We start from the raw sequence: 115343 nt of genomic DNA on the forward strand, positions 1-115343 counted from the left end.
TTTCTATGAGCGATCTGGCCAGAGAGATCACGCCGGTCAACATCGAAGAAGAGCTCAAGAGTTCCTATCTTGATTACGCCATGAGCGTGATCGTAGGACGAGCTCTGCCGGATGTGCGTGATGGCTTGAAACCGGTTCACCGCCGCGTTCTGTTTGCTATGAACGAGTTGGGGAACGACTGGAACAAGCCCTATAAAAAATCGGCCCGTGTGGTCGGTGACGTAATCGGTAAATATCACCCGCACGGCGATATCGCTGTGTATGACACCATTGTCCGGATGGCGCAGGATTTCTCCATGCGTTACATGCTGGTCGATGGTCAGGGCAACTTCGGTTCAGTCGACGGCGACAGCGCCGCGGCGATGCGTTATACCGAAGTGCGGATGGCCCGCATCTCCCACGAGCTGCTGGCTGATCTCGACAAAGAGACCGTGGACTGGGTGCCGAACTATGACGGCACCGAGATGATCCCGGCGGTCATGCCTACCAAGGTTCCTAACCTGCTGGTCAATGGCTCCTCCGGTATCGCGGTGGGCATGGCGACCAACATTCCGCCTCACAATCTCACCGAGATTGTCAATGGCTGCCTTGCGCTGATCGAAAACGGCGACCTCACCATTGACGAGCTGATGACCTACATCACCGGCCCGGATTTCCCCACCGGCGGCATTATCAACGGGCGTTCCGGCATCGTGCAGGCGTACCGTACCGGTCGTGGCTCCATCTATGTGCGGGCCAAAGCTGAAGTGGAAGTGGACGAGAAGACCAGTCGCGAGACCATCATCGTTCACGAGATCCCCTATCAGGTGAACAAGGCTCGACTGATCGAGAAGATCGCCGAGCTGGTCAAAGAGAAGAAGATCGAGGGCATCAGTGCCCTGCGCGATGAGTCTGACAAAGACGGCATGCGCATCGTTATCGAGATCAAGCGCGGCGAGTCCGGCGAGATTGTGCTGAACAATCTCTACAAGCACACCCAGATGCAGACCACGTTCGGCATCAACATGGTGGCGCTCGATAACAACCAGCCCAAGGTGATGAACCTTAAAGAGATCCTGGATGCGTTCCTGCTGCACCGCCGTGAAGTGGTGACTCGCCGGACCGTGTTCGAACTGCGCAAGGCGCGGGATCGGGCGCACATTTTGGAAGGTCTGGCGGTTGCGCTGGCCAACATTGATCCCATCATCGAGCTGATCCGCCACAGCGCGACCCCGGCCGACGCGAAAGCGGGCCTGGTTGCCAAGGGCTGGGAACTCGGCAACGTGGCTGCCATGCTGGAAAAAGCGGGCGACGATGCGGCACGGCCAGAGTGGCTGGAGCCCGAGTTCGGTATCCGTGAAGGTCAATATTTCCTGACCGAACAGCAAGCCCAGGCCATCCTTGACCTGCGTCTGCACAAGCTGACCGGCCTCGAGCACGAGAAGATCCTGGAAGAGTACCAATCTCTGCTGGATCTCATCGCCGAGCTGCTGCACATCCTGGCGAGCCCGGCTCGTCTGATGGAAGTGATCCGCGATGAACTGCTGGCCGTGCGCGAACAGTATGGCGACGAGCGTCGCACCGAGATCAGCATGTCCAGTGCCGAGATCAACATCGAAGATCTGATCACTCCGGAAGATGTGGTGGTGACCCTGTCTCACCAGGGCTATGTGAAGTATCAGCCGCTCTCCGACTATGAGGCCCAGCGCCGCGGTGGTCGTGGCAAGTCGGCCACCCGGATCAAGGAAGAGGACTTTGTGGAGCGTCTGCTGGTGGCCAACACCCACGACACCATTCTGTGCTTCTCCACCCGTGGCAAGGTCTACTGGCTCAAGGTTTACCAGCTGCCGGAAGCGTCCCGTGGCGCCCGTGGTCGTCCGATCATCAACCTGCTGCCGCTGGAAGAGGGTGAGCGTATCACCGCTATCCTGCCGGTGAAGGAATATGACGCCGAGAAGTATGTGTTCTTCGCCACCGCCAACGGTACCGTGAAGAAGACCAGCCTCTCTGACTTCAGCCGTCCGCTCTCCTCCGGTATCCGCGCCATCAACCTCAAAGAGGGTGATGAGTTGATCGGGGTGGATATCACCGATGGCAGCAACGAGATCATGCTCTTCTCCGATGCGGGTAAAGTCGTTCGCTTCGCGGAAGGCAGCGGTCGCGCTGATGCCGATGTCAGCGATGACGTTGAAACCGACGACGATGCCGGCAATGACGATGATGGCAGCGACAACGGCGAAGGCACCGAAAGCAAGGGCACCTTCAAGGGCGTGCGCCCGATGGGTCGTACCGCCGCCGGTGTCCGTGGCATCAAGCTGGGCGCCGGTGACAAGGTGGTTTCCCTCATCGTGCCCCGTGGCGACGGTGCCATCCTCACCGCCACCGAGAACGGTTACGGCAAGCGCACTGCGCTGGACGAATACCCGACCAAGAGCCGTGGTACCCAGGGCGTTATCTCCATCAAGGTGGATGAACGCAACGGCAAGGTGATCGATGCGATCCAGGTCGAGGATACTGACCAGATCATGCTGATCACCAACGGCGGTACCCTGGTACGTACCCGGGTGTCCGAGGTGAGCGTCATCGGCCGCAACACCGGCGGTGTGCGTCTGATCCGTACCGGTGAAGACGAAACCGTGGTCGGTCTGCAGCGTGTTGCCGAGAGTGACGAAGAGGAAACCGAGGCACTGGCCGTCGAGGGTGAGGTGTCTGAAGGCACCGATACCGCCGCAGACACAGGTGCTGTCGATGCAGGTGAAGCGGGCGACGAATAATCGCTCCCCTTTACCCGATACCAAAGAGCGGCCTCATGGCCGCTCTTTTCATTGGCTCGCTTGTTGCTGGCGTCCCCCATTATCCTCCTTCCTTCTCTTCCTTCTCTTCCTTCTCTTCCTTTTTCCCCTGTCCAGTCTTGCCTGTCATGGCAGGAAGAACAGGCACTACCCGCTTGCCAGGGTTGCCCTGATGGGATCATGGCCTCGACACGGCTCCTTCATGTGAATGTCATCGCTCTGTCATGGCGGCCAGCCATGCTGCTCCCGTTGGAGAGAAACCACCATAAACGCAGGCAACGCCTGCCAGGAGCATGTCATGACCAGCTGGGTAATGTGGGAGATCTGGTGGAGCCGGGTATGGGGCGAGGCAGAGATGGATGCCCGCGCAGGCGAACATGAACCTGAGGTGGCACATGAGCCAGCCCGTTTGCCCGCCGAGTTGATTGCCCGCAGCAGCAAGGCCAGTGCGTCGCGACCAAGGGGCTGAGACTTTGTCCGTGGCGGGCTTGACGGGAGCCTAAAACAGCCGCAACTGCTCGCCTGGGCGGATGAAGGCATCCTGGCGCAGCTGAAAGTGGCGCTTGCCGAGCCCGAGCCGCTTGGCGATCAACCGAAAGCGCTGGGCCAGCAGATCGGCAAACTGGCCTTCTCCCCGCATCCGGGTCCCGAAGGCGGGACTGTTGAGGGCGCCGTCCCGGCTGGCTCGCAGCTGGTTGAGGATCGCCTCCTTCTGGCTTGGGTAGTATTGCTCCAGCCAGTCACTGAACAGCGGTGCCAGCTCATGGGGCAGTCGCAGCAGGATATAGTCGACGCAATGGGCTCCGGCCTCGGCAGCGCTTTTGATGATCTGCTCGAGCTCGGGCTCGTTGAGCCGCGGGATCATGGGGGCCGCCAGCACCCCGACCGGCACGCCGGCCCTGGCCAGTTTCTCCACCACCTTGAGCCGGCCGGCCCCTGTGCTGGCTCTTGGCTCCAGCTGTCGCCGCAGGGTTTCATTCAAGGTGGTGACTGACACCATCACCTGACAGAGCCCCTCTTGGGCCAGCTCGGTCAGCAGATCGAGGTCGCGCAATATCATGGCGCTCTTGGTGATGATCCCCACCGGATGGCGATGGGCCAGCATCACTTCCAGCAACTGGCGGGTGAGGCGATAGTGGTGCTCGATAGGTTGATAGGGGTCGGTATTGGCCCCCAGCACTATGGTCTGCGGCTGATAGGCGGGTCTGGCAAACTCCCGGCGCAGCAGCTCGGCGGCGTTGAGTTTGGCAAACAGCCTGGTTTCGAAGTCGAGGCCGGGGGAGAGCTCGAGATAGGCGTGGCTCGGTCTGGCATAACAGTAAATGCAACCGTGTTCGCACCCCTGATAGGGATTGATGGAGCGGCCGAAGGGAACGTCGGGGGAGCTGTTGTAACTGATGATGCTGCGGGCGCTGATCTCCGTCGCCTCGGTGCGGGGATCGCTGGCGGCAAATGCCGTTTCCCACTCGGGTTGGGCCCAGCCGTCGTCGACCGCATCGACCCGCTGGCCGCTGAAACGGTGATCAACATTGTGGAAACTGCCTCGTCCTGCCATCGCATTGCACCAACACTGTTTATATATACAGTTATCATGCTGACCCTCATTGCCGAATGCAAGTTTTGCCGACCTATCCCGCCATAAAAAGCATGTCAAAAGGATCTCTTGCTTGATCGCGGCGCTACATTTCGTTTACATAGACGAAATGCGAACTGGATCACGGAAATCATCATGGCACCCATCACCTCTCGCTGGATCTTCATCGCCGTCATTGCGCTGGTTATTTGGCGCCTGATCCCGCTCTCTACCGAGCAGGAGCTGGCCTCGGCCAACCGCGCTTGGCACACCGGCCACTTCGATGAGGCAACCCGGATCTGGTCGCCGCTGGCGGATCAGGGCCAGCCACGGGCCCAGGCATTGATGGGCTGGAGCCATGAAATGGGGCAGGGGAGCGAGCAGGATATGGATCGCGCCATCAGCCTCTATCGTCAGGCGGCGCAGGCGGGGGACGCCTTCGGCCAGTACCGGCTGGGGGAGCTCTATTTGCGGGGTGCCGGGGTGAAGCGGGATCTGCGCGAGGCGTTTCACTGGATGGAGCTGGCGGCCAAGAACGGCGATGTGCCCGCCATGTTGAAGGTGGGAGTGCTGCATCTGATGGGGGTCAGCGGGCGGGTCGATCTGCCCCGTGCCAAGGAGTGGCTCTATCAGGCCGCCAGGCAGGGCAACCAGCTGGCGCTCAAGGTGCTGCAGGAGCTGGAACTGGCCCAGGAGGGGAGCTCCACGTTCGATTTCAACTGGCAGCCCCTGCTGGGGGAATAACCGGCAAGCGGCTCATCTGGTTGTAGAAAATCTCAGCAAACCCGATACAGCCTTGCTTACTTCTGGTAGCATGGTCCGGTTTTTGGTTTGTCTTGCGACGTTGAACGGGTTGTTTGCGTCACGGGGCGCCTTCGCAAAGTGCTGTGGAGAGCCAGAACATCACCCATTTTTGAATGAATCTTTCCATCCCGCATGTGCCCTTTGGTAGGGGGCACCACTGTATAAGGAAACACACAATGCCAATCATTACTCTGCCTGATGGCAGCCAACGTCAATTTGCCCACGCCGTTTCCGTCATGGACGTGGCCGCGGACATCGGTCCCGGTCTCGCCAAGGCGTGCATTGCCGGTCGGGTAAACGGTGAACTGGTTGATGCCTGCGAGCTGATCGAAGCCGATGCCTCCCTGGCCATCATCACCGCCAAAGACGAAGAAGGTCTGGACATTCTGCGCCACTCCTGTGCTCACCTGCTGGGTCATGCCATCAAGCAACTCTGGCCCCAGACTAAGATGGCCATCGGTCCCGTCATCGACAACGGTTTCTACTACGACATCGATCTCGACCGCACCCTGACCGATGAAGATCTGGCTGCCCTGGAAGAGCGCATGCTGGCGCTGGCCGCCAAGGATTACGACGTCGTCAAGAAGAAGGTCTCCTGGCAGGAAGCACGCGATGTGTTCGAAGCCCGTGGCGAGACCTATAAGGTCGAGATCCTGGATCAGAACATTGCCCGTGATGATCAGCCAGGTCTTTATCATCACGAAGAGTACATCGACATGTGTCGCGGCCCGCACGTGCCCAACATGCGTCACTGCCACCACTTCAAGTTGCAGAAAATGTCCGGCGCCTACTGGCGCGGCGACTCCAACAACAAGATGCTGCAGCGTATCTACGGTACCGCCTGGGCCGACAAGAAGCAGCTCAAGGCCTACTTGCAGCGTCTGGAAGAGGCCGCCAAGCGCGACCACCGCAAGATCGGCAAGCAGCTCGACCTGTACCACATGCAGGAAGAAGCGCCTGGCATGGTGTTCTGGCACAACGACGGCTGGACCATCTTCCGCGAGCTGGAAACCTTTATCCGCGGCAAACTCAAAGAGTACGACTATCAGGAAGTGAAGGGTCCCTTCATGATGGATCGCGTGCTGTGGGAGCGTTCAGGTCACTGGGAGAAGTACGCCCAGGCCATGTTTACCACCCAGTCCGAGAACCGCGAGTACGCCATCAAGCCGATGAACTGCCCGGGTCACGTGCAGATCTTCAACCAGGGTCTGAAATCCTACCGCGATCTGCCGCTGCGCATGGCCGAGTTCGGCTCCTGCCACCGCAACGAGCCGTCAGGCTCCTTGCACGGCCTGATGCGGGTACGGGGTTTCACTCAGGATGATGCTCACATCTTCTGTACTGAAGAGCAGATCATGGAAGAGGTGTCTGCGTGCATCCGCATGGTCTACGACGTCTACGGCACCTTCGGTTTCGAGAACATCGTGGTCAAGCTCTCCACTCGTCCGGAACAGCGTATCGGCTCCGACGAAGCCTGGGATCGCGCCGAGGCCGCGCTGGCCGAAGCGCTGGTGCTGAATGGTCTGAAGTACGACCTGCAGCCGGGCGAGGGGGCCTTCTACGGTCCCAAGATCGAATTCACCCTGCATGACTGCCTTGACCGTGCTTGGCAATGTGGTACCGTGCAGCTCGATTTTGCCCTGCCGGGCCGTCTGGGTGCCACCTATGTGGGCGAAGACAACGAACGTCACGTCCCCGTGATGATCCACCGCGCCATTCTGGGCTCGCTGGAGCGTTTCATCGGGATCCTGACCGAAGAGTACGCCGGACTGTTCCCGACCTGGTTGGCACCTACCCAGGCCGTGGTCATGAATATTACCGACAATCAGGCCGATTATGCGGTGAAAGTAGCCAAAGCATTGAATGATGCGGGCCTTCGCGCAAAAGCGGACTTGAGAAATGAGAAGATTGGCTTTAAAATCCGCGAGCATACTTTGAAGCGGGTACCTTTTATGCTGGTCTGCGGCGACAAAGAAGTAGAAGCCGGCAAGATTGCAGTACGTACCCGTAAAGGGGCTGACCTGGGCTCTTATCCTGTTGAAGAGCTGATTGCTCTGTTGACCCAGGAAGTTCAGACCCGCGGACAAAAGAAAGTGGAGGAATAAGCTATAAAAGGCGGAAAAAAACTGGGCAAGCAACCGCAAGCCCGCGCTCACCGGATCAACGAAGAGATCCGTCTGAAAGAAGTTCGTCTGACTGGCCTGGATGGTGAAGCCATTGGCATCACCTCCATCCAGGATGCTCTGAACTTGGCCCTTGAGGCCGGAGTGGATCTGGTCGAGATCAGTCCGAACGCTGAGCCGCCCGTTTGCCGGATCATGGATTACGGCAAATTCCTCTACGAAAAGAGCAAAACCACCAAAGAACAGAAGAAAAAGCAGAAAGTCGTCCAGGTCAAGGAAATCAAATTCCGTCCTGGCACCGACGAAGGCGACTATCAGGTAAAACTACGCAACCTGGTTCGCTTTCTGGAAGACGGGGACAAGGCAAAGGTCACCCTGCGCTTCCGTGGTCGTGAAATGGCCCACCAGGATCTTGGTATCAAGGTTCTGGAGCGCGTCAAGAACGACTTGGAAGAGCTGGCCGTAGTCGAATCGTTCCCGAAAGTCGAAGGCCGTCAAGCTGTGATGGTCCTCGCACCCAAGAAGAAATCTTAAGGCCCACAAGAAATTGACTCATGGGGCCAGCCCCATGAGTCGGTTCGCCTTGCGATTTTGTTGTCACTCACAATGCGGAGTATGAAATGCCGAAGATGAAAACCAACCGGGGCGCCGCAAAGCGCTTCAAGAAGACTGGCTCAGGTCGCTTCAAGTGCAAGCACAACCACCTGCGTCACATCCTGACCAAGAAGAGCAGTAAGCGTAAGCGTCAGCTGGGACCGAAGTTCTTTGTTTCCGCTGCCGACCACAAACGTGTTGTCGCTTGTCTGCCGTACGCATAAGGGGGGATGTGAAAAATGCCAAGAGTTAAACGTGGTGTGACCGCTCGCGCTCGTCACAAGAAAGTAATGAAAGCCGCCAAGGGTTACTACGGCGCCCGTTCCCGTGTCTACCGCGTAGCGGTACAAGCGGTAACCAAAGCTGGTCAGTATGCCTACCGTGACCGTCGCCAGAAAAAGCGTCAGTTCCGTCAGCTGTGGATTGCTCGTATCAACGCAGCAGCCCGTCAGAATGGTCTGTCCTACAGCCGTCTGATCAACGGTCTGAAGAAGGCTTCCATCGAGATCGATCGCAAGATCCTGTCCGATATCGCCGTTCACGACAAGCTGGCTTTCACCGCCCTGGTTGAAAAGGCCAAAGCAGCTCTGGTTTAATCCGGTTCTGTTATAAATGCTAAAAGGAGGCCTAGGCCTCCTTTTTTGTTGTCTGTCATTTGTCGCTTGCAGGCGGCGATGACTCTACCATCATGATAGCTATACATATGGCTTCATATGCCATCAAACTGAAATTGTGTACCCAATCGCAAAGAAGAAGCAGGTCCGGCTCGAAGCCCTACTTGATAACAAAATGATTTCTAGGGAGAAAAGGGCACCTTAACTATGGTCAGTGAAGGGGCTTTTTTTGTATTATTCCCCTCTTGACCTTATTTAGCCTAAAGGCTCCTGTACCGGGAGTGGTGACGAGGAAGACATGCAACAGCTTGAAGAAGTAGTCGGCCAAGCCAGGGCCGAAATTGAGGGCGTAAGCGACATCGCCGCCCTTGACGAAATCCGGGTCAAATATCTGGGTAAAAAGGGCTTTTTTACCGAGCAGATGAAGGGCCTGGGCGCCCTGTCCGCTGAAGAGCGTCCCGCCGCGGGCGCCGTGATCAACCAGGCCAAACAGCAGGTTCAGGATGCCCTGAACGGGCGTCGTGAAGCCCTCGAAGTTGCCGTGCTGAACCAGAAGCTGGCCGCCGAGACCATCGACGTCAGCCTGCCGGGCCGCCGCATCGAGAATGGCGGTCTGCACCCGGTGACCCGCACCATCGAGCGCATCGAGCGCCTGTTTGGCGAGATGGGCTTCAAGGTTGCCCGTGGTCCCGAGATTGAAGATGGCTTCCACAACTTCGATGCGCTGAACATCCCGGCGCACCACCCGGCGCGTACCGATCACGATACCTTTTACTTCAATCCTGATCTGATGCTGCGTACCCACACCTCGGGCGTGCAGATCCGCACCATGGAGCATCAGCAGCCGCCGATCCGCATCATAGCGCCGGGCCGCGTCTATCGTAACGACTACGACATGACCCACACCCCGATGTTCCATCAGGTCGAAGGCCTGCTGGTTGACGAGCATGCCAGCTTCACCGAGCTCAAGGGCATCCTGCACGACTTCCTGCGCAACTACTTCGAGGAAGACTTGACCATTCGCTTCCGTCCTTCCTACTTCCCGTTCACCGAGCCGAGCGCCGAAGTGGACGTGATGGGCAAGAACGGCAAGTGGCTGGAAGTGCTGGGCTGCGGCATGGTGCACCCGAACGTGCTGCGTTCGGTCGGCATCGATCCGGAAAAATACTCCGGCTTTGCCTTCGGCATGGGCGTTGAGCGCCTGACCATGCTGCGTTACGGGGTCAACGACCTGCGTGCCTTCTTCGAAAACGACCTGCGCTTCCTCAAGCAGTTCAAGTAAGGGCGAGAGAACATGAAATTCAGTAAATCCTGGGTGATGGAGTGGGTCCGCACCGAGTTGAGTGACAATGCACTGGCCGAACAGATCACCATGGCCGGTCTGGAAGTGGACGCCGTGGAAGCGGTGGCCGGCCAGTTCAACAACGTGGTGGTGGGTGAAGTGGTCGAGTGCGCCCAGCACCCGGACGCCGACAAGCTGCGGGTGACCAAGGTCAACGTGGGCGAAGAAGAGCTGCTGGACATCGTCTGCGGTGCGCCTAACTGCCGTGCCGGCCTCAAAGTGTGCGTGGCCAAGGTAGGGGCGACCCTGCCGGGTGATTTCACCATCAAGAAAGCCAAGCTGCGTGGCCAGCCGTCCCACGGCATGCTCTGCTCCTTCAGCGAGCTGGGCATCGACGTCGAGGCCGACGGCATCATCGAGCTGCCGCTTGACGCCCCCATCGGCACCGACATCCGCGACTACCTGGCGCTCAACGACGTCAGCATCGACGTGGATCTGACTCCGAACCGCGCCGATTGCCTCGGCATCGCGGGTCTGGCCCGTGAAATCGGCGTGCTCAACAGCGTGGACGTGGTCGAGCCGACCTGGACCCCTGCTGCCGCCACCATTGACGCCACCTTCCCGATCCGGGTCGAAGCGCCAGCAGACTGTCCCCGTTATCTGGGCCGCGTCATCAAGGGGCTGAACCTGCACACCCAGAGCCCGCTCTGGATGCAGGAGAAGCTGCGCCGTGGCGGCATCCGCTCCATCGACGCCATCGTCGACATCACCAACTACCTGCTGCTGGAATACGGTCAGCCGATGCACGCCTTCGATCTGGCCAAGTTGGAAGGGGAACTGGTGGTTCGTCGTGCCCGTGCCGACGAGCCCATGACCCTGCTCGATGGCAACGAAGTGAAGCTCAAAGAGACCACGCTCGTGATTGCCGATGCCAAGGGCCCTGCCTGCATGGCCGGCATCTTCGGTGGCAATCGCACCGGTGTGTCCGAGACCACCACCGACATCCTGCTGGAGTGCGCCTTCTTCGCGCCGCTCTCCATCACCGGTCGTGCCCGTGCCTACGGTCTGCACACCGACTCCTCCCACCGCTTCGAGCGCGGGGTGGATCCAGAGCTGCAGGCCAAGGTGATGGACCGTGCCACCCGTCTGCTGCTGGATATCTGCGGCGGTGAAGCGGGCCCGGTTATCGAGGTCAAATCCGATGATCATCTGCCCAAAGCAGCCCCTATCAAGCTGCGCCGCACCAAGCTCGACAAGGTGATCGGCATCAGCGTGGCGGATGCTCAGGTGGTCGAGATCCTGACCCGTCTGGGCATGCAGGTGACCGTGGACGCCGACGGCTGGACTGCGCTGGCCCCCTCCTGGCGTTTCGATATCGCCATCGAGGAAGACCTCATCGAGGAAGTGGCCCGCATCTACGGCTACAACAACATCCCGAACCTCAAGCCCGCCGCATCGCTCGCGATGGTCGAGCAGGCAGAAGGGCAGGTGACCCTGAAGCGGGTGCGCGACCTGCTGGTCGATCGCGGCTTCCAGGAAGCGATCACCTACAGCTTCGTGGATCCCAAGGCTCAGCAGACCCTGTTCCCGCATAGCGATGCCATCGTGCTGCCGAACCCGATCTCGGTCGAGATGTCCGCCATGCGTGTCTCTCTGTTCCCGGGTCTGGTACAGGCGGTGGTCTACAACCAGAACCGTCAGCAGCCGCGTGTGCGCCTGTTCGAGCAGGGCCTGCGTTTCATCAAGGACGAAAATGCCGAGAACGGCATCCGTCAGGAGCCCATGCTGGCCGGCATCATCACCGGCAACCAGAGCGACGAGCACTGGGACATCAAGAGCCGCGCTGCCGACTTCTTTGATCTGAAAGGGGATCTGGAAGCTGTGCTGGACTTGACCGCCGAAGGCGCCACCTTCACCTTCGAGCGTGCCGAGCACAGTGCCCTGCACCCGGGCCAGAGCGCGTCGATCCTGCGCAATGGCGAGGTCATCGGCCACATCGGCGTGATCCACCCGAGCCTCGAGAAGAAGCTGGGCCTCAAGAGCCGCGCCGTGATGTTCGAGCTGGAGCTGGACAAGCTGACCCCGGCCAAGGTGCCGGTTGCAGCCGAAGTTTCCCGCTTCCCGGCCAACCGTCGCGACATCGCCGTGGTGGTTGATGTTGCGGTTCTGGCCGGCGATGTGCTGGCAGTAATTAAAAAAGTTGGCGGAAATCAGGTAGTTGGAATAAACTTGTTTGACGTATACCAGGGTGCTGGTATGGCCGAGGACAAGAAGAGCCTGGCCATCAGTCTTGTTTTGCAAGACACCCAGCGCACTCTGGAGGAGAAAGAGATTGCCGAGACCGTAGACAATGTCGTGCGGGCCCTTGGTGAAGAGTTGAATGCATCCTTGAGGGATTGATCTATGGCGCTTACCAAAGCCGACATTGCAGAGCACCTGTTCACCCAGCTCGGGATGAGCAAGCGTGAAGCCAAAGATATGGTGGAAGCCTTCTTTGAAGAGATCAGACAAGCGCTTGAGCGTGGTGAACAAGTCAAGATTTCAGGCTTCGGTAACTTTGATCTTCGTGAGAAGAACCAGCGTCCAGGACGTAACCCGAAAACCGGCGAAGATATTCCCATCAGCGCCCGGCGGGTGGTCACCTTCCGCCCTGGTCAGAAACTCAAGGCCAGGGTCGAAAATGTTGAACCCAACGAGTGACAAAAAGCCAGGCAACCGCCTGGCTTTTACTTTTTCATGATAAAAACCAGTCTTTTGCTAGGTCTGCTGCTGGCCGCGCCACTGCAGGCGATGGATCTGCCTCTCTCCACGACCGCCAAGGCATTTGCCGATGCCACCAAGTCGCTGACCATCTGTTATCCGGCGCTCATCAGGCCGCCTTATCTCGATGAGTCGGGAGGGCTGCTGGTCGATCAGATGGAGCGACTGGCCGAACAGCTCCCCTTTCCGCTCATCTATCAGAAGCTGCCCAACTGGTCTGCCGTGCGCAGCGGATTGCTGGAGGGGCGCTGCGATCTCATTCCCAACGTGGGCCCCTCCCTGGAGGCCCTGCCCGGGATGGCGCTCAGTCGTGCCATGCTGGAGGCCGAGTCCGCCATCCTCTATCGCGGCGAGCTGGGGCAGGCCAGGTTTCTGGTCTCGCCCATCTGGCAGGCGAACGAGGTGCTGCGAGCCCTCTATCCCCATTCAACCCAGCAGCCCCTGACCGAGGCGGACAACTGGTACGCGGCGCTGGCGGCGGGCAAGGGGACGGCCTACCTCGGCGACTACCTGCAACTGCGTTACCTGATGCGCGAATACCCGGACACCGGGCTGCGGCTGCGACGCCTGCGCAGCGACGAGCTGGTGGTGAGTTACCGGCTGATGATGCGGGACAAACCGGCACTGCGCGAGCTGATCGACACCGCCATCCGCTACCTGCCGCCGGGCTCCCTCTATCAGGATCTCGACCGCTACCTGGCACAGGGGGAACAGGACATCAACCCGCTCCACTTCACCGACAAGGAGCAGGCCTGGCTGGTCGGCACCTCCAGCGCCATCAAGCTGGTGGTCAACCCGGATCTGATGCCCTACAGCGGCCTCGACGAGCAGGGCGATCTCAAGGGGTGGAGCGCGGACGTGCTGAAACTGGTGAGCCAGCAGACCGGGCTCAACTTCCACGTGATCCCCACCGCAAGCCGAGAAGAGGCGCTGGCCAAGCTGCAAAGCGGCGAGGCTGACATGATGGTCGGCCTGCTGGAGACGCCGGCGCTGACCGATGCCTTCGACTTTACCCGGATCATGGCGGTCAGCCGTTATGCCCTGGTGAGCCGCAAGACCCAGCCGTTCGAGACGCTGGCGGCGGTGAAGGGCAGGATAGCGGTGCCCGCCACCCTCTATGACGAAGAGATGCTGACCCGCCTGGAGGGTACGCATCACTGGCGCAAGAGCGACACCCTGGCAGCGGGGATCGCGGCGGTACAGAGCGGCGCGGCCGACGCCATGCTGGCCGAGCTCTATCAGCTGCAATACCCGCTTCGCAACAACCAGCTGGACGGGCTGGAGGTGCGGGAGCTGCCGCAGCGTTTCGGGTTGGGGTTTGCCATCAGTCGGCACAGCCCCAGGCTTGCCGGGGTGATGGAGCAGAGTCTGATGACCCTCACCGGCAAGCAGAATGACGATCTCAAACTGCGCTGGCACCGGCTGGTACTGACCCAGCAGGCCGGGGTCAGCTACGGGATCTGGCTGGGTTCGGTGTTGCTGGCGCTGCTGATCAGTGCCGGTGTCATCTGGCTGATCTGGCGCTCGCGCCAGCAGCTGGCCCGGGAGGTGAGTCAGCGCCAGGCGATGGAGCGGACCCTGGCTCTGGAGAGCCAGTTCCGGGAGTCCCTGTTCCAGGCACTGCCGGTGCCGGTGTTCCTGCGGGACAATCAGGGCGAGATCATCAAGCGCAACAAGCAGGCCAAGCGGCTGGAGGCCCGCTACCTGGCGGAACTGCAGCTGCCGCAGGCCCAGTTGCAAGAGAGCGAGGGGGAGATGGCGCTGGGTGATCAGGTTTACTCCTACGCCCAGATCCCGCTCCAGCTCGGCAAGCAGTCGCCGGCGGGGGATCTCATCGCGCTCTCCAACATCAGTGCCCTGCGCGAGCGCACCCGCTTGTTGCGTCAGGCCGAGCGGCGCCTGCGGGCGCTGACCAACACGGTACCCGGCGTGGTGATCCAGTTCCTGCTGCACGAGGAGGGGATCCGCCAGGTGGAGTTCATCAGCCGCGGCAGCTATGAGCTGCTGGGGCTGGCCAGTCAGCAGATCCGCCGCAACCCGGGCGAGGCGCTGGGACGGCTTGCGCCGCAGGACAAGGTCGAGATGCAGCAGCCCATGCGCGAGATGCTGCAGGCCGGCCAGCCCTTCTCCTATGCCCTGCGCTACCAGCATCCGCTCAAGGGTACCCGCTGGCTGCAGTTCTACGGCCGGGGGCGCAGCCTGCCCGAGCAGGGGTGGCGGGTATACGGGGTGGTGCAGGATGTGACGGTGCGGGTCGAGCAGGAGCAGGCACTGCAGGCCTCCCATGAGCGGGCCGAGCAGGCCGTGCTGGCCAAGGGCCGCTTCCTCGCGGCGGTGAGCCACGAAATTCGCACCCCCATGAACGCCATCCTGGGGCTGCTGGAGTGGCTCAGCCACACCCCCCTCAATGCCGAGCAGCACTCTGCGCTCTCCCATGTCAGGCAGGCAGGGGACGAGCTGCTGGGCCTGCTCAACGACGTGCTCGATTTCAGCCGCAACGAGAACCGGCAGCTGGCGCTCTCGCCCCAACCCACCGATCTGGTGGACTTGTGCGAGCATGTGGCCGCCGTGCACTGGTCCAAGGCCCGCTCCAAGCGGCTGCAACTGCGGCTCGATCTGGATCACCGACTGCCCGCTCAGGTGGAGCTGGATCCCCATCGGGTGCAGCAGGTGCTGCACAACCTGCTGGCCAATGCCATCAAGTTCAGCAGCCGTGGCGAGGTGGTACTGTGGGCCCACCGGGACGGCACCCAGCTGTTGTGCGGGGTGGATGACGAGGGGCCCGGCATCAGTGCCGAGCTGCTGCCGCGCCTGTTCCTGCCCTTTGAACAGGGTGGGGAGGAGGGGCAGCCGCGGGCGCAGGGGACCGGGCTCGGGCTCGCCATCTGTCGCCAGCTGATGGAGCAGATGGGGGGCGAGATCCGGGTCGAGCCGCGCACGACCGGCGGCAGCCGCTTCACCTGTGCATTGCCGCTGGTGCTGCTGCAGGAGATGCCGCGCTGGCGCCCGCGGGTGAGCAGCGTCCATGTGGCGCTCGACGGAGCGGAGCGGGACTATCTGCTGCCCTGGCTCGGCGAGCTCGATCTGCCGGACGATCCGGCCGGCCCGGTACTGAGCGCCCGCCAGGATGAACAGGGGCTGCGCTACTGGGACTGGCAGGGCGAACCCTGGGTGCCGGGCTCTGTAGTCAGCCTGATGCAGCCGCGGCTGGTGCCCTCTGCCCAGGGCATGATCACGTTGCCGGGGCAGGGGATGCGGGTGCTGCTGGTTGAAGATCACGAGGTGAACCGGGTGTTGATCAGCATGCAGCTGACCCAGCTGGGGGCCCAGGTGATCAGCGCGGCCAACGGCCAGTTGGCGCTCGACATGCTGCAGCACGAGACGGTCGATCTGGTGCTGACTGATCTGCAGATGCCGGTGATGGACGGGGCCGAGCTCTGCCGCCGACTGCGAGACACCCCGCGCTGGCAACATCTGCCCACCTACGTGATCACCGCCGATCTCAGCGAGCCGGCGGCGGCGCAGTTGGCCAGCTGCGGTTGTCGTGGTCATCTGGACAAGCCGCTGCTGCTCAAGGATCTCGCCAATCTGCTGCGCACCCTGGGGGACCCCGCACCCGAGCCGAACCCGGAGCAGAAGGCGGCAGCGCCTGCTTCTTGGTCAGAAGCCCAGATGCCGCTGCTCACCCCCGAGCTCATCTCCCTCTATCTGGAGGCGACCGGCCAGGATCTGGCCGACATTGAGCGCTGTGTCACACAAGCAGACGAGATGGCACTGGAAGCCGCTTTACACAAGATGAAGGGGGCCGCCAAAATGGTGGGCGCGACCCCGCTCGTCCAGGTGATTGAACAGTGGAAACGGGATCCACGGCAACCCCTGCTACCCCCGCTGCGGCAAGCTCTGGACGAGGTGTGCCGGCGACTACGTGAGAGGCTCTGACATGATCATCACAGATGAAGAGTTACTGGCCTTGCTGAACTCGGAAGAGACGGATGAGCGCCTGTTCCACCCCGTGACCATCTATGCCCTGGACGGGGTTGCCTATCGGGCGGCAAAAGCCGTCGAACTGCCGGAATTTGCCACCCTGCGCCGCACCCGGCCCGATGCCTGCTGGCAGTGGGAAGGTCTGTTTGCCGCCGGTGCCATCGCCCTGTTCGATCCCGACTCCCACGCCGCTGCCGACTACCTGCCGCAATTGACAGCGCAGGCGGAGGGGATCTATCGCCTCACCGATGACTGGCTGGCGGGGGTCAATGGCCGCTATCTGGCGTGGCAGGAGTGGCTGGCCCAGACCCAGGTGTTGTTGCTGGAGGATCACCCGTTTCAGGGGGCCCACATCCAGCAGGAGATCAGGGGACTGGGATTGCCCTGTCAGTGGGTGCAGGATGGCAATGCCTGCATCAAGGCGCTGGCCGGTGGCGAGATCAAGCTGCTGGTGAGCGATCTCAGCCTGGTGGATCAGGATGCCATCAGCCTGCTGATGAGCCAGCCCCAATACCAGCACAGCGGCCTGCCCATCGTGCTGCTCTCCGCCCACGACCAGACCCTGATCGACGGCGCCCGCCGCCTGCTGCACGATGCCGGGTTCAACGTGCTGGCGGCCCTGGCCAAGCCGCTGCTGGCCGACGATCTGCTGAGCCTGCTCAAGGGGCTTTATCTGGGGCCGCAGCGTCAGCGCCGCCTGAGCGGACTGCGCCGTACCATCCGCACCTGGCAGGGGGAGGAGAAGGGGCTGCTCGGGCTCTTGTCCGATCCCCCGTCCCCCTTGCCCATCTGGCTGGCGGTGACCGGTTTGCCGCCGCGCTGGGAGCTGGTGCGCGAATGGCTCGTCCAGCGGGGCAGGGAGCCTGGCGAGCTCACCCTGCTGATCCACCGGCGCGACCACCTGTTGAGCCAGGCGGAGCGTTTTGCCCTGGTGCTGCAGGCCAGTCTGGCGGGGGCACGGCTCGCCCTGCTGCTGGACAACGATCAGCACATTCCGTTCGACTTGCTGGAGCGGATGCCGCTGCAGCACCTGCTGTTGGGGCAGAGCCTGCTGCCGAGCCTGGAGGCCATGACCCCGGACTCCCTGCTGGGGCGCTTCATCAACCGAGCCAGGGAGCTTGGCATCGCCCTCTATCTGGACGACCCCTTCAATCTGCTGGACCACAATCTGTGGCGCGATCGCGGCATGGCGGGGCGCTGGTAGAGGGTGGCCCGCTACCTCTGCTGGCCGCCGGACGAAGCCCGGCTGCGGCGCTCCTTGGCCGGCTGGCTTCATCCCCGTACCCGCGCCGACCTGCCGCTGATGATGGAGGTCGGGGGCGTTCCCTGCCGCTTGCAGGAGCTGGCGGGGGCCGATCCCGCCCGCATCCGGGCGGCTTATGACGAACTCGGCGAGCAGAGCGTCTACCTGCGCTTCATGCGCGCCAAGCAGAGGTTGAGCGATGAGCAGCTCGCCTTCTTCCTCGATTACCCCAGGGAACACCAGATTGGCCTGCTGCTGACCGACGGTCAGGGGCGGCCGCTGGCCCAGGCCCAGTCCATCCGGCGGCGGCTGCACCCGGATCGGGCCGAGTTCTCCTGCATCGTCGCCGATCACTTCCAGCACAGAGGGGCGGGGCGGCGCATCCTGCTGGCGCTGGCCTTGCTGGCGCGCGGCGAGGGGATCCGCGAATGGACGGCGGAGGTGCTGCCCCAGAATCGCCCCATGCTGGCGCTGCTGCGCGGGCTGGGCCTGCCGCTCACCCTGGTGACAGGGCGGGAGCTGGTGTTCGTGCGACTCGATTTGAGCGTGTTCGACACCCTGTAAGCGCCATCATAATAAGACCAAGGGCGAATAGGCCGGTTTTTCACCCTGTGCTAAGGTCAGCCAGAGAGCTAGCCAGAGGGAGTCAGTCATGGTGCAGTCAGCGAAACACATCGTCATTCTTACCGGTGCCGGGATCTCGGCCGAGTCGGGCATCAAGACCTTTCGCGCCTGTGACGGTCTGTGGGAGGAGCACAGGGTGGAGGATGTGGCGACGCCGGAGGGCTATGCCCGGGATCCGGAGCTGGTGCAGGGCTTTTACAACTCTCGCCGTCATCAGCTGCAGCAACCCCACATTCACCCCAATCCGGCCCACTATGCGCTGGCCCGGCTCGAGCGCCTGCTGCCGGGCTGCGTCACCCTGGTGACCCAGAACATCGACAACCTGCATGAGAGCGCCGGCAGCAAGAACCTCATTCACATGCACGGTGAGCTGCTCAAGGCGCGCTGCCCAGGCTCGGGTCAGGTGATCGAGTGGCGCGGCGATCTCCATCAGGAGGAGCTGTGCACCTGTTGCCAGTTTCCCCAGCCGCTGCGCCCGCACGTGGTCTGGTTTGGCGAGATGCCGCTCGGGCTGGATCGCATCTACAGCGCGCTGGCCCAGTGCGATCTCTTCATCTCCATCGGCACCTCTGGCGCCGTCTATCCGGCGGCCGGTTTCGTGCACGAAGCGGGATTGAACGGAGCCCATACCATAGAGCTCAACCTGGAGCCGAGCGAAGTGGGCAGCCAGTTTGACGAGAAGCGCTACGGTCCGGCTTCCCTGCTGGTGCCGGCCTATGTGGATGAGCTGCTGCAACGCTGCGGCGTACACCAGCCGGCGCAGATCGAGGGGCACAACTGGATGGAGATGCGCGGCCCCTAGCTATTGTGCATCAGCGCAGTTGCAATGAACCGGTGAAATCGCCACACTGGCAGCCAAAAAATGGGACGCAGTTGGCGCAACTTACATGATCACTCTCAAGCAATGGATCGCTTTTTCCCTCCTGATGCTGGCCTGTGCCGGCGCATCGGCACAGGCCTCCCTGATGACTCTGGTGTTGCCAGGCGGCCAGCAAGTGGCCCTCGATGAGGCGACCCTCTCCGCCTTGCCACAGACCGAGTTTACCACCACCACTCCCTGGACCCAGGGCGCCCACCACTATCGTGGGCCGACCCTGGCAACCGTGCTGGCGGCACAAGGGATCCAGGATGCCCGCAAGATCGCCGTCTCGGCCCTCAACGGTTATCAACAGGTGGTGGAGCTGGCCCTGTTCGACGACGTGCCGCTGACCCTGGTGCGTGCGGAGGACGGCAAGCCGCTGACCCGGCGCAACAAGGGGCCGCTCTGGTTGCTTATTCCGTTTACCAGCTATCCCAAACTGGACGTACCCGCCATCCACAACTGCATGGTGTGGCAGGTGACCCGCATCGAGATCGTCGATTGATGGGGCTATCCCGCCACAAACTGCTGCTGGTGGCGGTCTCGCTGCTGTTTCTGCTCTCGTCGGGCAGCAGCCTCTATCTGCAGCATCGCCAGGAGCAGCTGGTCGATACCTTCTACCGCAACATCCACTGGAACATCAGCCAGGTGATGCTCGAATCCCAGCGTTTTCTCGCCGATCTGCGGCTCTATCGGGTCGGCCAAGTGGAGATGGAGACCCTGAGCCTGGATTACGATCTGCTGTGGAACCGGCTCGACATCTTTCTCATCAGCAGTGAAACCGCCGAGGCGCGTGAGCGGCACGGGCTTGGCAGGGCGCTGGCCGGACTGTTCGAGCAGATCAAGCGGCTCGAGCCCCAGATGGCGGCAGGGGCGCTGCGGGAAGGGGCCCAACTCGCCCGCCTGCAGGAGGAGATCGCCAGCCAGACCCGGCTCATCGAGCAGATAGGCAACCAAATCCTCTCCGGTCAGGAGCGGGAACGTTCGGTGAGCCAGATCCGCAGCAGCCTGTTCTGGCTGCAGATCTGGCAGCTGATCCTGCTGCTGACCGGCGGCGCCCTGGTGGCCGCCCTCATTCGTGCCAACCTGGCGAATCGCCGGCTCGCCCTGCTCGACCCCCTGACCCGGCTTGGCAACCGCCGGGCCCTGCAGGAGCAGCTCTCCCGCGCCCTGCATGCCGGCGAGGCGAGCGCCCTGGTGGTGCTCGACCTCAAACGCTTCAAGCAGGTCAATGATCTGCTCGGCTATCAGGTCGGTGATCGGCTGTTGCAGACGGTGGCCGACAAGCTGCAGCAGGCCCACGGCAGTCACGCCTACCGGCTCGGTGGGGACGAGTTTGCGGTGGTGTTGACCAGCGCGGATGGTGCGCTGGAGACTCGCATTCATGAGCTGGTGAGCCTGCTCCATTTCGAGTTCGTGACCCGGGAGTGCAGCTTCGATCTGGCCTGTCGGCTCGGGGTCGCCAAGGCGCAGCAGCAAGATGCCGGCCGGCTGCTGGATCAGGCCATCCTAGCCCTCAATCAGGCCAAGCGCAGCCAGGAGGGGGACATCAGCTGGTTTGCGCCGGCCATGCTGCAGCAGTTGCAGTTGACCCAGCACCAGCTGCATCAGCTGCGCGACTGGCTGGCCGGGTGCGAGCCGGCGCCGCTGCGGGTGGCACTGCAGGCGATGGCTGATGAACAGGGCAACGGCCTGTGGCAACTGGCGCTCTACTGGCAAGAGCAGGGCACATCCTGTCCTATGCGCTGGCTGCAGGAGTGCGGCGTGTTGGGCCCCGTGCTGGCCCGGCTGCTGCAGGCGCACGAGACGCTGCGTGGCGATGGTCGGGCCTTGTTGGTTCCGCTCGACAACCAGGCTCAGCTGACCCAGGTGCTGGCCTGTCTGCCGGGCACATTCCGCACACCGCTGGTGCTGCTGGTGCCGGCACTGCAACCGGATGCTGCCTTGCTGGCGGGATTGCGGCAGCAGGGTTGCACCCTGGCGCTCAGAGACATTGGCAGCGCCACCCCGGCGCAGCTGGCGGCCGGCTGGCCCGTGCGCTACTGGTTGCCGCAGAATGATGAACATGGCGAGTTGTTGCAGCCGCTGGCACGGCGACTGGGGCTGGTGCAACTGCAGGTGCTGGCGGGCGGTGAGGCAAGGCAGCTGGCCTGAGTGGCAACAAGGATTGCGCTGAGCAAAGATGAAACGAAACAAGGCGACCCTGGGGTCGCCTTGTTTTTTTATTGAGCGTGTATGTCAGGGACGGCGGGCGCAGGAATCCCTGATCACCAGATCTGGGTCGACGGTGATCAGATGATCCGCCACCGCCTCGCCATTGATGCGCGCCAGCAGCCGGGTGACGGCGAGGCGGCCCAGCTCCTCTTTCGGCTGATTGACGGTGGTGAGCGGCGGCGACATGAATTCGGCCAGCGCCACGTTGTCATAGCCGACGATGGAGAGATCGCGCGGGATCACCAGCCCCGCCTGATGAGCGGCGCTGATGGCCCCCATCGCCATCATGTCGTTGCAGACGAACAGCGCGCTGGGGCGCTCGGGCAGCGCCAGCAGGCGGGTCATCGCCTGATGACCGCTGGCGCAGTCGAAGTCACCCTCCTGGACCCACTGTGGGTTGACGGTGAGCCCGGCTTCCTGCATCGCCTGCTCGAAGCCCGCCTGACGCTGGTTGGCGGGGGCGCGGCTGTGGGGGCCGGTGATGCAGCCGATGGCGGTGTGACCCAGCCCCAGCAGGTGGCGGGTCGCCAGGTAACCGCCGCGATGGGAGTTGTCGGCGATGAGATCCACATCGGCACTCTCCATGCCCCAGTCCATCACCACCACCGGCAGGCTCTTGAGCCAGTCGAGCTGGTTGAACACCTCCTGCTGCCCCTCGCTGCACATGATGAGCAGACCGTCGACCCGCTTGCGCAGCATCATCTTGAGGTAGGAGAGGGCGGTCTCGGCCTGCCCCTCGGTGTTGCCCAGCATCAGGTTGTAGCCCTGCTCGAAGCAGTAGCGCTCCACCCCGCGTACCACCTCGGCGAAGAAGGGGTTGCTGGAGGTGGTGACCAGCATGCCGATACTGTTGGTCTCCTTCACCTTGAGGCTGCGGGCCACCAGGCTCGGGGCATAGTTGAGATCGCGCATGGCGGCGAAGACCCGCTCGCGGGTCTCCTCGGCGACGAAACGGGTCTCGTTGATGACGTGGGAGACGGTGGTGGTCGACACCCCCGCCAGCGCCGCCACCTCCTTGATATTGGCCATCAGTGCCCCTGCGCAGTCTGCTCAAGCAGGAAGGTGTCTACCTCCTGCTTGCTCGGGATGGAGCTTTGGGCACCAAACCGGGTGACGGAGAGCGCGGCGGCGCCGTGGGCAAAGCGCACGGCCGCGTCAAAGTCGGCGCCGGCGAGCTCGGCCGCCAAGAGGGCGCCGTTGAAGGTATCGCCGGCCGCCGTGGTGTCCACTGCTTTCACCCGAAAACCCGGGATGAGCGCTTGTTGCTGCCCCTTGCTGCAATAGACCCCTTGCGACCCCAGGGTGATCATCACCTCTTCGATGCCCATCTGGTGGAAACGGGCGGCAGCCTTTGCCGCGCTCGCCTCGTCGGTGACCTTGACGCCGGTCAGCAGCTCGGCTTCGGTCTGGTTGGGGGTGATGAGATCGACCAGTGCCAGCAGTTCGCTCGAGAGCGGGCGAGCGGGGGCTGGGTTGAGCACCACCCGGGTGCCGTGGGCGCGGGCCAGCCGGGCGGCTTCCAGCACGCTCTCCAGCGGCACTTCCAGCTGCAGCAGCAGGGTGTGGGCGGCAGCGATCATCGATTCATGGCCTTTTACCACGGCCGGGGTGAGGGCTCCGTTGGCTTCGGCGGAGATGCCGATGCTGTTCTCCCCCTCATCGCTCACATAGATGATGGCGATCCCGGTGGGGAGCTTGGGGTCGAGCTCGACGGCGCTCACATCGATGCCGTCTTTAGCAAAGCCGGTCTTCATCTGGTGGCCGATGGCGTCATCGCCGATGCGGGCGATAAAGGAGACTTGTGCACCTAACCGGGCGGCAGCCACCGCCTGGTTGGCGCCCTTGCCACCGGGCACTACTTGATAGCTGTGGCCGGTCAGGGTTTCACCCGGGCGAGGAAAGTGGGGAACGCGCAGCACGTGGTCTGCATTGACACTGCCCAGAACGACGAGACGATTCATGTTGAGTACTCCTGATGCATCTTGGCATGGACACGAAAGCCGGATCCAGGCCGGGAGGCACCGTCAACCTTGAGTGAAAAGGGGGAGGCGAACCTCCCCCCGTCAACTTACTTGCTGACCACTTGCAGCGGAACCGGGATGGATTTTTCCACCGGCTGGCCCTTGAGCACCTTGTCGGCGGTTGCCACGCCGATGGCGCCGATCAGGGCGGGCTGCTGGGCCACGGTGGCGGCCAGTTTACCCTTGGCCACGGCGGCCTTGCCATCGTCGGTGCCGTCGAAGCCGACGATCATCACCTCTTTGCCGGCGGCCTGCACGGCGCGGATGGCACCCAGCGCCATCTCGTCGTTCTGGGCGAACACCGCCTGCACGCTCGGGTGAGCGGCCAGCAGGTTCTCCATGACGTTCAGACCCTTGGTGCGGTCAAAGTCGGCGGGCTGGGAGGCCAGCACTTCCAGCTTGTTGGCGGCCACGGCCAGGGCAAAGCCTTCGCCGCGGTCACGGGCGGCGGAGGTGCCGGCGATCCCTTCCAGCTGGATCACCTTGGCACCGGCACCCAGCTTCTGGGTGATGAAATCGCCGGCCAGTTTGCCACCCGCCACGTTGTCGGAGGCGATGTGGGCCTTGACGTCACCCTGCGCCGCGCCGCGGTCCAGGGTCAGCACCGGGATGTTGGCCTTGTTGGCGAGGCGAATGGCGTTGCCCACCGCTTCGGAGTCGGTCGGGTTGATCAGGATGGCGTTGACCTTGCGCACGGTGAGATCTTCCATGTTGGAGAGCTCCTTGGCCGGGTCATTCTGGGAGTCCAGCACCACCAGCTCGTAGCCAAGCTCCTTGGCCTTGGCTTCGGCCCCTTCCTTCATGGTGACGAAGAAGGGGTTGTTGAGGGTGGAGACCACCATGGCCAGGGTGTGATCGGCGGCCTGGGCGGTGCCCAGCACGGACATGATGGCGGCAGCGAGCAGGGTATTGAGCTTTTTCATCATTTCATTCCTTGTGTGTGCTTACTTGCTTTTGTTATCGATCATCACGGCGAGCAAAATCACGCTGGCCTTGGCGATCATCTGGTAATAGGACGAGACGTCGAGCAGGTTGAGGGCATTGTTGAGGAAGCCGATGATGAGCGCCCCGATCAGGGTACCCATGATGCGGCCCTTGCCCCCCATCAGGCTGGTGCCACCCAGCACCACGGCGGCGATGGCATCCAGCTCGTAACCCATGCCGGCGGTCGGCTGGGCGGAGGAGAGGCGGGAAGTGACGATGAGCCCGGCCAGTGCCGACAGCATGCCGCACAGACCATACACCGCGAGCTTCACCCGGTCCACATTGATGCCGGAGAGGCGGGTGGCCGATTCGTTGCCGCCGAGGGCATAGATGTAGCGACCCAGGCGAGTGTGGTTGAGCATGAACCAGGCCAGCAGGAAGACGATGGCCATCAACCAGATGGGCACCGGCAGACCGAACAGGTAACCGGTACCCAGCCAGGCGAAGTGATCGGCACCGTCACTGAAACCGGTGGAGATGGGGCGCCCCTCGGTATAGACCATGGTGACGCCGCGCAGGGCGGTCATGGTGACCAGGGTGGCGATGAAGGCCTGCACCTTGCCCTTGGCAATGATGAGGCCGCTGATGCCGCCAAGCAGGGCACCGGCCCCCAGGGTGAGGGGGATCACCAGCATGATGGGCAGCTCCATGGCGACCATGGTGGCGGCCAGGGCGCCGCACAGGGCCAGTACCGAGCCGACCGACAGATCGATGCCGGCGGTGAGGATGACCAGGGTCATGCCGACCGCCATGATGGCGTTGACCGAGGTCTGGCGCAGGATGTTGAGCAGGTTGTCGGCGGTGAAGAAGTTGGGGCTCAGGAAGGAGACCACGCCGATCAGCACCAGCAGGGCCACCAGCGATTTGTTCTCGATCCACCACTCCTTGCTCATGATGCCGCGGCGGGAAAGGGTTTGGGTTGTCATTGTGCTGCCTCTTGCTCTGCTTGCCACTGTTTGCCGACTGCCGCGGCCATCAGTTTTTCCTGATTGGCGTCGCGGGTATTGAACTCTGCGCTGATGCGCCCTTCGTGCATCACCAGGATGCGATCACTCATGCCGAGCACTTCCGGCATCTCGGAGGAGACCAGGATGATGCTCATCCCCTCCTTCTTGAACTGGTTGATGAGCTGATAGATCTCCTTCTTGGCGCCGACATCGACGCCGCGGGTCGGCTCGTCCAGGATCAGTACCTTGGGCCGGGTCAGCAGCCCCTTGGCGATGGCCACCTTCTGCTGGTTGCCGCCGGAGAGCAGCTTTATCAGCTGATCTTGACTGGGGGTCTTGATGTTGAACAGGCGCACATAGTCGCCCACCGCCTGGCGTTCGGCCTGGCCGTCAATCTTGCCACCACGGATGAACTCGCCGAGGGCGCACAGGCTCATGTTTTCGCGCACCGACAGCTCCAGCACCAGGCCATCGCCCTTGCGATCCTCGGAGATGTAGGCGATGCCGGCGGCCAGGCCATCGGCCGGGCTTCTGGGGGCCAGCGCGTGACCATCCACGGTCACCTGGCCGGCGCTGATGGGGCTGGCACCGTAGATAAGCTTCATCAGCTCGGTGCGGCCGGAGCCCATCAGGCCGCTGAAGCCCAGAATTTCCCCCTGACGCAGGGAGAAGCTCACCCCGCGCACGCCGGGGCCGGCCAGATCCTTGACCTGCAGGCTGACCGGGCCGAGCTCGCGCACCAGACGCGGGTACTGCTCTTCCAGTCGGCGGCCTACCATCATCTCGATGATCCTGTCTTCGTCGAGCTCGCTCACCGCCTGCTCGCCGATCCACTTGCCATCGCGCAGCACGGTGACCCGATCGCAGATCTCGAAGATCTCCTTCAAGCGGTGGGAGATGTAGACGATGCCGCAGCCCTGCTCACGCAGCTCGCGGATAACCTTGAACAGCTGCTCGGTCTCGGTGTCGGTCAGGGCATCGGTGGGCTCGTCCATGATGATGACGCTGGCATCAAACGACAGCGCCTTGGCGATCTCCACCATCTGCTGTTCACCGATGGAGAGACTCCCGAGCCGGGTATCTGGGCCGTGTTTGACGCCAAGTCGTGCCAGCAGGGTGCTTGCCCGTTCGCGCAGCTGCTTGTGATCGATGCTGCCAAAGCGGGTGCGCGGTTCGCGGCCGAGGAAGATGTTGGCGGCAATGGAGAGCTCCGGCAGCAGGTTCAGCTCCTGGTGAATGATGCTGATCCCCTGATCTTGGGAATCGCGGGGCCCTTTGAAGTGAACCGGCTGGCCGCGATAACTGATGGTGCCCGCATCGGCCTGATAGATGCCGGTCAGTACCTTCATCAGGGTGGATTTGCCAGCGCCGTTTTCGCCGAGCAGGGCCATTACCTGACCCGGGTAGACCTTGAGGCCTGCCTCATCGAGCGCCCGCACCCCGGGGAAGGTCTTGACGATCCCGGTGAGCGACAGAATGGGCGAAGGGGTTGTACTCATGGCTGATTCCTTGAAAAGGCTTAAAACGCCACGCCGGCGCAGAGAATGAGGTTGGCGTAGGGGGTCACCTCGCCGCTGCGCACGATGGCCTTGCTTTGGTGGGAGCGAGCCTTGAACGCTTCGTGCAGGCAGTATTCGATGGTGATGGGCTTGCCTTGGGCAGCGGCGTGCGCCTCCAGCTGATCCACCAGCGCCTGATGGGCGGCGGGGCTGATCTGTTTGATCTCGCTCGCCATGATCACCTTCTCCACCACCAGGTCGGTGAGCAGGGCGGTCAGCACGGTGCCAAGGCTCGGCGTCCCCGCCATCAACGCCAAATCGATGCGCTCGGGGCCCGCCGGAATGGGCAGGCCCGCATCGCAGACGGTGATCTCGTCGGTGTGGCCCATCTGTGCCACCAGGGCACTCAGGGGAGCATTGAGCAGTACGCCTCGTTTCATACAGCACCTCGGCAGGCTATGCCCGCGTATCTGATGTTAGCTAGGCAACCGGTTACGCAACCGGTTGCGTCATGAAGTGGAAGATAGGCGCTCAGGCGGTTTTGATCCACCAAGAGATGGCAGAAATGTGAAAACGATCTCAATGGCGAGGGGGAAGCGGGGAAAAACAGGTGCCAGAAGAGCACTGGCACCCGCAACGAGAGGATTAAAGGGCTAGCCCTTGCTGCACGCCGGGGCGTGCCAGCATGCGCCGATAGTGATCCGCAACCTTGGGAAAGTCCGCTGATGGCCACCCCGTCGCCCTCGAGCCAGCTCGCCACCACGAACAGGTAGATGTCGGCCAGGCTGAACCGCTCCCCCAGCACCCAGGGGCCGGCCAGATAGTGGCGCTCTATCTCGGCAAAGCCCTCGCGCATGTTGTGCGGCACCTTGGCCTGCATGGCGGCGATGGCCTGCGGGTCATCGGCCCAGCGGCTGGCCCGGCGGCCGTGGGCATGGGCGACGTGCACGGTGGCGGCGAGAAAGCCGTGCACCTCCTGCATCCTGGCCAGCAGAAAGGGGTCGTCCAGCGGCGCGAGCCCGGCATGGGGAAAACGCTGCGCCACATAGAGCAGCAAGGCCGGGGTTTCGGTGAGCACACCGTGTTCGGTGACAAGAGCCGGGACCCGTCCCTTGGGGTTGATGGCCAGATAGGCGGCAGAGCGCTGCTCGCCGGCCGCCAGATCCAGCCGTTTGACAACGTGAGGGGCACCGGCTTCGGTGAGGGCGATACGCACGGCCATGGCGCAGGTGCCGGGCGCGAGATAGAGGGTCAAATCAGACATGAACATCTCCTTGTGAAGCGCGTGTCCCCTGTGATCCCGGGTGGGGAGGGGCGCGCAAAAAAATCCGCACTGTCGCCTGGCATCCTACGCCCCTGGTTGCCGTCGGCCAAGGGCGGGATCCCGGCCAGGACAAGGAGGGCTGATGAAATCAAAGGCTTTTTGAGCGCAGCCACGCGGGAAAAACGGCTACGCATGCCGGGTCAAATCGCTATAATGTGCTCCCTGAATAGCAGTTTTTCGGATGTTGGATAGTCAATTGAGTAACAAAATGCGGATAGGTGGTTCCCTCGAACAGTCCCTGAGCCAGGGATATCGTCTCGACCTCAAGGGGGTATTGCAGGAGAGCTGGCAACAGACGCGGCGCACCGGGTTCGGCCTGCTGCTGGCCATCGTCGGGGTAACGGCCATCTGGATACTGTTGAGCAACACCCTGCTCGCCCCCTATGTCAATCAGGAAGGGGGAATGGACGTGGCCCTGGTGCTGAGCCTGCTCATCACCGTCATCATGTCGCCGATGACCTCTTCCCTCGACATGCTGGGGTTGCAACAGTCGGTGGGGGTGCGTGCCCGGCCGAGCCAGGTGTTCGACTTCTTTCGCCACTTCCTGCGTCTTGGCAGCCTGAGCCTGCTCGGCAGCCTCATCACCAGCCTGTTCGGCCCGCTGTTCGAGCTGGTGGGGCTGCCGGTGATGCTGGCCTTCATTCCGTCGGCCCTGATCGGCATGGGGCTGGTGTTTACCGTGCCGCTGGTGCTGGAGCGCGGCCTGTCGCCGGCGCAGGCCATCCTGGTCTCCCTCAAGCTGTTTGCCCGCGGCTGGCCCAGCATAGTGCTGCTGCACGGGGTCATGATGGCGCTCTTCTTCCTGGCGCTGATCCCCATGGGGCTGGGGCTTATCTGGGTGGCACCGCTCTATTTCAACTGCAAGGGGATCCTCTACCGGGATCTGTGCGGGGTGGCGGTCGAAGTGACCGAGGTGAGCCAGGGCCCCGATCATTTCAACGCCTGACGGGCATGCAGGCGTCAGACAACAGCAACAGATAGCGGCGCGTGCAGATGCGTGATGCAAAAGGATGGCATATGAACAATCGATACGGGATGGCGGCCGCGCTGTTGCTGGCCCCCATGCTGGCAGTGGCGCAGCCCTCCCTTGAGCTGCAGTACGGCACCTTCTACAGCCAGATGAAGACCTTCGCCAAGGGGGAGTTCGGCCACGCCAGGCTGGGTTTTTATCTGACCGATCAACAAAATGGCCGGCGCTGCCAGCTCACCTCGGCCCGGGTCTCGACCCTGGATCGGGACGTGGCGGTCGAGGTGACCATTGACAGCGAATTGCGATTGCCCTATGACGACGACCTGAATCTCGACAAGGCAAGCGTGGTAGTGGGGCTCACCGAGCCTCATGCAGCCTGCGATCTGTCGGTGCAGGTGATGGCCGATGTGCCGCCGCCGGCAGACAGCCAGTGGGAGCTCAAGGTGAGCGAGCTGACGGGCCGTCAGCACGACATGCAGAGCCTGCTGGAGAAGCTGGCCGGCATGGTCGGCAAGTATTTCCTGCCCGAGATGACGGGGGTGAGGGTCAGCCTGGTGCAGCCAAGCGGCACCGCCTACCTCATCGATGGTGCCCGCCAGCTGCCGCTGCCCTGGCAGGAGGGACAACTGCTGCTGAGCAACGCCCAGCTGGCGGAGTTTGCCGAGGGCAAGCTGCAGTTGCAGGGAGAGATCCTGCGACTGACCCCCTGGCTGCACAAGGGCTGATGGGTCCCGGGCCGCTTGCTTGCCGGCATAAAAATAAAAAAGGAGCGCTTGGCGCTCCTTTTTTCATTAGTGATGGTGAGGGCTTAGCGCACCTCAATCACATCCAGCATGTCCATCTCGTCGATGTCCAGCAGCGGTGCCTTGGGCAGCTCGGGCGGATCAAACGCCTTGTCGCCGCCGTCGATGATGCCGGAGTCGCGGTTGATGCTCTTGAAGTCAAACAGCTTGTGATCGAGCAGGTGGCTCGGGATCACGTCCTGAATGGCGGTGAACATGGTCTCGAGACGACCCGGGAAGCGGCGATCCCACTCCTGCATCATCTGCTTGATGGCCTGACGCTGCAGGTTCTCCTGGGAGCCGCACAGGTTGCACGGGATGATGGGGAAGGCCTTGACCTCGGCATAGCGCACCAGGTCCTTCTCCTTGCAGTAGGCGAGCGGGCGGATCACCACGTTCTTGCCATCGTCGCTCACCAGTTTGGGCGGCATGGACTTGAGCTTGCCACCGTAGAACATGTTGAGGAACAGGGTCTCGAGGATGTCATCGCGGTGGTGGCCAAGGGCAATCTTGGTGCAACCCAGCTCCTGGGCGGTGCGGTAGAGAATGCCGCGGCGCAGGCGGGAGCAGAGGGCACAGGTGGTCTTGCCCTCCGGTACCTTCTCCTTGACGATGGCGTAGGTATCCTCTTCGACGATCTTGAAGTCGATGCCAAGGGTGCTCAGGTATTCGGGCAGCACGTGCTCGGGGAAACCGGGCTGCTTCTGATCCAGGTTGACCGCCACCAGATCGAAGTGGATGGGGGCGCTGGCCTTCAGGCTCATCAGGATGTCGAGCATGGCGAAGCTGTCCTTGCCGCCGGACAGGCACACCATGACCTTGTCACCCTCTTCAATCATGTTGAAGTCGGCGATGGCCTGACCTACGTTGCGCCGCAGGCGCTTCTGCAGTTTGTTGAAACTGTATTTTTCTTTGGCGTTAAGCTCTTCTAGCATGACCTGAAACCCGGGACAAAAATAAGCGGCTTATTATAGCCATGTCCCGGGGGAGGGCAAGAAAGGCTTATGCTGGACGGCGGCTATCGACCGGGCAGCTGTAGTCGGCGGGCTTGAGGATCAGCATGTCGCAGGCGAGGCGATCCACCACATGTTCGGCGGTGTTGCCAAGCAGGGCGGCGGAGAGCCCGGTGCGACCGACGCACCCCATGATCATCAGGGTGGCCTGCAGCTCGCCGGCGAGATCGGGCAGCACCTCTTCGGGCAGGCCTTCCGCCACCCGGGTCCAGAGATGGCCGATGCCGTATTTGTCGGCGTGGCTCAGCAGCAGGCTCTCGTGGTGTTTGCGAATGGCGTCGTTGTAGGCGTTGGGATCAAACTCCGGCAGCTCGATGGCCACGTTGACCGGGGTACCCGGGTAGGTGTTGACCAGATAGAGGTTGGAGCCGAGCAGTTCGGCGATGGCGATCCCCTCTTCGGTGATCCGCTCGTTGAGCAGTTTCTGATCCTGATCGTCGCTGGAGCAATTGATGGCGGCGATGATGTTGCCACCCCGCTGCCAATGCCCCTCTTTCACCAGCAGCACGGGGCAGGGGCACTTGCGCAGCAGGTGCCAGTCGGTGGGGGTGAAGATGAAGGTTTGCAGGAAGGAGTGGTGGTGAGTGGCCTTGACCACCAGATCGTGGCGCTGCTCCAGCACTTCCTGAATGATGCATTCGAAGGGACGGTTGTGCCAGACCACCTTGATCTCGCAGTCCAGCCCACGGGCACGGTAGGGTTTGAGTATGTCGTCGAGCCACTCACGGCGCTGGGAAATGACTCCGTGGCGCATCTCTTCCCGCTCGTCCACCGACAGCATGGCGGTCATTTCATACGAGAAGTCGTAAATGGTGAGTAACAGGGTCAGCTGCGCCCCTTCATCCAGCTCGGCGACCTTGACCGCACGTTCGAGGGCGATTTGCCGCTCTTCTTCCGGGTTGATGACCACCAGGATTTTTCGGTACTTGACCATATTCTCCTCCTCCTTGGCAAAAATACCAATGATGGCAGACCTTTAGCCATTACAGCTTAGCTCAGGAGGAGAAGGGGGGACGTGTGCCGGATCAAATTTCGGGGTAAACCGATCCGGCACCAGAGAGAGGAGGCTTAACCGCAGGGGGGACGGGTTGCACCGGCCATGACGCCGAGGGCGACGTGATCCAGCACGGTAATGTATTTGCCCTTGACGCTGATGAGGCCGGACTTCTGGAAGCGGCCCAGCAGACGGCTGATGGTCTCGACGGTGAGGCCGAGGTAGTTGCCGATGTCGCCGCGGGTCATGGAGAGGCGGAACTCCTTGGCGGAGAAACCACGCTCGGAGAAGCGCACTGACAGGTTGTGCAGGAAGGCGGCGAGGCGCTCTTCGGCATTCTTCTTGGAGAGCAGCAGGATCATTTCCTGGTCGCCCATGATCTCGTTGCTCATCAGCCGCATGATCTGCTGACGCAGCTTGGGCATCTTGCCGGAGAGATCGTCAAGCACGTCGAACGGGATCTCGCACACCATGGCGGTTTCCAGCGCCTGGGCGAAGGAGGGGTGCGCCTGCTTGTGGATGGCGTCAAAGCCGACCAGATCGCCAGCCAGGTGGAAGGCGGTGATCTGCTCGTCACCCTGTTCGGTGATGGTGTATGACTTGATGGTCCCGGAACGGATGGCATAGAGCGATTTGAGTTCGTCGCCGGCCTTGAACAACTCTTCACCCTTCTGGATCGGCTTCTTGCGCTCGATGATGCTGTCCAGCTGATCGAGCTCGTTGTCGTTCAGAGTGAAGGGAATGCAGAGCTGGCTGATGCTGCAATCCTGGCAATGAATTGCACAGCCACCGCTCTGAATACGTCTGCCAGGTTTCTTTTCCGGGATCATAGGCTCATACGAATAATTGATTTATATCAAACAAGTTTACCATCAACTCATCCGTTTTGGATAGGGTTTCAAAAGGATGCAATCCCGATCCAGAGGGTATGCAGCCCGTATGCGATGAGCAGCAGGGCCCCGCCAAGGCGCAAACTGCGCAGGGTCAGCCAGTAGCGCAGTCGATCCGCCAGCCCTCCCAGCGCAAACAGGGTCGGCAGGGTGCCGAGGCCGAAAAAGAGCATGATCAGTGCGCCGCCAGCGGCCGATCCCGCCGCCGCGCTCCAGGTCAGCATGGAGTAGACCAGCCCGCAGGGGAGCCAGCCCCATACCATGCCAAACGGCAGTGCCTGCCAGGCCGAAGTGAAGGGGATGAACTTGCCCGCCAGCGGCTTGAGGCGGGGCCACAACCTGGCGCCAATGCGCTCGAGCAGCAACACCCCCTGCCACCAGCCAGCGAGATAGAGCCCGAGGGCAATCATCAGGAAGGCCGCTACCAGCCGCAGGCCGGCGATGGCGTGCTTGCCCGCGCCGAGCTCGCTGGTGGTGGCGAGCAAGCCCCCGACCAGGGCGCCGGCGATCACATAGCTGAGGATCCGGCCGAGGTTGTAGTTGAGCAGGTAACCGAGCCGGCCCCAGAAGTGTTGCTTCTCGGCAGGAATGGCCATGGAGAGGGCGGCGGAGACGCCGCCGCACATGCCGATGCAGTGGCCGGCGCCAGCCAGTCCCACCAGCAGGGCGCCCAACAGATCAAGGGTGGCCGTCATCTTTGTGCTCGTGCTCGGCGTGTTTGGGGGCGGGTTGTTCTTCATCGAACAGGATATTGGAACCCTGGCGGTCGAGATCTTCAAACTGCTCGGAGCGAATGGCCCAGAAGAAGACGGCGCCGGCGATGATGACGAAGAGGATGGCGATGGGGATGAGGACGAAGATGATGTTCATGCAGCAAACCTTGCAATAAGAGGGGTCATGGTACACCTGTTGGTGGCCGCAGGCCCGTCGATTTGATGGTGAAGGGAGCAAGGTTCGCTCCCTTCACCCTGTCTGTCCCTGTGGTCACGGCTCAGCGGTTGAGCCGCATGGAGTTGGTGACCACGATGAGGGAGCTCAGCGACATGCCCGCCGCCGCCACGTAGGGGGGCAGCCAGCCGCTGGCCGCCAGCGGCAGCACCAGCAGGTTGTAACCGATGGACCAGGCGAAGTTCTCCTTGATGATCTTGCGGGTGCGCAGCGCCAGGGCGCGGGCATCCAGCAGGCGGGAGAGATCGTCGGCCAGCAAGATGGCGTCGGCGCTGTTCTTGGCCAGATCGGTGCCGCCAGCCATGGCGAAGGAGGCATGAGCGCCGGCCAACACAGGGGCGTCGTTGATGCCATCTCCCACCATGATGCTGATGTCGCCGCGGGCTTCGTGCTCCTTGAGGTAGGCCAGCTTGCCATCCGGGGTGACGCCCTTGACCAGCTCGTCGACCCCCAGCTCGCGGGCTACCTCGTCGGCCTGGGCCGAGCTGTCGCCGGTGAGGATGGTGGTCTTGAGACCGGCCGCCTTGAAGGCCTGGATCAGCGCCTTCGTATCCGGGCGCAGGGTGTCGGTCAGCAGGAAGCGGGCGAGCGCCTGATCCTCGTCGGCCAGATAGATGACCAGCCCGTCCGCTTGCGCTTCGTGGGCATCGCTGATGCCGAGCCAGCGGGCACTGCCGAGCCGATAGTGACGTCCCTCGATCACCCCTTCGATACCGTGTCCGATGACGGGGGTCACCTTGCTGGCCGCCAGCAGCACGGCGTCGTCTGCGGCGTTGCTGCGAAAGGCGCGGGCGATGGGGTGTTCGGAATAGGCCTCCAGGGCACGGGCGATGGCAAGGCTGCGCGCCTCGTCGAAATTGCCCAGGGCCTCCGTGCTGGTCAGGCTGATGTTGCCCGTGGTCAGGGTGCCTGTCTTGTCCATCACGATGCGGTTGGCCCGGGTCAGCACGTCCAGCACGTGGCCGCGGCGCAGCAGGATGCCGGCCCGGGTCAGGCGGGCGGTGGCCGAGGTGAGCGCGGTGGGAGTGGCCAGCGACAGGGCGCAGGGGCAGGTCGCCACCAGCACCGCCAAAGTGACCCAGAAGGCCTGCTCCGGCTGATGGAAGTGCCAGAAGGTCCATACCCCGGCGGCGATGAACAGCAGCACCAGAATGAAATGGCGGGAGAGCACATCCGCCATCTGGGCGATGGCCGGTTTGTCGTCCAGCGCATGATCCTGCAGCCGCATGATCTGGGCCAGGCGCGACTCTTCGATACGATGACTGACCCGGATCTCCAATGGGGCGTCGGTGTTGATGGTGCCGGCGTAGACGGCATCTCCCGCCTGCTTGAGCAGTGGCAGCTGTTCGCCGGTCAGCATAGATTCGTTGAGACTGGCCTGCCCAAGCAGGATGATGCCGTCCGCCGGCAGGGTGGCCCCCGCCAGCACTCGCACCCGATCGCCAACCTGCAGCGTCTTGGCCGCCACCTCGTGTTCGCCATCCTCATCGAGCCGGGTGGCCATGATGGGCACCAGCCGCGCCAGGTTGGAGCTCGACTCGGAGGCCTTGCGTCTGGCCCGCAGCTCGAGGAAGCGCCCCAGCAGCAGGAAGAAGACGAACATGGTGATGGAGTCGTAATAGACCTCGCCGGTGTTGAACACGGTGGCCCACATGGAGGCGACGAAGGCGCCGATCAGTGCCAGCGACACCGACACGTCCATAGAGAGGTGTCCCTGCTTGAGGCTGCGCCAGGCGCCCACGTAGAAGGGCTGGGCCGAGTAGATCATGATGGGGGTGGAGAGCAGCAGACTTATCCACTTGAAGTAGACCATGAACTCCTCTTCGACACTGATGAAGAGATCCATGTAGAGCGCCACCGCACACATCATCACCTGCATGGAGCCGAGCCCCGCCAGTGCCAGCCGGAACATGTAGCTGCGCACCTCTTTGGCGTAGAGCGCTTCCTGCTGGTGAGTCTGGAAGGGGTAGGCGCGATAGCCAATCTTGGCAAAGCCTTTGAGGATGTCGCTCAACGAGAGCCGGTCCGGATCCCACTTGATGCGGGCTCTGTGGGTGGTGGTGTTGACGTTGATGTAGTGCAGCCCGGTCAGGTTGCCCAGATGGCGTTCGATGAGCCAGGCACAGGCGGCGCAGGTCAAGCCTTCCACCGTCAGCTGGATCTCGCGCACCTTGTGACTACCGGTGGCGCTGTCGGTGACAAAATCCTGCTGTACTTCGGCCAGATCATAGTGGGTGAGGGCGGCGAGCTCTGCGGGCACCAGCTCGCCCTTGGTGCCGGGAGCGGTGCGGTGCTCATAGTAGCTGGCCAGGCCGCATTCGAGAATGGTTTCCGCTACCGCCTGACAACCGGGGCAGCACATGGGTTGGACTATGCCTTTTATCTCGAGGGCATAGCGGCTGCCGGCGGGGACCGGCTCACCACAGTGAAAGCAGCCGCTCATGACAGCTGGCCGCAGGCTACCCGGCCTGTCGGCAGAAACAGTGAAGCGCCGGTTGCTGCCGGCGTGTCATGGTGAACAGGACGGCTCATGACTCAGCGTCCTTTGGGATCGAGTTCGACGGGGGCCTTGGTGGGGAGCTGGACAGTCTCTTGCAGCCGCCATTCGTGGTTGAAGGCATCCACCCGCACATGCCACTTGCCGGTGAGGGGCTTGTCGAGCAGCAGGCGATAGACGCCGTTGCCGTCGGCGGTCACCATGTGCTCGCTGTCCATGCCGGCGAGGGTGGGGTGAAACAGGGAGAGGTAGAGCGCCTGGCCGGCCGGGATATCCCCCGACAGCGGCTTGAGGGTCAGCTCGTTGCCGTTGACCTCCAGCGCGATGTGGATGTTGAGGGCGTCGGCGCGATCAAACTTGCTGAGATCCTGATTAATCTCTTTGCCTTGCTTGTAATAGTCTTCGGCCACCAGATTGACGCCATCCTTGCTGGCGATGATCGCCGTACTGATGCTGCCGATCACGGCGGCGGTCGGGAGGGCGATGATGAACCAGGGCCAGAATTGGCGATACCAGGGTTGGGACATAGTGCTACTACCGTGAAACCAGTGGTTAACGAAACAGAGGAATTTCAGTCAACACAAGATAACAAAAAGCCTCGAAGAGTCGAGGCTTTTTGCTGAGTAATCACGTGTTTATCACATGTTACTGCTTATTTTGCTGGTCGTTGTGGGACAAGCTGTAAACGTAGGAGGCGAGCAGGTGCACCTTGTCTTCACCCAGAATATCTTTCCAGGCCGGCATCACGCCGTGACGACCGTGGGTGATGGTCTGCTCGACCACCTGACGGGAACCGCCATAGAGCCAAGTGTTGTTGGTGAGATCCGGTGCCCCGAAGGCGATGCCGCCCTTGGCGTCCGGACCGTGACAGGCGGCGCAGATGGTGAAGCGCGCTTCACCCTTCTTGGCTTCCACCATGTCCACCTTGCGACCGGAGAGGCTCAGCACGTAGGAGGCCACTTCGCGGACCCCGTCCTTGCCGAGGATCTCGCCCCAGGCGGCCATCACGCCCTGACGACCGCCCATGATGGTGGTCTTGATCTGGTCGGGCGCGCCGCCCCATTGCCATTCGCTGTCGGTCAGGTTCGGGAAACCGCGACCGCCGCGGGCATCGGAGCCGTGGCATTGAGAACAGTTCTGCAGGAACAGACGCTGACCCACCTTGCGGGCTTCCGGATCGGCGGCGATCTCCTCGATGGCGCGATAGGTCTTGCCATCGGCCTGATAGGCCAGCTCGCGGAACTTGGCGCCGTAGATCTCGTCGGCCTTGACGAGCTCGCGATCGTACTCCACCGCACGGCCTTCAGCCTTGGCGGAAGCCGCCGCCGCCTTGGATTCGGCCAGCGAGCGTACGTCCTGGTTGGAGCTCTGCCAGCCCAGCACGCCCTTGAAGTTGCCAAGGCCCGGGAAGGCAATCAGATAGACCAGACCGGTGACGATGAAGAAGAGGAACATGTAGGTCCACCACTTCGGCAGCGGGTTGTTGATCTCTTCGATACCGTCGAAAGCGTGTCCCATGGACTTGCCTTCTTCCACCCCCATCTTGTCGCGCAGGCACCATACCAGCAGCAAGAAGCAGCCGAGGATGGTCCCCAGACTGATGACGGTCACAAAAATGCTAAACAAAGTGCTCATTATTGTTTCGCTCCTGCGTTCTTGTTATCAGCACTGGGTTGCTCGTCGTCGGCAAAAACCAGATTGGCAGCCTCGTCGAAGGAGGTCTTGCGGCGCTTGCTGTAGGCCCAGACGATGATGCCGACCATGATGGCCATCAACAGCAGGGTATACAGGCCGCGAAAAGTGCCGTAATCCATATCCTGACTCCTTTATTTCAGGGCATGGCCCAGTGATTGCAGATAGGCTACCAGCGCATCCAGCTCGGTCTTGCCCTTCACGGCCTCACCGGCCCCCTGAATGTCGGCATCCGTGTAGGGTACGCCGAAGTGATCGCGGAACAGGGCCAGCTTCTTGCCGGTCAGCTCACCGGTCAACACGTTGGTGTCGAGCCAGGGGAAGGCGGGCATGTTGGACTCGGGCACCACGTCGCGCGGGTTGATCAGGTGGGCACGGTGCCAGTCGTCGGAATAACGACCGCCAACCCGGGCCAGATCCGGACCGGTACGCTTGGAGCCCCACAGGAAGGGGTGCTCCCAGACGCTCTCACCGGCGACCGAGTAGTGGCCGTAACGCTCGGTTTCGGCGCGGAACGGACGGATCATCTGGCTGTGGCAGACGGTGCAGCCTTCGCGGATGAAGATGTCGCGCCCTTCCATCTGCAGGGCGGTGTAGGGCTTGAGGCCCTCGACCGGCTCAGTGGTCTGCTTCTGGAAGAACAGCGGGGTGATTTCCACCAGGCCCCCCAGGCTGATGGCAAATATGATGCCGACCACCAGCATGGGAACGCTCTTTTCAAAGATCTCGTGACGGTTATTGTTGCTCATGCTTTGACCTCTTCAATCATGCTGGCTGTGCGACAGGTTCCAGGGAACCTTTGGGCGCAGTGATGGTGCGATAGGCGTTGTAGGCCATCAGCAACATGCCGGTGACAAAGAAGCAGCCACCCAGGAAGCGCACGAAGTAGAAGGGATAAGAGGCCTGCAGCGCTTCTACGAAGCTGTAGGTCAGGGTGCCGTCGTCGTTGACCGCACGCCACATCAGACCCTGCATCACACCGGAAATCCACATGGCGACGATGTAGAGCACGGTACCCACGGTCGCCAGCCAGAAGTGGACGTTGATGAGCTTGATGCTGTACATGCGGCCCTGGCCGAACAGGTTCGGGATCAGGTGGTACACGGCACCGATAGATACCATGGCAACCCAGCCCAGTGCGCCGGAGTGGACGTGACCGATTGTCCAGTCGGTGTAGTGGGAGAGGGCGTTGACGGTCTTGATCGCCATCATCGGGCCTTCGAAGGTGGACATGCCGTAGAACGACAGGGACACGATCAGGAAGCGCAGGATGGGGTCGTAACGCAGTTTGTGCCAGGCACCGGAGAGGGTCATGATGCCGTTGATCATGCCGCCCCAGGAGGGCACGAACAGGATCAGGGACATCACCATGCCGAGGGACTGTGCCCAGTCAGGCAGGGCGGTATAGTGCAGGTGGTGCGGACCGGCCCAGATGTAGAGGGAGATCAGCGCCCAGAAGTGAACGATGGAGAGACGGTAGGAGTAGACCGGACGACCCGCCTGTTTCGGTACGAAGTAGTACATCATGCCGAGGAAGCCGGCAGTCAGCAGGAAGCCTACCGCGTTGTGGCCATACCACCACTGCACCATGGCATCCATGGCGCCGGAGTACATGGAGTAGGACTTCATGCCGGAAAGCGGCACTTCCATGTTGTTGACGATGTGCAGCACGGCCACCGTGATGATGAAGGCACCGAAGAACCAGTTCGCCACATAGATGTGGGAGGTGGTGCGCTTGACCAGGGTGCCGAAGAAGACCACGGCATAGGCGACCCAGACGATGGTGATGGCGATATCAATCGGCCATTCCAGCTCTGCGTACTCCTTGGAGGTGGTGTATCCCAGCGGCAGCGAAATGGCGGCAGAAAGGATGATGGCCTGCCAGCCCCAGAACACGAAGGTCGCCAGCGGGCCACCAAACAGTCGGGTTTGACAGGTGCGTTGCACCACATAGAAGGAGGTCGCCATCAGGGCGCTACAGCCAAATGCGAAGATGACCGCGTTGGTGTGCAGAGGGCGAAGGCGACTGTAAGTCAGCCAGGGAGTATCAAAGTTGAGGGCAGGCCAGATCAACTGGGCTGCAATCAGTACGCCAACCGACATGCCGACAATTCCCCAGACAATCGTCATGACGGTGAACTGGCGAACAACGGTGTAGTTGTACTCAGGATGGTTAGTTGTATGGCTCATCGTTGTATTCCGCTTCCGATGCTGCTGTTGTTTGATTTTGTGTCCAGTGAGGTGGACCGACTTCATTGGCTACTGCCTTTTCTCTTGTTAACAACTGTTAATAAAAGGAAAAGCAAAAAGTAGCTAAATGAAAATTCAATGGGAATGATACTGAACTGACAGGTAAAATAACAGTATAAACAGTGATATATTTGGCTCCGTTGGGTCTCGCCTGTTCAATTATTTACCTTGCGCGAGATCACGAAAATGTCATTTTTCAGACATCTTACAAGGTTGTTTTTTCATGAAAGAGAGACTCACTTCACGCAAAATTATCCATTTGGCGATCGTGTTGACTATTTTGCTCGGTTTGGTTGCCTATCGAACCTGGTTCGATGGCGCGCAGACGGCGATGGCTAGCTCGGAAAAAGATCAGATTTGTGATCTGTCCCACAGCTCATGCCCCCTGCAGGTGGGGAATAAGCCGCTGACCGCCCGCATCGCCTCGCTGCCGGTCCAGGCCGAACGTGACTTCGTGATACAGCTTCAGGGCGGCGATCCGGCCGTCACGCCGGTGAAGGCGTGGCTGGAGGGGCGGGACATGTTCATGGGGACCATTCCGGTCACTTTTGAGGCCATAGCCCAGGGCTGGCAAGGGACGACCCTGGTGGGATCCTGCACCTCGCCGATGATGGTCTGGCTGCTCAATATCGAGTGGAGCAATGGCCAGCGCCAGCAACTGGCGCTCTCCGTCGCTCGCTGAGGGCCTCTTCCTGAGGTGCAAAAGGAGGGGGCAAGGTGAAAATTGATTTGAATTTTTCAGGCAGGGCGTTACCTTGCACTGATTGTCAGGGAGTGAAGTTCATTTAATCATGATTGAAAAACAAGCATTTTATCGCACGCTCAACCAGCAGGCCCAGGCATTGCTGGAGGGAGAGCCGGATCTCATCGCCAACCTGGCCAACCTGTCCGCCCTGCTCAATCAGGAGCTGACCGACATCAACTGGGTCGGCTTTTACCTGTTGCAGGGGGAGACCCTGGTGCTCGGCCCGTTCCAGGGCAAGCCGGCCTGCGTACGCATTCCGGTCGGGCGCGGGGTATGCGGCACGGCGGTGGCCGAGGGCAAGACCCAGCTCATCGACGACGTGCACCAGTTTGAGGGGCATATCGCCTGCGACGGTGCCAGCAATGCCGAAATCGTGATCCCGCTGCGCCGGCGTGGCGAGATCATTGGCGTACTGGATATCGATAGTCCAATCTTTAACCGCTTTGACGAGCAGGACCGGATTGGCCTCGAAGAAACGGTGCAAATTTTGGAAAGCATGCTCTAAGTCATTGCTTGATGGTTCGCAAAAGGCCCCAAGCTCTCTATAATGGGGCCTTTGTTGTGCTCGGGCGTGCCCGCGCGTTTATATGAAAGCCAAGGTTATACATGGAAAACACTGAGAAGCTGAAGAACAGTAAAGAGATCGTTGCCTACCTGGTCGAGAAATTCCCGGCCTGCTTCATTGCTGAAGGAGAGGCCAAGCCGCTCAAGATTGGCATCTTCCAGGATTTGGCCGAGCGTCTTGCTGACGACGCCAGAGTCTCCAAGACCATGCTGCGCTCCGCTCTGCGTCAATACACCTCCAGCTGGCGTTACCTGCATGGCCTCAAGGCCGGCCAGGCCCGTGTCGATCTGGACGGCAACCCGGGCGAGCTGCTCACCGAAGAGCACATCGAGCACGCCAAGCAAGCCCTGAAGGAGAGCAAAGAGCGCGTCTTTGCCAGCCGTCGTACCAACAATAAAGAAGAGAAGGCCAAGCAGCCGCGTCGTCCAGCCCCGCGCAAGGCCGATGCCGCCGCCAAGTCCAGCAAGCCGAAAGCCGCTCCCAAGGCTGCTCCGGTTGCCGACGAGGCCCCGTTGGTCAAGGTGGATGCCGCTACCCTGAAAGTAGAGCAGGGTGTGCGCGTGGTGCTGGGCAAGTCGCCGGTACCGGCCACCATCAAGGAAGTGACCAAGGATGACGTTCAGGTTCAATTGCAGACCGGCATGATGCTGCGGGTCAAATTCGAGCACCTGGTTCTCTAAGGAGACAAATGTTGAAGCATGGCGTAATTCGTTTTTCCCTCGTTGCCTGTAGCCTGGCGCTTGCCGGGCTTGCACAGGCCATCGAGCCGGTGCTCAAGGAAAGTGATTTGCCTGTGTTGGCTCAGGAGAGCCAACATGCTACGGCTAGCAAGCGAATTGCCAATCTGTTTACCCGCTCGCATTACAAGCAGTTCAAGCTGGACGATGCCTTTTCCTCCGTGATCTTTGACAAGTATCTGGAGAATCTGGATTACAGCCGCAACCTGTTTCTGGCCTCTGACATCAGCCGTTTTGAAAAGTACCGTACCGGCTTTGACACCGACCTCGAAAGAGGGCGGCTGGCGCCGGCCTACGAGATGTTCAACCTGAGTCAGCAGCGGCGTTATGAGCGGTTCGAATACGCCCTCAAACTGCTCGATACTCCTTTCGATTTTACCCAGCCCGACAACTACGTGTTTGATCGGGAAGGGGCGGCCTGGCCGAAAGACGAGGCCGAACTCAACGAGTTGTGGCGCCAGCGGGTCAAGTTCGATGCCCTGAGCCTCAAGCTCAGCGGCAAGGAGTGGCCCGAGATCAAGGAGCTGCTCGGCAAGCGTTACAACAACGCCATCAAGCGGATGTCCCAGACCGAGAGCGAGGATGTATTCCAGCTCTTCATGAACTCCTTCGCTCGCGCCATCGAGCCGCACACCAGCTATCTGTCTCCGCGCAGCGCCGATCGTTTCAACACCGAGATGAACCTCTCGCTGGAGGGGATTGGGGCCGTGCTGCAGGCCGAAGATGACTTCACCGTCATTCGCTCTCTGGTGCCCGGTGGCCCGGCCGCCAAGTCCAACCACCTTAAACCGGACGACAAGATCGTCGGGGTAGGGCAGGACGACGGCAAGATTGTCGACGTGATCGGCTGGCGTCTCGATGACGTGGTTGAGCTCATCAAGGGGCCCAAGGGCAGCAAGGTGAAGCTGGAGATCCAGCGCGGCAAGGGCGCCAGCGCCAAGACCGAGCAGATAGAGCTGGTACGTGACAAGGTACGTCTGGAAGACAGGGCCGCCAAGTCCAAGGTGATCACCGCCGAGGGCAAGAAGATCGGCGTGCTCGAGATCCCGAGCTTCTACGTCAACCTGCACGACGACGTGATCAAGGAGCTCTCCAGCCTCAACAAGCAGAAGATCGAGGGTCTGATCGTCGATCTGCGCGGCAACGGCGGCGGTGCGCTGACCGAGGCCTCTGCCCTGAGCGGCTTGTTCTTCGCGAGCGGCCCAGTGGTGCAGATCCGGGATCACATGGGCCGCATCACCGTCAACGGTGATGACGACGGCAACGTCTACTACGGTGGCCCCATGTCGGTGATGATCGACCGCTACAGCGCCTCGGCCTCCGAGATCTTCGCCGCCGCCATGCAGGATTACGGCCGTGCCCTGATCCTCGGCGAGAACTCGTTCGGCAAGGGCACGGTGCAGCAGCATCGCAGCCTCGCCAAGGTCTATGACTTCTACGAGCAGCCGCTCGGTCACGTGCAGTACACCATCGCCAAGTTCTACCGGATCAACGGTGGCAGCACCCAGAACAAGGGTGTCGCCCCGGACATCAGCTTCCCCACCGCGGTGGCACCGGAAGAGACGGGCGAGAGCCGCGAATTCAACGCCCTGCCGTGGGACAAGATAGCGTCGGCCAAGTACGACAAGCTTGGCAACTTTGCCAGCTTGCTGCCCAAGCTGCAGGCGGCCCACGAGACGCGGATCAACAAGGATCCGGAGTTTGCCTACGTGATGCAGGACATCGCCGAGTACAAGGAGGAGAAAGACAAGAAGTCGGTCTCCTTGAACGAGGCGGAGCGTCTGGCGGATCAGGCCAAGCAGGACGAGAAGGCGCTCAAGCGCGCCAACGAACGCCTGACTCGCCTGGGCAAGCCGACGGTGAAGAGCCTGGACGATCTGCCTGCCGATTTTGAGGCTCCCGACGAGTATCTGGTCGAGGCTGCCAACATCACGGCGGATCTGGCCAAGCTCAGCAAACGCGGCTGAACAGGGACAGCCAATTAATCAACAAGGGCGACTTCGGTCGCCCTTTCCTTTGCCTGAATGCAAACTATTTGACCCTGCCAACCGGTTATGACAGCCTCTGACACGTCAATAACAAGCGTGGAAGCAAACAATAATGACCGATCACTCCCAGGCCATGACGGCCAAATATCGCCAGGATTACCAGGCTCCGCTCTACTGGTGCGACAGCATCGACCTCGATTTTCAGCTGCAGGAGCCGCAGACCCGGGTCACCGCCATCTCGCGGCTGCGTCGCAACGGCGACCACAAGGAGCCGCTGGTGCTGGATGGCGAAGGGCTGGTCCTGCACGCCATCAGCGTGGACGGGGTTGCCTTTACCCAGTACGAGCAGGGTGAGAGCAGCCTGACCCTGTTCAACCTGCCGGCAGAGTGTGTGCTGACCATAGTCACCGACATCAATCCGGCCGCCAACACCGCGCTGGAAGGGCTCTACAAGTCCGGCGATGCCTACTGCACCCAGTGCGAGGCGGAAGGGTTCCGACGCATCACCTATTACATGGACAGGCCCGACATCCTGGCCCGCTACAGCACCCGCATCACCGCCGACAAGGCCAAGTATCCTTTCCTGCTCTCCAACGGCAACAAGGTCGACAGCGGCGATCTGGGTGAAGGTCGCCACTTCGTGCAGTGGCAGGATCCCTTCCCCAAGCCGAGCTATCTGTTTGCCCTGGTGGCCGGAGACTTCGACGTGGAGCGCAGCCACTACACCACCAAGAGCGGCCGCAAGGTGGCCCTCGAGATCTTCGTCGACAAGGGCAACCTGGACAGAGCCGGTTTCGCCATGGAGAGCCTCATCAACTCCATGCGCTGGGACGAGCAGCGCTTCGGCCTCGAGTACGACCTCGACATCTACATGATCGTGGCGGTGGACTTCTTCAACATGGGCGCCATGGAGAACAAGGGGCTCAACATCTTCAACTCCAAGTTCGTGCTGGCCAACCCGGCCACCGCCACCGACAGCGACTACCACGGCATCGAGCGGGTGATCGGCCACGAATATTTCCACAACTGGACCGGCAACCGCGTTACTTGCCGCGACTGGTTCCAGCTCAGCCTGAAAGAGGGGCTGACGGTGTTCAGGGATCAGGAGTTCTCTTCCGATCTGGGTTCACGTGGGGTCAATCGCATCAACAACGTGCGTACCGTGCGCGGCCCGCAGTTTGCTGAAGATGCCGGTCCCATGGCCCACCCGATCCGCCCGGATGTGGTGATCGAGATGAACAACTTCTACACCCTGACCGTTTACGAGAAGGGCTCGGAAGTGATCCGCATGCTGCACACCTTGCTGGGTGAGGAGGCCTTCCAGGCGGGCATGCGCCTCTATTTCGAGCGCTTTGACGGTCAGGCGGTCACCTGTGATGACTTCGTGCAGGCGATGGAAGATGCCTCCGGGGTGGATCTCGGTCGCTTCCGCCGCTGGTACAGCCAGTCCGGTACCCCCGAGCTCACCGTGACCGACGAGTACGATGCCGACAGCGGCGTCTATCGCCTGCACGTGAGCCAGCACACCCCGCCGACCCAGGATCAGCCGCAGAAACTGCCGCTGCATATCCCCCTCGACATCGAACTCTATGATGAGCAGGGGGCCGTCATCCCGCTGCAGTACCAGGGCAAGGCCATCGGCAACGTGCTCGACGTGCTGGAAGCACAGCAGACCTTCGTGTTCGACAAGGTATCGGTCAAGCCGGTGCCCTCCCTGCTGCGGGACTTCTCGGCGCCGGTCAAACTGCATTTTGACTACAGCGACGAGGCATTGGCCTTCCTGATGCGCCATGCCCGCAACGAGTTTGCCCGTTGGGATGCGGCGCAGATGCTGATCAACAAGGCGGTCATCGACGGCGTGGCCCGGACTCAGCGAGGGCAGGGGGTTGATGTCTCCCGGACCCTGCTGGCGGCCTTTGTCGCCATCCTTGACGATGAGGGGCTCGACCCCGCCCTCAAGGCGGAGATCCTGGCGCTGCCGGGTGAGGCGACCCTGGCCGAGCTGTTCGAGGTGGCCGATGTCGATGCCATCCATCAGGTGCGCAACGAGATCCAGACCTCGCTGGCCCAGGCCTTCGGGGCCCGTCTGGTGGCCTGCTACGAGAGTTTGCGCCTGCCGGCTTATCAGGTGGTGCACGCCGACATGGCCAAGCGGGCGCTCAAGGGGGTCGTGCTGGGCTATCTGGCGGCCCTCGACGCCGGCAGCGCCGATCTGCTGGTGCGCCAGCAATATGCGGCCGCCGACAACATGACCGACACCCTGGCGGCGCTGCAGGTGGCCAACAGCCACCTGTTGCCGTGCCGCGCCGAGCTCTTGGCCGACTTCGAGGGCAAGTGGGCCAAGGACGGACTGGTGCTGGACAATTGGCTGCGGCTGGTGGGTGCCAAGCCGGCGGAAGACGTGCTGGAAGAGGTGAAGCAGGCGATGGCGCACCCCACCTTCAGCATTCGCAACCCGAACCGGCTGCGGGCGCTGGTGGGCAGCTTTGCCATGAACAACCAGGTGCAGTTCCATGCGCGCGATGGTCGCGGCTACCGCTTCCTGACCGATCTGCTGATCGAGCTCAACGAGGTCAATCCGCAGGTGGCCTCCCGCCTCATCACTCCGCTCATCCAGTTCAAGCGGCTCGATGAGGGGCGCAAGGCGCTGATCCGCACCGAGCTGACCCGTCTGGCTAACCTCGAGGGGCTGGCGCGGGATTTGTTCGAGAAGGTGAGCAAGGCGCTGCAGCAGTAAGCACGAGCGGGCGGGGGAGTCATCTCCCGCCCTTTACCGTGAGTCTTCAACCACGACCAGAGGAGTCATCGTGAAGCAGTTTACCTTTCGCCTCTCATTGAGCCATGACGAGGTCATGCTGATGTACCAGGGCCATGCCAAACGGCTGGTGGTGCGCAGCGAGCAGGGGCTGACCCTGGAACTGGGCATTGAGAAAATCCGGCCTTTCGTCGCCATCAGCGGGGTACATGGCTACTTTCGCCTCAAAACCCAGGACGATTATCGCTTTATCAGCCTCGAACGCATAAATTAACAAAACTTGAACATATTTCCGCGTAATTCACTGCTTTCAGTCACTATCTATCCGGTAAATCCGTAACCATCCAGTGGGATTTTCTGTTTTTTGCCAGAACGGCAAAATTTTTCACAGCTTAAGGCGTGATCTGCCCCTTGTTTTTAACAACTCATTATCACCTTTGCTCGCCTTCCTTGATCCAAGACATTACACTTCGCAGCAACTCTGTACCGGTGGGCATCCAGGGTGGATGTCTCTGTGTCGGTGGTTAATGTCGTCCGATAAGGAATATAGAAATGGCATTGAAAGACGCCCCTACCTCAGTTCTGCTCGAAAACGTTCTCAGCCTGATCCATCAGAAGTTGCCCAAGAAGAGTGCCTCCCTGGTTGAGTGCTTCGTCGCCAAGTTCTACGGCAACATGGCGAGCACCGATCTGCACGATCGCAATGACAGCGATCTCTATGGCGCCGCGCTCAGCCTGTGGAATGCGCTCAACCAGCGCACCAGCACAGAGCCCTATATCCGGGTCTACAATCCCGAGCTGACCCGCCACGGCTGGCAGTCTCCCCATACCATCGTCGAAATCATCCTGCAGGACTCCCCCTTCCTGGTGGATTCCATCCGCATGGCGCTCAAGCGCCGGGGCATCACGGCGCACATGATGCTGCACCAGCCGCTGCACCTCATTCGCGGCAGTGAAGGCAAGATCAGCGCCATTCTGGATCTGGACAACACGGCCGAACAGACCTCCGTCGAGACTGCCTTCCTCATCGAAATCGATCACCTCACCAGTGAGGAGCAGATGGAAGGGCTGACCGCCGAGCTCAACTCCGTCGCCGGTGAAGTGGCCTTGGCGGTCGGTGACTGGCAGCCCATGCTGGCACGCCTGAACGAGATCATCGACGAGCTGCCCAAACGCAAACACCCGGTCAGCAAGGGCGAGGTGGACTCCTGCGTCGCCTTCCTCAAATGGGTGGCCGCTCACAACTTCACCCTGATGGGCTATCGTCGCTACGACGTCAAGGCGGTGGAAGGGGATCACGAGATCCTGCCGCAGCCGGATTCGAGCCTGGGTCTGATGAAAAACTCCATCAAGGATGAGGGGCAGCGCCTGGGCACCATGCCGGCCAGTGCGCGTCACGCAGCCCTGAGCTCCTCCTTGCTGATCCTCACCAAGTCCAACAGCAAATCACGGGTGCATCGCCCGGCCTATGTGGACTACATCGGCATCAAACGCTTCGACGAGCACGGCAAAGTGATCGGCGAAGATCGCTTCATCGGTCTGTATGCCTCCTCCATCTACAACACCAGCGCGACCCAGATCCCGCTCATCAGCCACCGCCTCGAGCGCATCATGGCCGCCTCCGGTCACGAGAAGGGTTCCCATGCCTACAAGGCGCTGCTGAACGTACTGGAAACCTACCCGCGCGATGAGCTGATCCAGGCTCGCGAAGAGGAGCTGCTGGCCACCGGTCTCGGGGTGCTGGAGATGCAGGAGCGCGACATGCTGCGCCTGTTCGTGCGCCGCGACGTCTACGGCCGCTTCTTCTCCTGCATGGTCTATGTCACCAAGGAGCGCTACAACACGGCGCTGCGGGTCAAGACCCAGCAGATCCTGCAGAAGTATTTCGGCAGCAGCGAAGAGGTGGAGTTCAACGTCTACTTCACCGAGGGCGTGCTGGCACGGACCCACTACATAGTGCGGGTCAACAACAACAACGTGGATGTGGATGTGAACGAAGTACAGAACAACCTGATTGAAGCGGCCCGCAGCTGGGATGACCGTCTGGACTCCGTGCTGCTCTCTCACTACGGTGAAGCCCGTGGCAACGAACTGCGCCGCCGTTTCAGCACCGCCTTCCCCCGCGCCTACAAGGAAGACGTGCTGCCGGGTTCTGCCGTGGCCGACATCATGGAGCTGGACAACCTGAGCGAGGCCAATCCGCTCGGCATGCTGTTCTACCGTGCCCAGGAGGAGGAGAACGATCGCCGGGTACGCCTCAAGCTGTTCCACCGTACCGAACCCATCCACCTCTCCGATGTGCTGCCCATGCTGGAAAACATGGGGCTGCGGGTCATCGGTGAGACCCCGTATCAGGTCCGCACCCCGGCGGGCGACATCTTCTGGATCCTCGACTTCTCCATGCTACTGCATGGGGAGCAGCCGTTCGATCTGGAGCAGAGCCAGCAGCGCTTCCAGCAGGCCTTCGCGGCCATCTGGAACAAGCAACTGGAAGATGACGGCTTCAACCGGCTGGTGCTGGGCGCCGGCCTCACCGGTCGTCAGGTATCCGTGCTGCGCGCCTATGCCAAATACATGCGTCAGACTGGCGTCTCCTTCAGCCAGTCTTATATCGAAGAGACCCTGACCCGCTACCCGGATATCGCCCAGCTGCTGTTTACCCTGTTCGAACAGCGCCTGGATCCGGCCGGCAAGCAGGACGCCAAGGTACAGGCCAAGCTGCACGAGCAGCTCGCCGCCAAGCTCGATCAGGTTGCCAACTTGGACGACGATCGCATCATCCGCCGCTATGTGGAGATGATCGACGCCACCCTGCGCACCAACTACTACCAGCTGGACAAGGCGGGCAACATCAAGCCCTACGTCTCCTTCAAGCTGGCCCCCTCCAGCATCACCGACATGCCGCTGCCGCTGCCGAAGTTCGAGATCTTCGTCTACTCGCCGCGGGTGGAAGGGGTGCACCTGCGTTGGGGCAAGGTGGCCCGTGGCGGTCTGCGCTGGTCCGATCGCAAGGAGGACTTCCGTACCGAAGTGCTGGGTCTGGTAAAAGCCCAGCAGGTGAAGAACACCGTCATCGTGCCGGTGGGAGCCAAGGGCGGCTTCTACTGCAAACAGATGCCGGCGGGGGCGCCCCGTGCCGTGATCCAGGAGGAGGGCAAGGCCTGCTATCGCCTGTTCATCCGCGGCCTGCTTGACGTGACCGACAACATCATCGGTGGCGAGGTGATCCCGCCCAAATCCGTGGTGCGTCACGACGAGGATGACTACTACCTGGTAGTGGCCGCCGACAAGGGCACCGCCACCTTCTCCGACATCGCCAACGAGATAAGCCTCGAATACGGCCATTGGCTGGGCGATGCCTTTGCCTCCGGCGGCTCGGTCGGTTATGACCACAAGAAGATGGGCATCACCGCCCGTGGCGCCTGGGAGTCGGTCAAGCGCCATTTCCGTGAGATTGGCGTCAACTGCCAGACTACCGACTTCACCTGCGTGGGGATTGGCGACATGGCCGGCGACGTGTTTGGCAACGGCATGCTGCTCTCCGAGCACACCCAGCTGGTGGGCGCCTTCAACCACATGCACATCTTCGTCGACCCGACCCCCAATGCGGCCAAGAGCTTCGTCGAGCGCAAGCGCCTGTTCGAGCTGCCCGGCTCCAGCTGGGATGACTACAACCGGGAACTCATCTCGGCAGGGGGCGGCATCTTCCTGCGCTCGGCCAAGTCCATCAAGCTGAGCCCCGAGATGCAGACCCTGCTCGGCACTGACAAGGCCAGCATGGCCCCGAACGAGCTGATCAAGGCGCTGCTCTGCCTGAACGTCGATCTGCTGTGGAACGGCGGCATCGGTACCTATGTGAAGAGTGCCCGCGAGAGCGATGCCGAAGTGGGCGATCGCAGCAACGACGTGCTGCGGGTCAACGGTCGCGATCTGCGGGCCCGCATCGTGGGCGAGGGCGGCAACCTGGGCTTCACCCAGCTCGGCCGGGTGGAGTACGCCAGCCAGGGTGGTCGCATCAACACCGACTTCACCGACAACGTGGGCGGAGTGGATTGCTCCGACAACGAGGTGAACATCAAGATCCTGCTGAACCAGCTGGTGGCGGCTGGCGATCTGACCCTCAAGCAGCGCAACCAGATGCTCTACGAGATGACCGACGACGTGGCGCAGATTGTCATCACCAACGCCTATCGCCAGTCCCAGTCCATCTCGGTGACCAGTTTCCGCGGCGCCGAGCAGCTCAAGGAGCAGCAGCGCTTCATCCAGGGGCTGGAGCGGGAAGGCAAGCTGGACCGTGGCCTCGAGTTCCTGCCCTCCGACGAAGAGCTCTCCGAGCGGATGGCGGCAGGGCAGGGGTTGACCCGACCCGAACTGGCGGTGCTGGTGGCCTACGGCAAGATGGTGCTCAAAGAGCAGCTCAACTGCCCGGAAGTGACCGACGAGCCCTTCCTCGCCAACATGCTGGTGACCAGCTTCCCGGCCAAACTGCAGCAGCAGTTCGGGGCGGCGTTGGCCCAGCATCCGCTGCGCGGCGAGATCATCGCGACCCGGGTGGCCAACATGCTGGTCAACGACATGGGGCTCAACTTCGCCAGCCGGATGAAGGACGAGACCGGTGCCTCGGTGGCGGAAGTGGCCTGCTGCTTCGCCATGGCGCGCGAGGTGTTTGGCCTCAACCAGCTGTGGCGCGACATCGAAGGGTGTGACAACCTGGTGGACGCCCAGACCCAGCTCGAACTGATGTTCTACAGCCGCCGCATCGTGCGTCGTGCCACCCGCTGGTTCCTGCGCGCCCGCAACCGCAGCTGGAGCATCAGCGAGAACATCGCCTTCTTCCGTCCGGCCTTCGAGACGCTGGGTCAGCACCTCTACGAGGTGATGGACGAGAGCGAAGTAGCCGAGCACCAGCAGGCGGTCGCCGCCCTGGTGGCCAAGCAGGTGCCACAAGCCATCGCCCGTCAGGTAGCCCACATGAGCAGCCTCTTCTCCAGCCTGGATCTGGCGCAGATTGCCGCGGAGCACAAGACCGACATCCTGCGCGCCGCCAACGTCTACTATCGCCTCGGCGCCAAGCTGGATCTGCACTGGTTCCTCGATCAGATCAATCATCAACCGGTGGGCAACCACTGGCAGGCGATGGCGCGGGCCTCCTTCCGCGAAGATCTGGACTGGCAGCAACGCAGTCTCACTTCCGTGGTACTGGAAGGGTGCAAAGATCAGGGAGAATGCGCTACCATACTGGCCGACTGGATTTCGGAGCATGAGCAACTCTTGTCCCGTTGGACCCACATGTTGGCCGACTTCAAGACCACCAGCACTCACGAGTTCGCCAAGTTCTCGGTGGCCTTGCGAGAGTTGAACCTGCTCCAGTTGAATTGCCGAACCTCGGCATAACCCCAAAAGCCCCGGCCAGTTGCCGGGGCTTTTTTTAAGGAGCAAACATGCTGTACCCTCTCGCCAGGCATTTCCTGTTCAAGCTCAATCCGGAACAGGCGCACGATCTCTCCATCAAATATTTGCCCCGCCTTCTCGGTACACCGCTCGATTGTTTCTTCCGCCACTCCCTGCCAAAACGCCCCGTCACCGTCATGGGGCTTTCTTTTGCCAATCCGGTGGGTCTGGCGGCCGGGCTCGACAAGGACGGTGAGTGCATCGATGCCTTCGGGGCCATGGGATTCGGTTTTATCGAGGTCGGTACTGTCACCCCCAGACCCCAGAGCGGCAATGACAAGCCCCGTCTGTTCCGGGTCATTCCAGCCGAGGGGATCATCAACCGGATGGGCTTCAACAACAAAGGGGTCGACCACCTGGTCGCTCAGGTCAAGCAGGCCAAATATCAGGGGGTGATCGGCATCAATATCGGCAAGAACAAGGACACCCCCATCGAGCAGGGCAAGGATGATTATCTGATCTGCATGGACAAGGTGTATGACCACGCCGGTTATATTGCCGTCAATATCTCTTCCCCCAATACCCCTGGGCTGCGTTCGCTGCAATATGGCGAGGCACTGGATGAACTGTTGGCCGCCCTCAAGGTTCGTCAGCAGGAGCTGGCCGCGCAATATAAGAAGTACGTGCCGCTGGCCGTTAAAATTGCGCCAGATTTGACCCCGGATGAAATTAATCAAGTCGCCGCATCCTTGATAAAAAATGGCATCGATGGCGTGATTGCCACCAATACCACCCTCGAGCGCGACATGATTTATGACATGCCTCATGCCGGTGAAGCGGGGGGACTCAGCGGTCGTCCTCTGCAGCACAAGAGTACCGAGGTGATCCGCCAGCTGGCCAAGGCGCTGGATGGTGCGCTGCCCATTATCGGGGTCGGCGGCATCGACAGCGCCATGGCGGCCCGGGAGAAGCTGGCAGCGGGTGCCAGTCTGGTCCAGATTTATAGCGGTTTTATTTATAAAGGCCCGGATCTGGTCAAAGAGATTGTGACCCATATATAAGAAATAAATCGGTGCCCTTTATTTAAAGTTGCTGAAATTCTCGACATGGAATAAAGTCGAGTAACGACTTCCAGTAAGGGCACCTCCATGTGTATCCAACCCAATGACAATTGGCAGTGGCATTATGATGCTCATGACGATCGTCTGATGCTGGATTTATCCGATCGCATGATATTTGCCACCGAATATAAAGGGCGGCAATTGGTGCCTAGCTCCTTCACCACCCAGCCGTTTTGTGTGGATGATGCCGCGCTCTATTATCAGCTGATGGACAGGGTGGCAGAACTGGAGTGGAGCGTGCCCCATCAGGTGCAGCTGGTCCTCAATGCCATCGCCGTCAGCCGCTTTTACAAACCATTGATGCCACAAAGCTGGTTCTTTGGCGAAACCCATCCGGTTATCACTCCGGAAACCGGTGCACTGGTGTGCATGGGCACGCCTCATGGCAAGGGGGAGTTTCTGGTGATTGAAGCCGGCGCTCAGGCCAGCGTCTGTTTGAACCTGACCGACGATCTGATATTGACCACCAGCAAGACACTACCCAAGTTTGGCGTCATCAAGGTGATGAACAATCGCATGAGCCAAAGACCCGCGGCTCAGGCGCAATATCGCCAAGTCGGTTGATCGTTAACTTGGCGAGGTGCACTGGTTTTTTACCCTGTAATGGCTCGCTATCACGTATCTCCCTTGTTAATCCTGCCTCATCCTGACCAGCCCCATTATTCTCTTCGCGTTATCTACTCGTATGAAAAAATGCCCTCACGTCAATTTGAGGCGAGGGCGATAAACACACACTACAGGAGGAATAAGCTGTTGTATCAACAACACGGGACTATTCTAAAACCTGTAGTTTCTCTTGAAACCTGATAGATATGACAGGCAGGGCAATGTCGGCATAAGCGGGGAGGGGATGTAAAAAATAGCCCTCCCGTTTACGGACGATAACGGGAGGGCAAAGCACGGGGTTTACAGAAAGGACTTGCTCTGTCGTGAAGAATAATAACGATTTGAGCTTTGTTTGACTCCTGTCAGATGTGGCAATTTAGAAGAGGGCGAGGGGGAATATATATCCGGATAACGGATCAATATTTGCTCGCAAAATAGCCGATTCTGCTTTTTGTGCCATCACTCGCATTGGCGTTGCGTGTGCTGTCGTTACGAGGTCACTCGCTTGCCATCAATGTCACCATTACCGGCCTTCATCTCGCACCTGCGTAACCACTGCCTCTGGGTCGACTGCGCGCTCTTTATGCCGACATGCCCAAGCTTTTGCTGCTCCGGATCGTCGCTTAAGGTATAATGCGGCACTATTTTTATGGCTTCCCCGTGAGCGTGATGAAAGAATTTTTTGCAACCTGCCCCAAGGGGCTGGAAAACCTGTTGGCCGTCGAGCTGACCAATCTGGGTGCAGAGCAGGTCCGCGAGACCGTGGCCGGCGTCCATTTCTGCGGCGAGCTGGCCATCGGTTACAAGGCCTGTCTGTGGAGCCGTTTTGCCTCCCGCATCGTGCTGGTGCTCTCCGAGTTCCAGATGAACGACGATCTGGACCTCTATCTGGGCGCCCATACCATTCCCTGGGAAGAGCACTTCTCTGGCACCGCCACCATAGCGGTGGATTTCACCGGTACCAATGCCTCCATTCGCAACACCCAGTACGGCGCGCTCAAGATCAAGGACGCCATCGTCGATCGCTTCACCAAGCGTGGTCATGTGCGCCCGGACGTGGACAAGAAATCCCCGGACATTCGCATCATGGCCCATCTGGGCAAGGGCAAGGCCAATATCACGCTGGACTTGTCAGGCCCTGCGCTGCACCAGCGCTTCTATCGTCAGGGCGCCGGTGAGGCACCGCTCAAAGAGAACCTGGCCGCGGCCATGATCGCCCGTAGCGGCTGGGCCGGCGAGCCCATGATGGACCCCATGTGCGGTTCCGGTACCCTGCTGATTGAAGCGGCCTTTATCGCCGCCGATATGGCGCCGGCCCTGCGCCGCGAGCGCTTCGGTTTCGATCGCTGGCTGCAACATGACAGCGAACTGTGGCAGAGCCTTATGATGGAGGCGCAAGTGCGCGCCAAACGCGGCATGCAGCGCTGCGAGGTGAAGCTGTTCGGTTGTGATGCCGACTCCCGCGTGCTGCTCAAAGCCCGTGACAACGCCAAAGCCGCCGGAGTGGCCCATCTCATCACCTTCAAACAGGCTGATGCGACCGCCCTGGAAAACCCGCTGCCCATGGCGACGGAAGGGGAGACCCGTCAGGTCGGCATGCTCATTTCCAACCCGCCCTATGGCGAGCGTCTCGGTGAGTTCCCGGCGTTGTTGGAGGTGCACCAGGCCCTTGGCGATGCCCTGCGTCGCAGCTTCCAGGGGTGGAAAGTCTCGATCCTTTCTGCCTCCCCCGAGCTGCTCAGCTGTCTGCGCCTGCGCGCCGACAAGCAATATCGCCTGTTCAACGGGGCGCTCGAGTGTCAGCTGCGCAACTACCAGATCGCGCTGGACTCCGTGGCCTCCCAAAAAGAGGTGGCGCAGGACTTTGCCAACCGTCTGCGCAAAAATCTGAAGGCCCTCGAGAAGTGGGCGAAGAAAGAGAACCTCGACTGCTACCGTCTCTACGACGCCGATCTGCCGGAGTACAACGCCGCCATCGACCGCTATCAGGACTACTTGGTGGTGCAGGAGTACGCGGCGCCCAAGGATATCCCCGCCCAGAAGACCCGTCAGCGCCTGCTCGACATGGTACAGGCCGCCATCAAGGTGACCGGCATGGATGGCGAGAAGGTGATCCTGAAGGTGCGCGAGCGTCAGGAAGGCAAACAGCAGTACCAGAAACTCTCCGAAGAGCAGCACCGGATGGAGGTGCAGGAGTACGGTGCCCGTCTGTGGGTCAACCTCTACGACTATCTCGACACCGGCCTGTTCCTCGACCACCGTCAGACCCGCCGCATGCTGGGCGAGATGGCCCGTGGCAAGCGCTTCCTGAATCTCTTTGCCTACACCGGCAGTGCCACCGTGCACGCGGGTCTGGGCGGAGCCAGCGAAACCACCACGGTTGACATGTCGCGCACCTACCTGAACTGGGCACAGGACAACATGCGCCTCAACTCGCTGGTGGGCCGCGAACACAAGTTCGTGCAGGCGGACTGCCTGAAGTGGCTCTCCGAGGCGGACGAGCAGTACGACCTCATCTTCATCGATCCGCCCACCTTCTCCAACTCCAAGCGGATGGACGAGAGCTTCGACGTGCAGCGCGATCACCTGTTGCTGATGCAGCACCTCAAGCGTCTGCTGGCTGCGGGTGGCACCCTGGTCTTCTCCAACAACAAGCGCCACTTCAAGATGGATCTGGCCGGTCTTGAGGCCATCGGTCTCAAGGCCCAGAACATCACCGGCAAGACCCGGCCGAAGGATTTCGAGCGCAACCAGCATATCCACAACTGCTGGATCATCACCCATGCCGAGGCCCAGGGCTGATGCTGACCCTGTTTCACACCGACGGCTGCCACCTGTGTGAACAGGCCTGGGTGCTGGTGGAGCAGGCCGGCCTTGCCGGCAGGACCCGCCGCTGCGACATCCTGGATGACGCCGACTGGCTCGAGGCCTACCGGGTGCGCATTCCGGTCGTGCGCGACGAGGCCGGGCGTGAACTGGGTTGGCCCTTTACCCTGGCGGAGCTGCAAGCGTGGCTTGCCGCCCGGGAGTAGTGGGCGATTTGACGATGAAACGGGGGGAGACTCTGTCTGCCGCCCGTTTTTTCATTAGCAAGAAGGAACAAGAATGGCTCTTTTGACATTGCACGGCGCTTCCCTGTCGTTCAGTGATTTTCCACTGCTCGACCAGGCCGAGCTCACCATCGAGCGGGGCGAGCGCCTCTGTCTGGTGGGGCGCAACGGGGCGGGCAAGTCCACCCTGATGAAGGTGATCGCCGGCGAACTGCCGCTGGATGACGGTCGTCTGGTGCTGCAGCAAGACTTGAAAGTGACCCGCCTCGAGCAGGATCCCCCCGCCTCGAGCGAGCTCACCGTGTTTGACTATGCCGCCGAAGGGCTGGCCGGGGTAGGGGAGCTGCTCAAGCAGTATCACCATATCTCCATGGAGCTGGCACACGATGCCTCCGATGCCAACATTCGCAAGATGAGCCAGTTGCAGGAGCAGCTCGACTACCAGAACGGCTGGCAGTTCGAGACTCGCATCAACCAGGTGCTGACCCTGCTCGGTCTGGATCCCGACGTGACCCTCGACAGCCTCTCCGGCGGTTGGCTGCGCAAGGTGGCCCTGGCCCGCGCGCTGGCCTGCGATCCGGATCTGCTGTTGCTGGACGAGCCGACCAACCACCTGGACATCGATGCAATCAACTGGCTGGAAGAGTTCCTCAAAGATTTTCGCGGCGCTATCGTCTTCATCTCCCACGACCGGGAGTTCATCCACAAGCTGGCGACCCGGATCATCGATCTGGATCGCGGCGTGATCACCTCCTGGCCCGGCAACTACGACGAGTACCTGCAGGGCAAGGAGGAGTGGCTGCGGGTCGAGGAGCTGAAAAATGCCGAGTTCGATCGCAAGCTGGCCCAGGAAGAGGTGTGGGTGCGCCAGGGGATCAAGGCCCGCCGTACCCGCAACGAGGGACGAGTGCGTGCCCTCAAGGCGATGCGCATGGAGCGGACCCAGCGCCGTGAGCTGCAGGGCAAGGCCAAGCTGCAGCTGGACGAAGCGGGCCGCTCCGGCAAGCTGGTATTTGAAAGTGAAGGCTTGGGTCTCGACTTTGGCGATCGCACCCTGTTTCAGGGGCTGGATCTGCAGGTGTTGCGTGGCGACAAGATTGCGCTGGTCGGCCCCAACGGCTGTGGCAAGTCGACCCTGATCAAGCTGCTGCTCGGCCAGCTCGAGGCAACCCGCGGCTCGGTGCGTCAGGGCACCAACCTGGAAGTGGCCTATTTCGATCAGTACCGCGAACAGCTCGACCCCGAGAAGACGGTGGTGGACAACGTGGGCGAGGGCAAGCAGGAGGTGATGGTGCGCGGCCGCTCCCGCCACATCCTCGGCTACCTGCAGGACTTCCTGTTTGAGCCAAAACGGGCACGCACTCCGGTGAAAGCCTTGTCAGGGGGCGAAAAAAACCGTTTACTGTTGGCCAAATTGTTCTTGAAGCCCAGTAATTTACTGATCCTCGATGAACCAACCAACGACCTGGATGTCGAAACGCTGGAACTGCTGGAAGAGCTGCTGGCGGACTATCCCGGTACCCTGCTGCTGGTGAGCCACGATCGTCGTTTCATCGACAATACCGTGACCGGTTGCTGGTTGTTTGAAGGGGATGGGCGGATCAGTGATTATGTGGGGGGCTATGCCGACATGATGGCCACCCGTGCCCAGCAGCAGTCTCAGCTGGCCGCACAGCAGGCGGCGAAGCAGCCCCAGAGCAAGGCGCCAGAGCCTGTCGTGACGCAGGCGCCGGTCGTGGCAAAACAGAAGAAACTCTCTTACAAGTTGCAGCTGGAGCTGGATAATCTGCCAGCCCGGCTGGAACAGCTGGAGGCGGAGCTGGATGCCCTGCAGACGGAGATCAACCACCCCGGTTTCTTCTCCCTGCCTGCGGAGCAAACCCAGACCAAACTGGATGCCCTGAATGCCGCAGAGGCGGCATTGGAACAAGCCTTCTCCCGCTGGGAGGAGTTGGAAGCGTTGAAACATCAGGACTAAGGAAGTAGATGAAAAAGCAATTATCCATGCTGGCCATTCTGGTCAGCGCCAGCCTGAATGCCCAGGCGGCACAAAGTCCCTTTTTCACCATTGTCGATGCGTCCGACAAGGGTTACGCCAGCGGGATCAGCGGCGACGGCAACGGGCTCATCGGGATCAACACCAAGAACAACATGGCTGAGCACTTCTCGACCGTGCGCTTCGCCGACTTCCTGGTTGACCGCTTCCGCTTTGAGCAGGGCTGCATGCTCTCCAACTCGGTCTGCAACTCCTTCTGGAACGACAACAGCAACTTCGCCTACCAGTGGCGTCGTGACTTCCTCGACGGTGTCGACCAGCGCAACAACGTAGGTTACGTGCAGCTGGGCGAGACCGACGGTCTGGTGACCGCGCTGGGTGACGTACCCGGCACCCGGGCGGGCTACAAGATGAGTGGTAAGGTGCGTACCGCCTTTGCCGTGGTCGAGGAGGGCAACCCCGTCGAGCTGAAGGATGGCGCCGGCACTCACAGCCTGAGCGTGCCGACCAGCATCAAGAAGCTGGACAACGGCCAGTATCTGGTGACCGGTACCGCCGCCACCGGCAAGAACATCGCCGTCAACTCCGAAACCTACAACTGGTGCTTTGCCGGCAACGACGGCCAATACGGTGACTACCGCTACTGCCCGGGCCTCAACACCCAGGCGAGCTTCTGGCTGGTCAACAGTACCGGTACCTTCAACAAGCTGCTGCAGGCCAACGAGTATGCCCGGGGCCGCAACGAAGTGGTGCAGACCGCTTCCGCGCTCGGCGTGGGCAAATTCAACGGCACGCTGTATGGGGTAGGGTACTCCTCCACCGGCGAGATCGGCACCAACTACCTGGATGGCCGCAACCTGGCCGCCTACTGGACACTGGATCTGGATGGCAGCAAGGTAGGGACCACCCAGATCATCCCGCTGGCCGAAGGCGAGCCCGGCAAGGATGACGCCAAGCTGCAACACAGCTGGGCCGTGGGGGTCAACGACAACGGTTATGTGGTCGGCAACCAGCTCTATCGTATCAACAAGGGCCAGAACCGCCCGGTGGAGATGTTCGTGTTCAACCTGAACACGCCGACCACCAACGCCGTGGTCTCCCTGCAGGACAAGCCGCTCAGCGGCTCCGGCTCGGAAGCGGCCGCCATCAACAACCACAACATGGTGGTTGGCTGGCGTGACTCCCGTCATCAGACCCAACCCGTGGTCAACGGCACCAACCGCATGCAGGAAGGCTTCCTGCTCAACGCGGCGACCGGCAACAACTGGTACCTGAACGATCTCATCTGCGGTCTGGATGATGCAGGTGCCAAACAGTGTGCCCAGAACGGTTACTACTACCACATCGCTTATGCCAGCGGCATCAGCGAGAATGGGACTGTGGCCGCGACCGCCTATCGCTACAACAGCGAGAGCGATCTGAACAACCGCACCAATGCTACCGTGGTTAGCGTCAAGCTGGCACCAGTCGTGACCGACTACAAGAACAACGATCCGGCCGGTTATGTGGTCGCCAACGCACCGGTCAACAACCAGACCGGTCAGGATGGCGGCAGCGGTGGTGGCAGCCTGTTCTGGTTGACTCTGCTGGCCCTGCCATTCGCCTGGCTGCGCCGTTTCCAGCGCTAAAAAGTTGTGTCACTAAAAATTAATGCGGTTCAGTGTCTTGTGTCACAATGACCGGATAGCATGAAATTTTTTGTTTGACCCTGCCAACCCCCTGGGGTAAAGATGAAAGCGACCGATGAAAAATTGGTCGCTTTTTTTGTTCCACGGAAGAGGGTCGTAGATGATGAAGAGACAAAAACGGGACCGTCTGGAAAGAGCTCGTGCTCGTGGTTATCAGGCTGGCGTGGTCGGCAAACAGAAAGAAGCGTGTCCGTATCAATGCCTGGATGCACGTGGGCACTGGCTTGGTGGTTGGCGTGATGCCATGGAAGGGCGGGGCTCAGGCCTCTTCATGAAGTAGTCGGTACTTCATCACACATTGCAAAAAGGAAAGGGGCCATGGCGGCCCCTTTACGTTGTGCGGTCTGACCAGGTGGTCAGTCAGCTTATCAGAATGCGGTGGTGTCCTTGAACAGGCCCACTTTCAGGTCGGTGGCGCTGTAGATGGGGCGGCCATCCACTTCCACCACGCCATCGGCAATTCCCATCACCAACTTGCGATTGATGACGCGCTTGAAGGTGATCTTGTAGGTCACTTTCTTGGCTGTCGGCAGGATCTGACCGGTGAATTTCACCTCGCCAACCCCCAGCGCACGGCCTTTGCCGGGGCCACCTTTCCAGCCAAGGAAGAAACCAACCAGCTGCCACATGGCATCCAGACCGAGACAGCCAGGCATGACGGGATCACCCGGGAAGTGGCAATCGAAGAACCAGAGATCCGGCGTGATGTCGAGTTCTGCCAGGATCTCACCTTTACCGTGCTCACCACCGTTGTCATTGATCTTGACGATGCGATCCATCATCAACATGTTGGGGGCGGGCAGCTGGCTGTTGCCCTCACCAAACAGCTCGCCACGGCTGCAGGCGAGCAGCTCTTCACGGGTAAACGAGTCTTTGCCTTGTTCACACAGGGAAAGGCGGGCATCAATGGTGGAATTGTCTACGGTCACGCTGGTTATCCTTAAAATGGGTCAAAGCCGGGCCAATTTAGCGTACAGATGTTCGCTAAACAACTCCGATCACTTCGTTTATACCCCGAACAGCCTGCCAAACAGGCGGCGCAGCACGCCCCCCTTGACGGCCTCGGTGCCGTTGAGCTCATCCAGGCGCTGCTGGATGCGGCCAAACAGGGTATCCGGCATGTCCGGTTCGCCCGCCACACAGCCCGTCAGCAGTTCGATGGCCTCTTCCACATGATCCACCGGGTGGATATGGAACTGGCCAGCCTCTACTGCCGCGATCACTTCATCAGAGAGGTTGAGCTGCTGAGCGTTGGTACCGGGCAGCAGGATCCCCTGTTTGCCGGTGAGGCCGTGGATCTTGCACACCCGGAAGAAGCCCTCGATCTTCTCGTTGACGCCGCCGACGGCCTGCACGTTGCCGAACTGGTCGACCGCGCCGGTAACCGCAAAGTGCTGGTAGATAGGCTGGCGGGCGAGGGCGGAGAGCAGGGCACACAGACCGGTCAGAGACGCGCTGTCACCATCGATCTCATGGTAGGACTGTTCGAACACCAGGTTGGCCGACAGCGGGGAGGGATTCTCGGCACCAAATTTGTTGGAGAGATAACCGTGAATGATCATCATCGCCTTGGCGTGGATATGACCTGCCAGCTCCGCCTTGCGCTCGATGTCCGCCACATCACCATCCCCCAGATGCACGGTGGCGGTGAGGCGCACCGGCTCGCCGAAATCATAGGGGTGCCCTGAGACCTGAATGACGGAGAGACCGTTGATCTGACCCACTTCCTCACCATCGGTCTGCAGCAGGATCTGGCCGTCGATGACCCCCTGATCGGACTGCTCGACTAGGTAGTTGAGCCGATAATCCTGCTCTTCCAGTGCTCCACGGATGTGCTCGTCGGTGACGACGTCCGCTTCCAGCTCACGTGCCAGGCTGTCGGCCATGCGCATGATGGCTGAGAGCTGCACCTCGGAGAGGGAGAGCCACTCCTGATGATCACAGAGCCGGCTGGCATGGCGGCAGAGGGCGGCGAGGGCGGTCGGCGTGAAGTCCAGCAGGTTCCAGCGCTCGCGCAGCCAGGCCAGATATTGCAGATAGTCAGGCAGCTCCTCTTCGATGTTCACCTCGGAGACCAAGTCCGCGCGCAGGAAGATGCGCTCCGACATGTCTCTGTCCAGCATCTGGAACTCGGCTACATCGAGCCGGTCACCGACCAGGATCAGCTTGAGCTTGATGGGGGTGGCTTCCGGTGTGAAGAAGGGGGTGAGGGTCTTGCCTTCCTGATAGGCGTTCCAGTCCAGCTCGCCTTTTTGCATCGCGTTTTTGAGCTTGAACCAGAGGTGGGGCTGATCCAGCAGCTCATCCAGCTGCAGGATCAGATAGCCACCATTGGCCTGACGCAGCAGGCCAGGTTCCAGCAGGTGCTGGTTGGCATAGACGGAACCTTGCTCGGTCTGGTAGTTGATGGAGCCGAACAGGGTGTCCCAGTTGAGATCGCGGCCATACACCACGGGGGCTTCCTGTTCCTCATGGTGGATCAGCAGGTTGATGAGGACCGGGTGCTGAAATTCGAGCCCTTGTGCCACATGGGCGGCCAGATCGGAGAGAAAATCATCGATCTTGGGATCGTTGTTCTGCTTGCGCATGATGCGGGTGACCAGACGCTCGGCATCCAGATGGTGGCTCATCAACTTGAGCAGTTCACCGACCATTTCACAAAACTCGATGCCGGTACCGGGTTGCAGGCGCAGCCAGATGGGTTTGAACGGATTGTTCAGGTTTTCCGTGTAGCAGAGATCGAACAGGTCGCCATCCTTGCCATTGGAGGCGGCGATCAGCGTCTGGCAGACATCTTCATAGTCGACCCCGGGGAAACCGTTGAGCAGCATGACCGGGCAGTCGCCATCAAAACTGGCGAGACGCTTGATGCCGGAGATTGCCCTGGGTTGCAGCGCGGCAAACGGAATGGGTTCGAGCTCGCTGAGGGCAGGAAACTGTTCAATCGCAAAAGCAGGTTTTAATTGTTCTGATGTTAATTCAGCCACTTAAGACATCCGGTCGGAGATAGGATCAATTGTTGCCATTATACACAGTTCAATAAGTGGTAACAGGAAACAAGATACTGCATTTAACATAATATACATTATGCGCGGTTAGGTCATGCCCGTGGCTAGGGGCCAGAAACACCGCTGCCGCAAGGGCTACAGCCGTGCCGGCTCCTTTGGTGTACTTCGCCAGGATGTCGTACCAAGCTCGTTTCAACTCGGGATCCGTCTCTCTGGCAGCAGCCAGACTTAACAGCACTTCTTTGGCATCCAGGCCAATTTCCTCAGCCAGCTTTTTTGCAGTGGCATCAGTGAGTTGCGACTTACCTTTGTTCACGGCTGAGATGTAGGACGTTGTAAATCCCAGGTCTGCGGCGACTTCCTGAAACTGGCTGTACTTTTTGGCCCTCATGTAGGCCTGAATGAGCGTTTTCGAGTCCATGTTTCTGTCTCCTGAGTAGTTCGACAATGGAACCATCATACCGATTTTGACGAAAAGCACCTTGTTTCAATTCAACTGATCACATGGTTGAATGCAATCAACCAACCATTTGATTGCATGAGCCATGACCTACTGTAGCCCACAAAACCAGGATCTGCCCGCGCTCACCGAGCGCAAGGTCTACTGGCAAGCAGAGCCCACCGGCGATGTCTCCGCTTGTGTGGCCGGTCAGGTCGAGATGTTCCGCGACCTGCACGAGATGCGGATCTATCTGTCCATGACGTACCCCGACACCGCCTTTGAGCTGGTCGAGGTGACCGAGGACACATGGCAAGGCTTCTATGACCAGGGAGTGTTTTTCGATGACTGGTCATAACGCCGTGATGCCGATAAATAGCGTTATCGGCAACAAAACCCTGATCGACTATCTGTCGTTTACCTGGGCGCCGACCGAACTGCGCCAGATGACCGAGCTGGCCAAGCAAGGCGCCTTGCTCAAGGCCATCCCGCGCTTCGAGACCCAGAGCAAGGCCATTCAGGCTGCCTTTGCCGCCCAGCCGGTCGAGGGCCTGCGCTATCTGTGGAAGCGCCCTGTCGGGTTCGCTCCCCTCACCCGCTTCGACAAGGTGACTGAGCGCCTCTATGACAAAGCCGAGCGCCAGCAGTCTGCCGCCTCCCCTGCCCCTGCACGGGTCTTTGACAAGGCCACTGAGCGGTTGAGTCTCAAGGGTGTGGCCGCCTCCCCTGCCCCGGTGCTGACGCCTTCCATGACCGACATGATGGAACGTGCCCTGCACTCCGGCTACCAGTCCCGCGCCGACATGCGCCAGGAGCTCAAAGCCGTCTGCGCTGACCTGCTCAAGTTCTCCCAGTTCGAGGTGGTCGAGGGTGCCAAGTATTGGGAAGCCTATAACGACCTTATCGACTGCTACGGCGTCCAGTTCCTGGATGCCCTCTGCTGCAACGAGATCGAGCTGTGGCTGGAAGAACTCAATACCCGCATCGGTGTCCCTATCCCCGAGCCGCGCTTTACCATGCGCCCTCGCCGCTCCGGTCTGCACGGTTACGCCAACTCGGCTGACCTGCTGTGTGACGGGATGCCCTGCGGGCTGATTGGTTGGGGTGCGGCTAACCATGGCTGTATGGTGAGTTTTTCCGGTGTGGGTTGTGCGGCCCTCGATTTCCAGGCTTTGCACTCCGTTATCTCTCACGTGCCAGGTCTGCGCATCACTCGGGTCGACCTTGCCCTGGATGACTACAGCGGCAAACACATCACTTACCAGGGCGCGATAGCCGGCGCCGAAGCCGGCGAGTTTCACCCGCAGCGTGGCCGTGCGCCTTCCTGGATGAAGATTGAATCGGGCGAGTTCGTGATCACCGAGGTGGCCAAGGGCATCGCCAAGCGTTTCGGCATGGTGCCGAGCAAGGGTTGCTCTTTCTACGTGGGCAGCCGTATCAACGGCAAATGTGCGCGGATATATGAGAAAGGCAAACAGATGCAATCGGCCGAGTTCCCAAACTGGGTACGCGCCGAAGGCGAATTACACAATAAGGATAGAGTCATTCCGCTGGATGTCCTGGTAAACCCTGACCCTTATTTTGCGGGGATGTATCCGCAATTTGCCAAATGGCTGGATGCGGTTTGCCAGGAAGAAATAACACCGGTACGTGTGACCACCTTTAAAAATAAATTCAAAACGTCCAGGGACAACGCCGTATTTAATATGTCCAGAATGGCCGGTCGCCTTGTCAATTGGTTAGCAAACATCGAGGGGCTATCCCCTGAGAAGATTGTTAACCAATTAACAGCGCACTTGGAAGAAACCGATATTCCAGCGCGGTTAAGAATGCCAGTTCCTCCTGACCTGGACGAACTGCCATTATTTTCGACCTAACAATGGTTCTTCAAAGGATAAATAATATGTCTCTGCTGACTGGTATTTTGGTTACCCGCGTTACTCATGGTTATGGCGTCTCCCGTAAATCTGGCTCGCCGGTTCCCTATGACTTTGCCCAGGTGGAATACCTGGCAGTGGCTAATAACGTGAACAAGCCCGAGTGCAATATCACCTCCTGGGGCTATGAAGTGCGTCAATTAGCCCTGCGCAACGATGCGGCCACCATTAAAGAGCTGGCCGACTGCCCGAAATTGGTGGCAGTGGATCTTGTCCTGGAAGCGGATCCCCAGAATCCGACCCGCAACGTGGTTGTTGGCTTCCAACCCACCAAAAAGCAGCCGGTATAACCACCGCGCCGCGAGGAGGAGGAGCGAGAGCGCGCAGCGAGCGACGACGAGGGCGCGATAATGCTTTGTCTAGATATTACCTCTGAAGGATATGCCCGCTTAGCTGAGGGGGATTCGTGTAATTACGTGCTCTTGACTGTCCAGGAGCACGCCAAATTAACGGATATATCGAGCTGGTTTGAATTTGATGTATCCACTGTGTCGATGGCCTTTGGCTTCGGATTATTAATCTGGATCACTGGCCTCAAACTGGGCGCAATTGCCCGTGTCATCGTAAGTGCAAAAAGAGGATAAACGAGTATGAAAAACTATTTCCGTAATGGCTGTATCGCTGCTGTGTGCTCCCTGTCTACCGGTGCGGCCTTTGCCGAAGGTACAGCCGCTGCTGATGCCGCTGCCAAGGCCCTGGACGCCACCCAGTCGGACGTGACCGCAACCTCTCCCAAGGTCATGCTGGTTGTGGCCACCTGTGTGGGCGTGGGCATCCTGATCAGCCTGATGCGCAAAGCCTAAGCATGTCTTTGCTCATCGGAACGCTGTGGTTCCTGTTCTTTGTTGAAGGCTACAGGTCATCGTTTTCGATATGACACAAAGGCGGCTCCGGTCGCCTTTTTTATTGGGGGTACTGTGCGCATCGCTTGGCTTTTATTGCTGTTTCCGCTGGGGGCTTCGGCGGGTTGTCCTGTCGGGCTCCGCCTGTCTAACGTGCCTATTTCTACTGCGCTGCCGTTCTGCGTGAAATGGGAAAGTTCCTCCCAGGGAGGCTGCTTTGTCGGGTGTCCAGGTATCTGCCTGCAGTTCCCAGATGCCGGCACCATGGGGCCGATTGAGAGCACCGGCCAGGAGTGCTCAGTGGGCGGTGGATCCGATGGGGATGGCGGCTCGGATGGCGATGGTAATGGTAGCAATGGCAATAACGGCAATAATGGCGATGTAATTCCCAATCTGCCGCCCAACGGGATTCGTGTCGGTGGTGATAAGCAGGAAATGACCACGGACGCCTTGCGTCAGGTGAATAATACCTTGATAACGGGTTTTACTAGCTTGATGTCGAGCTCAGCGGGGGCTAATCGGAATGCACAAAATATTAATGTCAAAATGGATGATGTTCTTCGTTATATGAAGGCCACCAATAATGGCCAGGTTGGCATGGAAAACAGTATTCGGGAGCAGACAGCGTTAGAGCATAAGTTTTATGATGAATTTCTTGGGCTTAAAAATGCCATCGTAAACCCACAGGATGGGCCTGGACAAAGCACTGGAGAATATCGAGCGCTCAAAGAATTACAAAATAACTTCTTCGGCCCTGACTTTGACAAAAATTATGGTGGCTACCATATGTACGGGGTTATGCGGTCAATGCTATATGACATTGAGTCGATGAAAGGCCGCGTGCATGAATCCGCCAGCGATATGCACAACCTTTATTCCTACACCATGCAAGATATGCGAAATAATAGCATTGAAATGAACCGCAATATTAAGGCCATTGCTGAGGCCCTGCAAAATGGCGGTACAAATGGTGGTGATAGCACCGGCGGCACAGGTAACGGCAGCAATGGTAATGGCAATAATGGCCCAGGCATTGATTACTCACAAATGCCTGGCTCTGCAGAAAATCCGCTGCATGTAACAGGGTCTGAATATACATCCCAGCTCTGTAAAGGTGGTGCGCACTGTTTCTTTGACCTGGAAACCATTAATAAGCAGTTCCAGGAACATAAGGAACAACTCAAGAATACCCATAACGGTATTAAAGAAGATATGGTCGATATGTTCCGGTATAGCCTGAGCGGGTCGGCGGCGGTGCCCAAGTGTTTTGATATGTTCTCGATGTTTGGCCGCTCTTATTCCGTCTGCCCCGAGGTCGAGGGATATTGGGAAATGATAGCGGCCATCATGATGTTCATCTTCTATTTTCTGGCGCTGATGATTGTGGCTAAGAGGTGATATATGGAATGGATGAGTGATTTCTTTAACGGATTTTTCAACGATATATATCAACTGGCGGTGCAGTTTGCAGCCTGGATAACAGTTAAATTGGCGATTCAGTGGGTCGAGTTCAAAATATTCCTGCTCACTTTTTCCTGGGACGTTGCCAAGCAGATACTGATTAACCTGCAATTCAGCGACCTGATCTCCGCCTCCTTTAATAACCTGCCCTCTCAAATGAGGGGGATCTTGCTCTATTTGCACGTTGATAAAGGGCTGTCGATATTGACGCAAGCCTTTGTGACCCGTTTCTTGCTGAATATGTTGGGGTGGTAAGGCATGTCTATCAAGATCCACCACGGCGCCCCTGGTTCCTATAAGTCGTCAGGGGCCATTCATACCGATGTGATACCGGCCATCAAGGCGGGCCGTCATATCGTTACCAACGTGCGCGGCTTTACCGCGGAGCGGTGCAAAGAGGTATTGGGCAAGGAAGTGCCTGACGAGTTCCAGGTCACCTATATCGAGACAGAATCCCAGGAAGGACGCGATCACCTCGCCCGCTTTTATCATTGGGCGCCCAAAGGGGTTTTCTTCCTGGTCGATGAAGTGCAGCGAATATTCCCGCCTTCCTGGCGGCAGAGCGATTTAGACCGGCTGAATTATCCAGGTGGGCCGGATGTGGCCAAAGCCGATGGCCGGCCAGAGACGATTGACGTGGCCTTTGATATGCACCGTCATCATAACTGGGACTTTGTATTTACGACTCCGAACATCAAAAAGGTGCACCAGGTAATTCGGGCTGCTGCCGAAACGGCCATTCGTCATACCAATATGGCGATATTGGGGATTGGTGGTCGATATAAGACGGTGCTTCACCTCTCTGATAACTCCGGTACGTCCATGAATGACGTGCTGCAAGCCAAGCCATTTAATAAGGTGCCCAAGTATGTTTTCAAGCTTTATGACTCGACTACAACCGGTAAGGTCTCGGATACAATCGCGGGCAGCTCGATATTACGAGACCCTAAAATTCTGTTTATTCTGGCGATTTGGGGACTCTGCGTATTCTTTGGCTTCATCAAGCCTGAATATATTGATGCTCCTGCTAAGGCCGATGAAACCGCTTCTGCCGCTGTTCCGGCTGCTGGGGCGGTGGGTGCTTCGCCCGTTGCTGATGTACGTCCTGGTGGCGCTCCTGCTGCGTCTGCTGCTGGCGTCCTTGCTGTAGGGCCGTTTGCCGGCCATCAGCTCATTATCAGCTGTCACGTCCTGATAAAGGATCACTTGGGCGAGTATCGGGTTGAGTATTGCTTCTCGCTGCGCAAAGGTGATGACGTGCAACCGCTCGACAGGGACGATTGGCCGGAGGAACTTGCCAGGGTGGATCCCATGAGTGCATGCCATGCGGTGGTAAAGTACCAGGGGCAGCCTGTGGACGTGTACTGTGACCCCGAGGGGGACGCCCTGCGCCGGAAATACAATGCCACCCTCTTTGCGGGTGGCGATAACAAGCCAGCAAATACTGATGACCGGACATAACTCCCCTCTCCTGCCGGTGGCCGCCATTCTCCAGGTCGGCCACTGAACCCCAGGGGCGTGAGCCCCTATAAGGCGACACACTAAGGCCCATTGTCGGGAAAGTGGTGGGATCGCCGAAACTTCTTTGGAATGCTCCTGTGAGGCTGTGCCTCCCCCCTTCCCTGCTAAACCGTCTTTACTGCCCCGCTAGAGTGCCCAGCCGAAGGCTATGGGGCACGTCCAGCGCCTTTCTATGCCTCCTGTCGAAGACAAGCTGCACTCACAGCACCAGTCGGTTTGCCCCCCCCGTGTAGTAATACGGGGGGAATTCTACCTCTGCCGTCTACACCTTCTGCCTTTTGACCGCTCTTGATGGTTGAGGCTTTCGGCTTAGGCCCACTCGGGGGAACGGTTGAACCAACCTTCAGCTTGCTAGCTTGTCAGTAATCCAAGCATGCGCTTCATCCATTCTAAGGAAGTCTTTGACAACGTGATGCTTCAGTGAAGGGATTCGGCTTAATGATATCGAATACAGGGTTGGAGAGGATATGACATGCCCTTGAGCTACCAGCTTGGTATGTCTTAGCCATTGGTGAAAGCCTTCTGCTATCTCAAGGGCTTCGCCAGTGCCACCTGTGTAGCCTCTGGCATCTATCAACAGTCCAAAAGGTTCATTTTTGATGGGCTCAATCATGGATTTCATTCCATTAACCCATGCTTTCATGCCCTCTTTGTTGAAGGTCCCGCTCATTTCGCACGAGATCAGGTGATGGGTTATTGGTTTTATTGCGAACTCACCATGTTCGAATCTCAGTGGCATATGACCTCCGATGGCAAGAAGATGTATCTTGATTCTCGCTCTACACGGAGTGGTTTGCAAATAGGTCTGATTGGGTATTTTTTGCCATAAAAAAGGGGGAGTGCTCCCCCATGTGATTAACCTATCCCGAGCTTTTTCCTCCAGTAGAAAGCAGCTATCTGCTGTTCGGATCTCTCCATCTGGATGATGGCAAGTGCCTCTATCCTGCGTCTGTCGAACCTCACTCCGGTGGGTGACACAAGGCAATCATTCATCATTCTCCAGCCTTCCCAGTGCTTCCAGATAGTGGGTAACTCCCTACCCGATGCCATCCGCATAAGCCGTTTATAGACAGGAGGGATCTCTGTACCCTTATCCCAATATGTGACCTGTCTCACAGAAACGAAACATAGATTTGCCGTCTCCTCTTTCGATAAACCGCATTCAAACCAACGAAAAATGAAGTTTTTGGTCAACTCTCGTTCCATCCAAGTAAATACCTGATAAACCAGCAAAATTGCGTGGGTTGGCTTATCGGCAGGTTTCAGATGGGCATTTAACTAAACACGGCATTATGCGCGGTTGAGAATATGGAGCAATTTAGTGTCCTGGATTGGTTCAACAACACTGGGTTGGTTTGCCATGAACGAATTTTCCCCTTTCTGTTATCTCTCACTGTTGAACTTAATCATGTAGCCGATCCAGTGGTTTGTGATTGGCACTCTCGTGACGTTCGCTGTTGCCGGTGTGCAGGTATTTGGAGGTGGTATCGATGCTGTCGTGGCCGGCATCGGCCTGCACATGGGACAAGGGCCGGCCGTTGAGGTTGATGTCGTGAGTGATGCCAGTATGGCGAATGGAGTGCGGTGTCAGGTTGCGCATCTCTGCGCCATCCTGGGCAAAGCCATCCTGTTCCGCCAGCGTAGCGGCCGCCTGAATGACGGCCATCACCAGCTCGCGCAGCTGACGGATGCCGAGGTTGGCATTGAGCTCACCTTGTTCACGGCCGTGGGCTGCGGCCTTGTGACGCACAAACAGTGGCGTCTGTTCATCGGGTACCGGCAGTGGCGAGAGACCGAGAAACGTCCGGTAGCGTTTGAGGGCCTCCAGCAAGGCATGGGAGACCGCCACGGTGCGGCGCTTGCCACCCTTGCTGCGGGGAATGTAATAACCCCAGACGCCGGTTTTCCCATCGCGGCGAAACTGCCCCATGACGGGGGTAAAACCCGGCCTTGCCGCCACCTCGGAGATGCGCAGGTAGCAGGCATACATCAGGCTGATCAGAAAGCGGCTGCGCTCGTGCTGCTCCGGTGACTCGGTGGCCAGCCGATCGGCCGCCTGCATCACATAGGACCACTGCAGCTCGCTGAAGGCCTGGCCCTGATCATCCGGCTCCTGCTGGACGGTGCGCTTCACCCGTTGCAGCAAAAGCGCCGGGTTGCGGTCCATGTACTCTTCCTGGATCAAAAACTGAAAAAAGGCCGACAGAATGGCGAGCTTGGTCTTCATGGCTTGCTCGCTGAGACGGTACGGCAGTTCACGGCCCAGCTCCCGTTTGCCAAGGAAGGGTCGCCACTGGGGATTGGGCAGGCGCTCTCCCCACTCCTTGTCGAGCACGAACTGCGCCACGTTGCGATAGGCAATCAGGGCCGCTGGCGGTGACTGGCAATAATCGAGATAGCGCATCATGATGCGCCGGGTCAGCTCCTTTGGGCTGATGCGCATCTCGCCAAAGCACCAGTGCAAGAACGTGGTCAGCTCACTGCGATAGGTCTTGTAGTTGTTCTCGTTGTTGCGCTGCTCCAGCAGCCAGTCGACGGCAAGCTCGTAGACGATCCCGGCATCGGGTACGTCGGTGAGGCTGAGGTTGGCCAGGTACTGATTGACCTGGGGGTTGCCCGCCTCCAGGTATGCCAAGCCATCGAACAGCGGCATGGCGGGTGGAAGTATGGTTGTGGTCATGGTCTTGCTTGAAATGGTTCTGGCTTGCGGCCTGCTCAAGGGTGATGCCGATAAATGGGGTTATCGGCATCATCGGTGGTGGGAACATTGTCAGGAAACATGGATGCAGTCACCACGTGGAATCACTGCGAACACATTCTTATCCCATTCAATGAATATGCACTCTTGTCAAAAAATTCTCGGGGTAAATAGTCTGAAAATTGACTGTTAATTCTATATTTTTGAATAAGGAAGTGTTTGACCGTGACGGCTCGCCCCTTTTCCTTGTCCTTCTTCACCCTGTTATCCAGACGCTTTGCTACGCAACCCGCTTGAGTGACTTGCCTTTGGGTTCGGTTGCTTCACTCTGGGTTTCCTGGCTCTCTGCCTTGTTGCTCCCCTGCCCCTTTCCACCGCGCAATACGCTCTGCAGTGCGTCCCGCTGTTCGGCCAGATAGAAGGCCAGGCTCTCCTGCTGTTCCGGCTCGAGTGCAATGGGAGCCGCGGCCAGCAGCGTCATCAACTCATCGGCAGTGTCCAGCAGCTTGTCATAGGCGTCAGCCTCTTTCTTGCTGGTAAAGGTCATCTTCTCCACTCCCCCACGTACCACAACATATTTGATCTCAACGGCCATAGTGGCGTCCTCCTTCTGATGGTGAATACAAGTATATGTATGGATATACAGTATTGCAAATAGCCACAGGCAGATAGGCTTGAGCCGCGACTGACCGAGAGCGGGTTGGCCGTCACATTGATGAAAGGGTCATTTGACTTCCACGCCAAACTGGTCGGATGATTGGGTCATGACGATAACAAAGCAACTACTGATCCTGCTGCTGGTTGAGGTGACACTCCTTGGGAGCATCGCTTACCTTGCCATCGGCCTCTCTTGGGCGCCCTCCATCTTGTTTGTGGTGGTAGCCCTGTTGGGGCTGCGCACCCTGGTGGTATTGCTGACCTGGGGCTTTTCCCATTTCTATCCTGTGCCTGCCATCGGCTGGCGAGCCTGGCTGCCCATGGTGGGGCGGGAGATAGTGGCCTACCTGCTGACCTTCACCTGGCTGCTGCCGTTCGAGCGCTGGCTGATGCCACCTGACAAGTTGACCCCCTCCCTCCTGCCCCTGCTGCTGATCCACGGTTATGGCTGCAGTCGCGGTATCTGGCGGGTGCAGCGGGCACGGCTGGAGGCCGCCGGTCACACGGTGGCAACCGTCACCCTGACTCCTCCCTTTGGCCATCTCGACGACATGGTGCCGCTGTTGGCCAGGCGTATCGACGAGGTGTTGGTCGCCACCGGCGCATCGCAACTGGTGTTGATCGGTCACAGCATGGGCGGACTGGTGTGCCGCGACTATCTGGCGGTGGCGGGGGGTGACAAGGTGGCGCAGCTTATCACCCTGGCCACCCCTCATCAGGGCAGCCAGCTCGCCACCCTGGGACTCGGCGACAATGCCCGCGAGATGGAGCCAGGCTCCGGCTGGTTGCAGCGCTTTGCCGCCGTGCCGCTCTGCGTACCCGGCGTCTCGGTGCGCACCAGTCACGACAACTTCGTGCTGCCCCAGTCCCGCCAGCGCCTCGATGGCATGGAGGACGTTGAGCTCGCTGCTCTCGGTCACCTCTCTCTGCTTTACTCCCGCCGCACCACGGCCCTGCTGTTGACCCTGCTCTCCCGCCCGCAGCCGCAAATGAAAAGGGCCTGATTGCTCAGGCCCTTTCCGTTTTTGCTACATCAGTTCGTTGTCATCACCACTAGAAGTGGATCCCCTTGATCAGGGTGGAGACTGCCATCTGATCCGCCGAGGCCTTGGACTCGTTGCCCTCCTTGGGGTCGGAGAAGGTGCGGAAGCTGGTGTTCATGATCACCTGGGCCACCCGCGGTGCCAGGGCATGGATCACCTGGCCGAACACCCCGAGCCGGGTGGCGAGGCGCACGTGCTTGTTGATGATGGTGTCGCACACCAGATCGGCAGCCTCTTCCGGCGTCATCATGGGCACTTGTTCATACACCTTGGTGGGCGCCACCATGGGGGTTTTCACCAGCGGCATGTTGATGATGGAGAAGTTGACCCCCTTGTCGGCAAACTCGGAGGCGGCGGTGCGCACCCAGGCATCCAGCGCCGACTTGGAGGCAACGTAGGCGGAGAAGCGCGGCGCATTGGTCAGCACTCCGATGGAGGAGATGTTGATGATGTGCCCCTTCTTCTTCTCGATCATGGTGGGCAGCACCCCCATGATCACCTTGAGGGTGCCGAAGTAGTTGAGCTGCATGGTGCGCTCCAGATCGTGGAAACGGTCGAAGGAGTCCTCGATGGCGCGGCGGATGGAACGACCGGCGTTGTTGACCAGAATGTCCACGCCGCCATGCTCGGCCACTATCTGCCGGGTGATCGCCTCCCCCTGCGCCAGATCGGCGAGATCACCCTGATAGACCTGCAGGGTCAGGCCCAGTTCGGCAAACTCGGCCTGGGTTTCGGCAATCTTGTGCTCGTCCCGGGCTATGGTCAGCACCCTGGCGCCCGCCTCTGCCAGTTTCTTCGCGGTGGCCTTGCCGATGCCGGAGGTGGCACCGGTGATCAGCACTACCTTGCCCTCGACCCGGCCGCGCAGGGTGCGGTCGATGAACAGGTCCGGGTCGAGGTGACGCTCCCAGTAGTCCCACAGGCGCCAGGCATAGCTGTGCAATGGCGGTACTTCGATGCCGGTCCCCTTCAACACCCGCTGGGCCTCGCGGTTGTCAAAACGGGTCGGATAGTTGATGAGCCGGAAGATGTCCTTGGGCAGGCCGAGATCGGCGATGGCCGCATCGCGAATGCGTCGCACCGGGGTCAGCGCCATCAGCATGGTCATCAGATGGCGGGGAATGAAGCTGAACAGGGCGGCATTGATGCGAATGGCCGGCTCGGGGGCATGGGCCGCCCGGGAGAAGGTGCTCAACATGTCGCCGACCCGCATGGGGTGAGAGTCGGTCAGGTGGAACGCCTTGTTGTCCTCCCCTTCCAGGTGGGCGATGTGATCGATGGCATCCACCACGAAGTTGACCGGCACCAGGTTGATGCGCCCCCCTTCGACCCCGATGGCGGGCATCCAGGGCGGCAGCATGCGACGTAGCTTCTGGATGGTCTTGAAGAAGTAATAGGGGCCGTCCACCTTGTCCATCTCGCCGGTAGTGGCGTCACCGACCACGATGCCGGGTCGGTAGATGCGCCAGGGGATGGTGCTCTCCTTGCGCACTATCCCTTCGGCCTCGTGTTTGGTCTGGAAATAGGGCATGTCGAGGTGTTCGGCCTCATCGAACATGTCTTCCCGGAACAGACCGTCGAACAGACCGGCCACCGCAATGGAGCTGCAGTGATGGAAGCAGCGCACCTTGAGCCGCTCGGCCAGTTGCAGGGCCTGACGAGTGCCCTCGGCATTGACCTGCTGCTGAATGCCCGCTTTGGCGTTGAGATCATAAATGGCGGCGAGATGCAGAAAATGATCGACCTTGCCGATGAGGGGCTCCAGTTCGCCGTTGCCCACACCGAGCAGCGGGTGGGTCATGTCGCCCACCACGGCAATGGCGCGATCCTCACCAACGCCCCAGTAGGCCAGCAGGTCGGGTACCCGCTCGAGATGGGCTGCCCGCATCAGGAAATGCACCCGACTATTTGGACGCTGCAGCAATTTTTTAATCAGCCGGCGGCCGATGAAGCCGCTGCCACCTGTGATGAAATAATCCATGGTATTTATATCCCTTACTGATTGGGCTGTTAGTTGCTGTTAGATATATCACGATTTTACTGAAAGTATTCATTCGAATATCATTCTTCGTGACCCAGTCCAAAATTACCAGGGTTGCCTGTTTCGTTATTAGGTAGAACCCTCTATTTTTTCTCCCTAGACTGAGGATGAAAGTTAAGTAATGCCACAACGAATATACCAAGGTTGTTGTCATTACCATCATCTATATCACGAGTAAGGAGACTGTCATGGCCAAAAAATTGAAAGCACTGGCAAGTTCGGTGACCGACAACCACCTCACTTCCACCATCAAAGAGTCCACCCAGCAGATCTGGCTGGCTGGCCTGGGTGCCTATGCCAAGGCGCAAGAGGAAGGCGGCAAGATCTTTGAAGCCCTGGTTCAGGAAGGGGAAGCCCTGCAAACCCGTACCCGTCAGAGCGCCGATGAAAAGATTGCGGCCATGACCGACAAGACTGCCGGTACCTGGGGCCGTCTGGAGCAGGTATTCGAGGATCGCGTGGCCCGCGCCGTCGCCAGCCTCGGCATCCCGACCCGCAAGGACATCGACAAGCTCTCCAAGCGGATGGCTGAACTGACCGAAGTGGTGCAGCAGCTGATCGATGCCCAGGACGACATTGTCCCGGCTGACGAGACCAAACCTGCCGCCGCCACTGCCAAGAAGCCGGTTGTTGCCAAGAAGCCGCCGGTCAAGAAAGCCGCCGTCACCCCCGTCGCCAAGGTGAAGGAAGAGGTCAAGGAGCTGGCAACGGAAGTAGAAAACGTGGCCAAGGAGATCAAGGAGAAGGGCGAAACCGCACTCTTCTGATCCTGACCGGCTTGTTCTGACTGATGATCCACCGGCCCATGCCCTCTGCTGGGCCGGTTTTGCGTGATAAGGGAGGCAAATCATGAGCACGATTGCGGTTGCCCTCGCCGGAGGGGGACCTCTGGGGGGGATCTACGAGATCGGTGCCTGCGCCGCCCTGGCCGACAGCATCAAGGGAGTGCGTTTCGAGCAGGCTGATATCTATGTGGGGGTGAGTTCGGGGGCGGTGATCGCCTCGGCGCTGGCCAACGGCATCTCCCCCGACAAGCTGGTGCGGATCCTGCTGAGCGACGACAGTGGCGAGTTCTTCGACCCCTCTACCCTGCTGCGCCCCGCCTTCGGGGAGTATTTTGAGCGGCTCACCTCGCTGCCGCCGCTGGCGCTGGCGTGTCTGGCCGACTACCTCTCCTCCCCCTGGAACAAGAGCCTGCTCGGCTCACTGCAGGGGCTGTCCAAAGCGATCCCCACCGGCATGTTCGACAGCCGCGGGGTGGATCGGATCCTGACCCAGTTCTTCTCGCGCCCAGGTCGCAGCAACGATTTTCGCGAGCTGGCCAGCCGGCTGTTCGTCATCGCCACCGAACTCGACACCGGTCGGGCGGTGGCCTTCGGCAGCCCGGGGCTCGACCAGGTGCCCATCTCCGCCGCGGTGCAGGCCTCCGCCGCCTTGCCCGGCCTGTTCCCGCCCTCCCTCATCGATGGCCGCTACTACGTGGACGGCGCGCTCATCAAGACGCTGCACGCCTCGGTGGCGCTGCAGGAGGGGGCCGATCTGGTGTTCTGCATCAACCCGCTGGTGCCCTTTGATGCTGGCCTGGCCAGCGAGCGCCCCGCCAAGCTGGTGGATAGCGGTCTGCCTGTGGTGCTGGCCCAGACGTTTCGCGCCATCATCCACTCGCGCATGCACGTGGGGATGGATCGCTACAAACACCAGTACCCAGAGGCGGATGCCCTGCTGTTCGAGCCCTCCCCGGCCGATGGCGAGATGTTCTTCACCAATGTGTTCAGTTATCGGGACCGGCGCCATCTGTGCGAGCACGCCTTCCAGCATACCCGCCGGGATCTGTGGCAGCGGCGGGCCGAGCTTGGCCCCATCCTCGCCAGACACGGGCTGGAGCTGGATCTTGACGCGCTGGCCGATGAGCAGCGCTCCCTGCTGACCCCGGGCATCGGCGCGGTGGCGGCGCTGGATGCCTCACTGACCCAGTTGCAGCACTGGCTGACCCGTCGCTATGGCGACAAGGGCCGGCGTCAACCGAAGGAGTAGCATGGATCGCAAACCCAAGCGGCGTACCAGGGATCGCATCCTGGCCACCGCCCTCGCCCAGTTCAACCTGCTGGGCGAGCCGACCGTCACCACCACCGCCATCGCGGCCGAGCTGGAGATGAGCCCGGGCAACCTCTATTACCACTTTCACAACAAGGAGGAGATAGTCAACGCCCTGTTCGGCGAGTTCGAACAGGAGATGGCCCACCTGCTCGACACCATTACCCCGCCGTTGAACGAGGCAGAGGACATCTGGTTCTTCTTGCACCTGATGTTCGAACTCATCTGGAAGTACCGCTTTTTCTATTACGACATCAGCACCCTGATGAACGGCAACCACAAGGTGGAGCAGCGCTTTTCGGCCCTGCTGCGGCGCAAGGAACTCACCGCCGCCGCCATCTGTCACCACCTCTGGCGCAGCAGTCTGCTAGAAGGCGATGAAGCGCAGGTGACGGCGCTGGCCGCCAACATTGCACTGGTGGGGACCTTCTGGATCTCTTATCAGCGAGCGCTGCATCCGCGGGCCGATGCCGACATCGCCCTCGGCGTTTTTCAGGTGATGGAGCTGGTGGCCCCCAGGCTGCGAGCCGATGCCCGCGCCGCGCTCGATGCCATCGCCAGCCATTATCGTCCCGCCGCCGTGGCGGGTTGACCGAATCGTGTTTTTTGATTGTGTTTTTAACAGGGAGAATCATATGACCACTGCACAGCCCAACTTCGATTTCACCCCCTTCCCCTGGCCGGAAGCCACCTATGACTATGCCGGGGAGCGCCTTGAGCAGCACTGGGAGCGGCTGCACCAGGGGGATGCCGAGCCCTGGCCCGAAGATGAACAGGTACAGGAAGCATGGCGCGCCTATCACGCCGGTGATTTCGCCCGGGCCGTCAGCCTGGGGCTGGCCGCCGGCGAGGATGGCCTCAACGTGGCGAACAAGGCGCTGGTGATCCACGCCAGCTACCTGCTGGATGACAAGTATGCCAAGCGCGAGGCGTTCGAGCTGGCCGCCAGCAACGCCGAGAAGCTGCAAAAACGTCAGCCAGACAACGTCAACGCCTGGTACTTCCACGCCCTGGCGCTGGGTCGCTACAGCCAGGTGATATCGGTCTCCAAGGCACTCTCCATCGGTATAGGTGACAAGATCAAGAGCAGCCTGGAAAAGGCGCTGGCGCTTGAGCCTGATCACGGGGAGGCCCATATCGCCTTCGGTGCCTGGCATGCGGAGATCATCGACAAGCTGGGCGCCATGATCGGCGGCATCACCTACGGCGCCAAGAAGGATGAGTCCGAGCGTCACTTCAAGGCGGCGCTGGCCATCATCCCCCACTCCGCCATCGCCCGCATGGAGTACGCCAACGCCATGGTGATGATGCACGGCAAGAGCAAGATGGCGGCGGCCGAGGCACTCTACGGCGAGGCTGCCGAGTGCGAGCCGCTGGATGCCATGGAGCGGCTCGACGTGGAAGCCGCCCGTGAGGAGCTGGAAGAGGAGTAACTCGCCAGACTCATAAGACAAGAGGCCAACCCCCGGGTTGGCCTCTTGCGTCTGAAGCGCGGCGCATCAGTCGTGCAGCAGCTGATCCAGCATTCCGGGGTCGCAGAGCAGATCCGGCTCCATCAGCACCAGCAGCAGCAACTGCTCAAACTCCACCGCGAAGCGCTCGACGATGAGATCCGGGTCCGGCACCCGCTTCTTGTCGGTGATCAGGCCCACCTGCACCTTGTTGTCATAGGAGAGGATGGAGACGCCGACCGCGATATCGCCGGCCTGGGGCACCCAGAACAGCGGCTGGCGCAACCTGGCGCCGGCCAGATAGAGGGTCTGCTGCGGGCCAGGCACGTTGGTGATGACGGCGCTGGCCTTGGCGGAGAGGATGTCGATGGCCTGTTGCTGCACCGCCTTGGGGGCAATGCCCATCACTTCCAGCAGGTTGAGCACCACCGCCGGCTGCAGGGAAGATTTGAGCGCCTGCATCCGATCCCGCACCGCATAGAGGCGTTGCAGCGGATGTTCGATGTTGAGGGGCAGATCCAGGGCCACCAGCCCGAAGCGGTTGCCAAGGGCCCCCTTGTCGTCCGGAGCGCGCATGTTGACCGGCACCAGTGCCCGGATGTCGACGTCGGCCTCGTCGCCCTTCTCCAGCAGATAGTGGCGAAAGGCCCCGGCGGTGGCGGCGATCAGCAGGTCGTTGACCGAGCAGCCGAGCACCCGCCCCACCGCCTTCACGTCCGGCAGCGGGATCTGTTCTGACCAGGCTACCCGCTTGGTGCAGCCGGTCTCTCCCCTGAGCCGGGTATCGGCATCATCGGAGAGGGTGGCGATGGTGTAGAGCTCGGCGGTCACGTCCCGGCTGGTCTTGAGGTAGTCCATCGCCTTGGTGGGGTGGGTCAGCACCTCGACGTATTTGGACCAGAGGGTGCCGGTCAGCTTGAGGCCGGCCCGCAGCAGGCGACTGCCCTGCTGATCGTGCTCTTCGTCGCCGTCGTCGTTGGCCACCGGCTCTGGCTGCGGTCTGGGAGGGGCAACCGGGCTCTCGTCCATCATGGTGAGCATGGCCCGCACCAGGGAGAAGCCGTCCCCCATGGCGTGATGAAAGCGCACCACCAGCGCCTGGCCGCCGAGGGAGGTGTCTACCAGGTGCATCTCCCAGAGCGGACGCTGATGGTTGAGGGGGGTGGAGGCAAAGTCGGCCACCAGCCGCTCCAGCTCGGCCTTGCCCGGCAGGATCACCCGCTTGAGATGCAGGTCGAGATCGAAGTCGGGGTCGGTACGCCAGTAGTACTCCCCCCCTTCCAGGCAGGCTTTCTGCGCGAAGCGCGGCTGTACCCGTACGGTGTGCAGCAGGCTCTCGCGCAATCTGGTTTCATCCAGCTGACCGTCGAACATCAGCACGCCGACGATCTGCATCAAGTTGTTGGGCCTGTCCATCCGCAGCCAGGCGGTATCGACACAGGAGATGAGTTCACACACAGACATGTATTATCCCTATTGTTTCGCATTATTTGTGCCACATTTCGTTCTGGACGTCGGCGAACAGAACGGAAGCAACAAACAATGTTTTCTTATGTTGGTGAAACTGCACGGCGATTAATTAACACCAGCCATCCATGACAAAAGCAGAGGCTCTTGTTGCCCCGTAAAATTTAAAAATACGACTTGTGATATGCCGCCTGAATAATAATCTCCAGGTCGGCTGTTTCGCCAAAAGAATATAAAGCGCGCTACTTCACTATTATTTATTGCGCTGGATCAGTCTTTATTGGATTGGTTATCGCCGCGCGGGACAAGGCAGGCGCTGATCAACATATTCGAGGATCTCCTGCTCCAGTACGCTGCGTACCGGCAACAGCATCAGGCCGAGGCGCACTTCCAGTGACAGGGTATCCTCGGTGAGGCAGAGGGAGCCATTGACCCCTGCGCCGCGAAACAGCAAGCGGGTCTCCTCCTCGTCTTCCCACTCGCAGTCGAGTTCGTACTCTTCGCTCATGTCCTGGGCGATGGCTTCGGCGGCGAGCCGAGCGCCGGCGAGGCCGAGCGGGTGTTGACGGCTGACCTGGATGGTCGATAGGTTGCTGCCGGCAAGGGGATCGTATAGAAACATGCTAACTCTCTGAGCGGTGACGACATTTACTGATATTAAACACATGAATCAAACAAGTGAAAGTGATTTGCAACATATTTGGGACTCACTTAACAAAGGCTGTCGAGTAAAAGCTCCATCGATTCCGCCTGGGTTGCCGCCGCGTTACACTGGGCTGGCGGCTCGTGACGAGTGACTCCCGCCCTCGTCGGTCGCCCGTTTTATCCGTTACAGGCCATGGGATACACCAGAGAACACAGGTCAAGAGAGCAGCAGATGACCCAAGAGAAACAACCATCCGATGACCACCACCTGGATGAAGAGAGCACCCTGGGGCGACTCTATCGTCAGCTCAACCAGGTGGCCGCCTTGCGCGAGCAGATGCGCACCCACCCGCAGGATCAGCAAGACAGGGACGCACTGCGCCAATGGCAGGCCGACCGGCTGGGGCGCACTCACCGCGATCTGCTGGAGAGCAAGCGCTACGGCCCGGCTGCGCAGTTTTTCCTGACCGACCTCTACGGGCCGGGGGATTGTGCCCGCCGCGATGCGGACGTGATGCGGGTGATGCCGACCGCCGAGCGGCTGTTGCCGGAGTCCGGTCTCAAGGTGCTGGCACAGGCCATTGAACTCGATGCTCTCTCCGAGGAGCTCGACTACCTGATGGTGGTGGCATTGCGCCGTAGCGGCAATATGGCGCGACTGAACGCCAAGGCCTATGCCCTCGCCTATCAAGAGGTGGGTGAAGAAGCGCGCCGCCGTAATCAGTTGCAACTGGTTAACGAGCTGGGGATGACCCTGGACCGGCTGGCCAGAAAGCCGCTGCTCGGGGCGACCTTGAAGCTGATATCGGGGCCGGCCCATCTGGCGGGGTTGGGCGAGCTCTTCTCCTTTGTCGAGCGGGGTTACCGGGTCTGTCATCACATGGGGCGGGCCAGAGAGTTTCTCGAGACCATCGCCAGCCGCGAGACGGCCATTATGCAGGCGTTGCTGGCGGGCGATGACACAGTGCTGGATTGACCTTGGGAGTCATGCAGGCACACATGCAGTCAAACATGACAAAGCGGGCCGAGTGGCCCGCTTTTCGTTTATCGTTGGACAGGAGTGCGGTCAGATCACCAGCAGAGCCATGAAGGTGTGCACCGGAGTGGCGGCCAGTTGCTTGCCATCCTGGCAGAGGGCCAGGATCGCCTCGGACCGTTTGGCAGGGAAGCGGGTGGCTAGGTTGTGGCGGAACTTCTCTACCAGCAGCGGGATCCCCTCCTCGCGGCGGCGACGATGGCCGACCGGGTACTCCACCTCCACCTTGGCGGTGTGGGTGCCGTCCTTGAAGAAGACCTGGATGGCGTTGGCAATGGATCGCTTGTCCGCTTCCAGATACTCGCGGCTGTAGCGCTTGTCCTCCTGCACCACCATCTTGGCGCGCAGCCCATCGATACGGGGATCGGCGGCCACGGCGTCCTCGTAATCCTCGGCGATGAGACGCCCGAAGATGAGCGGCACCGCCACCATGTACTGCAGGCAGTGATCCCGATCGGCCGGATTGTTGAGGGCGCCCACCTTGCTGATGATGCGAATGGCCGACTCATGGGTGGTGAGCTCGATGCGGTCAATTTCGTCCAGCCGCCCCTTCACCTGCTCATGCAGCTTCATGGCACACTCCACCGCGGTCTGGGCGTGGAACTCGGCAGGGTAAGAGATCTTGAACAGCACGTTCTCCATCACATAGCTGCCGTAGCTCTGATGGAGCGCGAACTGGTTGCCCTTGAACAGTACGTCGTAGAAGCCCCACTTGGGAGCAGACAGAGCGCCGGGATAACCCATCTCGCCGCTCATGGTGATAAGGGCCAGGCGCACCGCCCGGGAGGTGGCATCCCCCGCCGCCCAGCTCTTGCGAGAACCCGCATTGGGGGCATGACGGTAGGTACGCAGGCTCTGGCCATCGACCCAGGCCTGGGAGACCGCATCGATCACCTGATCGCGGCTACCCCCCAGCATGTGGGTCACCACGGCGGTACTGGCAACCTTCACCAGCACCACGTGATCGAGACCGACCCGGTTGAAGGAGTTCTCCAGTGCCAGTACCCCCTGGATCTCATGGGCCTTCACCATGGCCGTCATCACATCGCTCATGGTGAGTGGCGCCTTGCCTTCTGCCACCCGGGTACGGGAGAGCCAGTCGGCGGTGGCGAGGATGCCACCCAGGTTGTCGGAGGGGTGACCCCACTCGGCGGCCAGCCAGGTGTCGTTGTAATCGAGCCAGCGGATGATGGCACCGATATCCCAGGCGGCCTTGACCGGATCGAGACAGAGCTGGGTACCGGGCACCCGGGCACCATGGGGTACCAGGGTACCGGGCACGATGGGACCAAGGTGCTTGGTGCACTCGGGAAAACGCAGGGCCAAGAGGCCACAGCCCAGGGTATCCATCAGGCAGTAACGGGCGGTATCGAGGGCGGCCTGGCTGGTAATGGGGTGATTGCAGACGTAATCGGCAATATCGACCAGCACCTGATCGGGGTCTGGTCTGTGGTTGACGTCGACGTTGGCGGACATCGTGACTTCCTTATCGTTGTAGTGAATGAAACAGGGTGATGAAACGGCGCCCTGCCCGCCCGCCTGCGCTCATCGACCCCGCTGTTGCCGGTGTCGGGTGACGCAATGGGGTGACAGGGCCGCCCATGATTATCGCTGCTGCAGCGAGACGAAATGCCGGGGCGCCGGGCCGACGTAATCGGCGCTCGGGCGGATGATCCGGTTGTGTTCGCGCTGCTCCATCACGTGGGCGCACCAGCCGGTGACCCGCGAGCAGACGAAGATGGGGGTGAACAGCTTGGTCGGGATCCCCATGTAGTGATAGGCGCTGGCATGGAAGAAATCGGCGTTCGGGAAGAGCTCTTTCTCCTCCCACATCACCTTCTCCGCCTCGCAGGAGACGCGATAGAGCCGGTCATCGCCCACCGCTTCGGCCAGCTTGGCCGACCAGTTCTTGATGATGACGTTGCGCGGATCCGAGGTGCGATAGACGGCGTGGCCAAAGCCCATGATCTTCTCCTTGGCCGCGAGCTTGGCCTGCAGCTCGCTCCGCGCCTGGGCCTCATCCTGCCAGGGTTCGATCATCGCCATGGCGGCCTCGTTGGCGCCGCCGTGCAGCGGGCCGCGCAGGGTGCCGATGGCCGCGGTGACGCAGGAGAACATGTCGGAGAGCGTCGAGGCGCAGACCCGCGCCGCAAAGGTGGAGGCGTTGAACTCATGCTCGGCGTAGAGAATGAGGGAGACGTGCATCACCCGGCGCTCCAGCTCGCTCGGCGCCTTCTGGAGCAGCAGCGCCAGGAAGTGGCCGCCGATGCACTCCTCATCGGTGTCGAGAGCGATGCGCACCCCGTCGTGGCTGAACTTGTACCAATAGAGGAGAATACCCGGGAAGGCGGCCAGCAGCCGATCCGCCACTTCATGCTCGTGCTCGAAGCCATCCTCCGGCTCCAGATCACCGAGCATGGAGCAGCCGGTGCGCAGCACATCCATGGGGTGGGCGTCGGCAGGAATGCGCTCGAGCACCTCCAGCAAGGCGGCTGGCAGGGTGCGCAGGCTGCGCAGGGTCCGCTTGTAATCCTCGAGCTGCTGCTCGTCCGGCAGCTCGCCTTTGAGCAGCAGGTAGGCGACCTCTTCGAACTGGGCGCCGTCGGCCAGCTCCTGGATGTCATAGCCGCGATAGGTGAGCCCGGTGCCGCTCTTGCCCACGGTGCAGATGCTGGTCTCCCCCGCGCTCTGGCCACGCAGGCCGGCGCCACCCAACGGTTTTTGCTGTCCCATTTTTCCTCCTAGTCCCTGGATGTAAACAGACGGTCCAGCGTCTGCTCGTAGTGGTGATAACCGAGGAAATCGTAGAGTGACTCCCGGGTCTGCATGGTGTCGACGACGGCCCGCTGATGGCCATCCTGGCGAAGGTGTTGATAGACGTTGAGGGCCGCCTGATTGGCTGCCCGGCTGGCGCTCAAGGGATAGAGCACCATGTCAACGCCGTGGGCGGCGAGCGCCTCCTTGTCGAACAGCTCGGTTTTGCCGAATTCGGTCATGTTGGCGAGAATGGGGACCCCGGCCGCCTGCTTGAACAGGTCATACTGGCCGAGCTCGATCACCGCCTCGGCGAAGATCATGTCGGCGCCGGCGGCCACATAGGCGGCGGCGCGCTCCAGCGCCGGGCCAATCCCCTCCACCGCCAGTGCGTCGGTACGGGCCATGATGACGAACTCGTCGTTCTCGCGGGCATCCACCGCCGCCTTGATGCGATCACACATCTCCTCCTGCGAGACCACCGCCTTGTTGGGTCGGTGGCCACAGCGCTTCTGGGCGACCTGATCTTCCATGTGCACGGCCGCTACCCCGGCACGCTCGAAGGCGCGCACGGTGCGGGCGATGTTGAAGGCCCCGCCCCAGCCGGTGTCGATGTCGACCAAAAGCGGCACACGGGTCGCCGCCGTGATGCGTTCGGCGTCGGTCAAGACGTCGTTCAGGCTGGTCATGCCAAGATCCGGCAGGCCATAGGAGGCGTTGGCCACGCCGGCGCCCGAGAGGTAAATGGCCTGAAAACCGCTGCGCTCCGCCATCAGCGCCATGTAGGCATTGATGGTGCCGACGATCTGCAGGGGGCGTTCATTGGCGAGGGCGGTGCGAAAGCGCAGACCTGCCGAGGGGGTAAGGCTGGACATCATGACTCCTTTCACTTGTCTGGTCTGACTATCTAATATCACGTTTACGTTAACGTCAATCATACTTTCGTGGCAGACCCCTGCCAGGCAAGACAGGACGCGGCTTTTAGGGTAAATTTCAGCAATTCCTTCAACAGGTTGAATCGTAATGTCGGATCCCAATCCCGTGATCGTTTGCCCGGCTTGCGACTTGCTGATCGAACGCAAGTTATTGCCGCTTGGGCGCCACGCCCACTGCCCCCGCTGTCATCAGCATTTGTACGGGCGCTACGCATTTCGCCCCTCCCAGCTGATGGCGCTGACCATCACCGGTTTCCTGTTGCTCCCGTCCGCCTTCTTCGAGCCGCTGATCTACCTGCGCCTGGCCGGTGTCAATTCGGACGCCAACCTGCTCAAGGGGATCCTGGTGCTGCTGCTCGAGCACGAGATCTGGGTGGCGGGGCTGGTGTTCTGGTGCGCCGTGCTGGCGCCGGTGGGCTTGCTGCTCGGGATTTTTGCGCTGGCCTCGGGCCTCGCCAAACGCTGGCACATACTGGCGCCGACCCTGAAAGCGGTGGAGGTGTTTCGCCACTGGGCCATGTTGGAGGTCTACATCGTCAGCCTGCTGGTCGCCCTGTTCAAGCTGGTCGACATCGCCGATGTGCGCCTCGGCGGCGGCCTGCTCAGCCTTGGGATCCTGATGCTGCTCAACCTGACGTTGCTGATCCTGTTTGACCCCGCCCCCTATTGGGAGCGGGTACCGCTGGAGGAGCAGGACCATGTCCCAGACCAGCGCCCGTGAACTGGGGCTCTGCCGCTGCCACACCTGTGGCCTGCTGGTGCGCTATCAGGCGGGCAGCGTCTGCCCACGCTGCCACAGCCGGCTGCAAGTGCGCATTCCCCACTCCCTGGCCTGGTCCTGGGGGTTGCTGGCGCTGGCCAGCTTCATGCTGCTGCCCGCCAACCTGCTGCCCATCACCCACTTCTACAATAAGGGGTTGTTGCAATCCGACACCATCTTCAGCGGTATCATGATGCTCTATCGCAGCAAGATGTCGGGGATTGCCACCATAGTCCTCACCGCCAGCATCATAGTGCCGGTGGGCAAGATCCTGGGGCTGGGCTGGATCTGCTGGCAACTACAGCGCAGCAAGCCGGTGCGGCGCAAACGCCAGCTCATCATGTATCGCATCATCGACTTCATCGGGCGCTGGTCCATGCTGGACTTGTTCGTCATCTCGCTGATGGTGGCCCTGGTGGATCGCGGGGTGCTGCTCAACGTGCGAGCCGGCCCCGGCGCCACCGCCTTTGCCGGTGTGGTGGTGCTGACCATGATGTCGGCCCGCATGCTGGACACGCGCCTGCTGTGGGACAAGGCGGCCTGCTAGGGCGCGGAACCTGTTTTCTTCTATCTGAATGCTGTTTATCTCAGCCAATTAAGGAGTCGGTATGATCGGGGCTGAACCCGTCATTGAGAAGCGTCGCTGGTTGTCACCCGTCTGGTTGCTGCCCTTTATCGCCCTGTTGCTGGCGGGGGGCTTCATCTACCAGCAGTTTGTCAGCAGTGGCCAGCTTATTCGCATCAATTTCGCCCAGGGCAACGGCATCTTGCCGGGCAAGACCCAGGTGCGCTATCAGGGGGTCGCCATCGGGGTGGTGCAGGAGCTGGCGCTGGCCGAGGATGGCCGCAAGATAGCCGTGCTGGCCAAGATTGACAGCCGGGCCCGCCCGCTCATCCGCAAAGGTTCGGATTTCTGGCTGGTGAGCCCCAAGGCGTCGCTCACCGAGATCTCCGGTCTCGATACCCTGGTCTCCGGCAACTACATCAACCTGCAGCCCGGGCGGGACAACAACCCGCCACAGGAGGAGTTCGACGCGCTGGACGGCCCTCCCCCCGGTTATCAGGCCCAGGGGCGGATGCTGCACCTGACCGCCGATTCGCTCGGCTCGGTCGGCATCGGCGCCAAGCTCTATTTTCGCGGCATCGAGGTGGGCAGCGTCATCAACACCCGCCTTGGCGAAGAGAACCAGAACGTGATCCTGGATCTGGTGATCGAGCCGCGTTTTGAACACCTCATCAAGGCCGACACCCGCTTCTGGAACATCAGCGGCATCAAGGGCTCCTTCAGCCTGGCCGGGGTCAATGTGGAGGCCGGCAGCCTCACCTCCATCCTGAGCGGCGGCATCGCCTTCGACTCTCCCAAGGACTCCCCGGAGCCGGAGAAAGGCCAGGTCTTCACCCTCTACAAAGGGTTGGCCGAGGCGGCACGCGGCGAGCGAATTGACATCCAGGCGGGGGATCTGCCCATCAAGGAGGGGATGCCCATCCTGTTTGAAGGCATCGAGATCGGCCGCATCGACCCCATTCGCCTCACCGACAAGGGCCGGGTGGTGAGCGCACTGATCAACCCGGAGCAGGCGTTTCGGATCACCGGCAACAGCCGTCTGGTGTGGGAGAGCGTTTCCCTCGGCGCCGGTGGCATCAAGCATGCGGATCGCCTGCTGGCGGGCCCGGCCATTCGTCTCGACTATGTGGCGGGCGAGCGGGTCAAGGCCATGACCCTGAGCAACAAAGAGCAACCGGGCGGCATCAAGCTGGTGCTGCAGGCCGACGATCTGGCCGGCCTCAACGAGGGGGCGCCGCTCTGGTACAAGGGCTTGCAGGTGGGTCAGATCAGCCAGCTCACCCTGGATGGCGGCGGCAACGCCAGCGTGGCTCTGGTCGTGCAGAGCCAGTATCAGCATCTGCTCAACCGGGCCCGTTTCTATCGGGCGGCGCCGCTGCAGATCGATGCCGACTTGAGCGGCATCAAGGTGGAAACCAGCCCGGCCAGCGCCTGGATTGGCGGCGGCATCAAGCTGGTGCAGGCCCCCGCCGGTGAGCGGGTCAACCGGCTCTATCCCAGCCAGGAGCTGGCGCTGCTCGGTACCCGCGATGCCAAGCCCCGTCGCTGGATCTTGAAGGCCGAACAAGCCGATGGCATCGGTATCGGCTCCCCCGTGCTCTATCTGGGGCTCGAGGCCGGCAAGGTCAACGCGCTGCGCGCCGCCAGGGAGGGGGTGGAGATCGAACTCGAGATCGCCGGTGTCTATGCCCCCCTGCTGGAGCAGCAGCCGCAATTCTGGAAAAAGCCGGCGCTGGATACCCGGGTGCGGGTGGATGGCGTGCAGGTCAAGGTGGGGAACCTCGCCACCCTGCTGCGCGGTGCCATCGAATTCGATCGGCTCGGCACGGGCCGCAGCAGTCACCAGCTCTTTGACAGCAAGGAGCAGGCCAAGGCCAAGGTACGGACCCTCTCCCTGGTGGCCGACAGCAACCCGGGGCTCGGGGTCGGCAGCCCGATCCGCTACCGCGGGGTCGACATCGGCAAGATTGAACAGATTGAGCTGGAGCCGACCCTGGGCCAGGTGATCTTCAAGGCCGAGCTGGATGGCCAGTATGCCGCGCGCTTCCTGCAGTCTGGTGCCCGTTTTACTCTGGTGCAGGCCAAGCTGGGACTGGGCGGCGTGGCTCATCTCGATACCCTGATCAAGGGTGCCTTTGTGGAGGCGCAGCCCGGCCAAGGGGCTGGCAAGGAGCGCTTCCCCCTCAGTCAGAGCGGCCCGGCCGGCCTGGCGCTCACCCTCAAGAGCGCATCGGTCAACGGTTTGAGCGTCGGCAGTCCATTGCTGTTTCGCAAGATGGTGGTGGGTAGCGTGACCAAGGTGGCGCTGGCCCGTGATGGCAGCGAGGTGCTGATCGACGTCAACGTGGAGCAGGAGTACGCCCATCTGGTGCGGGCCAACACCCGCTTCTGGAACGTCTCCGGGGTCAAGGCGGATATCGGCCTGACCGGTGGCACCATAGAGGTGGAGACGGTGCAGAGCCTGCTCGCCGGCGGCATCGCCTTCAACACTCCGGAGAAAGAGATGGGGCCGACCGTCAAGGCCGGCCACAGTTACCCGCTGCATGCCAAGGCCGAGAAAGAGTGGCAGGAGTGGAGCCCCCGCATCCAGCCCTGATCTCTCCCCTCACTCACGCTCACCCAAGCCCGGCACTGTGCCGGGCTTGTTTTTAGCCGCTGCGCTTTCAGAATATTCCTGCCCTTGTGATAAGATGTCGCCCCTCATTTTCGGTCAACGAGACGGCTCCGTGCACGACAACACCTATCTTCCCGATCACTTCTTGCGCCATATCGCGGCCATCATGCCGGCGCACCTCTCCATGGATGAGTTCGTGGCCAGTTGTCGACGACCGCTGCGGCGCAGCATCCGGGTCAACACCCTGAAGATATCGGTGGCGGCGTTTGTGGCGCGGATGCAACCGCTTGGTTGGCAGCTCGATCCCGTGCCCTGGTGCGACACCGGCTTCTGGCTCAGTCGCGAAGACGAGAGCGTACCCCTTGGCAACACCGCCGAGCATTTAAGCGGCCTCTTCTACATTCAGGAGGCGAGCTCCATGTTGCCGGTCACCGCCCTGTTTGCCTGTGAGCAGACCCGGCGTGACGGCATGTTGCTGGACGCGGCGGCGGCCCCCGGCTCCAAGACCACCCAGATCGCAGCCTTGATGAACAACCAGGGCATGCTGGTTGCCAACGAATACTCCAGCAGCCGGCTCAAGGTGCTCAGCGCCAATCTGCAACGCTGCGGTGTGACCAACGTGGGCATGACCCATTTCGATGCCAAGGTCTTCGGCCAGTGGTTGCCGGAAACCTTCGATGCCATCCTGCTCGACGCCCCCTGCTCCGGCGAGGGCACAGTGCGCAAGGACGAAGACGCCCTGCGCAACTGGAGCATCGAGAGCATCGACGAGATCGCCGCCGTGCAGCAAGGGTTGCTGGAGAGCGCCTTCCATGCCCTCAAACCGGGTGGAGTACTGGTCTACTCCACCTGTACCTTGAGCCTGCAGGAGAACCAGGCCGTCTGTCAGTCACTGCAAGACAAGTTCGGCGATGCGTTCAGCTTTGACTCGCTGGCCGATCTCTTCCCCGCTGCAGAGAAAGCCTGTACACCAGAGGGATACCTGCACGTTTGGCCCCAGATCTTCGACAGTGAAGGCTTTTTCGTCGCCAGATTGCGCAAGCACCACTCAGTGCCCAATACCATGTTCAAACCGGGCAAGCTCGGCAAATTCCCTTTCTCGCCGCTGCAAGCCAAGGAGTCCGAACCCATGTTGCGCGAGATTGAAGCAGCCTTCGGGGTGGTGCCGCAGGGAAATCTGTTTGGCCGCAGCGAGGAGATCTGGCTCTTCCCCCAGCTGTTCGAGCAGGTACAGGGCAAGCTGCGCTTTGATCGCATCGGACTGAAACTGGCGGAGACTTTCAAGAAAGGGTATCGGCTGACCCATGAGTGGGCACTGGCCTATGGCGATGGTGCGAGCAAGGGATTCGTCGAGCTCGATATAGCGAATGCACGGGAGTTCATGATGGGGCGGGACGTGTGGCCGGAGCAAGCCGCCGGTAGCGGTGAGGTGATCGTCCGCTATCAGGGGCATACCTTGGGCATGGGGAAATGGGTGGGCAGCCGGGTCAAGAATGCCCTGCCCCGCGAGCTGGTGCGCGACAACAATCTGTTCGTGTAGCAAGTTGTACCGGAGCAGGAAAACCCACACTCCGGTTGAACCTTTGCGCGGATCTTGAAAAGCCTTGAGCCTTGTCTAAGCTTAAAGGCAATCCGAACACCAGTTAGCGCACGGCTCTGCAAGGAGCCAATTCCCCTATGCCAGGTACAAGGAATTCGTACCTGGCTTTTTTTATATTCCTGTTTCTCGATCTCTGCCTCAGTTGCTGGCGCGTTTACTCGAGCATCTCCGCCGGTGCTTGCGCATCGATCTGCGCTCTATCCTGTTTCTGTTGCTGCTCATGTTGCAGCTCTTGCCGATAGAGCAGATCGATGGCCTGTTCGATGAGGGATGCCTGGCTGTCTTCGAGCAACTGCCCCAACATGGCCAGCCGCTCGGCATGGCGATTGCTGATCCAGCATTGCAACCGGCTGTGAGTTTCCTGTTTGCGTTTCACGTGTTGGCGCTGCCGCTCGGCGTTGTCTTGCGCCCCGCTCACTTCTATTTCCTGGCTCATATCACCTTGCAACTTTGATTTTTACAGCCCGTTATCTCTCACCAAGTCTTCAATATTCGCTGACCAACACCGAAGAGTCTGACTCTCCCCTTCTTGATGGGGTGAGGTCCAGTGCGCTGCAAATATATCATTGGATCAACAAGATATCATTTAACATAAAAAAGAGAGTGACGCGGTTATATTACAGCAGACCATCCAGGGCGTGATCCGAGAACTTGTGGGCATCGTCGAAATACTCTTGCAAGGTACGGATATCCTTGTGACGGGTGACCTCGATGATCTTGTTCATCGGTTTGCCGGCAGTGACCGCCGAGGTGATGAAGCCGCGGCGCAGACTGTGGCCGCTGACCTGGAGATCATCGATGGCCTGACCGGTACGGCGCTTTATCATCAGATTGATACCCTGCGGGCCGAGCGGCTCCTGCATGAGCTGACCCCAGCGATTCATGCGGCGAAACAGGGCCCCCTCATGGATCCGGCTCTGTTTGAGCCAGCGCGTCAGTGCCGACACCGGGCAATATTGTTTGCCGGGCACCAGGGCGATCTCCGTTTCATGTAGCTGATGCTTGCTGGGCTTGAGCCGAAGACGGATCCCCTGCCCCACAAAGTCGAGATCATCCACCTCAATCCTTGCGGCCTCCGAGCGGCGCAAGGCACCGCTGAACATCAGCAGCAACAGGGTGTAATCCCGCAGTCCCGCCAGATTGCTGGTGTCGATTTCGTCGAGCACACAGGCCAGCGGTTTAAGGGTCAGCGCCCCCGTCTTGCGCTTGCGGTTGTCACCGAGCCGCACTATGCCCCGCATCATCTCCTTTATCTCCGCATGCTCGGTCGGCATGGGGTGGATCCCCTTCTGCTTGAAGGCATAACGGATGCCGGCGAGCCGTCTTACCAGGGTGGCTGGCTTGCGGGGATCGCCGTTGCGAAGCTCCCCCTTCCCCTCTTCCTTGTCCAGCCAGACCCAGTCGGCCAGGATACCGTCAGCCTGATCCGCCAGAAAGTTCATGATGTCATGATGGGTAGTCTGCAGCGGATCGAGCCCATGCTGCTGGCACCAGAACACGAAGATGCGGGTATCGGCCTGATAGGCATTGAGGGTGGAGTCGGCTTTGGCACTGCGCAAGAAACGTCTGGCCCGGCTGTTCAGCTGAGGATCGAAGACGCTCTGCAAGGGCTGCTGAACTGGGTTTGAAATACGTGGGTAGTTCACTTAACTCTATGATTTAATGCGGAGTTTCGTCGGATCTTACAGGATCTTGCAGATCTATCAAATATCGATAATGAATATTATCGATACTTATGAAAAGTGCTTTTAACCCATTTCACCCTCCTCATTTACTCCTCAAGCACACTGTTCTTCTTGCTTCGTTTTATCAGGGTTGAGGGTTTTACCTCATCAGCATCCACCACAGAAAGTGAGAGATAACGAACAACTATGGTCGTTTTTGGATGGGCCATGATATTGCTGATTGTCATAGTAAAACGCCCCGCTATGCGGGGCGTTGTTTGTTATCGCTTTGCCAACTTGAACAACTCGAAGAAGTTGTGACTGGTCGCCTGCGCCAATTCGGCCAGCGGTATTTGCCGCAGATCCGCGATGAACTGGGCCACGTCGCGTACGAAGGCCGGCTCGTTCTCCCTGCCCCGGTGCGGAACCGGCGCCAGATAGGGAGAGTCGGTTTCAACCAGCAGTCGTTCCAGTGGCAGCGCCTTGACTACAGTTTGCAGCGCAGCCGCATTTTTGAAAGTAGCGATGCCGGAGATGGAGATATAAAACCCCATCGCCATGGCCGCCTCGGCCATTTCAAGCGACTCGGTGAAGCAGTGCAGCACCCCGCCGACCTGATCTGCCCCCTCCTCACGCATGATCTGCAGGGTATCCTGCTGGGCATCGCGGGTATGGATGATGAGAGGCTTGTTCAGGGCACGGGCCACCCGGATATGCTCGCGGAAGGAAGCCTGCTGTACTTCCTTGTTCTCCGGCGAATAGAAGTAGTCGAGCCCGGTCTCGCCGATGGCTACCACCCTTTCATCCGCCGCCTGGGCCAACAACAAATCGGCATCGACGCCAGGCTCCTGGTTGAGAGGGTGCACGCCGCAGGAGGCAAACACCTGAGGGTAAGGGGCTATCGCCTCCAGCATGGTCGGGAACTGTGCCTGGGTCACGCTCACACAGAGAAAATATCCCACATCCTGCCTGGCCGCCTTGGCCAGCACATCGGCCATGTCGGTCTGCTTGCTGCCATAACTCAGACGATCGAGGTGGCAATGGGAATCAACGAGTAACATACAAAACCTTTTGGGATCTATAACCAGCGAGTGAGCCAGTTCATCAAATGAATGGTGGGGTTGGAGAGCTGCCCGGGCTGGCAGGCCGCCTTGAGCCCAACGAGCTGCTGCTCCGCCTCCAGCAGCTTTTCACTGGAGTGACGTTCCGCCAGTTGTTGACTGAGCGCGGCCAGATCCGGCATGGCCAGCTGGTGAGGGCCACAACCGGCCTGCGTCTTGAGCGCATCGCACAAGAACAGCTGCACCCAGTGCAGTCTGACCTGGGTATCGCTTGCCAGCAGGCTGCACACATGGTTGGTCCGGGTGGGTGTTTGCGAGAGGGCGAGAAAACTCTCAAGCAAATCACGGCGATCCGTGTCCTGCTGCTGCATCAAGTAATCCAGCACTCGCAGCGGAGCCCCCTGGCAGATCCGCACCTGAGCCTGGGTGGCCTGATGACCCTGCTCGGCGAGCCAGGCCAGGGTCTCCCCTTCCGCCGGCAACTGACAGACATGCTTGTGGCAACGGCTGAGAATGGTGGGCAGCAGGCGGGAAACCTGGGAGGCGATCAGCAGCAACAAGCTGTCGCCGGCCGGCTCCTCCAGGGTTTTGAGCAGGGCGTTGGCGGCCGATTCGGTCATGCGCTCCGCATCGGGGATGATCACCACCTTGCCGCGGCCAAGCTGGGCCGAATTCTGCAGGCGCGCACAGATCTCGCGGATGGCCTCGACCCCTATGGTCTTACCCTCAGTGGTGAGGGAGCCCAGATCCGGGTGATGACCCTTTTCAAACAGCTGGCAGGAGTGGCAATGACCGCAAGGCTCGCCCCAATCAGGCTGATGGCACAAGTGCAGGCGGGCCAGCTGCTGTGCAAGTTGCTCCTTGCCAAGACCGGGATCACCCAGCAGCAGCCAGGCGTGCCCGAGCCGGCCGGCGGCGGCAGTCTGGCTCAACGCCCGCCAGTCCGGGATCAACCAGGGATACATGAGGGCTCGTCTTTCAGGTAGTGGGCCAAGGCAGCCTCGATGGCCGCCTTGACCTGCTCCGGCGCTTGGCCGGCGTCGATCACCTTGATTGACTCATCGGCGGCAGCCAGTTCCAGATAGCGCTGGCGGGTACGCTCGAAGAAGCTGAGCTGCTCAAGCTCGATCCGGTCTAGCTCACCGCGGTGACGGGCCCGTTGCAGGCCGATGGCGGGATCGATGTCGAGATAGAGGGTCAGATCCGGCTTGAAGTCGCCGAGCACGGCCCGTTTGATGGCACCTATAAGGTTGGCATCGATGCCACGGCCACCACCCTGATAGGCCTGGGAGGAGAGGTCGTGGCGATCGCCCACCACCCAGATACCGTCGGCCAGCGCCGGCTTGATGCGGGTCTCGACCAGTTGCACCCGGGAGGCGTACATCAGCAACAGTTCGGCTTCGATGGTGAGCCGCTCGTCGTGCACCTCCTTGACGATGGCCCGCATCCGCTCCGCCAGCGGGGTGCCGCCCGGCTCACGGGTACACTCGACCCGCGCCACCCCGTGGGCATGCAGATAGTCGGTCACGTAGCGCACCGCGGAGCTCTTCCCCGCGCCTTCCAGTCCTTCAATCACGATAAATTTAGACATTAGGGTTTCTTCAAAATGTATTCACGCACCGCCCGATTGTGTTCATCGAGGGTCTTGGAAAAATAGTGGGCCCCGCCCCCCTTGGCGACGAAATAGAGATAGTCGGTCGACAGGGGGTTGAGCGCCGCTTCGATGGAGGCCTTGCCCGGCATGGCGATGGGAGTGGGCGGCAAGCCGTCGATCACATAGGTGTTGTAGGGGTTCACGTCGGTCAGGTCGCTGCGGCGGATGTTGCCGTCATACCTGTCCTTCACCCCGTAGATGACGGTGGGATCAGTCTGCAGCTTCATGCCAAGGCGCAGACGATTGACAAACACCGAGGCGATCCGCGCCCGCTCTTCCGGCATCCCCGTCTCTTTTTCGATGATCGAGGCCATGATCAGCGCCTCGTAGGGAGTCTTGTAGGGCAGATTGGCCTGACGCTTCTCCCAGCTCTGCTGCAGGAAGGTCTCCATGTCCTGATGGGCACGGCGCAAAATGGAGAGATCACTGGCATGAGTGGTATAGGCGTAGGTCTCCGGCAGGAACCACCCCTCCAGCTTGCCGTTTTCGATGCCAAGCTCCTGAGCCAGATCGGTCTCGGGCAACTCGACGGTCAGCCGCTCCAGATAAGGGGCGCTGGCCAGCTGTTTCAACCAATCCTCGAAACGGGAACCTTCGACGAAGGTCAGGCTGAAGTGAAACTCCTTGCCGGAAGCAAACAGGGAGAGGGTATCCTTGAGGGGCGACCCTTCCTTGATCTCATAGGTACCAGACTTGATGGCAACCAGCTCGGGATGACCGCGCAACCAGAGTCGCACCGCCCAGGGGCTGGTTTCCCCCTCCCCCAGTTCGGCGATCAGACGCGCCGCATGGGCTCCCTTCTCGACGGTAAAGAGACGGGTCGGTCCCTTGTTGGTGAGCGTCTCCACCTGTTGCCACTTGTAATGTACATAGCCCCCGGCAGCGGCGACAGTCAGCGCCGCGCCCGCGAGCAGGGTGTAAAGCCGATTAAACTTCAATGACCAAACGCTCCTGTAAACGGCGGATCAATTCCTGACTGGCATATTGGGTCTCCCCGATGCCGGTGACCGGCACTATGCCCATCAGGGTATTGGTCAGCCATACCTCTTCGGCCTGCCACAGTGACTCCAGCGGAGCCTCCACGACACGCAGTTCAATGCTCATCTGTTTTAGCATTGCCATCACATGGCGCCGCATGATGCCGTCTATGCCGCAGTGGGAGAGATCCGGCGTAAACACCGTTCTGCCACGGCGCCAAAACAGATTGGCACTGACCCCTTCTACCAGAAATCCCCGACTGTTCAAGACTATACCTTCGACCCCGGAACGGGCCGCAAGTTCGCTTTTCAGCAGCACCTGCTCCAGCCGGTTGAGGGTCTTGAGGCCTGCCAGCATGGGAGCATCCCCCAATCGCTGCCGGCATACCAAGAGTGGAATGCCATCTTGTTGCCATGTCGGGTAGTGGGCCGGGTAAGCGGCCAGCGACAGGATCCGGGTCGGCGCATGGCAGGCAGTGCCATCATAGCCCCGACCACCGCTGCCGCGGGTCAACATCACCTTGATCACCGCCAGCGCTTGATCGCGGGCCAATTGGGCCACTTCATCGCCAAGTTGTTGCCAGTCCAGCTCGGCAAGGCCGAGTCTGGCGCTCGCTTGCTGCAACCTTGTCAGGTGTGCCGGCCACCAGACGGGCCGGCCATCCCTGACCAACAGGGTGGTGAAATGACCATCCCCATAGGCCAGACCACGATCCATGGCGGACACGCTGTCTGTCGGTATTCCATTGATCAGCAAAAGGATCCCTCCGATAAAAAAGGCCCGATACTGACGTATCGGGCCCATACTATCCGCCCAGGGCGAATTATACGCGTTTGAAGATCAGTGAGCCATTGGTGCCGCCAAAACCGAAGGAATTGGAGAGGGCATATTCGAAGTTGCCGGCCTTGGCAACATGAGGCACCAGATCCAGGTCGCACTCATCATCCGGGTTGTCCAGGTTGATGGTGGGCGGCGCCATCTGATCGCGCAGCGCCAGTACCGTGATGATCGCCTCGATGGCGCCGGCGGCACCCAGCAGGTGACCGGTCATCGATTTGGTGGAACTGACCATCAGGGATTTGGCATGTTCGCCAAATACGGCCTTCATGCCGCGCAGCTCGGCGACGTCACCCAGCGGGGTGGAGGTGCCGTGGGCGTTGATGTAGCCCACCTGCTCGGGGGCGATACCGGCATCCTTGATGGCATTTTGCATGGCGCGTGCGCCACCGTTGCCGTCAGCGGGAGGCGCCGTCATGTGGTAGGCATCGCCGCTCATGCCAAAGCCGACCAGCTCGGCATAGATCTTGGCGCCACGGGCCTTGGCGTGTTCGTACTCTTCCAGCACCAGCACCCCGGCGCCATCACCCAGCACGAAACCGTCGCGATCTTTATCCCACGGACGGCTGGCCTTGGTGGGCTCGTCGTTGCGGTTGGAGAGCGCCTTGGCGGCGGCAAAACCGCCCATCCCCATCGGGGTGGAGGCTTTCTCGGCGCCGCCGGCGACCATCACGTCCGCATCGCCGTAGGCGATCATGCGACCGGCCATGCCGATGGCATGGGTGCCTGTGGTACAGGCGGTGGTGACGGCGATGTTGGGGCCCTGCAGGCCTCTCATGATGGAGAGATGACCGGACACCATATTGATGATGGTGGACGGTACGAAGAAGGGGCTCAGCTTGCGGGGACCGCCGTTGACCAGGCTGCTGTGGTTCTGCTCAATCAGACCCAGACCGCCGATGCCGGAACCGATCGCCACACCGACACGCTCGGCATTCTCCTCGTTGATGACGAGACCGGCATCATCCAGCGCCTGCACGCCTGCGGCGATGCCGTACTGGATGAAGAGATCCATCTTGCGAGCTTCTTTGCGGTTGATACCGTACTGCTCGGGATCGAAATCCTTGACCTGGCCTGCGAAGCGGGTCGCAAACTCGCTGGCGTCAAAGTGTTCGATGGGAGAAATGCCGCTCTGCCCGTTGAGCAGGGCTTGCCAGCTGGATTCGGCAGTGTTGCCTACCGGGGAAAGCATCCCCAAGCCGGTCACCACGACTCTGCGTTTTGACACTGAGGTAGTCTCCGAGAGGTGTTTTGAAAAGGAGTAAACATAAAAGAAGCGGCCCTTGGGCCGCTTCTTTCAGAACAGGAACTTATTCCTGATTAGCGGTGATGTAGTCGATAGCCGCTTGAACAGTGGTGATCTTCTCGGCTTCTTCATCAGGAATTTCGGTATCGAATTCTTCTTCCAGCGCCATTACCAGTTCAACGGTATCCAAAGAGTCAGCGCCCAGGTCGTCGACGAAGGAGGCAGCGTTCTTAACGTCTTCTTCTTTAACACCCAGTTGTTCGATGATGATTTTCTTTACGCGTTCTTCGATGTTGCTCATGACCTGAATTTTCCTTTAAAAATACGCTATTGCGTCTGGTTGGGGTAGTTTATTCAATTGACGTGAGTTTGCAAGTAGCTTGCCGCTGGTCAAACCACGAAATTCGCCAAACTTCGGCGTACTATCGCAAATTTGAACAGATCTCACGACAAATTGATTACACCATGTACATCCCGCCATTAACATGCAGGGTTTCGCCAGTGATGTAGGCGGCATCATCCGATGCCAAGAATACCACAGCAGCGGCAATTTCTTTTGGATCGCCCAGACGAGCGGCAGGTACCTGGCTCATGATGCCGGCACGCTGCTCTTCATTGAGCGCCTTGGTCATATCGGTCTCGATGAAACCGGGGGCAACCGCGTTCACGGTAATGCCGCGGGAGGCCACTTCACGAGCCAGCGACTTGGTGAACCCCACCAGGCCCGCCTTGGCGGCCGCGTAGTTGACCTGACCGGCGTTGCCCATGGTGCCGACCACGGAACCGATGCTGATGATGCGGCCATTGCGCTTCTTCATCATGGCGCGCAGCACCGGCTTGCTCAGACGGTACAGGGAGGTGAGGTTGGTGTCGATGATCTCGTTCCACTCATCATCCTTCATCCGCATCAGCAGGTTGTCACGGGTGATCCCGGCGTTGTTGATCAGGATGTCGATGTCGCCAAAACGCGCCTTGATGGCGGCGAAGACGGCTTCGATGGATACCTGGCTGGTCACGTTCAGCGCCATGCCGCAACCCTGTTCACCCAGATAGGCGCTGATTGCCTCGGCGCCGCTCTCGCTGGTCGCCGTGCCGACTACCTTGGCGCCACGGGCCGCAAAAGTTTCAGCAATCGCACGGCCGATGCCACGACTGGCACCGGTCACCAACACAACCTTATCGGTAAAGCTCATTCATTGCTCCTGTTTACTTGATCTGGGCCAGCGCCTGCTCGAAAGAGGCGGCATCGTTGGCATGAATACCTTCCACGCGCTTGTCGATGCGCTTGGCGAGCCCGGTCAGTACCTTGCCCGGTCCCATTTCGATCTCGAGGGTGACCCCCTCGTTGGCCATCCGCTCGACAGTCTCGGTCCAACGAACCGGGCTGAACAACTGACGCACCAATGCCTGCTTGATGGCGGCCGGATCCTGCTCACAGGATACGTCGACATTATTGATGACGGCGATGGCAGGAACCTTGATCTCGATCCCGTCCAGCGCAGCTGCCAGTTTTTCGGCAGCAGGTTTCATCAGCGCGCAGTGGGAGGGCACGGAAACCGGCAGCGGCAGCGCACGCTTGGCACCGGACTCTTTCATCAGCACGTTGGCGCGCTCGACGGCCTCTTTGTGACCGGCGATGACCACCTGGCCCGGGGAGTTGAAGTTCACCGGGGAGACGACCTGGCCCTGTGCCGCTTTCTCGCAGTTGGCGGCGATGGCGTCGTTGTCCAGGCCGATGATGGCGGCCATGGCACCGGTGCCTTCCGGCACGGCTTCCTGCATGGCCAGACCACGCAGCTCAACCAGTTTGACCGCATCGGTAAAGGCCAGCGCGCCGCTGCAGACCAGGGCGGAATACTCACCCAGACTGTGGCCTGCCATCACGGCGGGGGTTGCCCCACCCTGCTGTTGCCACAGGCGCCACAGCGCGACAGAAGCGGTCAGCAGTGCAGGCTGGGTACGCCAGGTCTTGTTCAGCTCTTCGGCCGGACCTTCCATTACCAGGGCAAACAGGTCATAACCCAGCACCTGGCTCGCCTCGGCGAAGGTCTCCTTGATCACGGCATGTTGTTCGGCCAGCTCGGCCAGCATGCCGACGGTTTGGGAGCCCTGTCCCGGGAAGGCAATGGCAAATTGGGTCATCATTGATTCCTTTAAATAAGAGAAAAATGAGAACGGCAGGATGAGACGCTCGTCCCACCCCGCTGACGATCAGAGGCGAACCAGCGCCGAGCCCCAGGCAAAACCGCCGCCGAAGGCTTCCAGCAAGACCAGCTGGCCCGGTTTGATCCGGCCGTCGCGCACCCCTTCATCGAAGGCGATGGGCACGGAGGCGGCAGAGGTGTTGCCGTGTTTGTCGAGGGTCAACACCACCTTGTCCAGCCCCATGCCAAGCTTCTTGGCGGTGGCACTGATGATGCGGAAGTTGGCCTGATGGGGCACCAGCCAGTCCAGCTCGCTCGGCTCGATGCCGGCGGCGGCCAGGGTTTCGGTGACGATCTCGCTCAGACGGGTGACCGCGACTTTGAAGACATCGTTGCCCTTCATGTACATGTAGGCTTCGAGCTCGGCCCCCGGCATGCCGCGACGGGGCTGCGGCAGCTTGAGCAGCTCGCCGTAACGACCATCGGCATGCAGATGGGTGGAGAGGATGCCGGGGGTGTCGCTCGCACCGATCACCACGGCCCCTGCCCCGTCCCCAAAGAGGATGATGGTGCCACGATCCTCGGGATCGCACATGCGCGACAGCACATCGGCGCCGACGACCAGCACGTGGCGGGCGGCACCGGATTTGACGAACTGATCGGCAATGGAGAGCGCGTAGGTAAAACCGGCGCAGGCGGCCGCCACGTCGAAGGCCGGGATCCCTTGCACCCCGAGCAGCCCCTGCAGTTCACAGGCGGCGGCCGGAAAGGCGTTTTCGGCGCTGGTGGTGGCCAGCACTATCATGTCGAGATCGGCGGCCGTCAGGCCCGCGGCCTCCAGTGCGCGCAGGGCTGCCTGGTGAGACAGGGTTGCAACGGTTTCATCGGCACCGGCAATGCGGCGTTCACGGATCCCGGTACGCTCCACAATCCACTCGTCACTGGTCTCTACCATCTGTTCGAGGTCGGCGTTGGTGCGTACTGAGTGCGGCAGATAGCTGCCAGTACCCAAAATTTTGCTATGCATAGAGTTCTTATAGATCCCTGTCGGAAAAGACAGATTCAAGGCGATCTGCGATTTGCAATGGAAGTTGATGCTTGGCCTCTTGCGCGGCCAGCAGGATCGCGTTACACAGGGCACGCCGTTCGGCCCGCCCATGGCTTTTTACCACAATGCCGCGCAATCCTAACAGACTTGCACCGTTATACTGGTCGGGGTTCAGGTAAGAAAAACGTCGTTTGAACATAAATCCGGCGATACGGCCAAGAAAACTGCGTTTCTTGCGGGGATATCCGGCCAGTTGGGCCATCATCCGCACCACCCCCTCTGCCGTCTTGAGGGCAACGTTGCCGACAAAACCGTCGCAGACGATTACGTCGCAATCGCCACTGAAAATTCGATCCCCTTCGACAAAGCCAACGAAGTTGAGCGCCTGGCACTGGCGCAGCAGTTCGGCACTGTGGCGCACCAGATCGTTGCCCTTGATCTCCTCCTCCCCCACGTTGAGCAGGGCCACCCTGGGAGTGGCAATACCCTCCACCTTTTCAGCCACCACGGCCCCCATCACCGCAAATTGCAGCAGGGTGTCGGCATCGCAGCTGACGTTGGCGCCGAGATCCAGCATCACGGTGCGTTTGCCGGACAGGGTGGGCAGCGCCTTGATGAGGGCGGGTCGGTCGACGCCGGGCAGGGATTTGAGCACACATTTGGCCATCGCCATCAGTGCACCTGTGTTGCCGGCGCTGACGCAGGCATCGGCCTCGCCGCTCTTGACCAGATTGAGTACGACTCGCATGGAGGAGTCTTTCAGGGTGCGCAGTGCCACGATCGGTTTGTCGCCCATCCCAACGACCTGGGAGGCATGTACAAAACGGACGCGAGGGTGATTGAGCAAGCCATGTTGCTGCAGGAGAGGGGTGGTCTGGTGCTGGTCACCGACCAGGATCAATTTCAGCTGGGGTAAAAGAGACAGTGCCTGCACGGCGGCAGGCACTGTTTCCGAGGGGCCAATATCTCCCCCCATGATGTCTAGCGCGACAGTTTGCGTAGACAAAGGCAATCCTTAAGCGATTACCTTTTTACCGCGGTAGAAACCATCGGCAGTCACGTGGTGACGACGATGGATTTCGCCACTGGTCTGATCAACAGTCAGGGCAGCGGTGGTCAGCGCATCGTGGGAACGACGCATGCCACGCTTGGCACGGGTTTTACGGTTCTGTTGTACGGCCATTGTAGGCTAACTCCTAAATTCACTTACGTTTAAGCTCTTCAAGAACTGCAAAGGGATTCGGCCGCTCATCAGCAGGTTCGATTTCACCCCAGGTCATCTCCATGTTACCGCGCGGGCAAGCATCCATGGGATGCATGGCCACCTGCGGCAACGAGAGGATGAGTTCATCCTCCAGGATTTGATGAAGATCCATCTCGCCGTTTTCGTCCAACTCAATGGGCTCATAAGCTTCCGGCAGTTCTTCCTCGTTTGTTCTTTCGAACAGCGGAGTGTAGATAAATTCAGCTTCACAGAGATGTTCGAATGTCTCTCCACAACGCTGGCAAACCAGGTCAACCTTGGCATGGGCAGTGCCTTTCATAACGGTCAACTTCTGGACATCTTTGCCAAAGTGCAGCGATACATCGATATCACTCCGCAAGCCTGCGGTTGATTCCTCCAGCCTGGGCATCTGCGACTTTTCCACTATCCCGACATAATCGAGCAGCTTCGAGGCACTACGGACTGGATCAACCTTTACGGGCAACTTCACCTTTTGCATAGGGCGCGAATATTATAGGTCCAACAACTGATAGTCAAAGGAAAAAGTCCTTACCGCCGATGATTTTAACCTCACAACCCCCGCACATGGCGGAACTTGCGCTCACCGGTGTCTGATTATGCCACAAACCAGCGGATCCGACACCGGATCCTGGCCGGATTTGCTGGCGCGTCAGGCCCCAGACAGTTGTCAGACCGTCCCGCCGTCGCTTGCTTGTCCAGTTCGCCCTGCCTTCCCCACCCTGCTGCAGTCAAGGGGTAGAGCCACAAGCACCATGCTTTCCACCATGTAGCTGATGAAGACAGGCACAGATCTCCACCGGGGCGGCCTCCATCAGGCGGCGAATGGCGCGAAAACTCTGCAGCGCAGCGTCGGCAGCCATGGGATTGACGAGCCAGGCGGGCAGCGTGTCGCCCGGGTTGGTATAGGTTTCGAGGCGCACCAGCGTCGTGCCGTTCAGCTGAGGCAGCGCCTCCCAGCGTCCTTCACTGGTGCGGATCCGCACCCGGCCGGGATAAGGCGGCAAAGCATCGGGGGCCGCCCAGACGCTCAACACCAGGCCGCAATCTGGCAGCCGTTGCAGGCGGGAGTGGGTGATCAGCTCCCGGTCCTGTACGGGCCAGGGAGCAGCGAGTCGGGTATAAACAATATCCTCATCGGGGGCGGGCTTGGCCAATACCCTCACCTCCAGGCTTTGGGGCAGCCACTCCTGATGTCGACCGGTATCACGCAGTACCGCGAGCAGTGCCGCAGGGGGCGCTGCCACATACATCTCCAGTCGCAAGGCCAGAAAGGCGCCGGGTGGATGAGGGCGGGTCCACAGCAGTATTCCCTCCTCCCCTGCCTGCAGGTGCCAGCCCTGTGCCCAGACCGGCAAACAGAGCAACCATAACAGCCATATCCCGACTCTCATTATCCATGACCCCGCCTTGCCCATTCCTATGCTTATAGCCGTTTTTTTGGCCCCGCGAGGTAGAGGTCAGGGTTAACCCGCGCCCGTTGCCGCGATATGCTGGTGGTAGAGCCGTTTGATCTCGTCGCGCAGCCACAGCACCTTGGTGTTGTGGTTGTTGCGCTTGTGCCAGAGCAGGATGAAGGCGATGTCGAGTTGCCGGTAGAGGGCTTCATCCAGCGGCAGCGGCAAGGAGATCAGATTGTCGTGGTGCTGGCGGGCATAGCTGGCGCAATAGGAGGGCACCACCGCGATCAGTTCGTGGTCTGACTGGGCTGCGATGTGCAGCGCCTGCTCGAAGCTGGAGACCCGGATCGGCACCTGCCGATTGAGCCCCTCATCATCCAGCAGGCTGTCGAGCGCCCAGGCATCGCTCGCCTCCCACACCACGCTGACATGGGGATAGGCGAGGAAGTTGTCGAGGTTCCAGGTGCGGGCCAGCAGCGGGTGATCCTTGCGCAAAAACACCATGGGCCTGTCTTCGAACAACACCTCGTGATCGATGTAATAGGGCAACCGGTTGACCCTGGCCAGCGAGCTGGGGTGGGTTTCCCTCGCACAGAAGCCGAGATCGGCATCGCCATTGATGATGTCGTTGAGGGAGTGATGGTCCCAGTTCATGATCCGGATGGTTGATTTGCGATAGGTTTCATAAATCACCATGGGCAGATCATTGAGAAAGCTGATGTAAAAGGGCGACTCCAGCACCAGCCTGAACGCGGCCCCCGCCGGAATGGCATTGCCGCAGAGAGAGGCGATGTTGCCCGATAGCTGGAACCACTCCTTGAGCTCTTCTTCCAAGGTGAGCGACAAATTGGTGGGCTCCAGCCCCCGCTGAGTGCGAAGGAACAGCGGGTCGTCGAACCAGTCGCGCAGCCGCGCCAGCGCCTTGCTGACGGTAGGCGCCGTGACATTGAGTTTCTTGGCAGCCTTGGTGACACTGCGCTCTTGCAGCAACAGCCGAAATACCACCAACAAATTGAGATCGAGGTCGATCAAGGGACGCATGCTCAGGGATTCTCCATGACCGGGGTACCATGGGTGGCGCTGTCGAAGGCCGGCCCCAGGGCGCGAAAGAGCAGATAGAGTAACACGGCGCCGAGCAGGGCACAGGCAAGCAGCGTGCTGGATGTAAAGCCAAGCCACCCCATCAGCCAGATATAACCGGCGCTCACGGTTATCTGGGCAAGACAGAGGGTGGCGCTGGCGAGCGCGATCTGGTGACGGCAACTGGCCAGTGCCTCGCCCATGGCGAGGCCGAAGCTCGCAGAAAAACCGATGCAGGTGAAGGCAAAGCCCGCCAGTAGCAGCCACAGGCCCCAGAAGCTTTCAAGATGAGAGGCCAGGATCAGCAGCAGCGCCAACCCCAACCCGCCGTGGGCCAGTGCAAGCAAGTTGTGCTTGTGGAGCCGACGCAGCAACAAGGGGGCGAAGAAAGAGGTGATCATGCTGATCATCGCCATGATCATCATGATGCGGGCATACTCTGCGGTTGCCAGCCCCCTCTGGGTCATCAGGATCATGGACGAAGTGCTGACATAGGTCAGAATGCAGGTCATGCCGGCACTGCTCAGCACGCACATCCAGAGGAACTGCGGCACTCGCAAGAAGGCAAAGCGGGCTGCTGACGTGCTCGAGGGTGGCTCAAGGTGCGCCGGCAGGCTCTCTTTCAGCCCCAGCAGGTTGATCAGCAGCACCACGCCGCCGAGCAGCGCCATGGCCTGAAAGATGGCGGGCCATGGGAAGCCGGTCAGGATGAGATAGCCGAGCAGCGGCGCCAGCACGGGGATCACGCAGATGACCCCATTGATTGCCGACAGCACGGCCGCCAGCCGTGCCGGTGGCAACACGTCTCGCAGCACGGTAAAGGTCATGATGTAGAGCGCGCCAGCCCCTGCCCCCTGACCCACCCGCGCCAGCAGAAACTGCGCAGTGTCGTCGGCGCTGCCGGCCAGTAGCGACGCCAGCATAAACAAGCCGGCCCCACTCAGGATCACTGGCCTGCGGCCGTGGCGATCCGCCAGCAAGCCGGCCAGCGGGACGGTCGCGGCCATGCCAAACAGATAGAGGGAAAACGCGGTGTGCAGCTGAGCCTCGCTGGCCTGAAGGCTGGCACCTATGTTGGGCAACGCCACCAGATAGAGATCGATCCCTACCGGGTAGAGCGTGATCATCAAAAAACAGCAAAGCATGTAACGGCCCATGGTGACTCCTCAGTGAATGGGTAGCATCGACAGGGGCACTATAACGTCAGGCCGAATGAATAAGCCGATAGCGGTGTTTTCCAATCTCGACATATTGGAAAAGAGAGTGGCGGCGACATTTGCCCGCGCCGCACGATGGCGATACCATCGGCGCCTGCCCGTTTCTGAACCTGGATAACTGATTGCCATGTCGCGCCCCCTGATCCTCGCTTCCACCTCCCGTTACCGCAAAGCCTTGCTGGAAAAGCTGGGCCTCCCCTTTGAGTGCGCCGCGCCCGAAGTCGATGAATCTGTGCTACCCGGTGAAGAGGCACAAGCGCTGGTGGCCCGCCTTGCCCATGCCAAGGCCAGCGCCATTGCCGGCCTTCGTGATCAAGGGCTGATCATCGGTTCTGATCAGGTGTGCGTCTGCGATGGCCGGATCCTGGGGAAACCGGGAACGGTCGAACAAGCGGTAGCCCAGCTGATGGCGGCCCAGGGGCGCAGCATCACCTTTTATACCGGCCTGTGCGTACTGGATGCGGCCTCCGGCCGGGTCGAGCAGCTGGTTGAGCCTTTCACCGTCCATTTTCGCCAGCTGGATGAGGAGGCTATCCGCCGCTATGTGGAGGCCGAACGTCCCCTCGACTGCGCCGGCAGCTTCAAGTGTGAAGGCATGGGTATCGTGCTGTTCAAGGCTCTGGAGGGACGCGATCCCAATGCACTGATCGGCTTGCCGCTGATCGGACTGATCGAACTGCTGGAGCGCCACGGCCTCTCTCTGCCCTGATGAAGGCAGAATGTTGGCAATAAAAAACGGAAGCCTTGGCTTCCGTTTTTTATTGCATCCCGGTGCTTGTCATCAACCCAGCAGCGCCCTCAGCTCCGCCATGGTATCGACCACCGCCAGCGGATGGTGGGCCTGCAGGCGCCCCCGGTTGTGCACGCCCCAGCTTACGCCGATGCGCGGCATGGCCAGCGCTTCGGCCATCGCCATGTCGTGGATGGAGTCACCTATCATCACCGCCTGTGACGGGATCAGCGCCAGCTCGGTCAGGATTTGGGTCAACATCAGGGGATCAGGCTTGGAGTTGGCCTCATCCGCTCCGCGCGTGGCGGCAAAGAGTGGCCGCAACCCGGTTTCATCCAGTACCCTGTCCAACCCCCGCCGTGACTTGCCGGTCGCCACCGCCAGCGCAATGCCCTGCTCGTGCCAGCCGTGCAGCAGCTCCCTCGCCCCGGCAAACAGGGGGCTGGGAGTGGCATCGTGCAGATAGTGGTGGCGATAGCGGGCGATCAGAGCATTGGCTCGCTCACCGCCCTGCTCCAGGGAAAACAGCCGGGGGATGCCGACCTCCAGACTGAGGCCGATGATCTGATGAGTCTCGGTGGCGGTGGGTACCACCTCGGCACAGTCACGGGCGGCGGCAGCCACGCAGGCCACTATCCGGCCCACCGAGTCCATCAGGGTACCGTCCCAGTCGAAAATGGCGAGCCGGATCTGCGTCATCAGCGGGCCAGTCCGTTGAGGAAGGTTTCGAGCTCGGGCGACAGGGGCGCTTCGACCTGCATCTCGCGACCATCGGCCGGATGGGTAAAGGTCAGCCGCCAGGCATGCAAGAAGAGCCGTTTCAGGCCTTGGCTGCGCATTTTCTCGTCAAATGCCGCTTCTCCATACTTGTCGTCACACGCGATGGGGTGGCCGGCATGCAGGGTGTGCACCCGGATCTGGTGGGTACGGCCGGTGATCGGGCTGCACTCGACCAGGGTCGCCTCGGCGAATTGACGGGCAATGCGAAACCGGGTTTCTGACGGCTTGCCATCGGCACTGACCCGCACGACCCGCTCGCCGGATTGCAGATCATTCTTGCGCAGCGGCGCATTGACCACCTTGACGTGGGGTTGCCACTGGCCACGCACCAGCGCCAGGTACTGTTTGCGCATGGTCTTGACCCGCAGCTGCTCGTGCAGACTACGCAGGGCGCTGCGCTTCTTGGCGACCAGCAGCACACCGGAGGTGTCGCGATCGAGACGATGCACCAGTTCGAGAAAACGGGCTTCCGGGCGCAGGGCGCGCAGCCCTTCGATGACCCCGAAGCTCAGCCCGCTGCCGCCGTGAACGGCCATGCCGGACGGCTTGTTGAGCACGATCATGGCGTCGTCTTCAAACAGGATCTGGCTTTCCAGACGCTGGATGCTGCCGAGGTTGGCCGAGGGCAATTCATTCTTTTCGGCGACCCGCACGGGGGGAACCCGTACCTCGTCGCCGGCGCAGAGTTTGTACTCCGGTTTGATGCGCTTTTTGTTGACGCGCACTTCCCCCTTGCGAAGGATGCGATAGATCAGGCTCTTGGGGACGCCCTTTAGCTGAGTCTTGAGAAAATTGTCGATGCGCTGCCCGTCATGCTCAGCTTCGATGGTGAGCAGCTGCACTTGTTGTTGTATCTGTGTCATGGCGCGGATTTTAACACTGCCGACGGCCCTTGGCTGCATGCTTTGTTGAAAAATGGCGCCTTGCTATAAAAGTGATTTAAATGGGATAATAAACAAGGTTTTGTCATTGTGTTCAAGCCTTGTACTAAGTGGCCAAAAATTATGCCACCCAATCCCGAAACACCGTGTATACAAGAACATGACGGTTCCCGGGTGCGAGGTACAGCGCATGGAGAACGCAAACAGAACCGCCTATTTGTCTCCACACCGGTATCCTTTTCATGCCTTCTCGAGAAGGCTGAACCAGAGTGCCCTTAGTTTGCGCCTCATGCATACCCCAACCGGGAGGTTGCCCCAGTATGCTGAAGACCCGAGGCCGGCGCCGGCAGGATCCTGTGGAGGAAATCAAAATGACAAAATAACGAGAACTCAATGAAAAGAATGCTAATCAACGCGACTCAGGAAGAAGAGTTGCGCGTAGCGCTGGTTGACGGACAACAGCTCTACGATCTGGATATTGAAAGTCCGGGACACGAGCAGAAGAAAGCGAACATTTACAAGGGCAAAATCACCCGCGTAGAACCCAGTCTCGAAGCTGCTTTTGTCGACTATGGCGCCGAGCGCCACGGTTTCCTGCCGTTAAAGGAAATCGCCCGCAATTACTTCCCCTCCGGTTACTCCTATCAGGGTCGTCCCAACATCAAAGAAGTGGTCCGCGAAGGCCAGGAAGTCATCGTCCAGATCGACAAGGAAGAGCGTGGCACCAAGGGTGCAGCCCTCACCACCTTCATCAGTCTGGCCGGCAGCTACCTGGTGCTGATGCCGAACAACCCCCGTGCCGGCGGTATCTCCCGTCGCATCGAGGGCGATGAACGGACTGAACTGAAAGAAGCCCTGAGCGGCCTGACCGTGCCGGACGGCATGGGCCTCATCGTGCGTACCGCCGGTGTGGGCAAGTCCCCGGAAGAGCTGGAGTGGGATCTGAACGTTCTGCTCAACCACTGGGACTCCATCCACAAGGCGTCACAGAGCCGCTCCGCGCCGGTGCTGATCCATCAGGAAAGCAACGTCATCGTGCGTGCCATCCGTGATTACCTGCGCCGCGATGTGGGCGAGATCCTGATCGACAACCCGGTCATTTTCGAACGCGCCAAGTCACACATCGAGCTGGTACGTCCCGATTTCCTCAACCGCGTGAAGCTGTACAAGGGGGAAGTTGCCCTGTTCAACCACTTCCAGATTGAGAGCCAAATCGAGTCTGCCTTCCAGCGTGAAGTGCGCCTGCCCTCCGGCGGCAGCATCGTGATCGATCCGACTGAAGCGCTGACCTCCATCGATATCAACTCTTCCCGCGCCACCAAGGGCGGCGATATCGAAGAGACTGCGCTGCAGACCAACCTGGAAGCGGCCGACGAGATTGCCCGTCAATTGCGTCTGCGTGACCTGGGTGGTCTGATTGTCATCGACTTCATCGATATGACGCCGGTTCGCCATCAGCGCGAAGTGGAAAACCGTCTGCGTGAGGCCGTGCATCAGGACCGTGCCCGCATCCAGCTCGGCCGGATCTCCCGTTTCGGTCTGCTGGAGATGTCTCGTCAGCGTCTGCGTCCCTCCCTCAACGAGTCCAGCAGCCATATCTGCCCCCGTTGCCAGGGTCAGGGCGTGATCCGTGACAACGAATCACTGGCCCTGTCCATCCTGCGTCTCATCGAAGAAGAGGCGATGAAGGACAACACCGAACAGGTGCATGCTCAGGTGCCGGTCGATGTCGCCGCCTATCTGCTCAACGAGAAGCGCAGCTCCATCGCCAGCCTGGAACAACGCAATGATGTGCGTGTCTACATCATTCCGAACCAGCACCTGGAAACCCCGCACTACGAAGTGACCCGCATCCGTCAGAACGAGATCCCGGAAGCGGCCAGCTACGAGCTGAAAACCGAAATTGCCAAGCCGGTCTACCAGCCGAAACAGGCCCAGACCATCGAGCGCGAGCAGCCCCTGCTGCAAGGCTTCGTCCAGGCACCGCAACCGGCTGCGCCGGCGGCCCCCGCCCCTGTTGCAGCCCCGGTTGCCGAAGAGCCGGGCCTGTTCGGCAAGCTGTTCAAGAGCCTCTCCAACCTGTTCGGCGGCAATGCTGACAGCGCCGAGGTCACCGCGCCTGCCGAGAAACCGGCAACGCGCGAGGCTCGCAAAGAGGACGGTCACCGTCATCAGCGCGATGAATCCCGCAGCCGTGGTCAACGTGGTCGTCGTGACGACAACCGCAGCAGCCGCAACGGCGATGCCGGCGAGAAGCGCGAAGGCGTGGCCAGCCGCGAGAACGGCGAAGGCCGCAACCGTCGCCCACGCAAAGAGCGTGAGCCGCGTCAGGAACGTGAAGCCCGTGGTGACGTGCGCGAACAGCGCATGGAACGTGAACCTCGCGAGGCTCGTGAGCCGCGTCAGGAGCGCGAACCCCGTGCCCCACGTCAGGCTCGTGAGCCCCGCGCTCCGCGTGAACCCCGTGCCGAGGTAGTGGTCGACACGCTGGACAGCGTAGAAGCCGTTGCCACCAACGTGGAACAGCGTCAGGAAAAAGAGCAGAAAGTGGCCGAGCGCCGCGAACGCCGCCAACTGCGCAAGCAAATCCGCGTCGATGCGCCTGCCGATGACGCCGCTGTTGCCCATGCTGCCGATGTAGCGCCGGTTGCCGCCGTCGATGCCGTTGACGCGACTGAACAGCAGGATGAGCAGGCAGAAGGCCAGCGTCGTTCCCGCCGTACTCCGCGCAATCAGCGTATCGAAGGCCAACGCCGCAAGCGCATCAACGAAGAAGCTCGCAGCCAGCGTGACGATGAAGAGCAGACTGCCGAAGTCGCTGCACCGACTCTGACTGCCGCCGCGCAAGCCGATGCAGCCCAGGTCAAAGTGGAAGAGCCGGCCGTGCCCGTGATCACCATCCCGAGCGCTGAAGCCGTTGCTGCAGCCCTGCAGGCCTCCTCCGCCCTGACCGAGCACGTGGTTGCCGAGGCCGTCGCCGAAGAAGCCCGCGAGCAGGCCGAAGCCGTTGTCGCCGCTGAACCGGTAGCAACCGTCGTCGAAACCGCCCCCGTGGTGGCCGAACCGGTCATTGCTGCTGTTGAAGCCGCGCCTGTTGCAGTGGAAACCGTGGCAGAAGCTGTCGTTGAGGCTGTTGAGACTCCGGTTGTCGAGAGCAAGCCGGTTGTGGAAGCGACCGTAGAAACCGCCCCGGCAGTTGCAGACGTTGTTGCCGCACCGACCTTTGAGCCGGTTGCCGCTGTGGCCGAACCTGTTGTCGTTGCAGAGACTGCCAAGGTTGAACCCGCAACCGCAGCCCCGGCTGCCAAGCAGGTCAAGCGCGGTGGCAGCCTGCTGGCTGGTGCCCGCAAGGCCTCTGCCCCGATGGCAACTCCGGCCGCCGCCCCTGCCCTGCCGGCACGCGAGCCGGTCGAGTATGCACCCTTGGTGCGCAGCGAAGTGGCCACTTCCGGCCGTCATGGTGGCAGTACTGCCGCCGTCAACGTTGCAACCAGCCCGGCCGGTCGTCCCTGATTGACCCGCTAGCCTGATAAAAGAGCCACACACTGTGTGGCTCTTTTTTTATCTCTTTATGTAGCACCTATTGTTCCAGCAGCGCCTGCAACCCAGTCCATTACCGTCTGCTCATCTTCTTTATGCCACTCTGTGCAAACCTAACCCTGGCTTCTCGCACTGCTGATGGTTACCCGTCATGCTTCCCTACCCCACTATCCAGGCTTCACGCTTCTGATACATCCATATGATCTGAAACCCCGGTCGTTTTACGACAGCAGACATGGTCAGTTGAAACCGCGGTTAATACGACTTGCTCCCCCCCATTCCCGCCGGCTTTCCAAGCAGTGAAGCTGTGATAGCGGAGCAGAACATTGTTCATGGCGTTGCACACTGTCCATTTCTTCTATCGGATATTCACCAACGCACATCTGACTGCCTCGTTACATCATCTGAACTCTGCTGCTCGCGCCGATTGGCCTCCCCATGACTTGAGTGACTGGTCTAACGGGCCACATTTTTGTTGATGTCAAATCCCCTCGCTTTGTAGACGGGTTTCTTTGAAGGTCGTGATATGGGTGAGATCAGTGACGAGTCTTTTACATTGTTTTCAAATATTTAGTTTGATGGCATATAACGAGAGCATTGGCATCCTCGTCAACTACGAAGGTATGGCTGAGTGTTTGTTTTGAAGACATGAAAAAAGGGCCCTTGGGGCCCTTTTGACAATCAGATGGAACTGGTTCAACTGAACAGATGGTTGCTGATCAGGAACAGACCACCGGAGAGCAGCATGGTGAGCGGCAGGGTCAGCACCCAGGCCATCAGAATGGTCTTGATGGTCTGGCTCTGCAGACCCGACTTGTTGGCCACCATGGTCCCCGCTACCGCAGAGGAGAGAATATGGGTGGTGGACACCGGCATGCCGGTCAAACTGGCGATACCGATGGAGGCAGCTGCCGTGATCTGGGCTGCAATCCCCTGGCTATAGGTCATGCCGGAGGAGCCGATCTTCTCGCCTACCGTGTAGACGATACGACGCCAGCCCACCATGGTACCGCAGCCAAGCGCCAGGGCGATGGAGACGATAACCCAGGTCGGCGCGTATTCGGCGGTCGCGGTCAGATCCTTGCGCCATTTGGCCAGATCGGTCAGCTCCTTGGCCGGCAGCGGCAGCTTGGAAACCTTGCGGGCGGTATCGTCGATGCACAGCAGCAGGCGACGTACTTCACGGCGATCGGTCAGGTCCATCTCTTCATAGGTGCGCACCTGGGCAAGACGATTGTCCAGGGTGGCCATGGCCTGCAATGCACCGGAGGCGGCGCAGTGGGTCATCAGCTCTTCCTGGGCCTGGGCAGGCACCTTGAAGTCCACCACCTTGGAAACCAGCTCATGGTTGCGCTGATAGATCTCCATGATGCG

General features: G+C 60.4%; 102 protein-coding genes and 2 pseudogenes (1 of these 104 only partly in view). 51 read left to right on the forward strand and 53 right to left on the reverse strand.

Annotated elements, in window-relative coordinates; all coding sequences use genetic code 11:
• Window positions 1–5 precede the first annotated feature (5 nt).
• Both gyrA and AB5Y98_RS18585 read left to right on the forward strand, forming a co-directional pair.
• Window positions 6–2753: a DNA topoisomerase (ATP-hydrolyzing) subunit A gene (gene gyrA / locus AB5Y98_RS18580; RefSeq protein WP_368232474.1), complete on the forward strand. Its 2748-nt coding sequence runs from the start codon at window positions 6–8 to the stop codon at window positions 2751–2753.
• Between the two features lie 316 nt (window positions 2754–3069).
• Window positions 3070–3240 (forward strand): hypothetical protein, encoded by a 171-nt coding sequence (locus tag AB5Y98_RS18585; protein ID WP_017410128.1) that lies wholly within the window; start codon window positions 3070–3072, stop codon window positions 3238–3240.
• A 30-nt stretch (window positions 3241–3270) separates the two neighbouring features.
• Here the strand turns inward: AB5Y98_RS18585 and AB5Y98_RS18590 are convergent, their stop codons facing one another.
• Window positions 3271–4326 carry a PA0069 family radical SAM protein gene (locus tag AB5Y98_RS18590; RefSeq protein WP_368232475.1) on the reverse strand — a complete coding sequence of 352 codons (1056 nt, stop codon included), beginning with the start codon at window positions 4324–4326 and terminating at the stop codon, window positions 3271–3273.
• Between the two features lie 174 nt (window positions 4327–4500).
• On the opposite strand from AB5Y98_RS18590, the gene AB5Y98_RS18595 reads away from it, so the two are divergent.
• The 14 genes and pseudogenes from AB5Y98_RS18595 (at window position 4501) to AB5Y98_RS18660 (ending at window position 21385) form a co-directional block, all read left to right on the forward strand.
• Window positions 4501–5088 (forward strand): tetratricopeptide repeat protein, encoded by a 588-nt coding sequence (locus tag AB5Y98_RS18595; RefSeq protein WP_368232477.1) that lies wholly within the window; start codon window positions 4501–4503, stop codon window positions 5086–5088.
• Between the two features lie 236 nt (window positions 5089–5324).
• On the forward strand, window positions 5325–7253 hold the full coding sequence (gene thrS / locus AB5Y98_RS18600) for a threonine--tRNA ligase (protein ID WP_005300655.1): 1929 nt from the start codon (window positions 5325–5327) through the stop codon (window positions 7251–7253).
• A gap of 21 nt (window positions 7254–7274) precedes the next feature.
• Window positions 7275–7805, forward strand: coding sequence for a translation initiation factor IF-3 (infC, locus tag AB5Y98_RS18605; RefSeq protein WP_185219337.1), 531 nt, complete (start codon window positions 7275–7277; stop codon window positions 7803–7805).
• Window positions 7806–7891: 86 nt separating this feature from the next.
• On the forward strand, window positions 7892–8089 hold the full coding sequence (gene rpmI / locus AB5Y98_RS18610; protein WP_005300673.1) for a 50S ribosomal protein L35: 198 nt from the start codon (window positions 7892–7894) through the stop codon (window positions 8087–8089).
• Window positions 8090–8104: 15 nt separating this feature from the next.
• Complete coding sequence (gene rplT / locus AB5Y98_RS18615) at window positions 8105–8461, forward strand: 50S ribosomal protein L20 (protein ID WP_005300683.1); 357 nt, start codon at window positions 8105–8107, stop codon at window positions 8459–8461.
• Window positions 8462–8777: 316 nt separating this feature from the next.
• A complete protein-coding gene (gene pheS / locus AB5Y98_RS18620; protein ID WP_005300689.1) occupies window positions 8778–9761 on the forward strand; it encodes a phenylalanine--tRNA ligase subunit alpha in 984 nt (327 codons plus the stop codon).
• 12 nt (window positions 9762–9773) lie between these two features.
• The gene (gene pheT, locus AB5Y98_RS18625) at window positions 9774–12161 is read left to right on the forward strand and encodes a phenylalanine--tRNA ligase subunit beta (RefSeq protein WP_368232479.1); all 2388 of its coding nucleotides are present in this window, start codon (window positions 9774–9776) and stop codon (window positions 12159–12161) included.
• A gap of 3 nt (window positions 12162–12164) precedes the next feature.
• Window positions 12165–12461 (forward strand): integration host factor subunit alpha, encoded by a 297-nt coding sequence (gene ihfA / locus AB5Y98_RS18630; RefSeq protein WP_005300715.1) that lies wholly within the window; start codon window positions 12165–12167, stop codon window positions 12459–12461.
• A 54-nt stretch (window positions 12462–12515) separates the two neighbouring features.
• The gene (locus tag AB5Y98_RS18635; protein WP_368232812.1) at window positions 12516–16460 is read left to right on the forward strand and encodes a transporter substrate-binding domain-containing protein; all 3945 of its coding nucleotides are present in this window, start codon (window positions 12516–12518) and stop codon (window positions 16458–16460) included.
• A 1-nt stretch (window position 16461) separates the two neighbouring features.
• Window positions 16462–17709 (forward strand): response regulator, encoded by a 1248-nt coding sequence (locus AB5Y98_RS18640; RefSeq protein WP_065017642.1) that lies wholly within the window; start codon window positions 16462–16464, stop codon window positions 17707–17709.
• Window positions 17710–17712: 3 nt separating this feature from the next.
• The gene (locus tag AB5Y98_RS18645) at window positions 17713–18312 is read left to right on the forward strand and encodes a GNAT family N-acetyltransferase (RefSeq protein WP_042049423.1); all 600 of its coding nucleotides are present in this window, start codon (window positions 17713–17715) and stop codon (window positions 18310–18312) included.
• 70 nt (window positions 18313–18382) lie between these two features.
• Window positions 18383–19174: pseudogene (cobB, locus tag AB5Y98_RS18650) on the forward strand (Sir2 family NAD+-dependent deacetylase); the annotation flags it as partial.
• 85 nt (window positions 19175–19259) lie between these two features.
• Window positions 19260–19736 carry a hypothetical protein gene (locus AB5Y98_RS18655; protein WP_368232482.1) on the forward strand — a complete coding sequence of 159 codons (477 nt, stop codon included), beginning with the start codon at window positions 19260–19262 and terminating at the stop codon, window positions 19734–19736.
• Window positions 19736–21385 (forward strand): diguanylate cyclase, encoded by a 1650-nt coding sequence (locus tag AB5Y98_RS18660; protein WP_368232814.1) that lies wholly within the window; start codon window positions 19736–19738, stop codon window positions 21383–21385. Before AB5Y98_RS18655 ends, AB5Y98_RS18660 begins: the two co-directional genes overlap by 1 nt.
• Before the next feature lie 84 nt (window positions 21386–21469).
• Here the strand turns inward: AB5Y98_RS18660 and AB5Y98_RS18665 are convergent, their stop codons facing one another.
• The 7 genes and pseudogenes from AB5Y98_RS18665 to AB5Y98_RS18695 all read right to left on the reverse strand — a co-directional run bounded on the left by AB5Y98_RS18665 (window position 21470) and on the right by AB5Y98_RS18695 (window position 28160).
• Window positions 21470–22474, reverse strand: coding sequence for a substrate-binding domain-containing protein (locus AB5Y98_RS18665; RefSeq protein WP_368232483.1), 1005 nt, complete (start codon window positions 22472–22474; stop codon window positions 21470–21472).
• A complete protein-coding gene (gene rbsK, locus AB5Y98_RS18670) occupies window positions 22474–23406 on the reverse strand; it encodes a ribokinase (RefSeq protein WP_368232485.1) in 933 nt (310 codons plus the stop codon). Before rbsK ends, AB5Y98_RS18665 begins: the two co-directional genes overlap by 1 nt.
• A 107-nt stretch (window positions 23407–23513) precedes the next feature.
• Complete coding sequence (gene rbsB, locus AB5Y98_RS18675; protein WP_324052819.1) at window positions 23514–24389, reverse strand: ribose ABC transporter substrate-binding protein RbsB; 876 nt, start codon at window positions 24387–24389, stop codon at window positions 23514–23516.
• A 21-nt stretch (window positions 24390–24410) separates the two neighbouring features.
• Entirely contained in the window at window positions 24411–25376 is a 966-nt protein-coding gene (rbsC, locus tag AB5Y98_RS18680) for a ribose ABC transporter permease (protein ID WP_005300744.1), read from the reverse strand.
• Entirely contained in the window at window positions 25373–26896 is a 1524-nt protein-coding gene (gene rbsA, locus AB5Y98_RS18685) for a ribose ABC transporter ATP-binding protein RbsA (protein WP_017764535.1), read from the reverse strand. Before rbsA ends, rbsC begins: the two co-directional genes overlap by 4 nt.
• Window positions 26897–26916: 20 nt before the next feature.
• Window positions 26917–27336: a D-ribose pyranase gene (gene rbsD, locus AB5Y98_RS18690; RefSeq protein ID WP_279450813.1), complete on the reverse strand. Its 420-nt coding sequence runs from the start codon at window positions 27334–27336 to the stop codon at window positions 26917–26919.
• Window positions 27337–27541: 205 nt separating this feature from the next.
• Window positions 27542–28160: pseudogene (locus tag AB5Y98_RS18695) on the reverse strand (glutathione S-transferase family protein).
• Window positions 28161–28428: 268 nt separating this feature from the next.
• On the opposite strand from AB5Y98_RS18695, the gene AB5Y98_RS18700 reads away from it, so the two are divergent.
• Both AB5Y98_RS18700 and AB5Y98_RS18705 read left to right on the forward strand, forming a co-directional pair.
• A complete protein-coding gene (locus AB5Y98_RS18700) occupies window positions 28429–29166 on the forward strand; it encodes a hypothetical protein (RefSeq protein WP_026141063.1) in 738 nt (245 codons plus the stop codon).
• Window positions 29167–29237: 71 nt separating this feature from the next.
• Complete coding sequence (locus AB5Y98_RS18705) at window positions 29238–29915, forward strand: DUF2987 domain-containing protein (protein WP_206867037.1); 678 nt, start codon at window positions 29238–29240, stop codon at window positions 29913–29915.
• A gap of 83 nt (window positions 29916–29998) precedes the next feature.
• Here the strand turns inward: AB5Y98_RS18705 and ttcA are convergent, their stop codons facing one another.
• The 11 genes from ttcA to ccoN form a co-directional block, all read right to left on the reverse strand.
• The gene (ttcA, locus tag AB5Y98_RS18710) at window positions 29999–30907 is read right to left on the reverse strand and encodes a tRNA 2-thiocytidine(32) synthetase TtcA (RefSeq protein WP_005300763.1); all 909 of its coding nucleotides are present in this window, start codon (window positions 30905–30907) and stop codon (window positions 29999–30001) included.
• A 67-nt stretch (window positions 30908–30974) separates the two neighbouring features.
• Window positions 30975–31919 (reverse strand): universal stress protein UspE, encoded by a 945-nt coding sequence (gene uspE, locus AB5Y98_RS18715; protein WP_017764530.1) that lies wholly within the window; start codon window positions 31917–31919, stop codon window positions 30975–30977.
• Between the two features lie 134 nt (window positions 31920–32053).
• Window positions 32054–32809: an FNR family transcription factor gene (locus AB5Y98_RS18720; RefSeq protein WP_005300768.1), complete on the reverse strand. Its 756-nt coding sequence runs from the start codon at window positions 32807–32809 to the stop codon at window positions 32054–32056.
• A 68-nt stretch (window positions 32810–32877) separates the two neighbouring features.
• Window positions 32878–33564, reverse strand: a complete 687-nt coding sequence (locus tag AB5Y98_RS18725; RefSeq protein WP_017788046.1) for a sulfite exporter TauE/SafE family protein — start codon at window positions 33562–33564, stop codon at window positions 32878–32880.
• Window positions 33548–33739: a cbb3-type cytochrome oxidase assembly protein CcoS gene (gene ccoS / locus AB5Y98_RS18730; protein WP_005300771.1), complete on the reverse strand. Its 192-nt coding sequence runs from the start codon at window positions 33737–33739 to the stop codon at window positions 33548–33550. Before ccoS ends, AB5Y98_RS18725 begins: the two co-directional genes overlap by 17 nt.
• Window positions 33740–33860: 121 nt before the next feature.
• A complete protein-coding gene (locus tag AB5Y98_RS18735; RefSeq protein ID WP_368232488.1) occupies window positions 33861–36260 on the reverse strand; it encodes a heavy metal translocating P-type ATPase in 2400 nt (799 codons plus the stop codon).
• A gap of 92 nt (window positions 36261–36352) precedes the next feature.
• Window positions 36353–36841 (reverse strand): FixH family protein, encoded by a 489-nt coding sequence (locus AB5Y98_RS18740; RefSeq protein ID WP_010634020.1) that lies wholly within the window; start codon window positions 36839–36841, stop codon window positions 36353–36355.
• A 118-nt stretch (window positions 36842–36959) separates the two neighbouring features.
• Window positions 36960–37949, reverse strand: coding sequence for a cytochrome-c oxidase, cbb3-type subunit III (gene ccoP, locus AB5Y98_RS18745; protein ID WP_005300777.1), 990 nt, complete (start codon window positions 37947–37949; stop codon window positions 36960–36962).
• Complete coding sequence (locus AB5Y98_RS18750) at window positions 37949–38128, reverse strand: cbb3-type cytochrome oxidase subunit 3 (RefSeq protein WP_368232490.1); 180 nt, start codon at window positions 38126–38128, stop codon at window positions 37949–37951. Before AB5Y98_RS18750 ends, ccoP begins: the two co-directional genes overlap by 1 nt.
• A 12-nt stretch (window positions 38129–38140) precedes the next feature.
• Window positions 38141–38755, reverse strand: a complete 615-nt coding sequence (gene ccoO, locus AB5Y98_RS18755; RefSeq protein ID WP_005300783.1) for a cytochrome-c oxidase, cbb3-type subunit II — start codon at window positions 38753–38755, stop codon at window positions 38141–38143.
• 16 nt (window positions 38756–38771) lie between these two features.
• The gene (gene ccoN / locus AB5Y98_RS18760) at window positions 38772–40196 is read right to left on the reverse strand and encodes a cytochrome-c oxidase, cbb3-type subunit I (RefSeq protein WP_005300785.1); all 1425 of its coding nucleotides are present in this window, start codon (window positions 40194–40196) and stop codon (window positions 38772–38774) included.
• A 283-nt stretch (window positions 40197–40479) separates the two neighbouring features.
• Between ccoN and AB5Y98_RS18765 the strand changes: the two genes are divergently transcribed.
• The 14 genes from AB5Y98_RS18765 (at window position 40480) to rmf (ending at window position 61178) form a co-directional block, all read left to right on the forward strand.
• Entirely contained in the window at window positions 40480–40938 is a 459-nt protein-coding gene (locus AB5Y98_RS18765) for a hypothetical protein (protein ID WP_368232492.1), read from the forward strand.
• Window positions 40939–41047: 109 nt separating this feature from the next.
• The gene (locus AB5Y98_RS18770) at window positions 41048–41506 is read left to right on the forward strand and encodes a GAF domain-containing protein (protein WP_005300791.1); all 459 of its coding nucleotides are present in this window, start codon (window positions 41048–41050) and stop codon (window positions 41504–41506) included.
• 101 nt (window positions 41507–41607) lie between these two features.
• Complete coding sequence (gene proQ, locus AB5Y98_RS18775) at window positions 41608–42246, forward strand: RNA chaperone ProQ (protein ID WP_005300795.1); 639 nt, start codon at window positions 41608–41610, stop codon at window positions 42244–42246.
• Between the two features lie 8 nt (window positions 42247–42254).
• Window positions 42255–44270, forward strand: coding sequence for a carboxy terminal-processing peptidase (gene prc, locus AB5Y98_RS18780; RefSeq protein ID WP_337076047.1), 2016 nt, complete (start codon window positions 42255–42257; stop codon window positions 44268–44270).
• Between the two features lie 133 nt (window positions 44271–44403).
• Window positions 44404–47028: an aminopeptidase N gene (gene pepN / locus AB5Y98_RS18785; RefSeq protein ID WP_019838733.1), complete on the forward strand. Its 2625-nt coding sequence runs from the start codon at window positions 44404–44406 to the stop codon at window positions 47026–47028.
• A gap of 70 nt (window positions 47029–47098) precedes the next feature.
• The gene (locus AB5Y98_RS18790) at window positions 47099–47320 is read left to right on the forward strand and encodes a DUF2835 domain-containing protein (protein ID WP_005300804.1); all 222 of its coding nucleotides are present in this window, start codon (window positions 47099–47101) and stop codon (window positions 47318–47320) included.
• A 278-nt stretch (window positions 47321–47598) separates the two neighbouring features.
• The gene (locus tag AB5Y98_RS18795; protein WP_368232494.1) at window positions 47599–52440 is read left to right on the forward strand and encodes an NAD-glutamate dehydrogenase; all 4842 of its coding nucleotides are present in this window, start codon (window positions 47599–47601) and stop codon (window positions 52438–52440) included.
• Between the two features lie 47 nt (window positions 52441–52487).
• Window positions 52488–53498, forward strand: coding sequence for a quinone-dependent dihydroorotate dehydrogenase (pyrD, locus tag AB5Y98_RS18800; protein ID WP_024941803.1), 1011 nt, complete (start codon window positions 52488–52490; stop codon window positions 53496–53498).
• Window positions 53499–53585: 87 nt separating this feature from the next.
• Window positions 53586–54122, forward strand: coding sequence for a cell division protein ZapC (locus AB5Y98_RS18805; protein WP_054544923.1), 537 nt, complete (start codon window positions 53586–53588; stop codon window positions 54120–54122).
• Between the two features lie 675 nt (window positions 54123–54797).
• On the forward strand, window positions 54798–56966 hold the full coding sequence (rlmKL, locus tag AB5Y98_RS18810) for a bifunctional 23S rRNA (guanine(2069)-N(7))-methyltransferase RlmK/23S rRNA (guanine(2445)-N(2))-methyltransferase RlmL (protein WP_368232496.1): 2169 nt from the start codon (window positions 54798–54800) through the stop codon (window positions 56964–56966).
• Window positions 56966–57196 (forward strand): glutaredoxin family protein, encoded by a 231-nt coding sequence (locus AB5Y98_RS18815; protein ID WP_017788054.1) that lies wholly within the window; start codon window positions 56966–56968, stop codon window positions 57194–57196. Before rlmKL ends, AB5Y98_RS18815 begins: the two co-directional genes overlap by 1 nt.
• A gap of 73 nt (window positions 57197–57269) precedes the next feature.
• Window positions 57270–59192: an ABC transporter ATP-binding protein gene (locus tag AB5Y98_RS18820; RefSeq protein ID WP_139752346.1), complete on the forward strand. Its 1923-nt coding sequence runs from the start codon at window positions 57270–57272 to the stop codon at window positions 59190–59192.
• Window positions 59193–59200: 8 nt separating this feature from the next.
• Window positions 59201–60838, forward strand: coding sequence for a DUF3466 family protein (locus AB5Y98_RS18825; protein ID WP_017788056.1), 1638 nt, complete (start codon window positions 59201–59203; stop codon window positions 60836–60838).
• 163 nt (window positions 60839–61001) lie between these two features.
• Window positions 61002–61178: a ribosome modulation factor gene (gene rmf / locus AB5Y98_RS18830; protein ID WP_010674759.1), complete on the forward strand. Its 177-nt coding sequence runs from the start codon at window positions 61002–61004 to the stop codon at window positions 61176–61178.
• Window positions 61179–61266: 88 nt separating this feature from the next.
• Here the strand turns inward: rmf and fabA are convergent, their stop codons facing one another.
• The 3 genes from fabA to AB5Y98_RS18845 all read right to left on the reverse strand — a co-directional run bounded on the left by fabA (window position 61267) and on the right by AB5Y98_RS18845 (window position 64327).
• Window positions 61267–61827 carry a 3-hydroxyacyl-[acyl-carrier-protein] dehydratase FabA gene (fabA, locus tag AB5Y98_RS18835; protein ID WP_126881869.1) on the reverse strand — a complete coding sequence of 187 codons (561 nt, stop codon included), beginning with the start codon at window positions 61825–61827 and terminating at the stop codon, window positions 61267–61269.
• A gap of 78 nt (window positions 61828–61905) precedes the next feature.
• Window positions 61906–63885: a Lon protease family protein gene (locus tag AB5Y98_RS18840; protein ID WP_054544919.1), complete on the reverse strand. Its 1980-nt coding sequence runs from the start codon at window positions 63883–63885 to the stop codon at window positions 61906–61908.
• Window positions 63886–63934: 49 nt separating this feature from the next.
• Window positions 63935–64327 (reverse strand): helix-turn-helix domain-containing protein, encoded by a 393-nt coding sequence (locus AB5Y98_RS18845; protein ID WP_368232499.1) that lies wholly within the window; start codon window positions 64325–64327, stop codon window positions 63935–63937.
• A 124-nt stretch (window positions 64328–64451) separates the two neighbouring features.
• On the opposite strand from AB5Y98_RS18845, the gene AB5Y98_RS18850 reads away from it, so the two are divergent.
• The 7 genes from AB5Y98_RS18850 to AB5Y98_RS18880 all read left to right on the forward strand — a co-directional run bounded on the left by AB5Y98_RS18850 (window position 64452) and on the right by AB5Y98_RS18880 (window position 70046).
• Window positions 64452–64703: a hypothetical protein gene (locus tag AB5Y98_RS18850; RefSeq protein WP_065017619.1), complete on the forward strand. Its 252-nt coding sequence runs from the start codon at window positions 64452–64454 to the stop codon at window positions 64701–64703.
• Window positions 64690–66222 carry a replication initiation factor domain-containing protein gene (locus AB5Y98_RS18855; RefSeq protein WP_065017618.1) on the forward strand — a complete coding sequence of 511 codons (1533 nt, stop codon included), beginning with the start codon at window positions 64690–64692 and terminating at the stop codon, window positions 66220–66222. Before AB5Y98_RS18850 ends, AB5Y98_RS18855 begins: the two co-directional genes overlap by 14 nt.
• Window positions 66223–66248: 26 nt before the next feature.
• Complete coding sequence (locus AB5Y98_RS18860) at window positions 66249–66572, forward strand: hypothetical protein (RefSeq protein ID WP_010634003.1); 324 nt, start codon at window positions 66249–66251, stop codon at window positions 66570–66572.
• A gap of 300 nt (window positions 66573–66872) precedes the next feature.
• A complete protein-coding gene (locus tag AB5Y98_RS18865) occupies window positions 66873–67085 on the forward strand; it encodes a major coat protein (RefSeq protein WP_010634002.1) in 213 nt (70 codons plus the stop codon).
• Window positions 67086–67124: 39 nt separating this feature from the next.
• On the forward strand, window positions 67125–68522 hold the full coding sequence (locus AB5Y98_RS18870; protein ID WP_236660400.1) for a hypothetical protein: 1398 nt from the start codon (window positions 67125–67127) through the stop codon (window positions 68520–68522).
• Window positions 68523–68525: 3 nt separating this feature from the next.
• The gene (locus AB5Y98_RS18875; RefSeq protein ID WP_010634000.1) at window positions 68526–68840 is read left to right on the forward strand and encodes a DUF2523 family protein; all 315 of its coding nucleotides are present in this window, start codon (window positions 68526–68528) and stop codon (window positions 68838–68840) included.
• Between the two features lie 3 nt (window positions 68841–68843).
• Window positions 68844–70046: a zonular occludens toxin family protein gene (locus AB5Y98_RS18880; protein WP_201876978.1), complete on the forward strand. Its 1203-nt coding sequence runs from the start codon at window positions 68844–68846 to the stop codon at window positions 70044–70046.
• Window positions 70047–70449: 403 nt separating this feature from the next.
• Here AB5Y98_RS18880 and AB5Y98_RS18885 read toward each other — a convergent pair whose 3' ends face one another.
• From AB5Y98_RS18885 to AB5Y98_RS18900, 4 genes are all read right to left on the reverse strand, one after another.
• A complete protein-coding gene (locus AB5Y98_RS18885) occupies window positions 70450–70749 on the reverse strand; it encodes a hypothetical protein (RefSeq protein ID WP_139392274.1) in 300 nt (99 codons plus the stop codon).
• 212 nt (window positions 70750–70961) lie between these two features.
• Window positions 70962–71312, reverse strand: coding sequence for a DUF3653 domain-containing protein (locus tag AB5Y98_RS18890; protein WP_201876980.1), 351 nt, complete (start codon window positions 71310–71312; stop codon window positions 70962–70964).
• A 196-nt stretch (window positions 71313–71508) separates the two neighbouring features.
• Complete coding sequence (locus AB5Y98_RS18895) at window positions 71509–72786, reverse strand: site-specific integrase (protein WP_336290508.1); 1278 nt, start codon at window positions 72784–72786, stop codon at window positions 71509–71511.
• A 298-nt stretch (window positions 72787–73084) separates the two neighbouring features.
• On the reverse strand, window positions 73085–73399 hold the full coding sequence (locus AB5Y98_RS18900) for a YebG family protein (protein WP_005300837.1): 315 nt from the start codon (window positions 73397–73399) through the stop codon (window positions 73085–73087).
• Between the two features lie 169 nt (window positions 73400–73568).
• Between AB5Y98_RS18900 and AB5Y98_RS18905 the strand changes: the two genes are divergently transcribed.
• Window positions 73569–74465 carry an esterase/lipase family protein gene (locus AB5Y98_RS18905; protein WP_368232502.1) on the forward strand — a complete coding sequence of 299 codons (897 nt, stop codon included), beginning with the start codon at window positions 73569–73571 and terminating at the stop codon, window positions 74463–74465.
• A 49-nt stretch (window positions 74466–74514) separates the two neighbouring features.
• On the opposite strand, the gene AB5Y98_RS18910 is transcribed toward AB5Y98_RS18905, so the two are convergent.
• Window positions 74515–76485, reverse strand: coding sequence for an SDR family oxidoreductase (locus AB5Y98_RS18910; RefSeq protein WP_123246128.1), 1971 nt, complete (start codon window positions 76483–76485; stop codon window positions 74515–74517).
• A 248-nt stretch (window positions 76486–76733) separates the two neighbouring features.
• On the opposite strand from AB5Y98_RS18910, the gene AB5Y98_RS18915 reads away from it, so the two are divergent.
• The 4 genes from AB5Y98_RS18915 to AB5Y98_RS18930 all read left to right on the forward strand — a co-directional run bounded on the left by AB5Y98_RS18915 (window position 76734) and on the right by AB5Y98_RS18930 (window position 80072).
• Window positions 76734–77312 carry a phasin family protein gene (locus AB5Y98_RS18915; protein ID WP_368232504.1) on the forward strand — a complete coding sequence of 193 codons (579 nt, stop codon included), beginning with the start codon at window positions 76734–76736 and terminating at the stop codon, window positions 77310–77312.
• Window positions 77313–77394: 82 nt separating this feature from the next.
• Window positions 77395–78579, forward strand: a complete 1185-nt coding sequence (locus AB5Y98_RS18920; RefSeq protein ID WP_195878641.1) for a patatin-like phospholipase family protein — start codon at window positions 77395–77397, stop codon at window positions 78577–78579.
• Window position 78580: 1 nt separating this feature from the next.
• The gene (locus AB5Y98_RS18925; RefSeq protein ID WP_368232506.1) at window positions 78581–79231 is read left to right on the forward strand and encodes a TetR/AcrR family transcriptional regulator; all 651 of its coding nucleotides are present in this window, start codon (window positions 78581–78583) and stop codon (window positions 79229–79231) included.
• A gap of 43 nt (window positions 79232–79274) precedes the next feature.
• Window positions 79275–80072 (forward strand): hypothetical protein, encoded by a 798-nt coding sequence (locus tag AB5Y98_RS18930; protein WP_368232508.1) that lies wholly within the window; start codon window positions 79275–79277, stop codon window positions 80070–80072.
• Between the two features lie 66 nt (window positions 80073–80138).
• On the opposite strand, the gene AB5Y98_RS18935 is transcribed toward AB5Y98_RS18930, so the two are convergent.
• Both AB5Y98_RS18935 and AB5Y98_RS18940 read right to left on the reverse strand, forming a co-directional pair.
• Complete coding sequence (locus tag AB5Y98_RS18935) at window positions 80139–81554, reverse strand: wax ester/triacylglycerol synthase family O-acyltransferase (protein WP_368232510.1); 1416 nt, start codon at window positions 81552–81554, stop codon at window positions 80139–80141.
• Between the two features lie 292 nt (window positions 81555–81846).
• Entirely contained in the window at window positions 81847–82224 is a 378-nt protein-coding gene (locus AB5Y98_RS18940; RefSeq protein WP_017764503.1) for a polyhydroxyalkanoic acid system family protein, read from the reverse strand.
• A 210-nt stretch (window positions 82225–82434) separates the two neighbouring features.
• Here AB5Y98_RS18940 and AB5Y98_RS18945 point away from each other — a divergent pair, with 210 nt between their 5' ends.
• Window positions 82435–83178, forward strand: coding sequence for a hypothetical protein (locus AB5Y98_RS18945; RefSeq protein ID WP_368232512.1), 744 nt, complete (start codon window positions 82435–82437; stop codon window positions 83176–83178).
• A gap of 90 nt (window positions 83179–83268) precedes the next feature.
• Here AB5Y98_RS18945 and AB5Y98_RS18950 read toward each other — a convergent pair whose 3' ends face one another.
• The 3 genes from AB5Y98_RS18950 to prpB form a co-directional block, all read right to left on the reverse strand.
• On the reverse strand, window positions 83269–84714 hold the full coding sequence (locus tag AB5Y98_RS18950) for a bifunctional 2-methylcitrate dehydratase/aconitate hydratase (protein ID WP_368232514.1): 1446 nt from the start codon (window positions 84712–84714) through the stop codon (window positions 83269–83271).
• A gap of 129 nt (window positions 84715–84843) precedes the next feature.
• Complete coding sequence (gene prpC / locus AB5Y98_RS18955) at window positions 84844–85971, reverse strand: 2-methylcitrate synthase (protein WP_368232515.1); 1128 nt, start codon at window positions 85969–85971, stop codon at window positions 84844–84846.
• An 8-nt stretch (window positions 85972–85979) separates the two neighbouring features.
• Window positions 85980–86867, reverse strand: coding sequence for a methylisocitrate lyase (gene prpB / locus AB5Y98_RS18960; protein ID WP_336290516.1), 888 nt, complete (start codon window positions 86865–86867; stop codon window positions 85980–85982).
• 148 nt (window positions 86868–87015) lie between these two features.
• Between prpB and AB5Y98_RS18965 the strand changes: the two genes are divergently transcribed.
• The 4 genes from AB5Y98_RS18965 to rsmF all read left to right on the forward strand — a co-directional run bounded on the left by AB5Y98_RS18965 (window position 87016) and on the right by rsmF (window position 92406).
• Window positions 87016–87648, forward strand: coding sequence for a paraquat-inducible protein A (locus AB5Y98_RS18965; RefSeq protein ID WP_368232517.1), 633 nt, complete (start codon window positions 87016–87018; stop codon window positions 87646–87648).
• Entirely contained in the window at window positions 87626–88234 is a 609-nt protein-coding gene (locus AB5Y98_RS18970) for a paraquat-inducible protein A (RefSeq protein ID WP_368232519.1), read from the forward strand. The genes AB5Y98_RS18965 and AB5Y98_RS18970 overlap by 23 nt, the downstream gene beginning before the upstream one ends.
• A gap of 61 nt (window positions 88235–88295) precedes the next feature.
• Window positions 88296–90848 (forward strand): MlaD family protein, encoded by a 2553-nt coding sequence (locus tag AB5Y98_RS18975; protein ID WP_368232521.1) that lies wholly within the window; start codon window positions 88296–88298, stop codon window positions 90846–90848.
• A gap of 130 nt (window positions 90849–90978) precedes the next feature.
• On the forward strand, window positions 90979–92406 hold the full coding sequence (gene rsmF / locus AB5Y98_RS18980; protein WP_368232816.1) for a 16S rRNA (cytosine(1407)-C(5))-methyltransferase RsmF: 1428 nt from the start codon (window positions 90979–90981) through the stop codon (window positions 92404–92406).
• Window positions 92407–92620: 214 nt separating this feature from the next.
• Here rsmF and AB5Y98_RS18985 read toward each other — a convergent pair whose 3' ends face one another.
• From AB5Y98_RS18985 to AB5Y98_RS19070, 18 genes are all read right to left on the reverse strand, one after another.
• A complete protein-coding gene (locus AB5Y98_RS18985) occupies window positions 92621–92902 on the reverse strand; it encodes a RepB family protein (protein WP_368232523.1) in 282 nt (93 codons plus the stop codon).
• Window positions 92903–93083: 181 nt separating this feature from the next.
• A complete protein-coding gene (locus AB5Y98_RS18990; RefSeq protein WP_368232525.1) occupies window positions 93084–94112 on the reverse strand; it encodes a site-specific integrase in 1029 nt (342 codons plus the stop codon).
• A gap of 299 nt (window positions 94113–94411) precedes the next feature.
• Complete coding sequence (locus AB5Y98_RS18995; protein ID WP_368232526.1) at window positions 94412–95191, reverse strand: TatD family hydrolase; 780 nt, start codon at window positions 95189–95191, stop codon at window positions 94412–94414.
• A gap of 17 nt (window positions 95192–95208) precedes the next feature.
• Window positions 95209–96156, reverse strand: coding sequence for a DNA polymerase III subunit delta' (gene holB, locus AB5Y98_RS19000; protein WP_368232528.1), 948 nt, complete (start codon window positions 96154–96156; stop codon window positions 95209–95211).
• Window positions 96141–96782, reverse strand: coding sequence for a dTMP kinase (gene tmk, locus AB5Y98_RS19005; protein WP_368232530.1), 642 nt, complete (start codon window positions 96780–96782; stop codon window positions 96141–96143). The genes holB and tmk overlap by 16 nt, the downstream gene beginning before the upstream one ends.
• Complete coding sequence (gene mltG / locus AB5Y98_RS19010) at window positions 96782–97783, reverse strand: endolytic transglycosylase MltG (protein WP_368232532.1); 1002 nt, start codon at window positions 97781–97783, stop codon at window positions 96782–96784. The genes tmk and mltG overlap by 1 nt, the downstream gene beginning before the upstream one ends.
• Entirely contained in the window at window positions 97773–98627 is an 855-nt protein-coding gene (pabC, locus tag AB5Y98_RS19015) for an aminodeoxychorismate lyase (protein ID WP_362816348.1), read from the reverse strand. The genes mltG and pabC overlap by 11 nt, the downstream gene beginning before the upstream one ends.
• A 19-nt stretch (window positions 98628–98646) precedes the next feature.
• A complete protein-coding gene (fabF, locus tag AB5Y98_RS19020) occupies window positions 98647–99888 on the reverse strand; it encodes a beta-ketoacyl-ACP synthase II (RefSeq protein WP_010633978.1) in 1242 nt (413 codons plus the stop codon).
• Between the two features lie 82 nt (window positions 99889–99970).
• The gene (gene acpP / locus AB5Y98_RS19025; protein ID WP_005300909.1) at window positions 99971–100207 is read right to left on the reverse strand and encodes an acyl carrier protein; all 237 of its coding nucleotides are present in this window, start codon (window positions 100205–100207) and stop codon (window positions 99971–99973) included.
• A gap of 157 nt (window positions 100208–100364) precedes the next feature.
• Window positions 100365–101099 carry a 3-oxoacyl-ACP reductase FabG gene (gene fabG, locus AB5Y98_RS19030; protein ID WP_368232534.1) on the reverse strand — a complete coding sequence of 245 codons (735 nt, stop codon included), beginning with the start codon at window positions 101097–101099 and terminating at the stop codon, window positions 100365–100367.
• A gap of 13 nt (window positions 101100–101112) precedes the next feature.
• A complete protein-coding gene (fabD, locus tag AB5Y98_RS19035) occupies window positions 101113–102048 on the reverse strand; it encodes an ACP S-malonyltransferase (RefSeq protein WP_216972870.1) in 936 nt (311 codons plus the stop codon).
• Window positions 102049–102117: 69 nt separating this feature from the next.
• Window positions 102118–103077: a beta-ketoacyl-ACP synthase III gene (locus AB5Y98_RS19040; RefSeq protein ID WP_010633976.1), complete on the reverse strand. Its 960-nt coding sequence runs from the start codon at window positions 103075–103077 to the stop codon at window positions 102118–102120.
• Window positions 103078–103084: 7 nt separating this feature from the next.
• Complete coding sequence (gene plsX, locus AB5Y98_RS19045) at window positions 103085–104104, reverse strand: phosphate acyltransferase PlsX (RefSeq protein WP_368232536.1); 1020 nt, start codon at window positions 104102–104104, stop codon at window positions 103085–103087.
• A gap of 9 nt (window positions 104105–104113) precedes the next feature.
• On the reverse strand, window positions 104114–104281 hold the full coding sequence (gene rpmF, locus AB5Y98_RS19050; protein ID WP_005300935.1) for a 50S ribosomal protein L32: 168 nt from the start codon (window positions 104279–104281) through the stop codon (window positions 104114–104116).
• A 19-nt stretch (window positions 104282–104300) separates the two neighbouring features.
• Window positions 104301–104822, reverse strand: coding sequence for a 23S rRNA accumulation protein YceD (gene yceD / locus AB5Y98_RS19055; RefSeq protein ID WP_010633974.1), 522 nt, complete (start codon window positions 104820–104822; stop codon window positions 104301–104303).
• Between the two features lie 250 nt (window positions 104823–105072).
• Window positions 105073–105738, reverse strand: coding sequence for an START domain-containing protein (locus tag AB5Y98_RS19060; RefSeq protein ID WP_368232817.1), 666 nt, complete (start codon window positions 105736–105738; stop codon window positions 105073–105075).
• A 69-nt stretch (window positions 105739–105807) separates the two neighbouring features.
• Entirely contained in the window at window positions 105808–106782 is a 975-nt protein-coding gene (gene yidZ, locus AB5Y98_RS19065) for an HTH-type transcriptional regulator YidZ (protein WP_095592753.1), read from the reverse strand.
• Window positions 106783–106784: 2 nt separating this feature from the next.
• Window positions 106785–107978, reverse strand: coding sequence for an MdtL family multidrug efflux MFS transporter (locus AB5Y98_RS19070; RefSeq protein ID WP_368232538.1), 1194 nt, complete (start codon window positions 107976–107978; stop codon window positions 106785–106787).
• A gap of 187 nt (window positions 107979–108165) precedes the next feature.
• Between AB5Y98_RS19070 and AB5Y98_RS19075 the strand changes: the two genes are divergently transcribed.
• The gene (locus AB5Y98_RS19075; protein ID WP_368232540.1) at window positions 108166–108747 is read left to right on the forward strand and encodes a nucleoside triphosphate pyrophosphatase; all 582 of its coding nucleotides are present in this window, start codon (window positions 108166–108168) and stop codon (window positions 108745–108747) included.
• 72 nt (window positions 108748–108819) lie between these two features.
• Here the strand turns inward: AB5Y98_RS19075 and AB5Y98_RS19080 are convergent, their stop codons facing one another.
• Window positions 108820–109467: an HAD family hydrolase gene (locus AB5Y98_RS19080; protein ID WP_368232541.1), complete on the reverse strand. Its 648-nt coding sequence runs from the start codon at window positions 109465–109467 to the stop codon at window positions 108820–108822.
• Entirely contained in the window at window positions 109467–110411 is a 945-nt protein-coding gene (gene rluC, locus AB5Y98_RS19085; protein ID WP_010633970.1) for a 23S rRNA pseudouridine(955/2504/2580) synthase RluC, read from the reverse strand. Before rluC ends, AB5Y98_RS19080 begins: the two co-directional genes overlap by 1 nt.
• Window positions 110412–110822: 411 nt before the next feature.
• Between rluC and rne the strand changes: the two genes are divergently transcribed.
• Window positions 110823–113942: a ribonuclease E gene (gene rne / locus AB5Y98_RS19090; RefSeq protein WP_368232543.1), complete on the forward strand. Its 3120-nt coding sequence runs from the start codon at window positions 110823–110825 to the stop codon at window positions 113940–113942.
• Between the two features lie 723 nt (window positions 113943–114665).
• On the opposite strand, the gene AB5Y98_RS19095 is transcribed toward rne, so the two are convergent.
• A protein-coding gene (locus AB5Y98_RS19095; protein WP_005300957.1) for an inorganic phosphate transporter crosses the window boundary here: on the reverse strand, window positions 114666–115343 show its 3' portion. It continues 792 nt past the right edge of the window; 678 of the gene's 1470 nt are visible here — the last part of the coding sequence; its start codon lies off the right edge, out of view; it ends in the stop codon at window positions 114666–114668.

Origin of the sequence: Aeromonas sp. s3 (genome assembly GCF_040907805.1) — a bacterium.
GTDB classification, from domain to species: Bacteria; Pseudomonadota; Gammaproteobacteria; order Enterobacterales; family Aeromonadaceae; genus Aeromonas; species Aeromonas dhakensis.

Coding starts and splice junctions, on each gene's coding strand:
- ccoP (WP_005300777.1), bottom strand. CDS start 37,949: ATGAGCACTTTGTTTAGCATTTTTGTGACCGTCATCAGTCTGGGGACC.
- AB5Y98_RS18740 (WP_010634020.1), bottom strand. CDS start 36,841: ATGTCCCAACCCTGGTATCGCCAATTCTGGCCCTGGTTCATCATCGCC.
- AB5Y98_RS18875 (WP_010634000.1), top strand. CDS start 68,526: ATGGAATGGATGAGTGATTTCTTTAACGGATTTTTCAACGATATATAT.
- AB5Y98_RS18720 (WP_005300768.1), bottom strand. CDS start 32,809: ATGATCCCGGAAAAGAAACCTGGCAGACGTATTCAGAGCGGTGGCTGT.
- rbsC (WP_005300744.1), bottom strand. CDS start 25,376: ATGACAACCCAAACCCTTTCCCGCCGCGGCATCATGAGCAAGGAGTGG.
- AB5Y98_RS18725 (WP_017788046.1), bottom strand. CDS start 33,564: ATGACGGCCACCCTTGATCTGTTGGGCGCCCTGCTGGTGGGACTGGCT.
- rbsA (WP_017764535.1), bottom strand. CDS start 26,896: ATGAGTACAACCCCTTCGCCCATTCTGTCGCTCACCGGGATCGTCAAG.
- AB5Y98_RS18985 (WP_368232523.1), bottom strand. CDS start 92,902: ATGAGCCAGGAAATAGAAGTGAGCGGGGCGCAAGACAACGCCGAGCGG.
- AB5Y98_RS18865 (WP_010634002.1), top strand. CDS start 66,873: ATGAAAAACTATTTCCGTAATGGCTGTATCGCTGCTGTGTGCTCCCTG.
- AB5Y98_RS18935 (WP_368232510.1), bottom strand. CDS start 81,554: ATGTCTGTGTGTGAACTCATCTCCTGTGTCGATACCGCCTGGCTGCGG.
- AB5Y98_RS18945 (WP_368232512.1), top strand. CDS start 82,435: ATGACCCAAGAGAAACAACCATCCGATGACCACCACCTGGATGAAGAG.
- AB5Y98_RS19040 (WP_010633976.1), bottom strand. CDS start 103,077: ATGCATAGCAAAATTTTGGGTACTGGCAGCTATCTGCCGCACTCAGTA.
- prpB (WP_336290516.1), bottom strand. CDS start 86,867: ATGTCCAGCCTTACCCCCTCGGCAGGTCTGCGCTTTCGCACCGCCCTC.
- AB5Y98_RS18940 (WP_017764503.1), bottom strand. CDS start 82,224: ATGTGTTTAATATCAGTAAATGTCGTCACCGCTCAGAGAGTTAGCATG.
- AB5Y98_RS18905 (WP_368232502.1), top strand. CDS start 73,569: ATGACGATAACAAAGCAACTACTGATCCTGCTGCTGGTTGAGGTGACA.
- AB5Y98_RS19080 (WP_368232541.1), bottom strand. CDS start 109,467: ATGACGCAGATCCGGCTCGCCATTTTCGACTGGGACGGTACCCTGATG.
- rmf (WP_010674759.1), top strand. CDS start 61,002: ATGAAGAGACAAAAACGGGACCGTCTGGAAAGAGCTCGTGCTCGTGGT.
- AB5Y98_RS18915 (WP_368232504.1), top strand. CDS start 76,734: ATGGCCAAAAAATTGAAAGCACTGGCAAGTTCGGTGACCGACAACCAC.
- rpmI (WP_005300673.1), top strand. CDS start 7,892: ATGCCGAAGATGAAAACCAACCGGGGCGCCGCAAAGCGCTTCAAGAAG.
- AB5Y98_RS18975 (WP_368232521.1), top strand. CDS start 88,296: ATGATCGGGGCTGAACCCGTCATTGAGAAGCGTCGCTGGTTGTCACCC.
- AB5Y98_RS18700 (WP_026141063.1), top strand. CDS start 28,429: ATGCGGATAGGTGGTTCCCTCGAACAGTCCCTGAGCCAGGGATATCGT.
- AB5Y98_RS18895 (WP_336290508.1), bottom strand. CDS start 72,786: ATGACCACAACCATACTTCCACCCGCCATGCCGCTGTTCGATGGCTTG.
- AB5Y98_RS18930 (WP_368232508.1), top strand. CDS start 79,275: ATGACCACTGCACAGCCCAACTTCGATTTCACCCCCTTCCCCTGGCCG.
- pheS (WP_005300689.1), top strand. CDS start 8,778: ATGCAACAGCTTGAAGAAGTAGTCGGCCAAGCCAGGGCCGAAATTGAG.
- AB5Y98_RS18825 (WP_017788056.1), top strand. CDS start 59,201: ATGAAAAAGCAATTATCCATGCTGGCCATTCTGGTCAGCGCCAGCCTG.
- AB5Y98_RS18655 (WP_368232482.1), top strand. CDS start 19,260: ATGATCACTCTCAAGCAATGGATCGCTTTTTCCCTCCTGATGCTGGCC.
- AB5Y98_RS18890 (WP_201876980.1), bottom strand. CDS start 71,312: ATGGAACGAGAGTTGACCAAAAACTTCATTTTTCGTTGGTTTGAATGC.
- AB5Y98_RS18855 (WP_065017618.1), top strand. CDS start 64,690: ATGACTGGTCATAACGCCGTGATGCCGATAAATAGCGTTATCGGCAAC.
- AB5Y98_RS18920 (WP_195878641.1), top strand. CDS start 77,395: ATGAGCACGATTGCGGTTGCCCTCGCCGGAGGGGGACCTCTGGGGGGG.
- rne (WP_368232543.1), top strand. CDS start 110,823: ATGAAAAGAATGCTAATCAACGCGACTCAGGAAGAAGAGTTGCGCGTA.
- pheT (WP_368232479.1), top strand. CDS start 9,774: ATGAAATTCAGTAAATCCTGGGTGATGGAGTGGGTCCGCACCGAGTTG.
- AB5Y98_RS18860 (WP_010634003.1), top strand. CDS start 66,249: ATGTCTCTGCTGACTGGTATTTTGGTTACCCGCGTTACTCATGGTTAT.
- AB5Y98_RS18735 (WP_368232488.1), bottom strand. CDS start 36,260: ATGAGCGGCTGCTTTCACTGTGGTGAGCCGGTCCCCGCCGGCAGCCGC.
- rpmF (WP_005300935.1), bottom strand. CDS start 104,281: ATGGCCGTACAACAGAACCGTAAAACCCGTGCCAAGCGTGGCATGCGT.
- AB5Y98_RS19070 (WP_368232538.1), bottom strand. CDS start 107,978: ATGGGCCGTTACATGCTTTGCTGTTTTTTGATGATCACGCTCTACCCG.
- AB5Y98_RS18995 (WP_368232526.1), bottom strand. CDS start 95,191: ATGTTACTCGTTGATTCCCATTGCCACCTCGATCGTCTGAGTTATGGC.
- rbsD (WP_279450813.1), bottom strand. CDS start 27,336: ATGAAACGAGGCGTACTGCTCAATGCTCCCCTGAGTGCCCTGGTGGCA.
- pabC (WP_362816348.1), bottom strand. CDS start 98,627: ATGGGCCCGATACGTCAGTATCGGGCCTTTTTTATCGGAGGGATCCTT.
- AB5Y98_RS18665 (WP_368232483.1), bottom strand. CDS start 22,474: ATGGCCAATATCAAGGAGGTGGCGGCGCTGGCGGGGGTGTCGACCACC.
- AB5Y98_RS18845 (WP_368232499.1), bottom strand. CDS start 64,327: ATGGACTCGAAAACGCTCATTCAGGCCTACATGAGGGCCAAAAAGTAC.
- AB5Y98_RS18585 (WP_017410128.1), top strand. CDS start 3,070: ATGACCAGCTGGGTAATGTGGGAGATCTGGTGGAGCCGGGTATGGGGC.
- AB5Y98_RS18795 (WP_368232494.1), top strand. CDS start 47,599: ATGGCATTGAAAGACGCCCCTACCTCAGTTCTGCTCGAAAACGTTCTC.
- ccoN (WP_005300785.1), bottom strand. CDS start 40,196: ATGAGCCATACAACTAACCATCCTGAGTACAACTACACCGTTGTTCGC.
- AB5Y98_RS18640 (WP_065017642.1), top strand. CDS start 16,462: ATGATCATCACAGATGAAGAGTTACTGGCCTTGCTGAACTCGGAAGAG.
- AB5Y98_RS18595 (WP_368232477.1), top strand. CDS start 4,501: ATGGCACCCATCACCTCTCGCTGGATCTTCATCGCCGTCATTGCGCTG.
- ttcA (WP_005300763.1), bottom strand. CDS start 30,907: ATGCTAGAAGAGCTTAACGCCAAAGAAAAATACAGTTTCAACAAACTG.
- prc (WP_337076047.1), top strand. CDS start 42,255: ATGTTGAAGCATGGCGTAATTCGTTTTTCCCTCGTTGCCTGTAGCCTG.
- gyrA (WP_368232474.1), top strand. CDS start 6: ATGAGCGATCTGGCCAGAGAGATCACGCCGGTCAACATCGAAGAAGAG.
- AB5Y98_RS18805 (WP_054544923.1), top strand. CDS start 53,586: ATGTGTATCCAACCCAATGACAATTGGCAGTGGCATTATGATGCTCAT.
- AB5Y98_RS18705 (WP_206867037.1), top strand. CDS start 29,238: ATGAACAATCGATACGGGATGGCGGCCGCGCTGTTGCTGGCCCCCATG.
- pepN (WP_019838733.1), top strand. CDS start 44,404: ATGACCGATCACTCCCAGGCCATGACGGCCAAATATCGCCAGGATTAC.
- AB5Y98_RS18660 (WP_368232814.1), top strand. CDS start 19,736: ATGGGGCTATCCCGCCACAAACTGCTGCTGGTGGCGGTCTCGCTGCTG.
- rluC (WP_010633970.1), bottom strand. CDS start 110,411: ATGACACAGATACAACAACAAGTGCAGCTGCTCACCATCGAAGCTGAG.
- yidZ (WP_095592753.1), bottom strand. CDS start 106,782: ATGCGTCCCTTGATCGACCTCGATCTCAATTTGTTGGTGGTATTTCGG.
- AB5Y98_RS18765 (WP_368232492.1), top strand. CDS start 40,480: ATGAAAGAGAGACTCACTTCACGCAAAATTATCCATTTGGCGATCGTG.
- AB5Y98_RS18965 (WP_368232517.1), top strand. CDS start 87,016: ATGTCGGATCCCAATCCCGTGATCGTTTGCCCGGCTTGCGACTTGCTG.
- fabG (WP_368232534.1), bottom strand. CDS start 101,099: ATGAGCTTTACCGATAAGGTTGTGTTGGTGACCGGTGCCAGTCGTGGC.
- AB5Y98_RS18885 (WP_139392274.1), bottom strand. CDS start 70,749: ATGAAAGCATGGGTTAATGGAATGAAATCCATGATTGAGCCCATCAAA.
- AB5Y98_RS18815 (WP_017788054.1), top strand. CDS start 56,966: ATGCTGACCCTGTTTCACACCGACGGCTGCCACCTGTGTGAACAGGCC.
- AB5Y98_RS18910 (WP_123246128.1), bottom strand. CDS start 76,485: ATGGATTATTTCATCACAGGTGGCAGCGGCTTCATCGGCCGCCGGCTG.
- holB (WP_368232528.1), bottom strand. CDS start 96,156: ATGTATCCCTGGTTGATCCCGGACTGGCGGGCGTTGAGCCAGACTGCC.
- AB5Y98_RS18950 (WP_368232514.1), bottom strand. CDS start 84,714: ATGTCCGCCAACGTCGACGTCAACCACAGACCAGACCCCGATCAGGTG.
- thrS (WP_005300655.1), top strand. CDS start 5,325: ATGCCAATCATTACTCTGCCTGATGGCAGCCAACGTCAATTTGCCCAC.
- pyrD (WP_024941803.1), top strand. CDS start 52,488: ATGCTGTACCCTCTCGCCAGGCATTTCCTGTTCAAGCTCAATCCGGAA.
- rbsK (WP_368232485.1), bottom strand. CDS start 23,406: ATGAATCGTCTCGTCGTTCTGGGCAGTGTCAATGCAGACCACGTGCTG.
- AB5Y98_RS18770 (WP_005300791.1), top strand. CDS start 41,048: ATGATTGAAAAACAAGCATTTTATCGCACGCTCAACCAGCAGGCCCAG.
- ccoS (WP_005300771.1), bottom strand. CDS start 33,739: ATGAACATCATCTTCGTCCTCATCCCCATCGCCATCCTCTTCGTCATC.
- rplT (WP_005300683.1), top strand. CDS start 8,105: ATGCCAAGAGTTAAACGTGGTGTGACCGCTCGCGCTCGTCACAAGAAA.
- AB5Y98_RS18750 (WP_368232490.1), bottom strand. CDS start 38,128: ATGGATTACGGCACTTTTCGCGGCCTGTATACCCTGCTGTTGATGGCC.
- ihfA (WP_005300715.1), top strand. CDS start 12,165: ATGGCGCTTACCAAAGCCGACATTGCAGAGCACCTGTTCACCCAGCTC.
- rlmKL (WP_368232496.1), top strand. CDS start 54,798: ATGCGGCACTATTTTTATGGCTTCCCCGTGAGCGTGATGAAAGAATTT.
- tmk (WP_368232530.1), bottom strand. CDS start 96,782: ATGTCTAAATTTATCGTGATTGAAGGACTGGAAGGCGCGGGGAAGAGC.
- AB5Y98_RS18880 (WP_201876978.1), top strand. CDS start 68,844: ATGTCTATCAAGATCCACCACGGCGCCCCTGGTTCCTATAAGTCGTCA.
- yceD (WP_010633974.1), bottom strand. CDS start 104,822: ATGCAAAAGGTGAAGTTGCCCGTAAAGGTTGATCCAGTCCGTAGTGCC.
- AB5Y98_RS18970 (WP_368232519.1), top strand. CDS start 87,626: ATGTCCCAGACCAGCGCCCGTGAACTGGGGCTCTGCCGCTGCCACACC.
- AB5Y98_RS18900 (WP_005300837.1), bottom strand. CDS start 73,399: ATGGCCGTTGAGATCAAATATGTTGTGGTACGTGGGGGAGTGGAGAAG.
- acpP (WP_005300909.1), bottom strand. CDS start 100,207: ATGAGCAACATCGAAGAACGCGTAAAGAAAATCATCATCGAACAACTG.
- proQ (WP_005300795.1), top strand. CDS start 41,608: ATGGAAAACACTGAGAAGCTGAAGAACAGTAAAGAGATCGTTGCCTAC.
- AB5Y98_RS19075 (WP_368232540.1), top strand. CDS start 108,166: ATGTCGCGCCCCCTGATCCTCGCTTCCACCTCCCGTTACCGCAAAGCC.
- rbsB (WP_324052819.1), bottom strand. CDS start 24,389: ATGAAAAAGCTCAATACCCTGCTCGCTGCCGCCATCATGTCCGTGCTG.
- ccoO (WP_005300783.1), bottom strand. CDS start 38,755: ATGAGCAACAATAACCGTCACGAGATCTTTGAAAAGAGCGTTCCCATG.
- fabD (WP_216972870.1), bottom strand. CDS start 102,048: ATGACCCAATTTGCCATTGCCTTCCCGGGACAGGGCTCCCAAACCGTC.
- prpC (WP_368232515.1), bottom strand. CDS start 85,971: ATGGGACAGCAAAAACCGTTGGGTGGCGCCGGCCTGCGTGGCCAGAGC.
- AB5Y98_RS18850 (WP_065017619.1), top strand. CDS start 64,452: ATGACCTACTGTAGCCCACAAAACCAGGATCTGCCCGCGCTCACCGAG.
- AB5Y98_RS18590 (WP_368232475.1), bottom strand. CDS start 4,326: ATGGCAGGACGAGGCAGTTTCCACAATGTTGATCACCGTTTCAGCGGC.
- uspE (WP_017764530.1), bottom strand. CDS start 31,919: ATGGTCAAGTACCGAAAAATCCTGGTGGTCATCAACCCGGAAGAAGAG.
- AB5Y98_RS18925 (WP_368232506.1), top strand. CDS start 78,581: ATGGATCGCAAACCCAAGCGGCGTACCAGGGATCGCATCCTGGCCACC.
- AB5Y98_RS18820 (WP_139752346.1), top strand. CDS start 57,270: ATGGCTCTTTTGACATTGCACGGCGCTTCCCTGTCGTTCAGTGATTTT.